This window comes from Agrobacterium sp. LEGMi-208b, from assembly GCF_059511785.1.
In genome coordinates this window covers 166,964-279,276 of sequence record NZ_CM183445.1, presented here as the reverse complement: position 1 = coordinate 279,276, position 112,313 = coordinate 166,964, and the positions used below count along the sequence as shown (strand labels likewise).

Annotated in this window: 110 protein-coding genes (2 of these 110 running past the window's edge); 68 read left to right on the top strand and 42 right to left on the bottom strand. The window is 60.1% G+C overall.

The window, feature by feature from the left end; all coding sequences use genetic code 11:
* From proS to dnaE, 4 genes are all read left to right on the top strand, one after another.
* Nucleotides 1-800: the 3' portion of a proline--tRNA ligase gene (gene proS, locus AC5YUO_RS01390; protein ID WP_496154005.1), read on the top strand. It extends 523 nt beyond the left edge of the window; the window shows 800 of its 1,323 coding nt (coding positions 524-1,323); the start codon falls outside the window, past its left edge; it ends in the stop codon at nt 798-800.
* Nucleotides 801-918: 118 nt separating this feature from the next.
* Nucleotides 919-2,226, top strand: coding sequence for a lipoprotein-releasing ABC transporter permease subunit (locus AC5YUO_RS01385; RefSeq protein ID WP_400812215.1), 1,308 nt, complete (start codon nt 919-921; stop codon nt 2,224-2,226).
* Between the two features lie 15 nt (nt 2,227-2,241).
* Nucleotides 2,242-2,925 carry an ABC transporter ATP-binding protein gene (locus tag AC5YUO_RS01380; RefSeq protein ID WP_496154004.1) on the top strand — a complete coding sequence of 228 codons (684 nt, stop codon included), beginning with the start codon at nt 2,242-2,244 and terminating at the stop codon, nt 2,923-2,925.
* Between the two features lie 536 nt (nt 2,926-3,461).
* A complete protein-coding gene (dnaE, locus tag AC5YUO_RS01375) occupies nt 3,462-6,962 on the top strand; it encodes a DNA polymerase III subunit alpha (protein ID WP_496154003.1) in 3,501 nt (1,166 codons plus the stop codon).
* A gap of 11 nt (nt 6,963-6,973) precedes the next feature.
* Here the strand turns inward: dnaE and AC5YUO_RS01370 are convergent, their stop codons facing one another.
* Entirely contained in the window at nt 6,974-8,212 is a 1,239-nt protein-coding gene (locus tag AC5YUO_RS01370; RefSeq protein WP_496154002.1) for a L,D-transpeptidase family protein, read from the bottom strand.
* Between the two features lie 174 nt (nt 8,213-8,386).
* Nucleotides 8,387-9,670 (bottom strand): DNA polymerase IV, encoded by a 1,284-nt coding sequence (locus tag AC5YUO_RS01365; protein ID WP_496154001.1) that lies wholly within the window; start codon nt 9,668-9,670, stop codon nt 8,387-8,389.
* Nucleotides 9,671-9,806: 136 nt separating this feature from the next.
* Here AC5YUO_RS01365 and AC5YUO_RS01360 point away from each other — a divergent pair, with 136 nt between their 5' ends.
* Both AC5YUO_RS01360 and AC5YUO_RS01355 read left to right on the top strand, forming a co-directional pair.
* Nucleotides 9,807-10,136, top strand: a complete 330-nt coding sequence (locus AC5YUO_RS01360; protein WP_496154000.1) for a BrnT family toxin — start codon at nt 9,807-9,809, stop codon at nt 10,134-10,136.
* Nucleotides 10,102-10,362, top strand: coding sequence for a BrnA antitoxin family protein (locus tag AC5YUO_RS01355; protein WP_496153999.1), 261 nt, complete (start codon nt 10,102-10,104; stop codon nt 10,360-10,362). Before AC5YUO_RS01360 ends, AC5YUO_RS01355 begins: the two co-directional genes overlap by 35 nt.
* A 22-nt stretch (nt 10,363-10,384) precedes the next feature.
* On the opposite strand, the gene AC5YUO_RS01350 is transcribed toward AC5YUO_RS01355, so the two are convergent.
* A complete protein-coding gene (locus AC5YUO_RS01350) occupies nt 10,385-10,693 on the bottom strand; it encodes a DUF3572 domain-containing protein (protein WP_020012343.1) in 309 nt (102 codons plus the stop codon).
* Nucleotides 10,694-10,824: 131 nt separating this feature from the next.
* On the opposite strand from AC5YUO_RS01350, the gene AC5YUO_RS01345 reads away from it, so the two are divergent.
* Entirely contained in the window at nt 10,825-11,196 is a 372-nt protein-coding gene (locus tag AC5YUO_RS01345) for a response regulator (RefSeq protein WP_003521498.1), read from the top strand.
* An 18-nt stretch (nt 11,197-11,214) separates the two neighbouring features.
* Nucleotides 11,215-12,585, top strand: a complete 1,371-nt coding sequence (locus tag AC5YUO_RS01340; protein ID WP_496153998.1) for a PleD family two-component system response regulator — start codon at nt 11,215-11,217, stop codon at nt 12,583-12,585.
* A 903-nt stretch (nt 12,586-13,488) separates the two neighbouring features.
* Here AC5YUO_RS01340 and rpmG read toward each other — a convergent pair.
* The 6 genes from rpmG to topA form a co-directional block, all read right to left on the bottom strand.
* Entirely contained in the window at nt 13,489-13,656 is a 168-nt protein-coding gene (rpmG, locus tag AC5YUO_RS01335; RefSeq protein ID WP_003496403.1) for a 50S ribosomal protein L33, read from the bottom strand.
* Nucleotides 13,657-13,745: 89 nt separating this feature from the next.
* Nucleotides 13,746-14,912: an MFS transporter gene (locus tag AC5YUO_RS01330; protein WP_496154884.1), complete on the bottom strand. Its 1,167-nt coding sequence runs from the start codon at nt 14,910-14,912 to the stop codon at nt 13,746-13,748.
* A gap of 17 nt (nt 14,913-14,929) precedes the next feature.
* Nucleotides 14,930-15,556 carry an NUDIX hydrolase gene (locus tag AC5YUO_RS01325; protein WP_496154883.1) on the bottom strand — a complete coding sequence of 209 codons (627 nt, stop codon included), beginning with the start codon at nt 15,554-15,556 and terminating at the stop codon, nt 14,930-14,932.
* 62 nt (nt 15,557-15,618) lie between these two features.
* A complete protein-coding gene (locus AC5YUO_RS01320) occupies nt 15,619-16,062 on the bottom strand; it encodes a DUF983 domain-containing protein (RefSeq protein WP_496153997.1) in 444 nt (147 codons plus the stop codon).
* A gap of 45 nt (nt 16,063-16,107) precedes the next feature.
* A complete protein-coding gene (rnr, locus tag AC5YUO_RS01315) occupies nt 16,108-18,462 on the bottom strand; it encodes a ribonuclease R (RefSeq protein ID WP_496153996.1) in 2,355 nt (784 codons plus the stop codon).
* Nucleotides 18,459-21,143, bottom strand: coding sequence for a type I DNA topoisomerase (gene topA / locus AC5YUO_RS01310; protein WP_496153995.1), 2,685 nt, complete (start codon nt 21,141-21,143; stop codon nt 18,459-18,461). Before topA ends, rnr begins: the two co-directional genes overlap by 4 nt.
* 258 nt (nt 21,144-21,401) lie before the next feature.
* On the opposite strand from topA, the gene AC5YUO_RS01305 reads away from it, so the two are divergent.
* Nucleotides 21,402-21,635 (top strand): hypothetical protein, encoded by a 234-nt coding sequence (locus tag AC5YUO_RS01305; RefSeq protein WP_496153994.1) that lies wholly within the window; start codon nt 21,402-21,404, stop codon nt 21,633-21,635.
* Here the strand turns inward: AC5YUO_RS01305 and dprA are convergent.
* The 5 genes from dprA to AC5YUO_RS01280 all read right to left on the bottom strand — a co-directional run bounded on the left by dprA (nt 21,588) and on the right by AC5YUO_RS01280 (nt 26,312).
* A complete protein-coding gene (gene dprA / locus AC5YUO_RS01300) occupies nt 21,588-22,730 on the bottom strand; it encodes a DNA-processing protein DprA (protein ID WP_496153993.1) in 1,143 nt (380 codons plus the stop codon). The genes AC5YUO_RS01305 and dprA overlap by 48 nt on opposite strands.
* 21 nt (nt 22,731-22,751) lie before the next feature.
* On the bottom strand, nt 22,752-23,369 hold the full coding sequence (plsY, locus tag AC5YUO_RS01295; RefSeq protein ID WP_496153992.1) for a glycerol-3-phosphate 1-O-acyltransferase PlsY: 618 nt from the start codon (nt 23,367-23,369) through the stop codon (nt 22,752-22,754).
* Nucleotides 23,370-23,417: 48 nt separating this feature from the next.
* On the bottom strand, nt 23,418-24,710 hold the full coding sequence (locus tag AC5YUO_RS01290; RefSeq protein ID WP_496153991.1) for a dihydroorotase: 1,293 nt from the start codon (nt 24,708-24,710) through the stop codon (nt 23,418-23,420).
* Nucleotides 24,707-25,648, bottom strand: coding sequence for an aspartate carbamoyltransferase catalytic subunit (locus tag AC5YUO_RS01285; protein ID WP_173986855.1), 942 nt, complete (start codon nt 25,646-25,648; stop codon nt 24,707-24,709). The genes AC5YUO_RS01290 and AC5YUO_RS01285 overlap by 4 nt, the downstream gene beginning before the upstream one ends.
* A gap of 232 nt (nt 25,649-25,880) precedes the next feature.
* Complete coding sequence (locus AC5YUO_RS01280) at nt 25,881-26,312, bottom strand: DUF6841 family protein (RefSeq protein WP_496153990.1); 432 nt, start codon at nt 26,310-26,312, stop codon at nt 25,881-25,883.
* Between the two features lie 355 nt (nt 26,313-26,667).
* Here AC5YUO_RS01280 and AC5YUO_RS01275 point away from each other — a divergent pair, with 355 nt between their 5' ends.
* From AC5YUO_RS01275 to AC5YUO_RS01245, 7 genes are all read left to right on the top strand, one after another.
* A complete protein-coding gene (locus AC5YUO_RS01275; RefSeq protein WP_400812243.1) occupies nt 26,668-28,320 on the top strand; it encodes an acyl-CoA dehydrogenase family protein in 1,653 nt (550 codons plus the stop codon).
* Between the two features lie 137 nt (nt 28,321-28,457).
* Entirely contained in the window at nt 28,458-29,069 is a 612-nt protein-coding gene (locus AC5YUO_RS01270; RefSeq protein ID WP_496153989.1) for a GNAT family N-acetyltransferase, read from the top strand.
* Nucleotides 29,070-29,130: 61 nt separating this feature from the next.
* A complete protein-coding gene (locus AC5YUO_RS01265) occupies nt 29,131-29,427 on the top strand; it encodes a type II toxin-antitoxin system ParD family antitoxin (RefSeq protein WP_496153988.1) in 297 nt (98 codons plus the stop codon).
* Nucleotides 29,424-29,798 carry a type II toxin-antitoxin system RelE/ParE family toxin gene (locus AC5YUO_RS01260; protein ID WP_496153987.1) on the top strand — a complete coding sequence of 125 codons (375 nt, stop codon included), beginning with the start codon at nt 29,424-29,426 and terminating at the stop codon, nt 29,796-29,798. Before AC5YUO_RS01265 ends, AC5YUO_RS01260 begins: the two co-directional genes overlap by 4 nt.
* Before the next feature lie 153 nt (nt 29,799-29,951).
* Nucleotides 29,952-30,596 (top strand): TetR/AcrR family transcriptional regulator, encoded by a 645-nt coding sequence (locus AC5YUO_RS01255; RefSeq protein ID WP_003521480.1) that lies wholly within the window; start codon nt 29,952-29,954, stop codon nt 30,594-30,596.
* A gap of 243 nt (nt 30,597-30,839) precedes the next feature.
* Nucleotides 30,840-31,001, top strand: a complete 162-nt coding sequence (locus AC5YUO_RS01250) for a hypothetical protein (protein WP_496154903.1) — start codon at nt 30,840-30,842, stop codon at nt 30,999-31,001.
* A complete protein-coding gene (locus AC5YUO_RS01245; protein ID WP_496153986.1) occupies nt 30,998-31,315 on the top strand; it encodes a DUF6105 family protein in 318 nt (105 codons plus the stop codon). The genes AC5YUO_RS01250 and AC5YUO_RS01245 overlap by 4 nt, the downstream gene beginning before the upstream one ends.
* On the opposite strand, the gene ruvX is transcribed toward AC5YUO_RS01245, so the two are convergent.
* Together ruvX and AC5YUO_RS01235 are read right to left on the bottom strand one after the other, a co-directional pair.
* Complete coding sequence (gene ruvX, locus AC5YUO_RS01240; protein ID WP_400812252.1) at nt 31,267-31,746, bottom strand: Holliday junction resolvase RuvX; 480 nt, start codon at nt 31,744-31,746, stop codon at nt 31,267-31,269. The two genes, AC5YUO_RS01245 and ruvX, sit on opposite strands and share 49 nt — an antisense overlap.
* A 14-nt stretch (nt 31,747-31,760) precedes the next feature.
* Complete coding sequence (locus tag AC5YUO_RS01235) at nt 31,761-32,063, bottom strand: alkylphosphonate utilization protein (RefSeq protein WP_496153985.1); 303 nt, start codon at nt 32,061-32,063, stop codon at nt 31,761-31,763.
* An 84-nt stretch (nt 32,064-32,147) separates the two neighbouring features.
* Here AC5YUO_RS01235 and AC5YUO_RS01230 point away from each other — a divergent pair, with 84 nt between their 5' ends.
* From AC5YUO_RS01230 to AC5YUO_RS01215, 4 genes are all read left to right on the top strand, one after another.
* Nucleotides 32,148-32,852, top strand: coding sequence for a metal-dependent hydrolase (locus AC5YUO_RS01230; RefSeq protein ID WP_496153984.1), 705 nt, complete (start codon nt 32,148-32,150; stop codon nt 32,850-32,852).
* A gap of 125 nt (nt 32,853-32,977) precedes the next feature.
* Nucleotides 32,978-33,265: an Asp-tRNA(Asn)/Glu-tRNA(Gln) amidotransferase subunit GatC gene (gene gatC, locus AC5YUO_RS01225; protein ID WP_003496362.1), complete on the top strand. Its 288-nt coding sequence runs from the start codon at nt 32,978-32,980 to the stop codon at nt 33,263-33,265.
* 54 nt (nt 33,266-33,319) lie between these two features.
* A complete protein-coding gene (gene gatA, locus AC5YUO_RS01220) occupies nt 33,320-34,801 on the top strand; it encodes an Asp-tRNA(Asn)/Glu-tRNA(Gln) amidotransferase subunit GatA (protein WP_496153983.1) in 1,482 nt (493 codons plus the stop codon).
* Entirely contained in the window at nt 34,792-35,289 is a 498-nt protein-coding gene (locus AC5YUO_RS01215; protein WP_496153982.1) for a GNAT family N-acetyltransferase, read from the top strand. The genes gatA and AC5YUO_RS01215 overlap by 10 nt, the downstream gene beginning before the upstream one ends.
* A 72-nt stretch (nt 35,290-35,361) precedes the next feature.
* On the opposite strand, the gene AC5YUO_RS01210 is transcribed toward AC5YUO_RS01215, so the two are convergent.
* Nucleotides 35,362-35,619, bottom strand: a complete 258-nt coding sequence (locus AC5YUO_RS01210) for a YjhX family toxin (RefSeq protein WP_496153981.1) — start codon at nt 35,617-35,619, stop codon at nt 35,362-35,364.
* A gap of 273 nt (nt 35,620-35,892) precedes the next feature.
* Between AC5YUO_RS01210 and AC5YUO_RS01205 the strand changes: the two genes are divergently transcribed.
* Nucleotides 35,893-36,402, top strand: a complete 510-nt coding sequence (locus tag AC5YUO_RS01205) for a GNAT family N-acetyltransferase (protein ID WP_496153980.1) — start codon at nt 35,893-35,895, stop codon at nt 36,400-36,402.
* Here the strand turns inward: AC5YUO_RS01205 and AC5YUO_RS01200 are convergent.
* Nucleotides 36,384-36,716, bottom strand: coding sequence for a DUF1294 domain-containing protein (locus tag AC5YUO_RS01200; protein WP_496153979.1), 333 nt, complete (start codon nt 36,714-36,716; stop codon nt 36,384-36,386). The genes AC5YUO_RS01205 and AC5YUO_RS01200 overlap by 19 nt on opposite strands.
* A gap of 150 nt (nt 36,717-36,866) precedes the next feature.
* On the opposite strand from AC5YUO_RS01200, the gene gatB reads away from it, so the two are divergent.
* The 5 genes from gatB to AC5YUO_RS01175 all read left to right on the top strand — a co-directional run bounded on the left by gatB (nt 36,867) and on the right by AC5YUO_RS01175 (nt 40,708).
* Nucleotides 36,867-38,372 (top strand): Asp-tRNA(Asn)/Glu-tRNA(Gln) amidotransferase subunit GatB, encoded by a 1,506-nt coding sequence (gene gatB, locus AC5YUO_RS01195; RefSeq protein WP_080856274.1) that lies wholly within the window; start codon nt 36,867-36,869, stop codon nt 38,370-38,372.
* A gap of 292 nt (nt 38,373-38,664) precedes the next feature.
* The gene (locus tag AC5YUO_RS01190; RefSeq protein ID WP_080817148.1) at nt 38,665-39,162 is read left to right on the top strand and encodes a GNAT family N-acetyltransferase; all 498 of its coding nucleotides are present in this window, start codon (nt 38,665-38,667) and stop codon (nt 39,160-39,162) included.
* Entirely contained in the window at nt 39,159-39,632 is a 474-nt protein-coding gene (locus AC5YUO_RS01185; RefSeq protein ID WP_496153978.1) for a GNAT family N-acetyltransferase, read from the top strand. Before AC5YUO_RS01190 ends, AC5YUO_RS01185 begins: the two co-directional genes overlap by 4 nt.
* A gap of 109 nt (nt 39,633-39,741) precedes the next feature.
* Nucleotides 39,742-40,140, top strand: a complete 399-nt coding sequence (locus AC5YUO_RS01180; RefSeq protein WP_400812269.1) for an NADH:ubiquinone oxidoreductase subunit NDUFA12 — start codon at nt 39,742-39,744, stop codon at nt 40,138-40,140.
* A 130-nt stretch (nt 40,141-40,270) separates the two neighbouring features.
* Nucleotides 40,271-40,708, top strand: a complete 438-nt coding sequence (locus tag AC5YUO_RS01175; RefSeq protein WP_496153977.1) for a DUF2155 domain-containing protein — start codon at nt 40,271-40,273, stop codon at nt 40,706-40,708.
* A gap of 17 nt (nt 40,709-40,725) precedes the next feature.
* Here the strand turns inward: AC5YUO_RS01175 and AC5YUO_RS01170 are convergent, their stop codons facing one another.
* From AC5YUO_RS01170 to AC5YUO_RS01145, 6 genes are all read right to left on the bottom strand, one after another.
* Nucleotides 40,726-41,169: a hypothetical protein gene (locus AC5YUO_RS01170; protein WP_496153976.1), complete on the bottom strand. Its 444-nt coding sequence runs from the start codon at nt 41,167-41,169 to the stop codon at nt 40,726-40,728.
* A 79-nt stretch (nt 41,170-41,248) separates the two neighbouring features.
* Nucleotides 41,249-41,893 (bottom strand): leucyl/phenylalanyl-tRNA--protein transferase, encoded by a 645-nt coding sequence (aat, locus tag AC5YUO_RS01165; RefSeq protein ID WP_496153975.1) that lies wholly within the window; start codon nt 41,891-41,893, stop codon nt 41,249-41,251.
* A 6-nt stretch (nt 41,894-41,899) separates the two neighbouring features.
* Nucleotides 41,900-43,246, bottom strand: a complete 1,347-nt coding sequence (gene accC / locus AC5YUO_RS01160) for an acetyl-CoA carboxylase biotin carboxylase subunit (protein ID WP_003521459.1) — start codon at nt 43,244-43,246, stop codon at nt 41,900-41,902.
* A gap of 12 nt (nt 43,247-43,258) precedes the next feature.
* On the bottom strand, nt 43,259-43,753 hold the full coding sequence (accB, locus tag AC5YUO_RS01155) for an acetyl-CoA carboxylase biotin carboxyl carrier protein (RefSeq protein ID WP_496153974.1): 495 nt from the start codon (nt 43,751-43,753) through the stop codon (nt 43,259-43,261).
* Between the two features lie 25 nt (nt 43,754-43,778).
* A complete protein-coding gene (gene aroQ, locus AC5YUO_RS01150) occupies nt 43,779-44,216 on the bottom strand; it encodes a type II 3-dehydroquinate dehydratase (protein WP_400812276.1) in 438 nt (145 codons plus the stop codon).
* 125 nt (nt 44,217-44,341) lie between these two features.
* Nucleotides 44,342-45,109, bottom strand: coding sequence for a DsbA family protein (locus tag AC5YUO_RS01145; protein ID WP_496153973.1), 768 nt, complete (start codon nt 45,107-45,109; stop codon nt 44,342-44,344).
* Between the two features lie 173 nt (nt 45,110-45,282).
* On the opposite strand from AC5YUO_RS01145, the gene AC5YUO_RS01140 reads away from it, so the two are divergent.
* A complete protein-coding gene (locus AC5YUO_RS01140; RefSeq protein WP_496154882.1) occupies nt 45,283-46,440 on the top strand; it encodes a pyridoxal phosphate-dependent aminotransferase in 1,158 nt (385 codons plus the stop codon).
* 25 nt (nt 46,441-46,465) lie between these two features.
* On the opposite strand, the gene AC5YUO_RS01135 is transcribed toward AC5YUO_RS01140, so the two are convergent.
* Nucleotides 46,466-47,149 carry an ArsR/SmtB family transcription factor gene (locus AC5YUO_RS01135; protein WP_496153972.1) on the bottom strand — a complete coding sequence of 228 codons (684 nt, stop codon included), beginning with the start codon at nt 47,147-47,149 and terminating at the stop codon, nt 46,466-46,468.
* Nucleotides 47,150-47,222: 73 nt separating this feature from the next.
* Between AC5YUO_RS01135 and AC5YUO_RS01130 the strand changes: the two genes are divergently transcribed.
* The 3 genes from AC5YUO_RS01130 (at nt 47,223) to AC5YUO_RS01120 (ending at nt 48,756) form a co-directional block, all read left to right on the top strand.
* On the top strand, nt 47,223-47,549 hold the full coding sequence (locus AC5YUO_RS01130) for an NIPSNAP family protein (protein ID WP_003521451.1): 327 nt from the start codon (nt 47,223-47,225) through the stop codon (nt 47,547-47,549).
* Nucleotides 47,546-47,911, top strand: a complete 366-nt coding sequence (locus tag AC5YUO_RS01125; protein ID WP_400812281.1) for an antibiotic biosynthesis monooxygenase family protein — start codon at nt 47,546-47,548, stop codon at nt 47,909-47,911. Before AC5YUO_RS01130 ends, AC5YUO_RS01125 begins: the two co-directional genes overlap by 4 nt.
* Before the next feature lie 140 nt (nt 47,912-48,051).
* Entirely contained in the window at nt 48,052-48,756 is a 705-nt protein-coding gene (locus tag AC5YUO_RS01120) for an SDR family oxidoreductase (protein ID WP_496153971.1), read from the top strand.
* Between the two features lie 147 nt (nt 48,757-48,903).
* On the opposite strand, the gene AC5YUO_RS01115 is transcribed toward AC5YUO_RS01120, so the two are convergent.
* The gene (locus AC5YUO_RS01115; RefSeq protein ID WP_496153970.1) at nt 48,904-51,801 is read right to left on the bottom strand and encodes an Rne/Rng family ribonuclease; all 2,898 of its coding nucleotides are present in this window, start codon (nt 51,799-51,801) and stop codon (nt 48,904-48,906) included.
* Nucleotides 51,802-52,447: 646 nt separating this feature from the next.
* Between AC5YUO_RS01115 and AC5YUO_RS01110 the strand changes: the two genes are divergently transcribed.
* From AC5YUO_RS01110 to AC5YUO_RS01095, 4 genes are all read left to right on the top strand, one after another.
* A complete protein-coding gene (locus tag AC5YUO_RS01110) occupies nt 52,448-53,707 on the top strand; it encodes an N-acetylmuramoyl-L-alanine amidase (RefSeq protein ID WP_496153969.1) in 1,260 nt (419 codons plus the stop codon).
* 328 nt (nt 53,708-54,035) lie between these two features.
* A complete protein-coding gene (locus AC5YUO_RS01105; RefSeq protein WP_496153968.1) occupies nt 54,036-56,483 on the top strand; it encodes a penicillin-binding protein 1A in 2,448 nt (815 codons plus the stop codon).
* Between the two features lie 98 nt (nt 56,484-56,581).
* A protein-coding gene (prfB, locus tag AC5YUO_RS01100; protein ID WP_400812289.1) for a peptide chain release factor 2 occupies nt 56,582-57,713 on the top strand; the annotation gives its coding sequence in 2 pieces (ribosomal slippage) (nt 56,582-56,650 and nt 56,652-57,713; 1,131 coding nt in all).
* Nucleotides 57,714-57,787: 74 nt separating this feature from the next.
* Entirely contained in the window at nt 57,788-58,258 is a 471-nt protein-coding gene (locus AC5YUO_RS01095; protein WP_496153967.1) for a cysteine hydrolase family protein, read from the top strand.
* Nucleotides 58,259-58,285: 27 nt separating this feature from the next.
* Here AC5YUO_RS01095 and AC5YUO_RS01090 read toward each other — a convergent pair whose 3' ends face one another.
* Both AC5YUO_RS01090 and AC5YUO_RS01085 read right to left on the bottom strand, forming a co-directional pair.
* Complete coding sequence (locus AC5YUO_RS01090) at nt 58,286-58,786, bottom strand: hypothetical protein (RefSeq protein ID WP_496153966.1); 501 nt, start codon at nt 58,784-58,786, stop codon at nt 58,286-58,288.
* 19 nt (nt 58,787-58,805) lie between these two features.
* On the bottom strand, nt 58,806-59,579 hold the full coding sequence (locus tag AC5YUO_RS01085) for an NAD kinase (protein WP_400812293.1): 774 nt from the start codon (nt 59,577-59,579) through the stop codon (nt 58,806-58,808).
* A gap of 301 nt (nt 59,580-59,880) precedes the next feature.
* Between AC5YUO_RS01085 and AC5YUO_RS01080 the strand changes: the two genes are divergently transcribed.
* Entirely contained in the window at nt 59,881-60,798 is a 918-nt protein-coding gene (locus tag AC5YUO_RS01080; RefSeq protein ID WP_496153965.1) for a PhzF family phenazine biosynthesis protein, read from the top strand.
* Nucleotides 60,799-60,908: 110 nt separating this feature from the next.
* On the opposite strand, the gene AC5YUO_RS01075 is transcribed toward AC5YUO_RS01080, so the two are convergent.
* Entirely contained in the window at nt 60,909-67,265 is a 6,357-nt protein-coding gene (locus AC5YUO_RS01075; RefSeq protein ID WP_496153964.1) for an apolipoprotein A-IV repeat region-like domain-containing protein, read from the bottom strand.
* 479 nt (nt 67,266-67,744) lie between these two features.
* On the opposite strand from AC5YUO_RS01075, the gene AC5YUO_RS01070 reads away from it, so the two are divergent.
* A complete protein-coding gene (locus AC5YUO_RS01070) occupies nt 67,745-68,113 on the top strand; it encodes an Hpt domain-containing protein (protein ID WP_496153963.1) in 369 nt (122 codons plus the stop codon).
* 130 nt (nt 68,114-68,243) lie between these two features.
* Entirely contained in the window at nt 68,244-68,564 is a 321-nt protein-coding gene (locus tag AC5YUO_RS01065; protein WP_003502527.1) for a 2Fe-2S iron-sulfur cluster-binding protein, read from the top strand.
* A 307-nt stretch (nt 68,565-68,871) separates the two neighbouring features.
* Here the strand turns inward: AC5YUO_RS01065 and AC5YUO_RS01060 are convergent, their stop codons facing one another.
* Nucleotides 68,872-69,498, bottom strand: a complete 627-nt coding sequence (locus AC5YUO_RS01060) for a DUF922 domain-containing Zn-dependent protease (RefSeq protein ID WP_400812301.1) — start codon at nt 69,496-69,498, stop codon at nt 68,872-68,874.
* A 104-nt stretch (nt 69,499-69,602) separates the two neighbouring features.
* Here AC5YUO_RS01060 and folP point away from each other — a divergent pair, with 104 nt between their 5' ends.
* From folP to folK, 3 genes are all read left to right on the top strand, one after another.
* Complete coding sequence (gene folP / locus AC5YUO_RS01055) at nt 69,603-70,463, top strand: dihydropteroate synthase (RefSeq protein WP_496153962.1); 861 nt, start codon at nt 69,603-69,605, stop codon at nt 70,461-70,463.
* A gap of 78 nt (nt 70,464-70,541) precedes the next feature.
* Entirely contained in the window at nt 70,542-70,907 is a 366-nt protein-coding gene (folB, locus tag AC5YUO_RS01050) for a dihydroneopterin aldolase (protein WP_003502532.1), read from the top strand.
* A gap of 4 nt (nt 70,908-70,911) precedes the next feature.
* On the top strand, nt 70,912-71,427 hold the full coding sequence (gene folK / locus AC5YUO_RS01045) for a 2-amino-4-hydroxy-6-hydroxymethyldihydropteridine diphosphokinase (protein ID WP_496154881.1): 516 nt from the start codon (nt 70,912-70,914) through the stop codon (nt 71,425-71,427).
* 14 nt (nt 71,428-71,441) lie between these two features.
* Here folK and AC5YUO_RS01040 read toward each other — a convergent pair whose 3' ends face one another.
* The 4 genes from AC5YUO_RS01040 to AC5YUO_RS01025 form a co-directional block, all read right to left on the bottom strand.
* Entirely contained in the window at nt 71,442-72,002 is a 561-nt protein-coding gene (locus AC5YUO_RS01040; protein WP_003521427.1) for a hypothetical protein, read from the bottom strand.
* Between the two features lie 129 nt (nt 72,003-72,131).
* Nucleotides 72,132-73,211, bottom strand: coding sequence for a TIGR01620 family protein (locus AC5YUO_RS01035; RefSeq protein WP_496153961.1), 1,080 nt, complete (start codon nt 73,209-73,211; stop codon nt 72,132-72,134).
* Nucleotides 73,208-74,686: a YcjX family GTP-binding protein gene (locus tag AC5YUO_RS01030; RefSeq protein ID WP_496153960.1), complete on the bottom strand. Its 1,479-nt coding sequence runs from the start codon at nt 74,684-74,686 to the stop codon at nt 73,208-73,210. Before AC5YUO_RS01030 ends, AC5YUO_RS01035 begins: the two co-directional genes overlap by 4 nt.
* A gap of 129 nt (nt 74,687-74,815) precedes the next feature.
* Complete coding sequence (locus AC5YUO_RS01025; protein WP_496154880.1) at nt 74,816-75,292, bottom strand: SixA phosphatase family protein; 477 nt, start codon at nt 75,290-75,292, stop codon at nt 74,816-74,818.
* A gap of 302 nt (nt 75,293-75,594) precedes the next feature.
* On the opposite strand from AC5YUO_RS01025, the gene dksA reads away from it, so the two are divergent.
* Nucleotides 75,595-76,014 carry an RNA polymerase-binding protein DksA gene (dksA, locus tag AC5YUO_RS01020; RefSeq protein WP_003496274.1) on the top strand — a complete coding sequence of 140 codons (420 nt, stop codon included), beginning with the start codon at nt 75,595-75,597 and terminating at the stop codon, nt 76,012-76,014.
* 104 nt (nt 76,015-76,118) lie between these two features.
* Here the strand turns inward: dksA and AC5YUO_RS01015 are convergent, their stop codons facing one another.
* Both AC5YUO_RS01015 and AC5YUO_RS01010 read right to left on the bottom strand, forming a co-directional pair.
* A complete protein-coding gene (locus AC5YUO_RS01015) occupies nt 76,119-77,366 on the bottom strand; it encodes a flagellar biosynthetic protein FliO (RefSeq protein WP_496153959.1) in 1,248 nt (415 codons plus the stop codon).
* A gap of 167 nt (nt 77,367-77,533) precedes the next feature.
* Nucleotides 77,534-77,821, bottom strand: a complete 288-nt coding sequence (locus tag AC5YUO_RS01010; protein ID WP_496153958.1) for a hypothetical protein — start codon at nt 77,819-77,821, stop codon at nt 77,534-77,536.
* A 232-nt stretch (nt 77,822-78,053) separates the two neighbouring features.
* On the opposite strand from AC5YUO_RS01010, the gene cckA reads away from it, so the two are divergent.
* The 6 genes from cckA (at nt 78,054) to AC5YUO_RS00980 (ending at nt 86,074) form a co-directional block, all read left to right on the top strand.
* Nucleotides 78,054-80,642, top strand: a complete 2,589-nt coding sequence (gene cckA, locus AC5YUO_RS01005; RefSeq protein WP_496153957.1) for a cell cycle histidine kinase CckA — start codon at nt 78,054-78,056, stop codon at nt 80,640-80,642.
* A 282-nt stretch (nt 80,643-80,924) separates the two neighbouring features.
* Nucleotides 80,925-81,281, top strand: a complete 357-nt coding sequence (gene clpS / locus AC5YUO_RS01000) for an ATP-dependent Clp protease adapter ClpS (protein ID WP_003521420.1) — start codon at nt 80,925-80,927, stop codon at nt 81,279-81,281.
* Nucleotides 81,282-81,291: 10 nt separating this feature from the next.
* A complete protein-coding gene (clpA, locus tag AC5YUO_RS00995; protein ID WP_496153956.1) occupies nt 81,292-83,805 on the top strand; it encodes an ATP-dependent Clp protease ATP-binding subunit ClpA in 2,514 nt (837 codons plus the stop codon).
* A gap of 167 nt (nt 83,806-83,972) precedes the next feature.
* The gene (locus AC5YUO_RS00990) at nt 83,973-84,731 is read left to right on the top strand and encodes an AzlC family ABC transporter permease (protein WP_496153955.1); all 759 of its coding nucleotides are present in this window, start codon (nt 83,973-83,975) and stop codon (nt 84,729-84,731) included.
* On the top strand, nt 84,728-85,072 hold the full coding sequence (locus tag AC5YUO_RS00985) for an AzlD domain-containing protein (protein ID WP_496153954.1): 345 nt from the start codon (nt 84,728-84,730) through the stop codon (nt 85,070-85,072). Before AC5YUO_RS00990 ends, AC5YUO_RS00985 begins: the two co-directional genes overlap by 4 nt.
* 69 nt (nt 85,073-85,141) lie before the next feature.
* Nucleotides 85,142-86,074 (top strand): phosphatase PAP2 family protein, encoded by a 933-nt coding sequence (locus AC5YUO_RS00980; RefSeq protein WP_496153953.1) that lies wholly within the window; start codon nt 85,142-85,144, stop codon nt 86,072-86,074.
* On the opposite strand, the gene AC5YUO_RS00975 is transcribed toward AC5YUO_RS00980, so the two are convergent.
* Nucleotides 86,071-86,955, bottom strand: a complete 885-nt coding sequence (locus tag AC5YUO_RS00975; protein ID WP_496153952.1) for a LysR family transcriptional regulator — start codon at nt 86,953-86,955, stop codon at nt 86,071-86,073. The two genes, AC5YUO_RS00980 and AC5YUO_RS00975, sit on opposite strands and share 4 nt — an antisense overlap.
* Nucleotides 86,956-87,065: 110 nt before the next feature.
* Here AC5YUO_RS00975 and AC5YUO_RS00970 point away from each other — a divergent pair, with 110 nt between their 5' ends.
* The gene (locus tag AC5YUO_RS00970) at nt 87,066-87,917 is read left to right on the top strand and encodes an urea carboxylase-associated family protein (protein ID WP_496153951.1); all 852 of its coding nucleotides are present in this window, start codon (nt 87,066-87,068) and stop codon (nt 87,915-87,917) included.
* Nucleotides 87,918-88,097: 180 nt separating this feature from the next.
* On the opposite strand, the gene AC5YUO_RS00965 is transcribed toward AC5YUO_RS00970, so the two are convergent.
* Genes AC5YUO_RS00965 through AC5YUO_RS00950 form a run of 4 tightly spaced genes read right to left on the bottom strand, consistent with a single transcriptional unit; the run spans nt 88,098 to nt 90,951 of the window.
* The gene (locus tag AC5YUO_RS00965) at nt 88,098-88,526 is read right to left on the bottom strand and encodes an HIT family protein (RefSeq protein ID WP_400812326.1); all 429 of its coding nucleotides are present in this window, start codon (nt 88,524-88,526) and stop codon (nt 88,098-88,100) included.
* 21 nt (nt 88,527-88,547) lie between these two features.
* Nucleotides 88,548-89,747: a GNAT family N-acetyltransferase gene (locus tag AC5YUO_RS00960; protein ID WP_496153950.1), complete on the bottom strand. Its 1,200-nt coding sequence runs from the start codon at nt 89,745-89,747 to the stop codon at nt 88,548-88,550.
* Nucleotides 89,744-90,484, bottom strand: a complete 741-nt coding sequence (locus AC5YUO_RS00955; RefSeq protein ID WP_496153949.1) for a glycerophosphodiester phosphodiesterase — start codon at nt 90,482-90,484, stop codon at nt 89,744-89,746. The genes AC5YUO_RS00960 and AC5YUO_RS00955 overlap by 4 nt, the downstream gene beginning before the upstream one ends.
* Nucleotides 90,481-90,951 carry a RidA family protein gene (locus AC5YUO_RS00950; protein WP_279655271.1) on the bottom strand — a complete coding sequence of 157 codons (471 nt, stop codon included), beginning with the start codon at nt 90,949-90,951 and terminating at the stop codon, nt 90,481-90,483. Before AC5YUO_RS00950 ends, AC5YUO_RS00955 begins: the two co-directional genes overlap by 4 nt.
* 116 nt (nt 90,952-91,067) lie before the next feature.
* Between AC5YUO_RS00950 and AC5YUO_RS00945 the strand changes: the two genes are divergently transcribed.
* The 19 genes from AC5YUO_RS00945 (at nt 91,068) to AC5YUO_RS00855 (ending at nt 109,209) form a co-directional block, all read left to right on the top strand.
* A complete protein-coding gene (locus AC5YUO_RS00945) occupies nt 91,068-91,910 on the top strand; it encodes a cell envelope integrity EipB family protein (protein WP_496153948.1) in 843 nt (280 codons plus the stop codon).
* Between the two features lie 193 nt (nt 91,911-92,103).
* On the top strand, nt 92,104-92,871 hold the full coding sequence (rpsB, locus tag AC5YUO_RS00940) for a 30S ribosomal protein S2 (RefSeq protein ID WP_269710387.1): 768 nt from the start codon (nt 92,104-92,106) through the stop codon (nt 92,869-92,871).
* Between the two features lie 362 nt (nt 92,872-93,233).
* Nucleotides 93,234-94,160 (top strand): translation elongation factor Ts, encoded by a 927-nt coding sequence (gene tsf, locus AC5YUO_RS00935; RefSeq protein WP_142839686.1) that lies wholly within the window; start codon nt 93,234-93,236, stop codon nt 94,158-94,160.
* A gap of 97 nt (nt 94,161-94,257) precedes the next feature.
* Complete coding sequence (gene pyrH, locus AC5YUO_RS00930) at nt 94,258-94,980, top strand: UMP kinase (protein ID WP_003502561.1); 723 nt, start codon at nt 94,258-94,260, stop codon at nt 94,978-94,980.
* Between the two features lie 61 nt (nt 94,981-95,041).
* A complete protein-coding gene (gene frr, locus AC5YUO_RS00925; RefSeq protein ID WP_003521407.1) occupies nt 95,042-95,599 on the top strand; it encodes a ribosome recycling factor in 558 nt (185 codons plus the stop codon).
* Between the two features lie 65 nt (nt 95,600-95,664).
* Nucleotides 95,665-96,408, top strand: coding sequence for an isoprenyl transferase (locus tag AC5YUO_RS00920; RefSeq protein WP_496153947.1), 744 nt, complete (start codon nt 95,665-95,667; stop codon nt 96,406-96,408).
* A complete protein-coding gene (locus AC5YUO_RS00915) occupies nt 96,408-97,241 on the top strand; it encodes a phosphatidate cytidylyltransferase (protein WP_496153946.1) in 834 nt (277 codons plus the stop codon). Before AC5YUO_RS00920 ends, AC5YUO_RS00915 begins: the two co-directional genes overlap by 1 nt.
* Before the next feature lie 49 nt (nt 97,242-97,290).
* On the top strand, nt 97,291-98,412 hold the full coding sequence (rseP, locus tag AC5YUO_RS00910; RefSeq protein ID WP_496154879.1) for an RIP metalloprotease RseP: 1,122 nt from the start codon (nt 97,291-97,293) through the stop codon (nt 98,410-98,412).
* 199 nt (nt 98,413-98,611) lie between these two features.
* Complete coding sequence (gene bamA / locus AC5YUO_RS00905; protein WP_496153945.1) at nt 98,612-100,936, top strand: outer membrane protein assembly factor BamA; 2,325 nt, start codon at nt 98,612-98,614, stop codon at nt 100,934-100,936.
* Nucleotides 100,937-100,985: 49 nt separating this feature from the next.
* Nucleotides 100,986-102,053, top strand: coding sequence for a UDP-3-O-(3-hydroxymyristoyl)glucosamine N-acyltransferase (gene lpxD, locus AC5YUO_RS00900; protein WP_496153944.1), 1,068 nt, complete (start codon nt 100,986-100,988; stop codon nt 102,051-102,053).
* A complete protein-coding gene (gene fabZ, locus AC5YUO_RS00895; protein ID WP_149146525.1) occupies nt 102,046-102,513 on the top strand; it encodes a 3-hydroxyacyl-ACP dehydratase FabZ in 468 nt (155 codons plus the stop codon). The genes lpxD and fabZ overlap by 8 nt, the downstream gene beginning before the upstream one ends.
* Nucleotides 102,510-103,325, top strand: coding sequence for an acyl-ACP--UDP-N-acetylglucosamine O-acyltransferase (gene lpxA, locus AC5YUO_RS00890; RefSeq protein WP_149741415.1), 816 nt, complete (start codon nt 102,510-102,512; stop codon nt 103,323-103,325). Before fabZ ends, lpxA begins: the two co-directional genes overlap by 4 nt.
* A gap of 3 nt (nt 103,326-103,328) precedes the next feature.
* Nucleotides 103,329-104,201, top strand: coding sequence for an LpxI family protein (locus AC5YUO_RS00885; protein WP_496153943.1), 873 nt, complete (start codon nt 103,329-103,331; stop codon nt 104,199-104,201).
* Nucleotides 104,202-104,205: 4 nt separating this feature from the next.
* Nucleotides 104,206-105,378, top strand: a complete 1,173-nt coding sequence (gene lpxB, locus AC5YUO_RS00880) for a lipid-A-disaccharide synthase (RefSeq protein ID WP_496153942.1) — start codon at nt 104,206-104,208, stop codon at nt 105,376-105,378.
* A 208-nt stretch (nt 105,379-105,586) separates the two neighbouring features.
* Nucleotides 105,587-106,297 (top strand): GntR family transcriptional regulator, encoded by a 711-nt coding sequence (locus AC5YUO_RS00875; protein WP_496153941.1) that lies wholly within the window; start codon nt 105,587-105,589, stop codon nt 106,295-106,297.
* A 6-nt stretch (nt 106,298-106,303) separates the two neighbouring features.
* Nucleotides 106,304-107,089 (top strand): transporter substrate-binding domain-containing protein, encoded by a 786-nt coding sequence (locus tag AC5YUO_RS00870; RefSeq protein WP_496153940.1) that lies wholly within the window; start codon nt 106,304-106,306, stop codon nt 107,087-107,089.
* A gap of 80 nt (nt 107,090-107,169) precedes the next feature.
* Nucleotides 107,170-107,841, top strand: a complete 672-nt coding sequence (locus AC5YUO_RS00865) for an amino acid ABC transporter permease (RefSeq protein ID WP_400812355.1) — start codon at nt 107,170-107,172, stop codon at nt 107,839-107,841.
* Nucleotides 107,838-108,497, top strand: coding sequence for an amino acid ABC transporter permease (locus AC5YUO_RS00860; protein WP_003521390.1), 660 nt, complete (start codon nt 107,838-107,840; stop codon nt 108,495-108,497). The genes AC5YUO_RS00865 and AC5YUO_RS00860 overlap by 4 nt, the downstream gene beginning before the upstream one ends.
* On the top strand, nt 108,475-109,209 hold the full coding sequence (locus AC5YUO_RS00855) for an amino acid ABC transporter ATP-binding protein (RefSeq protein ID WP_496153939.1): 735 nt from the start codon (nt 108,475-108,477) through the stop codon (nt 109,207-109,209). Before AC5YUO_RS00860 ends, AC5YUO_RS00855 begins: the two co-directional genes overlap by 23 nt.
* Before the next feature lie 75 nt (nt 109,210-109,284).
* Here the strand turns inward: AC5YUO_RS00855 and gltA are convergent, their stop codons facing one another.
* Nucleotides 109,285-110,574, bottom strand: a complete 1,290-nt coding sequence (gene gltA / locus AC5YUO_RS00850; protein ID WP_003502585.1) for a citrate synthase — start codon at nt 110,572-110,574, stop codon at nt 109,285-109,287.
* A gap of 307 nt (nt 110,575-110,881) precedes the next feature.
* Between gltA and AC5YUO_RS00845 the strand changes: the two genes are divergently transcribed.
* Nucleotides 110,882-112,313, top strand: partial view of a ComEC/Rec2 family competence protein gene (locus AC5YUO_RS00845; protein WP_496154878.1) — the 5' portion only. 998 nt of this gene lie beyond the right edge of the window; the window shows 1,432 of its 2,430 coding nt (coding positions 1-1,432); it begins with the start codon at nt 110,882-110,884; its stop codon lies off the right edge, out of view.

Below are 112,313 nucleotides of genomic sequence, written 5' to 3'. Positions count from 1 at the left end.
ACAAGATGTTCGTGGCGTATCTGCGCACCTTCGAGCGCCTTGGCCTGCGCGCCATTCCGATGCGCGCCGATACCGGCCCGATCGGCGGCAATCACAGCCATGAATTCATCATTCTGGCCGATACCGGCGAATCCGAAGTCTTCTGCCACAAGAGCTTCCTGGATCGCGCAATTCCCGCCGAAAGCACCGATTTCGACGATGTCGCGGCTCTGCAGGGCGTATTCGATGAATGGACGGCGGACTATGCCGCCACGTCCGAAATGCATGACGAAGCCGCCTACGACGCCATTCCCGATGGCGAGCGTCTTTCCGCGCGCGGCATCGAGGTTGGCCATATCTTCTATTTCGGCACCAAATATTCCGAGCCGATGGGCGCGAAAGTGCAGGGCAAGGATGGCAAGGAGCACCCTGTCCACATGGGTTCCTATGGCATCGGCCCGACGCGCCTTGTTCCCGCCATCATTGAAGCATCGCATGACGAGAATGGAATCATCTGGCCGGCCTCGGTCGCTCCGTTCGATGTCGTGATCATCAACATGAAGGCTGGCGATGCGGCCTGCGATGCGGCTTGTGAAAAGCTGTATTATTCGCTCTCCAACGCCGGCAAGGATGTTCTCTACGACGATACGGACGACCGTGCAGGCCAGAAATTCGCCACCGCCGATCTGATTGGCGTGCCGCTGCAGATCATCGTCGGCCCGCGTTCTGTCGCGAACGGCGAAGTCGAAGTGAAGGATCGCAAGTCCGGCGAACGTGAAACCGTCACAATCGAGGCGGCAATGAACAAGGTGCTCGGCTAAGCGAGCGAAAAGCGGAGCGGCTTCACCCGAAGTCCGCTCCGGTTTCGTAGCGCAGCCGCAGAAAGAAAGGCCGGTTTTAGGAAAGACCGGCCTTGCAGTTTGAGATCAGGGAGACGACATGGCACAAGCCGAGGCTGAAAAGGGTGCGGCTGTTTCCGCCGGGGCAAAGACCGCTCGGCCGTTTTCCGCTTTTGAACGTATGGTGGCCTGGCGTTATCTGCGCTCTCGGCGCAAGGAAGCCTTCATCTCCGTCATCGCCGGTTTTTCTTTTGTCGGCATCATGCTGGGCGTGGCGACGCTGATCATCGTCATGGCCGTCATGAACGGTTTCCGCACCGAACTGATTTCCCGCATTCTCGGCATTAACGGGCATATGATCGTGCAGCCGATCGACCAGCCCTTCAACAATTACGATGAGCTGGCGAAGAAATTCGCCGCCGTTCCCGGCGTCACCATGGCGTTGCCGCTGGTGGAGGGCCAGACGCTCGCCTCCGGCCGCGGCGGCGCAGGCTCCGGCGCGCTGGTGCGCGGTGTGCGCCAGGAAGATATCGACAAGGTCAAGGAAGTCGCGACCAACATCAAGACCGGCGATCTCGTCGGCTTCATGGCGGGTGATGGCGTTCTCGTCGGTTCACGGCTTGCCGCCCAGCTGGGCGTGACGGCCGGCGACGATATCACGCTGATTTCCCCGGAAGGCGACGTGACGCCAATGGGCGTCAATCCGCGTGTCAAATCCTACAAGATTTCGGGCGTCTTCGAGATCGGCATGTCGGAATATGACGCGTCCATGATTTACATGCCGCTGTCCGAAGCCCAGCTCTATTTTAATGCCGATGGCATCGTGCAGTCCATCGAGCTTTATGTCAGTCGTCCTGATGATGTCGACGGCATCCGGCCGCTGGTGGAGCAGGCCGCCGAACGACAGGTCTATATCACCGACTGGAGACAGCGGAACCAGACTTTCTTCTCCGCCCTGCAGGTGGAAAGAAACGTGATGTTCATGATCCTGACGCTCATCGTGCTGGTGGCGGCGTTGAACATCATCTCCGGTCTCATCATGCTGGTGAAGGACAAGGGCAGCGATATCGCCATTCTGCGCACCATGGGTGCAAGCTCTGGCTCCGTGATGCGCATCTTCTTCATGACCGGTGCGGCCATCGGCATGGTCGGCACCTTTGCCGGCGTGGCGCTTGGCGTCATCGTCTGCCTCAACGTGGAATCGATCCGCCAGTTCTTCTCGTGGATATCAGGCACCGTTCTGTTTGATCCGCAGCTTTATTTCCTCAGCCAGCTTCCGGCCGAAATGGATATCAGCGAGACCATTTCCGTTGTCATCATGGCGCTCACGCTTTCTTTCCTGGCAACGATCTTCCCGGCCTGGCGGGCTTCCAAGCTCGATCCGGTGCAGGCCCTGCGTTACGAATAAGGACCGCTTCGCAATATGGCAAAAAAAACAGTGCTGCGGCTTACCGGTGTCGAGAGAACCTATGGTCAGGGCGAGACATCGCTTTCCATTCTGCGCAAGGCCGATTTTGAATTGAAGAGCGGTGAGATGGTGGCGCTGGTCGCCCCTTCGGGCACCGGCAAGTCCACTCTGCTGCATCTGGCAGGGCTTCTCGAACATCCCGATGCCGGCGAGGTCTATATCAACGGCGCGCCCTGCAACGGCCTGCCGGATGAAGCGCGCACCGCGATCCGCCGCAGCGATATCGGTTTCGTTTATCAGTTCCATCACCTCCTGCCGGAATTCTCCGCGGTGGAAAATGTGATGATGCCGCAGCTCATCGCCGGTCTCACGCAGGCGGAGGCCCGCAAGCGTGCCAGCGCGCTGCTCGACTATATGCGGGTAGGCCATCGCGGCGAGCATCGCCCGGCCGAACTCTCCGGCGGCGAACAGCAGCGTGTCGCCATTGCCCGCGCCGTCGCCAATGCGCCGCTCCTGCTGCTGGCCGACGAGCCGACCGGCAATCTTGATCCGGAAACCGCGCATTATGTTTTCGATGCGCTGGAGGCACTGGTGCGCCAATCCGGCCTCGCGGCGCTGATCGCCACCCATAATCATGAACTCGCCGCCCGTATGGACCGACGCGTGACGCTCTCCGACGGCAAGATCGTCGATTTTTAAGATCGATTGCACGAGGCCGATTCCGTGCATCGTTTGCTTCCGCAGCGCTTGAGATGGTCACCTCCGCGATGGAGGTGATGGTTCCGGAACGGGTTGCGCCAATGCAGCGAGTCGGTCCGGTCAGCCTTCTCCAAGGGACGCCTGTTCTCCAGATTTGAATTTTTTCCGGACCCGGAGGTGTTCTGCCCTCCGGGTTTTTTCGCTTTGGAGTCAGCGGCTTGCTGTTCTCTATCCGGGAACCGAAGGCGATTCTGTCGCATTAGCAAGGGGAATATCAGCAAAACCCTGTTGACAATCGAACAAAATGAGAACAAAGTTGGAACATAACGAGTAAGGAGAGACCAATGACTGATTTCATCCGTGACGTTGCCGCTTTCGCCTCCATCGCTGTCTTTGTGGCCAGCTTTTCGGTGATCCTCACCGCCCTGTGAAGAAGACACCGGCGCAGAAGCCTGTATGGACGCCGCAAAACGGTGGACATTGAGCGCCGGAAATCGGAAAATCGCCCCCTCGATTCAGAATGACAGGAAGACGATATGGGCGATACGGTTGTGCGTGGAGAGACCTCTGGCGAAACGCTGAAGACCCCCGGTTTCGTCCATCTTCGGGTTCATTCCGCATACTCCCTGCTTGAGGGGGCGTTGCCCCTCAAGAAGATCATGTCCAAGGCCGTTGGCGACGGCCAGCCAGCCATTGCCATTACCGATACCAACAATCTTTTCGTCGCGCTGGAATTTTCCGAAAAGGCGCGGGACGAAGGTCTGCAGCCGATCATTGGCTGCCAGCTGTCCATCGACATGCAGGATGCGGCGGAGGATCGCCGCAACCACAATAGCCACCTCCAGAAACTCCCCGCCATCGTTCTCCTTGCCGCCAATGCGGAAGGCTATGAGCGGCTGGTGGATCTCGTCAGCCGCGCCTATCTGGAAGGTGAGGGCAGCAGCCATTCCGTACACATTACCCGCGCATGGCTGGAAGAAGCCTCCAATGCGGGCCTCATTGCGCTGACCGGCGCTTCCGGCGGTCCCGTCGATATGGCGCTGAAGGAAGGCCACGCCGCGCAGGCGAAGGAGCGGCTGCTGACGCTGAAGTCACTCTTTGGTGACAGGCTCTATATCGAATTGCAGCGTCAGGCCGGTTACGACCGTTCCCATGAGCGGCGCCTGATTGGTCTTGCTTATGAACACGACATCCCCCTCGTTGCCACCAACGAGGCGTTTTTCCCGTCCAAGGCCGATTACGAGGCACATGATGCGCTGATGGCGGTGGCGCATAACGCCATCGTGTCCGATGACAGCCGGTTCCGCCTGACACCCGATCATTACCTCAAGAGCCGCGCGGAGATGACGGCGCTGTTTGCGGATATTCCAGAGGCGCTGGAGAATACCGTCGAGATTGCACTCAGATGCTCCTATGTGCTGAAGAAACGCGGGCCGATCCTGCCGCGATTCACCGGTGCCAGCGACGATCCGGAAGCGGCCGAACGCGCCGAAACCGAGGAATTGCGCCGGCAGGCGGTGGAGGGACTGGATCAGCGGCTTGCCGCGCTCGGCATGGCGCCTGGTTATACGGAACAGGATTATCGCGAAAGGCTGGATTTCGAGCTCGGCGTTATCTCGCGCATGAAGTTTCCCGGTTACTTCCTGATCGTTGCCGACTTCATCAAATGGGCCAAGCAGCACGATATTCCGGTTGGCCCGGGTCGTGGTTCGGGTGCGGGCTCGCTCGTGGCTTATGCGCTGACCATTACCGATGTCGATCCGCTGCGCTTCTCGCTGCTGTTCGAACGCTTCCTCAATCCCGAACGCGTTTCGATGCCCGACTTCGATATCGACTTCTGCCAGGATCGCCGCGAAGAGGTGATCCGTTACGTGCAGGCCAAATATGGCCGCGAGCAGGTGGCGCAGATCATCACCTTCGGTTCGCTGCAGGCGCGCGCGGCCCTGCGCGACGTCGGCCGTGTGCTGGAAATGCCCTATGGCCAGGTCGACAAGATCTGCAAGCTGGTGCCCAACAACCCGGCCAACCCGACACCGCTCTCCAAGGCGATCGAGGAAGAGCCGCGCCTGCAGGAGGAGGCGGACAAGGAGCCGGTCGTCGCCCGCCTCCTGGATATCGCCCAGAAGATCGAGGGGCTTTACCGCCACGCCTCCACCCACGCCGCCGGTATCGTCATCGGCGACCGCCCGCTCTCCAAGCTGGTGCCGATGTATCGCGATCCGCGATCCGATATGCCGGTCACCCAGTTCAACATGAAATGGGTGGAAAGCGCCGGCCTCGTCAAATTCGACTTTCTCGGCCTGAAGACGCTGACGGTGCTGAAAGTGGCCGTCGATTTTGTTGCCAAACGCGGCATCAAGGTCGATCTCGCCGCCATTCCGCTCGAGGACGCCAAGACCTACGAGATGCTGTCGCGCGGCGAAACCATCGGCGTGTTCCAGGTGGAAAGTGCGGGCATGCGCAAGGCGCTGATCGGCATGCGTCCGGACTGCATCGAGGACATCATCGCGCTGGTGGCGCTTTATCGTCCCGGCCCGATGGAGAACATTCCGGTCTATAATGCCCGCAAACATGGCGAGGAGGAGCTGGAATCGATCCATCCGACCATCGACCATCTGCTCAAGGAAACGCAGGGCGTTATCGTCTATCAGGAACAGGTGATGCAGATCGCCCAGGTCCTGTCAGGATATTCGCTCGGCGAAGCCGATCTTCTGCGCCGCGCCATGGGCAAGAAGATCAAGGAGGAGATGGACAAGCAGCGCGAGCGGTTCGTCGATGGCGCCATCAAGAACGGTGTCTCGAAACCGCAGGCCGACACCATCTTCGATCTCCTGGCGAAATTCGCCAATTACGGCTTCAACAAGAGCCATGCCGCCGCTTACGCCATCGTGTCCTACCAGACCGCCTATATGAAGGCGCATTATCCGGTGGAGTTCCTTGCGGCCTCCATGACGCTCGATATGGCCAACACGGAAAAGCTCAACGACTTCCGTCAGGATGCCGGCCGTCTCGGCATCGAGGTGGTCGCACCCTCGGTACAGACCTCCTTCCGTCAGTTCGAGACGGGTGAAAACCGCATCTATTATTCGCTGGCCGCCATCAAGGGCGTAGGCGAGGGGGCGGTGGAACATATCGTCCAAGTGCGTGATGGCAAGCCGTTCACGAGCCTTGAGGATTTCTGCCTGCGCATCGATCCCAAGCAGATCAACCGGCGTGTGCTGGAAAGCCTCATCAATGCCGGTGCATTCGACTGCTTCGGCCGCGACCGCGCCGAGTTGATCGGCGGGCTGGACCGCATCATCGGTTATGCCCAGATGGCGCAGAACAACCGCACGATCGGCCAGTCGGACATGTTCGGCTCCGGCGGCGGCAATGGCCCGGAAAAGCTGGTCCTGCCTGCCTTCCAGCCTTGGCTCGCCTCGGAAAAACTGCTGCGCGAATATCAGGTGCTCGGCTTTTACCTCACCGCCCATCCGCTCGATACCTATCGCCCCATATTGGAAAAGTTGCGGGTGCAGAATTTCGCTGATTTTTCCGCTGCGGTGAAACAGGGTGCGACCGCCGGCCGTCTGGCCGGCACAGTGACGGGCAAGCAGGAGCGCAAGACCCGCACCGGCAACAAGATGGGCATTGTCACCTTCTCGGATGCATCAGGGCAATATGAGGCCGTGCTGTTTTCCGAAGGGCTCGGCCAGTTCCGCGATCTGCTGGAAGTCGGCAAATCGCTTGTCATCACCGTACAGGCGGAAGAGCGGCCGGAAGGCATAGGTCTGCGTATCCAGACCGCGCAGTCGCTGGAAGAAAAATCCGTGCAGATGCAGAAGGCGCTTCGTGTTTATGTGCGCGATTCCGGTCCTTTGAAAACCGTCGCCCGCCATCTCAACACCAAGGGTGACGGATCGGTCTATTTCATCGTCATCAAGGATGAGGGCAGCCGCGAGATCGAGGTGGAGCTGACGGAGAAATATCGCATTTCACCTGAAATCGCCGCCGCGTTGCGGTCCGCTCCCGGGGTCGTTGATGTGGAACTGGTGTAAGCCGAAATCCCTCACACTGGCCCCTCTTTCGTGACGGTGATGAAGTCGGTCCCGGTTCCTGTCTCCATCTGGTGGCTGAGATCGGAAACGGTGATCGAGCTTCCGCTTGAAAGCTCCTGCTCGATCCGGTTGCGTATCTTAGCGGGAATTTCGAGGCGGCTGAGCACGGCGCTCAGCTGGTCGAAACCGCCGGGCGCTTCGGTAACGGTAATGCCAAGCCGTTTGCGGGCAGCGGCCGGCAGATGATTTTCGAGCGTCACGCCGTTCCATTCGGCGGTTCCGGCAGCGCGGTCTACGGAAACGGCCTCGAGGAAATGGGTTCCGAGCGCCACTTCCGGATCCTTGATGTCGATGGCTGCTTCGAACAGTGGCTTGAAGTCCTGCCGTACCATGATCTGGCCATTCGGCGGATGATCCTCACCGGCAGACGCGTAAAGCGCCGTCACAAAGGCGTCGGTCAGAAGCGGTCCGGTGGTTTTCAGCCCTTTCCAGCGCTTGAACCCGTTGATGGCGCTCACCGTCATCTCGCCGGCATAACCATCGGCGGAACCGGCGTCGAAACCGAGGCGGGTCAGCACGGCCTGGATATCCATCACCTTTTCCCGCTCGCCGCGGCGCGTGATGAGAATGCGCAGCGGCGAGGGCTCTCTGGTCTTTGTCACCGGCTTGAGGGCCTGCGTCTTTTCATTGACGGCGACCTCGACCGTGCCCAATGAGGCATCGTAGGTTGCCGGGCGCAGCTCCACATCCGACAGAAGCAGCTTGCCGTCATCGGCATCGTCGCGTGGCACAAACAGCGTCGGGTGCTGCACGAAGCGCAACGAGACCGGGCGATCGGTGATGATGACATGGACCCCGGTCCGCGTATCACCAAAGAGTGACTTGGCGAACTTGGAGGGCAGGCGCACGCAGCCATGCGAGGCCGGATAATTCGGCACCTTGCCCTCGTGCAGCGCGATGCCGGACCATGTCAGCCGTTGCATGAAGGGCATCGGTGCGGCCGAATAGATATTAGACTCGTGGTATTTCCGTTTTTCCAGAATGGAAAAGATGCCGCTCGGCGTCTCGTGCCCGGCCTTGCCGGTGGAGACTTTCGAGGTGGCGATGATCTCGCCATTCTCATAAAGCGAGAGCGACTGGTCGCTTTTGGACACCAGGATCTGCAGCGACCGGCTGTCGGCGGCAAGTGCCGGAAAGGCAAGAATGCTGGCCGACAGCATGCCGGTAAGAAGACGGAGGCGAAGGGACATGACGCAATACACCACATGCACAAAACTTCCCTCACTCAACCATGCTAAGTTTAATGAAGTTTAAGGAAGCCGCGGCCGCAACATCACTAATTTGTGTAAAATCTAAAATACTTCCGGCACGAGGTGATGGTGGGCGCGGGTGGACAGGTTTTGCGCATGGCCGTCGTCAGGTCCCTATTTGCGGGTGCCGAAGGTGTAGCCGGTCTCGACGCTGCCCTTGCCGAATTTGTCGCGCAGCTTGTCCATCGCCGCTTCCGCGGCGGCTCGGCGCCCTGCCTGTTTGTCGACGAGATCGGGAGGATCGGCAAGACCGGCATCGCGCAGATCGCTGACGCCGATGCCGATGAGGCGGAATTTCGTGCCGTCGGTTTCTTTTTCCAGCAGCGCAAGGCCGGTGCGGAATATGCGGTCGGCAAGCTGGGTGGGGTCGTCCAGCCTGCGGTTGCGGGTGCGGGTCTTGAAGTCGGCCGTTTTCATCTTCAGCACCACCGTCTGGCCGGAAATGCCGTTCTTCTTCAGACGCCAGGCCACTTTTTCGGAAAGCGACCGCAGGATGGGAACGAGATCCTCATGGCAGGAAATATCGTTGAAGAAGGTGGTTTCGGACGAGACGCTTTTGACCGGATCGTTATTGTGCACATGCCGTTCGTCAATGCCGCGCGAGAGCCGGAACAGCCGCTGCCCCATCACGCCGTAACGGCGCATCAACTCGCTCTCTTCCATCTCCTGCAATTGCGCGATCATGCGGATGCCATCCGCCTCCAGCGTCGCTGCGAAGGCCTTTCCCACGCCCCATATGGTCGTGACCGGCCGCGCTGCCAGAAAGGACAGCGCCTCCGCTTCACCGACAACCGAAAAGCCGCGCGGCTTTTGCAGGTCCGAGGCGACCTTGGCGAGAAACTTGCAATAGGAAAGCCCCGCAGAAACACTCACCCCAACCTCTTTTTCCACGCGCCGGGCGAATTTCGCCAGCACCCGCGCCGGCGGATCGTGATGCAGCTTCTCGGTGCCGGAAAGATCGAGAAACGCCTCGTCGATGGAAAGCGGCTGCACCAGTGGCGTCAATTCCTGCATCATGGTGCGGATTTCACGGCCGACACGGCTGTATTTTTCCATATCGGGCTTGATCACCACCGCGTCGGGGCAGGCTTCCAGCGCCTTGAACATGGGCATGGCGGAGCGCACGCCGTGGATGCGGGCGATATAACAGGCGGTGGAGACAACCCCGCGCTTGCCGCCGCCAACGATGACAGGCTTGTCTGCCAGTTCCGGATTGTCGCGCTTTTCGACGGAGGCATAAAAGGCGTCGCAATCGATATGGGCGATGCTCAGATCGTAGAGTTCGGAATGGTAGAGAAGACGCGGGCTGCCACAGGCGCGGCAACGCCTCAACCCTTCTGGCTGGCCAGCCAGACAGTCGCGGCAAAAACCGGGATCATAGGGTTGCGACGTGGACATGGGCCGAAAACAAAACCAGAACGTAGCCGACCATACTCCGGCCGTGGCGATGGCTCAAGGGCGTTCGGGGTAAAGCCGAGATATGGAGGCCCCGGCGTGCGGGAAAAACTTGCATCTCGCGTAGAAATATTTGATCTTGATCCGCATTGTAGTTACAATTGTAGATGATTTTTTACGCATGTTTGAATGGGATGAAGACAAAAACCGATCCAATATCCGAAAACACGGCGTCGGATTTCAGACCGCGATTCGAATCTTCGAAAACGCGGTCCTGTCGTGGGTCGATGAGCGCGCAGCCTATGGAGAGATGCGTCATCACACCATAGGGCAGATTGAAGGAGTTGTATTTCTGGCGGTCATCCATACCGATCGCGCCGGCAAAATCCGCATCATCTCCGCCCGGCCGGCGAACCGCCGCGAAAGGAAACGTTATGACGAAGAAATACGAAAAAGAGCTGAGCCTTGAAGAGCTTGCGGCTTTGCCGGACGAGAAGATAGACTACAGCGATATTCCGGAACTGGATGAGACCTTCTGGGCGAATGCGAGGCTCGTGGAGCCGGAAGGAACGCAGCAGATCACGCTGAGGGTCAAGAAATCCGTGATCGAGGCCTATAAATCCACGGGCAAGGGATACCAGACCCGCATGAACGCCGTTCTGGAATCCTACGCCCGCACATTGCGAAAACGTTGACTCTCGCTGCCTGCCCGTCCCGTCAATACACACCTGAATCCAGCCCCGGCCCGGAAAAATGGTGCCATGCGGCGGCCACCGTTTCGGGGGATGTATCGGTGGCGGCACAGAACGCCATCAGGTCCGGCTCGTGGCTCATCAGAAAATCCGTCAGCCCCGCCAGAAAGCCGGGATCGTTGACGGCCTGACGCAGCATGTTGGCCTGTAACCCGCTCAGGGCCAGAAAACGCGCCAGCATGTCCGGTTCGTTTGCCAGCCAGCCAAGTATGGCGGCCGCCGTTTCTTGCGGATCCTGGCCTGCATTGCCTTTGTTTTTTGTATCGCGCAGCATTTCTTCCCCGAAGTTACCTATTTTGAAACCAAATCCCTCTAGCCTTGCGCAACGAATGGACGATGGAATCGGTTCTCTGGCAACTTATATGTCTGGATGAAGGTTTCAAAGCGAAACGGGGACTGCCCACCATGCCCAAGCAGGTCATGATAGTCGAAGACAACGAGCTGAACATGAAGCTCTTTCGCGACCTGATCGAGGCGTCTGGTTATACGACTATTCAGACGCGCAACGGCATGGAAGCGCTCGATCTCGCCCGCAAGCACCGCCCGGATCTCATCCTCATGGATATTCAGCTGCCTGAGGTTTCGGGGCTGGAGGTGACGAAATGGCTGAAGGAGGATGACGAACTGCATGTCATTCCGGTCATCGCGGTTACGGCATTCGCCATGAAGGGTGACGAGGAGCGCATTCGCCAGGGTGGTTGCGAGGCCTATGTCTCAAAGCCGATTTCCGTCCCGAAATTCATTGAAGTCATCAAGACTTATCTGGGCGATGCGTAAGGCGACTGGGGAACGGTTATGACGGCGAGAGTTCTGGTTGTTGACGATATTCCGGCCAATGTGAAGCTTCTCGAGGCCCGTCTTCTGGCGGAATATTTCGACGTCGTCACCGCCGAGGATGGTTTCAAGGCGCTGGCGATCTGCGATGAGGAACAGGTCGATATCATCCTGCTCGATATCATGATGCCGGGCATGGATGGTTTCGAGGTCTGCGAAAGGCTGAAGGCGAACCCCAATACCGCCCATATTCCGGTCGTCATGGTCACCGCGCTCGATCAGCCGTCGGACCGTGTGCGCGGCCTCAAAGCCGGCGCTGACGATTTTCTGACCAAGCCTGTCAATGACCTGCAACTCATCGCCCGTGTCAAAAGCCTGGTCCGCCTCAAGGCCGTCAGTGACGAGCTGCGGCTGCGCGCGGAAACCGCCCGGCAGATCGGCATCGAGGAAATGCTGCGCAGCGACGGCCTGATGCAGACGCCCGGCCGCGTGCTGGTTGCAGATGGTCGCGCCAGCTCGCAGGAGCGTATCGTCCGGGCGTTGAAGCCGGTCGCCGAGGTCGATGCGGTGACCGAGCCGCAGGCCGCCTTGCTCAAGGCGGCGAGCAATCCTTTCGAACTCGTCATCGTCAATTCCAATTTCGAGGATTACGATCCGCTGAGGCTATGTTCGCAGCTCCGCTCGCTGGAGCGCACCCGTTTCCTGCCGCTGCTTCTGGTGGCGGAGCAGGGGGCGGATGAGATGGTGGCGCGGGCGCTCGATCTTGGCGTGAATGACTATATTCTCCGCCCGATCGATCCGAATGAGCTTGTCGCCCGTTCGCTGACGCAGATCAGGCGCAAGCGCTATAACGAGCATCTGAGGCTTAATCTCCAGCACACGATGGAGCTTGCCATTGTTGACGGGCTGACGGGCCTCAACAATCGCCGTTACCTCGACAATCACCTCAAGATACTCTTCGACCGGGCTGCCATTCGCGGTCGCCCGATCTCCATCTGCATGACCGATATAGACCGCTTCAAACTGGTCAACGATACCTATGGCCACGATGTCGGCGACGAGGTGCTGCGGGAATTTGCGGCCCGCATCCGCAGCACGGTGCGCGGCGCCGATCTCGCCTGCCGTTATGGCGGGGAGGAGTTCGTTGTCGTCATGCCCGATACGCCGATGGAGCTTGCGGCAAGCGTCGCCGAGCGCCTGCGGGCGATTATTGAGGACAAGCCTTTTTATGTCCGTTCCATCGACCGTGAATTGAGCATAACCGCGTCTCTCGGCATAGCCACCAGCAGCGGTGCCTTCGGGGCGCCGGACGAGATACTGAAACAGGCTGACAAGGCGCTTTATGAGGCGAAACATGGCGGACGCAACCGTGTCGTGGCTGCCGCTGCCTGAGCCTCAGCGGTGGATTAACTGAAAATAGAGCGCAATTTCTCCGTCATATCCCGGCGAAATAGTTGATCGGGAAACTGGAGCGGACGTCGCGAGACCGCAAACCATTGACCTTGGATGTATTTTATCGTTTTGCAATGAAAGGGTGCAACTTAACGATATAAATAGAGTTCAAGTTGAAAAACCCGTTGAATTCAATCTCTCCGGCAACTATAGTGTGCCAGCTTTGTATACTTAACCATGTTTCCCAGATGATGTATCTCTGGCTTAAGAATTTGTTGATTTTTATTTTACTTCTGCGCACACTCACAATTGAGAATAACAGTTCTTCCGGCGGTTCATCCGTCTAGTGATGATGAATGATTGCGGCTTTTAGCCGTCGCGATTTCGCTCGTCAGGGGCTGGTATTGCGTAGTTTGAATGCCCCATGATGCTCAGGTCCGCCGCATCTCCTGAATCGTGGGGTCGGTCGGCTGACGATGTCCGAATCGGTTCCTCGTGCCGTAATCGCATCGTTGGCCGACCGCCTTCTTCCCCAAAACAGTCTGCTGATGGCGCGTGTTGTAAGGCGCAGGTTTCTCCTGCCGCCTTCCAGGCAGGGCTGTGCGACGCCGCTATAGGGGCGAGGGCATAATAGGGGCAGGGGCGGCTTGCACGGCCTTCATGGATGGTGTCAGCGAATATCTCGGCGTCATGTCTTGAGCGGGCGGCAGGGTCAACCCTGTCAGCGCCCGACGCGTGCCTTGGCAATGGCGATAGCAATGTCACGGGGCTTTGGAGAGGCGGCGCACTTATTTCCGGGATAGGGAGCCGCTGGGTGCGAAGAGACTTGGGGCAGCTCTTTCCCCGGCACAAACAAAAAACGCGCCCGTTGGGCGCGCTTTTGCCGGAGACCCGATCAAGAGATTACTTGATCTTGGTTTCCTTGAATTCAACGTGCTTGCGTACAACCGGGTCATACTTCGTCTTCGTCATCTTGTCCGTGAACGTACGGCTGTTCTTGGTGGTGACGTAGAAGGTACCGGTGTCGGCTGTCGACAGCAGCTTGATCTTGATTGTTGTAGCTTTCGCCATGGTCGTCCTGCCTTTAAACAAAAGAGAAGCCGCAGGCGCTTCTCACCTCGGCTAAATCTGGCGCGAAACTACGTATCGCGCCTGAAAAGTCAAGCCTGTTTTGCCCGGAAAACAAAACGGACGACATAAAGCACCACGTAAAGCCCGAAAAATACCGCCAGCGACCAGGCGAAACCGTCGGTTCCGGCAAGGTCCATGGAAATGCCCACGGCCTGCGGCCCTGCAATCGTGCCGACCGCATAACAGAAGATGAAGGCGGCATTGGCGGAGACCAGATCGGCACCCTTCAGGCGCGATCCGAGATGGGTGAGGCCGACGGTATACATGCCGGAGACCAGGCCGCCCCAGAACAGCAGCAGGGCCGCCACCAGAAGCCAGCTTTCCACCAGGAAAGGCAGGGCCAGCGTGCCGCAGACACCGGCAAAGGCCATCAGCCCCAGCATTGTCCGCCGGTCTTTCATCCGGTCCGAGAGCAGGCCGATCGGTATCTGGAAGACCATGTTGCCGATGCCCATCACGGTCAGCAGAAGTGCCGCCTGCGATTCGTTGAAGCCTTCGCGCGTCGCATAGATCGGAAAGAGCGAAAGGCCGCCTGCCTGAACGGAACCGAAGACAAAGGCCGCCGCGGACGCCATCGGCACCAGCCAGACATAACGCACGAAATGATGGTTGGGCCGCTCGTCCAGTTCCGGGCTTTCGCCGCGCGCCATGAAGATCGGTATTGCGGCGAGCAGGATGATCGCCGCACCGACCAGAAACGGCAGGATGCCTTCGCTGCCGACCACGGAAAACAAAAGAGGGCCGACCGCAAAGCCGACCGCAAGGCCAGTGGCATAGATGCCGAGGACCATGCCGCGTTTCCTTGGCGGGGCGGTCATGTTGATCCAGTATTCGGAGAGAATGAAAAGCGTGGTGGTGGCGCCGTGGAAAACGATTCGCAGCGGAAACCACATCCAGAAGGCCTCGGCGAAATAAAAGCCGAGTGCGCTCAGCGCCGAAATGACGACGGCGAACAGCATGGTTCGCGCCACGCCGAAATCATGGGCGATCTTGGTGGTCACGGGGGCTGCCATCATCGCCGCGACACCGGCCATGGCCGAATTCACCCCGATCATGGTGGAGGAGATGCCGCGTTTCTCAAGGATGATCGACAGGAGCGGCAGGCCGAGACCGATGGCGACACCGACCGCACTGATGGCGGAAATGGCGGCAATCAGTGAGGGCCAGTGAATGGCGTCCGCTTCTTCGCATTTCATTTGTGACATGACGGCCTTTATACAAAGTCTCGAATGAACCGGCCGTGGCGCGTGACATAGAGCCGCGCGGGGCTTTCAAAGGGCAATGAGGGATCACCTATCATGAGTTTTGTGACATCTTCGAGAACCGTGCGTGTGATTTTGGGCATGTTCAGACCGGAAAGGTCTGTCATGTCAAGCCATTGCACATTGGAGAGCTCGTCGGAGTCACGGGTTAGCCGGGTATCGAGCCGGAACTCGTCGGCATAACAGCAGAAGAATCGCGTGTCATAGCGCCGCACATTGCCGGGCGGGGTGATGGCGCGCGCCACATATCGGAAGCGGGAAAGATCCGGACCCTCGGCGCCCTGTCGAAGATCCACGCCGGTTTCCTCGAAAAGCTCGCGCGCGGCGGCCAGCGCCAGAGCTCTCGCACCGGCGGCACTGAGGCGTCGCGCCGCGGAAGCGGTCAGGCTGTTGAGGACGGCGGGGTGCAGATCGCCGGAAAAGGGCAGCGCATGGTCGCGCGGATCGCGTTTGCCGCCCGGAAACACGTAAGCGCCGGGCATGAAGACATGGGCGCTGCTGCGCTGGCCCATCAGCACCCTCGGTTGCGGACCGGAACGATCGAACAGTATGATGGAGGCGGCGTCGCGCGGCCGCAGGGGGGCGCTCACCGTCGTGGCATCCCGGGGAGGCTGAGGCACATGCACGGTTCCGCCCACCGTCAGTGAGACGAGCCGTCTATTTGCATCTTTTGCTGTTTTCGGTCGAACCCGTGCATTCGCAGGGCCCATTGCAGGCCGATCACGCCGCCCTTGATCGGTTGCAGCGTCAAAAGTGCGGCCAGAATGGTGATAGGCACCCAGATGGCGAAATGCACCCACATGGGTACGGAAAACACCATATCGGTCATCATGAAGCCGCCAACCGCGATGTGGCCGATGATGACGATGGAGATATAGGGCGGCAGGTCGTCCGAACGGTGATGATGCATTTCTTCGCCACAGGCCGCACAGGCGTCCACTGGCTTCAGGAAGGCGCGGAACAGGCGACCGCTGCCGCAGGCCGGACAACGGTTGGCCATGCCCCGCATGATCGAGCGGCCGAGCGGCCTCTCCGCGCTATCGTCTCCGAAGGTGACCGTTTCCGAGCCCTGATGTGCACTCATCCTTAAGTCCTTCTCCCGTTCGTTCAACCGCCTGCAGCGGTCTTGTTATCGTCGCCTTCTGGGCGGCCGCGTTCCGGGCTTGGCGGCAGGACGCGATGTCCGCCGGCCCGCCTTGTGGAACGAGCGCGTGCCGACCGGCATCTTGCGCCCCGGGCTCAGCATCTCGAACCGCAGCGCACCCGCCAAAGGCACCGCTTCTGCAAGCCGGACCTGAACCGTGTCGCCAAGCTGATAACCGAGACCGGTTTTTTCCCCCGTCAGAGCCTGATGGGCTTCATCATACAGGAAATAATCGGTTCCGAGTGTAGATATAGGAACAAAGCCATCAGCACCAAACTGCGGCAGCGCGACAAATAGTCCCGCCTTGGTGACACCGGAGACGCGGCCCTCGAATTCCTCACCCACCCGCTCGGACAGATGATGCGCGATCAGCCGGTTGACGGTGTCGCGCTCGGCTGCCATGGCGCGGCGCTCGAAGGTCGAGATTTCGGCGGCGATATCGTCAAGCGTCGCCTCTTCCTGTGGCGTGATGCCGCCTTCGCCGAGCCCCAGCGATCCCACCAGCGCCCGATGCACGATCAGATCGGCATAACGGCGGATCGGCGAGGTGAAATGCGCATATTTCATCAGGTTGAGGCCGAAATGGCCGATATTCTCGGGGCTATAGATCGCCTGGCTCTGGCTGCGCAGCACCATTTCATTGACCATGATCTGGTGCGGCGTATCAATGGCACGCGCCAGAATGCCGTTGAAGGAATTGGCGCGCATCGCCGCACCTTTGGCCATGGAAATGCCGATGGTGCCGAGGAATTCGCGCAGTACCTCCTGCTTGGAAAGCGTCGGTGCATCGTGGACGCGATAGACCAGCGGCTGTTTTTTCTTTTCCAGCGTCTCGGCGGCGGCGACATTGGCCTGGATCATCATTTCTTCGATGAGCTTATGCGCATCAAGCCGTTCGGGGATGACGACCTTGTCCACCGTGCCGTCGGGCCGAAGCTGGATCTTGCGCTCGGGCATGTCGAGTTCCAGCGGCTGGCGACGGTCGCGGCCGCGCTTCATCACCTCATAGGCGTGCCACAGCGGCTTCAGGATCGGCTCCAGCAGCGGGCCGGTCTTGTCGTCCGGTCGTCCGTCGATGGCGGCCTGCGCCTGCTGGTAGGAGAGCTTGGCGGCACTCTTCATCATGATGCGGTGGAAGGTGTGGCCGGCCTTGCGGCCTTCCTTCGAAAACGTCATGCGCACGGCAAGGGCAGGGCGGTCGACGCCTTCCTTCAGCGAGCAGAGATCGTTGGAGATGCGCTCCGGCAGCATCGGCACGACCCGGTCGGGGAAATAGACGGAGTTGCCGCGCTTCAGCGCCTCCCGGTCGAGCGGCGCGCCCGGCCGCACATACCAGGAGACATCGGCGATGGCGACGGTGACGATGACGCCATCAGGATTGTCGGGTGAGGTGTCCGGCTCGGCATAAACCGCATCGTCATGGTCCTTGGCGTCGGCCGGATCGATGGTGATGAGCGGCAGGTCGCGCCAGTCCTCGCGATGCGACATGCTGGCCGCCTTGGCCGCATCCGCTTCCGCCAGAACATTCGGCGGGAAGATATGCGGAATGCCGTGGGAATGGATCGCGATCATCGAGATCGCCTTCTCCGAAGCCACGGAGCCGATGACCGACAGAACCTTGGCGCGAGTCAGCCCGTAACGACCGCTGTTGCGCGAGGTTTCCACCTCGATCAGATCGCCGTCCTTGGCGTCACCGACGCCATCGGGGTCGATGACCATCTCTTCGCCGCGCCGGTCGATCGGCATCAGCCGTCCGCCGCCGCCCTCCGTCTGCTTGAACACGCCGAGCAGCGCGTTCTGGCGACGGTCGATCAGCTTGACAACGCGGGCCGTATAGGCCGGGCCGACGCTCTCCTTGGAGGGGAAGATCTTCGCCAGGATACGGTCGCCGAGACCCGCTGCCGGAGCCTTCTTGCCGCGATCCTGCGCCGACTGGCGGATCAGCACGGCCGGTGCCGCACCCATATCTTCCGGCCATTCCGCCGGACGGCCGATCAATTCGCCGTCCTTGTCACGCGTGGTGATGTCGAGAACCGTGACGGGCGGCAGACCGCCCGGCCGCGTCAGCGACTTGCGGCTTTTGTGCACCATGCCATCGACTTCGAGTTCCTTCAGTAGCGCCTTGAGGACAACACGGTTTTCACCCTTCAGCCCGAAAGCCTTGGCGATTTCGCGTTTGGAAGCCTGCTGCGGATGGTCCGCGATGAATTTCAGCAGCACTTCGCGGGAAGGCACCTCGCCATGGATGATGCCTTCGCCTTCGCTCACCCGCTTGCCGCGCCCGGTACGTCCGAAACCGTCGCTGGCGGAACCCTGTCTCTGACGCGGCGCCTTGCTCACTCTGCTGCCTTCTTGGGTTTGGCCGCTGCCTTCGGCTTGGCGGCCGCCTTGCTCTTGGTCGTCGCCTTGGCCTTGGTGGCTTTCGGCTTCGCCGCCGCCTCACCATCGGCCTTCTTGGCGGTGGTCTTCTTGGCCTTGGCAGGCTTGCCGCCCGTGCCGGTCTTGGCGATGCGTTCGGCGATCAGCACCAGCGCTTCGTCCAGCGTCACCGAAACCGGATCCTGCCCCTTCGGAATGGTGGCATTGACCTTGCCCCAGTTCACGTAAACGCCATAACGCCCGTCGCGAACGGTGATCGCGCCGCCATCGGGATGGTCGCCCAGCTCCTTCAGCGCGGCCGGCGTGCCGCTGCGGCCGCGTCCCGGTCCCTTGCTCTGCTTTTCGGCAATGACGGTAACGGCGCGGTTGAGACCGATCGAGAACACGTCCTCGATGCTTTCTAGATTGGCATAGGAACCGTCATGCAGCAGGAACGGCCCGTAGCGGCCGAGGCCGGCGGAGATCATCTTGCCGGTTTCCGGATGCTTGCCGATATCGCGCGGCAGGTTGATGAGCGCCAAGGCCTTTTCGTGGTCGATATCCTCGGGCTTCCAGCCCTTGGGCAGCGAGGAGCGCTTCGCGTCCTTGCCGTCGCCGCGCTGGATATAGGGCCCGAAACGGCCGGAGCGCAGCGTCAGCTCCTCGCCGGTCATGGGATCGGCACCCAGCGCCTTCGGCTCGTTCGATACGGCAGCTTCGGCTTCCGAGCCCTCGGAAGTCAGCTGACGGGTGTAGTTGCATTCCGGATAGTTGGAGCAACCGACGAAAGCGCCGTATTTACCGAGCTTCAGCGAAAGATTGCCGGTGCCGCAAACCTGACAGATGCGCGGATCGGACCCATCCTCGCGCTTCGGGAAGACGAGCGGCGCCAGAACTTCGTTCAGCGCGTCCAGAACGTTGGTAACGCGCAGTTCCTTGGTATCTTCGATCTGGGCGAAGAAATCCTTCCAGAAATCGCGCAGCACCTGCTTCCAGTCCAGTTCCCCGGCGGAAATGCGGTCGAGCTTTTCTTCAAGCGCTGCGGTGAAATCATATTCGACGTACTTGGTGAAGAAGCTTTCGAGGAAAGCCGTCACCAGCCGTCCGCGCGAATGCGGGATCAGCTTACGTTTGTCGACGACGATATATTCGCGGTCGCTCAGCGTCTTCAAGGTCGCCGCATAGGTGGAAGGACGGCCGATGCCGAGTTCTTCCATCTTCTTGATCAGCGAGGCTTCCGAATAACGTGGCGGCGGCTCGGTGAAGTGCTGGCTGGCATTGATCTTCTGCTTGGCGAGGTTCTCCCGCTCATTGATCGGCGGCAGACGGCCTTCGTCGTCACCATCGTCGCTCTGCTCGCCATCTTCCTTCTGGTCGGTATAGGCGGCAATGAAGCCGTCAAAACGGATGACAGAACCGACGGCGCGCAGGCCGGCCTTTTCGCCGCCATTGCTGGCGAGAATTTCCACGGTCGTGCGCTCTATTTCGGCCGACGCCATCTGGCTGGCGATACCGCGCTTCCAGATCAGGTCGTAGAGGCGCAACTGATCGGCATCGAGGTAACGCTTCACCTGATCGGGCGTGCGGTTGAAATCGGTCGGGCGGATCGCTTCGTGCGCTTCCTGGGCGTTCTTGGCCTTGGTGGAATAAAAACGCGCTTTTTCCGGCACATAGCGGTCGCCGAACTGCTCGCCAATGGCCTTGCGGGCGGCATCGATCGCCTCGGGGGCCATCTGCACGCCGTCGGTACGCATATAGGTGATCAGGCCAACGGTTTCACCGCCGATATCGATGCCTTCATAAAGCTTCTGCGCCACCTGCATGGTGCGCGAAGCGCCAAAGCCCATGCGAGAGGAGGCCGCCTGCTGCAGTGTCGAGGTGGTGAAGGGCGGGCCGGGATTGCGCTTGACGGGCTTTGCCTCGACGCTGTCGACCACATAGGTCGCGCCTTCGAGCAGCGCCTTCAGCCGATTGGCATCTTCGCCGGTCTTGATTGCGCGGTTCTGCAACCGCTTGCCATCGGCCGAAACCAGCTTGGCCTCGAACTCGTCACCGCGCGGTGTCTTCAGAAGTGCGCTGATGTTCCAGTATTCCTCGGAGACGAAACGCTCGATCTCGGATTCACGGTCGCAGACGAGGCGCAGCGCCACAGACTGAACACGACCGGCGGAACGCGCGCCCGGCAGCTTGCGCCACAGAACCGGGGAGAGGTTGAAGCCGACGAGGTAATCCAGCGCACGGCGGGCGAGATAGGCGTCAACCAGCGGCACATCGATGTCGCGCGGGTTCGCCATGGCATCCAGCACCGCCTTTTTGGTGATGGCGTTGAAGACCACGCGCTTGACCGGCTTGTCGCCGAGAACGCGCTTCTTTTTCAAAAGATCGAGAACATGCCAGGAAATGGCCTCGCCTTCGCGATCAGGGTCGGTTGCGAGAAAGAGGCCGTCGGAGGATTTCACCGCATCGGCAATATCCTTCATGCGTTTGGCGGACGCGCTGTCGACCTCCCAGGACATTTCGAAATCCTGGTCGGGCAGCACCGATCCGTCCTTGGCAGGAAGGTCTCTGACGTGGCCAAAGGATGCAAGAACCTTGTAGCCCGAACCAAGATACTTGTTGATCGTCTTGGCTTTGGCAGGAGATTCTACGACGACGACATTCATATTGTTCTTCTCTGGAACTGGTCCGTTAACGTGGCCGGGTCGCGGCGCGGTGCCGCAATTGGCCTTCTTTATAATTCGACATGGACAGGTAATGCCCGCTGGTCAAGAGGCAAGCCCGATTTTCTCGCTTCCGGGCCTTTGCAACCTATGGATAATCTATTGTTGTATTGCAATCTTTGGTAAATTGGTTATGATGGGCAACATCATTTGAATCGACTTAATGCTCCCCGTTTCAGTCTGAATTTCCAGGATAAATATATGGTCCCGAACGCAACAAACAATAATGCCCATAATGAGGGGACCAGAGAGAACTTGGCTTACATCCGCCAGATGCTGGCGGAGCTGCGCCAGGTTGCCAGCCGCGAGGGTGCAGACATGCTGTGTTACCTGATCGAGATGGCCTATGTCGAAGTCGGCGATATCCAGAGCGGTCGGCGCAAGTTGTCAATCCGCGATGAAGAGCGAAACACGCCCCCCGGCATGCCGGTTTAGACGTCCTGCAATATCAAGCTCCAGCAGTACCAGATGAACGGTTGCGGCGGAAAAACCTGTGTGACGGATGATATCGTCCGTTTCCACGGGCGAGGGACCGAGAGCGGCGGCGATGATGCTGCGCTCGTCGTCCCCCAGTGGTGACATCTCGGTGTCGGATCTCGGTTCCTCGATCTTGCGGTCATAGGGCAATTGCGGCTCCATCAGCGGTCGCAGTGCGTCGAGAATGTCGGCCGCACCCGTGGTCAACATCGCGCCTTCCTTGATCAGCCGGTTGGTGCCCTCGCAGCGTGCATCGAGCGGGGAGCCGGGCACGGCGAAAACGAGCCGTCCCGCTTCGCCGGCAAGCCTTGCCGTGATCAGCGAGCCGGAGCGTTCCGCCGCCTCCACGATGACGACGCCAAGCGAAACGCCGGCGATCAAGCGGTTGCGGCGGGGAAAATCACGCGCGCGGGGTTCCCAGCCAAAGGGCATTTCGCTGATCGTCGCGCCGCCCTGATCATATAGCTCCTGCAAAAGCCCGAAATTTTCCTGCGGATAGGGGCGGTCGAGACCGCCTGCCAGCATGGCAACCGTGCCGGTTGCAAGGCTTGCCCGGTGCGCTGCCGCATCGATGCCGCGCGCCAGCCCGGAAGCGATCGCATAGCCCGCGCGGCCGCAATCGCGCGCCAGCATGGCGGCGAATTTCGCGCCGTTGATGGAGGCGTTGCGCGAACCGACGATGCCGACGCAGGCTCTTGTCGCCGCATTCGCCGATCCCTTCATGGCGATCAGCGGCGGCGCGCCATCCAGCTGTCGCAGGGCAGGTGGGTAATCCGGCTCACCGATGCCGACGAAACGCGCGCCGAATTTTTCCGCGGTTTCGATCTCGCCTTCCGCTTCCGCCTGCGTGGCGATGCGCGGGCTGCGGGAGGAACCGCCGCGCCGCGAAAGCTCGGGCAGGGCATCGAGCGCCTTTTCGGCGCTGCCGAAATGATTGATGAGTTCGCGGAAGGTAACGGGTCCGATATTGTCGCTGCGGATCAGCCTCAGCCACGCGACCCGCTGCCGCGCGGAAAGCTCTATGCCCTGCCGTGTCGTTTCCTCATGCGGCATGGCTTGTCCTCAAAATGGGGCTCAGCCCTTTTGACCGATCCTGCTTTCGGTGCCTGACAGCAGGCGCGCGATATTCTCGCGGTGTTTCCACCAGGAAATCACGCTGAGCAGCGTCACCAGCAGCGCCGTCTTTTCCGGGCCGAGGACCCAGAGCGCCACGGGAATGACCAGCATGGCCAGCAGCGCCGAGAGCGAGGAATAACGGGTGATGAAGGCTGTCGCGAGCCAGATCAGGGCAAAGACCAGCATCATCAGCGGTGCCGCACCGAGAAGCACGCCGATATAGACGGCCACACCCTTGCCGCCCTTGAAGCCGAGCCACACCGGAAACAGATGGCCGAGAAAGGCGAAGAAACCGGCCACCAGCGAGGCCTCGTAACCCCAGAGCGCATTGGCGACCAGAACCGCCGCCGTGCCCTTCAGCGCATCGAGCAGCAACGTAGCGGCGGCGAGCTTCTTGTTACCGGTGCGCAGCACGTTGGTAGCGCCAATATTGCCCGAACCGATCTTGCGCACGTCACCCAGCCCCGCCATGCGGGTGAGAATGAGGCCAAAGGGGATGGAGCCGAACAGATAGCCAATTACCGCCGCCAGCGCGAGAAGGGCAGGCGCGGTCTGCCAGTCAGTCAAAGCACTCATTCAAACATCCCCTCTGTCCCGCCCGCAGCGCGATCTCTGTTGGTGATCTTATGCCAAGGAATGAACGGCTTTGCCAGCCACATAAGTGGCCACAGCACGGCCGCTGAAACGGGCATCCTCGAACGGCGTGTTCTTCGATTTCGACACCAGCTGTTCCTTCGCCACGAGCCATGGCTCATCGAGGTCGATCAGGGTGATATCGGCCTTCGCACCGGCCTTCAGCGTTCCGGCATCGAGACCGAAAATCTTCGCCGGGCGGGTGGAAAGCGCATCGATCAGCCGCATCAGCGGAACTTCGCCGCTGTGATAGAGGCGCAGCGCCGCCGCCAGCATGGTTTCGAGCCCCACCGCGCCGCTTGCCGCATCCGAGAACGGCAGCCGCTTGGTATCGACATCCTGCGGATCATGCGAGGAGACGATGATGTCGATCGTGCCGTCCTTCAGCGCTTCCACCATCGCCTTGCGGTCGTCTTCGGCGCGCAGCGGCGGGGAAAGCTTGAAGAAGGTGCGATATTCGCCGATATCGTTCTCATTGAGCGTCAGATGATTGATGGAAATGCCGCAGGTGGCTTTCACGCCCCGCTGCCGGGCGACACGGATCGCCTCTGCCGATTCCGGTACGGAAATCTTGGCGGCGTGGTAGATCGCCTGCGTCAGGCCGGCAATGCGCAGATCACGTTCCAGCGGAATGATCTCCGCCTCCTTCGGAACGCCTGACAGTCCGAGCCAGCTCGCAAAAAGCCCTTCGTTCATGTCGCCGCCGCCGATATATTTCTCGCGCGTTTCGAGTGCGATGACGGCCCCCAGTTCGCGGGCATAGGTCATGGCCCGGCGCAGCACCAGCGTGTCGGACAGCGCTTTGCGGCCATTGGTGAAGGCAACCGCACCGGCTTCCTTCAACATGCCGAACTCGGTCATTTCCTCGCCATTGAGGCCCTTTGTCAGGGCCGCTGCCGGATGAACATTGACGATTGCCTTGTCGCGCGCCGTCTTTTTCACATATTCGACCAGCGCGATGTCATCGATAACGGGATCGGTATCCGGCATGACGATGATGCTGGTGACGCCGCCAGCCGCTGCCGCGCGGGCGGCGGATTCAATGGTTTCGCGGTGCTCGGCACCAGGTTCGCCGACAAAGACGCGGGCATCCACCAGACCGGGAACGGCCACCACACCCTTGCAGTCGCGCACCGTCGCCCCTTCGGGTGCGCCTTGATTGTGCGCGTCCTTACCTGCGGCGAGGATGGTGCCATCGGCGCCGATGACGATGCTGCCGGTCTCGTCGATATCACGGGAGGGATCGACGATGCGGAGGTTCTTGAGAACGGTAACGGCACTCATACGCGCTCACCCTGATTTTGCGAGACAAGCAGGGTTTCCATGACGGCCATACGCACGGCAACCCCCATTTCCACCTGGCTTTCGATGACGCTCTGCGGACCGTCTGCCACTTCGGAGGCGATTTCGACACCGCGGTTCATCGGGCCGGGATGCATGACCAGCGCATCTTCCTTCGCCGCCTTCAGCTTTTCGGCATCCAGACCGTAATAATGGAAATATTCGCGCACCGAAGGCACGAAGGAGCCGGACATGCGCTCACGCTGCAGGCGCAGCATCATCACCACATCGGCGTCTTTCAGCCCCTCCTTCATGTCGTGGAAGACTTCCACGCTCATGTCGCGGATGCCGGAGGGAAGAAGCGTGGCGGGGGCGACGACGCGTACGCGCGCACCCATCTGGTTGAGCAGGATGATGTTGGAACGGGCGACGCGCGAATGCAGCACGTCACCGCAGATTGCGACGGTAATTCCCGAAAGCTCGCCCTTGGCGCGGCGGATGGTCAGCGCATCGAGCAGCGCCTGTGTCGGGTGCTCATGCTGGCCATCGCCGGCATTGACCACGGAGCAGGCGACCTTTTGCGCCAGCAGCGCTGCCGCACCGGCGGAAGAATGGCGCACCACCAGCACATCCGGGCGCATGGCATTCAGCGTCATCGCCGTATCGATCAGCGTTTCGCCCTTCTTCACCGAGGAATTGCCGACCGACATGTTCATCACATCCGCGCCGAGGCGCTTTCCGGCAAGCTCGAAGGAGGATTGCGTGCGCGTCGAGGCTTCGAAGAACAGGTTGATCTGCGTCAGACCCCGAAGCGTCGAGGTCTTTTTCTCGCGCTGGCGGCTGATTTTCACCGCCTCGTCGGCCTTGTCGAGAAGCAGGGTGATATCCTGATGGGAAAGCCCCTTAATGCCGAGGAGATGGCGATGGGGGAAGAAGACCATGCGGTTTGCCTCCTGACGGGCGCCGCATTTTCCCGTGAAAATGCCCGGAACGCCCGAATGCTGATCCGTGCGCTCCCATTCGCTGTGAACACGCCTCAGGAGTGCCGCGGAATTCGGTCCTGCGCTCTATAGAGACTGCATGGTCGCGGGGCAAGCGCCCGCAGGGGCTGAAATGAAGACACGGCGATGTTTCCCCAATCTGGCAAAAGTTTTCGCCTCTCCCTCCGCATCGTCAGGTAATGCCGTTTTCTTTCAGAAGGGCCTGCTCGTCGCCCGACACCCAGCCGAAAACCTTTGGTTTGCCATCCAGCTTCTGGACGAAATAATGGACGTCGAAATCGATTGCGACATTCGATTGGCCCTTGCGGGCAAAGCTCGCCGTCCAGGACACGTGGGCGATGCAATGATGTGCGTCGATGGGAGCCATACGGATATCGCGAATACGTATCTCCTTCGTTCCTATCGCGCGATAACGCTCATAAGCCTTCGTCATGACCTCTTTCAGGTGATCATCGTTCTTTCCCGTCATGACCCCGGCAGGGGAAGCGGCGATGAAGTCGGAGGCATAGAGGGATTCGATCTCTCCCATATTCATGTCACCTTTGAGGGACGTATTGAAAAATCGTTCATATCGCTCGAAAAGCTTCTTTGCGCTCGCCTCCATGGCTCCCTCCCTGCGCAGGCTGTCAACACGTTGCCAACCAAAAAAGCCTGCGGCAGGTTCCACATCAGGTGGTGGATTAAGCAGAATGCGTGCGATTGTGCGTAAAACCGGATCGATCGGCTGCCGCAGGCGGGCGAATTGAGCGATATGCGGGCCGGCTCTCGACGTGTAAGGGGTCTCGTCGCCCCGTCCTGCCGGAAACGTGTCTGGCATTCTCCCGGCCGCAGACTTAAATCAGCCTCTCCCGAAAAATGCTGAAAGCGGCGGCTTAATCGTCTCAATCGCTTCCTGTGTGCGGAATTATGCAATATCACCCCACTATGCAATGCCAGTACAAAACAGCTAGAAGCAGCGGATGACCCAGAATTCCCGGACAGAAGAAACGCTCGCCGAACTGAACCAGCCAAGCCTCTGGTCCGGTATCAATGCCTATCGTTCCGATCCGCTGATCGTCGATCTCACCTCCGGCCTGTCGCGCAATCTGAGGGACGAATACGACCAGCTCGGCCGCTACGTCACCTCGCATGAGGCGCAGGAACTGGCGCGCATGGCCAATCAGGGCGTGCCGCAGCTGCATACCCATGGCCCGCGCGGCGAACGTCTGGATCAGGTGGAATTCCATCCCGCCTGGCATGCGCTGATGCGCCGTTCGATGTCGTCAGGCCTGCATTCCAGCGTCTGGGAGAATTCTCCCGACACGCGCGGTAACGAACACAAGGCTCGCGCCACGAAATTTTACCTGACCTCGCAGCTGGAGGCGGGGCATCTCTGCCCTCTGACCATGACGAGCGCCTCCGTTGCCGCCATCATGGCCTCGCCGCGGGTGCAGAAGGAATGGGCGCCCAAGATTCTGTCGCGCAAATATGACAGCGCCCAGAAGCCGGCCCTGCAGAAAACCGCCGTCACTATCGGCATGGGCATGACGGAAAAGCAGGGCGGCACCGATGTACGCGCCAACCGCACCACCGCCGAGCGGGTGGGCGAGGGTATCTATCGCCTGTCCGGCCACAAATGGTTCCTCTCCGCGCCGATGAGCGACGGTTTCGTCATGCTCGCCCAGATGGGCGACGGCATGGGCTGCTTCCTCGTGCCGCGTTATCTGGAAGATGGTTCGAAGAACGGCCTGCATTTCCAGCGCTTGAAGGACAAGCTCGGCAATCGCTCCAATGCCTCGGCCGAAGTCGAGTTCACCGACGCTTTCGGTTATCTGCTCGGCGATCCCGGCAGCGGCATCCGCACCATTCTCGATATGGTGACGCTGACGCGGCTCGATTGCGCGCTGGCATCATCAGGCATGATGCGCGCCTCGCTCGCCGAAGCCGTGCACTACGCCCGCGGCCGTTCGGTTTTTGGCAAGATGCTGGTCACTCAGCCGATCATGACGCGCGTTCTCGCCGATATGGCGCTGGACGTGGCGGCCGCGACCGCGCTCTCCTTCCGACTGGCGACCGCCTTCGACGCCGCCCGCAACAATCCCGCAGAAGCCGCTTATGCGCGCGTCATGACGCCCATCGTCAAATATTGGTGCTGCAAGATTGCGCCGGCGCTCATCTATGAGGCCATGGAGTGCCTTGGCGGCAATGGTTACGTGGAAGAGCGGCCGATTGCCCGCCACTACCGCGAAGCACCCGTCAACGCCATCTGGGAAGGCTCCGGCAACGTCATGGCGCTGGATGTGCTGCGGGTTCTCCAGCGCGGCAAGGACCTGTTCGATCTCGTCTTCCAGACGCTGGAGCGCGATCTCGGAGCAGCCGGCAAGAAGACCACCGACGTGCTGCGCGCCGCTATCGCCCTTGCCGAACGCGATGAGGGCGCGGCCCGCCTGCTGGTGGAGCAGTTCGCGCTTGCGGCCGCTGCCGCCGAGCTTTGCCGCCTCGGCGCCGGCAAGATCGCCGATGCCTTCCTCGAAACGCGTCTGGCGGGCGGCTGGCGGCACACTTACGGCATGCTCGATTCCCGCTTCGATCCGACGTATATAATCGATTTATTGTATCCGCCTGCATCTTGATTGATGTTTGCGGATGAAGGTTTTGCAGTCCCGGCGGGAGGGGTCTCGGATTTGAAAAACAGCGATGGCATGAGGCGAGTTCCCATCTGTCACGACATCGTCGCGTGTCGATGCGCGGCTAGGGAAGGCGGCTGCCAATGCTGACTTTCCGTTCCGCCCGCGCTGAGGATGAAGACGCACTCTACGCCATAAGCCTTGCCACCGGCGATGCCGGGCAGGATGCCACTCCGCTTTATAATGATGGCCGCATGGTCGGACACATCTATTCCGTACCCTATCTGCATCTCTGGCCCGATGCCGTTTTTGTGGCGGAGGATGAGGAAGGTGTGTGCGGTTATATCGTCGGCGCGCTCGATACGGCCCTGCACGAAGAGCGACTGGAACGGGAATGGTGGCCGCATCTGCGTACCCTTTACGCCGATCCCGGCGGCGACCAGCAGACATGGGACGCCGACCAGCGCCGCGCCCATTTCATCCACCATCCGCGCCGCACGCCTTCCTGGCTTACCGATCCTTTTCCGGCCCATATCCACATGAACCTTCTGCCGCGCACGCAGGGCAAGGGTGGCGGCACCCGGCTTCTGTCCCGATGGCTCGATATGGCAAGACAGAACAACGTCTACGGTATCCACCTCGGTGCCAGCGAGCGCAACCATGCGGGCATGCGCTTCTGGGAAACCCGCGGGTTCAAACGCCTCGACAGCCACGAAACGCCCGGCAGCGTCTGGTTTGGTATGGGGCTGGAGTAAAATTGGCATATTATGCCAATAGGTGCTATTCTTGGCACGGGTGAATCTGGTGGAGACTCCGATGCCAACGCGTAACGTCGTCCTGACACAGCATCACGAAGAGATCATAGACGAGCTCGTCAAATCCGGCCGCTACCAAAACGCCAGTGAAGTGCTGCGTGAAGGCCTGCGATTGATTGAGAGGCGGGAGCGTCTCGAGGCGACCAGATTGGAAGCCTTGAAGATAGCGGCGCAACAGGGCTTCGCTGACCTTGACCAGGGACGTTTTACCGATGTTTCGGATGATGCCCTCGACGACTTCATTTCCGATCTTGGGCGCGAGGCTGAAGCGCTCATTGCAAAGTCTGACGAGAAATGACGATGTATCGTCTGTCCGAAGCCGCGCGGTCGGACATTATTGAAATTCTTGGTTGGACACATGCGACGTTTGGAGCTGCAGCGAGAAAACGCTACGAGAAACTGCTTGCAACTGGACTGCGCGATGTTGCTCGGGATCCGCTGCGCCCCGGCACGAATATCCGCCCTGAACTTGGTGATGACGTGCGCAGCTATCACCTGCGCTTTAGTCGTAAGCGGGCAAAAAGCGAAACAGGCCTCGTTAAAAATCCGAGGCATCTGTTGCTTTATCGTGCACTGCAACCCGGTTTGGTGGGGATCGGCCGCGTTCTACATGATTCCATGGAAATCGAGCGCCATCTTCCGGTTGATTATGGTGATATTGCTCCCTGAGAATGTCCGCAGGTGTCGCTGTCGCGTATCGAAAATGGTATGGTGGTCTCGTCATCCACAAAAACCTTCGCACCATCCATTCCACCACATTGTTCTTCTCTTCATGCTTTGTTAACCCGTTGAGAAGGCCTTTCAGAAAACGGGTAGGGAATCATGCTGGCGACCGCAGAGGCGATTTCAGCCGACAGACCGGAAAAGCGCATCAAGGATCGCGCTCAGACCGAGAAGGCAATTTTTAATGCGGCGCGGTCGCTGCTTGCCGAGGAAGGGTTTCAGGGCTTTGGCATCAATGCCGTCGCCCGCCGCGCCGGCTGCGATAAGCAGCTGATCTACCGTTATTTCGGCGGTCTCGATGGCTTGATCGAGGCAATCGGCGAGGATCTCGGCTCCTGGGTGAAGGATCGCATTCCCGAAGATACCGGCGGCATGTTCCTGCTGACCTATGGCGATCTGATGGAGAAGCTGGCGCTTTATTTCATGGATGCGCTCCGTAGCGATCCTCTCGTGTGCAAGATCATCGCCTGGGAAGTCTCCGATGGCTCACCGCAGGTCCGGCAGCTGGCCGAGGCCCGCGCCAAGTCGCTGGGCAAATGGCTGGAGCGCATGCGCGGTTCGCTGGCGGCGCCGAAGGGGGTGGATACGGCGGCGGTCAATGCCGTGCTGTTCGCCGCCATTCAGCACCTCGTCATTTCCGCCGCCACCAGCGGCCAGTTTGCCGGCGTGCCGCTCAAATCGGACCGGGACTGGGACAAAATCGCCACTGCCGTCAAAAGGCTGGTGCGCGGCGTTTACGGCTGAATCCGCAGCCGGGGCGGTCGGGCCCGGTACAAGCGCGGCATTAAAGAAAAATCAACCCTGTTTTCACCAGGCCGGCAACCGCTTGGCACATCCCGCCGTTCACGGATCACATTCTTTTCCACATGTCACCCGCCCGCCATTAACCATAATGACAGCTTTCATTTGCCTCGCCATGGCTGCCGGTCCAGTGTGGATTAACGAAATGTTAACCATGCGCAATGACTGCGCATAAGGGAGCCGCAAGTGAACCGCTGGACAGCTTTAGGCGTCATGATGACGTTTTTTGTGATGCTGCCGTTGGATATCGACGCGCCGGCGCTGAACCTCTGCCTGATGGCAGCGGTGCGCTGGGTGGTGCTTGCCGGCATTCCCGATACGATGTTTGTACGAGGGCAGGCGGCATGAAGTGGTTTCTGATCCTCTGGGCCGGTCCCGTCACGCTGCTGGGCAGCTGGTACTGGCTTTCCTATTACGACATGAGCTTCGGCTTCTACATGCTGACGCGGCAGACGCATGATCTCGTATTCGAGATATACGGCAATATTCTCGGCCTGCCGCCGGAAAGCCTGCCGCCGCTGGTGGTGCGCGCCATCGCGGTCGACAGCCTGATCGTTTTTGCGATCCTCGCATTTCGAAAAAGAAAGCAGATTGTCGCCTGGTGGCAGGGCCGTCAATCGGCCGCGCGGGTGAGTGCGGAAAGCCTGTCCAGCGCGCCCTGAAGAATAAAGCTCGCGGCCGCCGAATCGATGCGTTCGGCGCGCTTGGCGCGGGAAACGTCCATTTCCAGCAATGCGCGCTCGGCCGCGACCGTCGAAAGCCGCTCATCCCAGAAAATGAAGGGCAGGGCGGTCTTTTCGCCCATGGTGCGCACGAAGGCGCGTGTTGCCTGTACGCGGGGACCGGCCGAGCCATCCATGTTGACAGGCAGGCCGATGATGAAGGCGGCGACCTTTTCCTTTTCGGCGAAGGCCAGCAGCACTTCCGCATCCTGCGTGAATTTCACCCGCTTGAGGACGGGACGCGGCGTCGCGAAACGCCGGGACAGGTCCGACATGGCAAGCCCGATGGTCTTCGTGCCAAGGTCGAGGCCGGCAATCGCCTGTGCGGGCTGAAGGGTCTGCGCCAGTTCCTCGATGGTGAGTATCGCCATGTCCTTTACCGCCCTTACCGTTTGCGGACGAATTCGGTGCGCAGCACCAGACCCTTGACGGTATCGTGCCGGCAGTCGATCTCTTCCGGATTGTCGGTCAGGCGGATCGACTTGATGACGGTGCCCTGCTTGATGACCGTATTGGTGCCCTTGACCTTCAAATCCTTGATCAGCGTCACCTGATCGCCATCCGCCAGCACATTGCCGGCTGCATCGTGTACTTCCTTCGCACGCGCCGCTTCCGCAGCCAGTTCGGAGGCCGGCCGCCATTCACCGGTCGCCTCGTCATACACGTACTCGTCATCATTTGCGGCCATGGTCGCCTCCCTTAAATATTGGTAGTGCGGTTGTTCAGGCCGTCCTATGTCATAATATACCGGCAATACAAAGGAGAACTTCCCATGAAAATCACCTGGCTCGGCCATTCCGCCTTCCGTCTTGAAAACGGCAGCGCGAAAATCCTCATCGATCCGTTCTTCACCGGCAATCCCGGTTTTGCCGGGCAGGATGGCAAATCAGCGGCCGAAGGCATTACCCATATTCTCCTGACCCACGGCCATGGCGACCATGTCGGCGATACCGTGCAGCTTGCCCGCGAAACGGGCGCCACCGTGCTGGCGAATGCCGATCTTGCCGCCTGGCTTTCCGCAAAGGGCGTCGCGAAAGTCGATATGGGCAATACCGGCGGGACCGTACATTTCGACGGCTTTTCCGTCACCTTCACCAATGCGCTGCATTCCTCGGCCCAGATCACAGAGGATGGCGTCTCCCATTCGCTCGGCAATGCCAATGGCCTGATGCTGCATTTCGAGGATGGCCCGGCCGTCTATCACATGGGCGATACCGACATCTTCTCCGACATGAAGCTCATCAACGAACTCCACCAGCCGGATATCGGTCTGGTGCCGATCGGCGACCGCTTCACCATGGGCGGGGCGGTGGCGGCTCTCGCCTGCCAGCGCTTCTTCAAGTTCCAAAACGTCATTCCCTGCCATTACGGTTCCTTCCCGATCATCGACCAGACGCCGGACAAGTTCGTGGCCGGCATGGAAGGCGCGGAAGCGCGTGTTCACACGCCGAAGGCAGGCGATACGCTCTCCTTCTGAGGTTCCATGAGAGCATGTCGTTGCAGCAAAACCGCTCCGCAGTGTGACGCGATATGCTTTCTACCGTTGCGAAGGACGGACATGGTGATTATAGCGGGTAGGAAAATTCCTACCGGAGTAAAACCATGTCCGTCGATCTCGCCACCGTGAAGCGCGTTGCGCGCCTTGCCCGTATCGCTGTCAGCGAAGAAGAAGCACAGAATATGCTCGGCCAGCTGAACGGCATACTCGGTTTCGTGGAGCAGCTTTCGGAAGTGAATGTCGATGGCGTCGAGCCGATGACGTCTGTGACCCCGGTTGAGATGAAAAAGCGTGCCGACGTGGTGACCGACGGCAACAAGGCGGAAGACATCGTTGCCAATGCGCCTGCGACCGACCGGGACTTCTTCATGGTCCCGAAAGTGGTCGAATAATCGACCGCCTCTGCCGCCTGATTTTTCCGAGATTTTCGAAAGCCGTTGCCGACCATGACCGACCTGACGAGCCTGACCATTGCCGAAGCCCGCGAAAAGCTGAAGGGCAAAGAATTCTCCGCCCTCGAGCTGACCGACGCCTATCTCTCCGCCATCGATGCCGCGAACGGCGCGCTGAACGCCTATGTCGCCTTGACGCCTGAAAAGGCGCGCGACATGGCAAAAGCCTCCGACGAACGCATCGCAACCGGCAATGCCGGCGAGCTGGAAGGCGTTCCGCTCGGTGTGAAGGACCTTTTCGCCACCCGTGACGTGCACACGCAGGCGTGTTCGCATGTTCTCGATGGCTTCAAGCCTAAATATGAATCCACCGTCACCCAGAACCTCTGGGATCAGGGCGCCGTCATGCTCGGCAAGCTCAACATGGACGAATTCGCCATGGGCTCGTCCAATGAAAGCTCCTGGTACGGCCCGGCCATCAATCCCTGGCGCGCCAATGGTTCCGACCAGAAGCTGGTGCCCGGCGGCTCTTCGGGCGGTTCGGCCGCAGCTGTGGCCGCGCATCTCTGCGCCGGCGCCACCGCAACCGACACCGGCGGCTCCATCCGCCAGCCGGCCGCCTTCACCGGCACCGTCGGCATCAAGCCCACCTATGGCCGCTGCTCGCGCTTCGGCATCGTCGCTTACGCCTCGTCGCTCGATCAGGCAGGCCCGATCGCCCGTGACGTGCGCGACGCCGCCATCCTGTTGAAGACCATGGCAAGCGTCGACGCCAAGGATACGACTTCCGTGGACCTGCCGGTGCCGGATTACGAAAAGGCCATCGGCCAGTCGCTTAAGGGTCTGAAGATCGGTATTCCGAAGGAGTATCGCGTCGACGGCATGCCGGAAGAGATCGAAAAGCTCTGGGCCAAGGGCGTCGAATGGCTACGCGATGCCGGTGCCGAGGTGGTCGATATTTCGCTGCCGCACACCAAATACGCGCTGCCCGCCTATTACATCGTCGCGCCGGCGGAGGCTTCGTCCAACCTTGCCCGTTATGACGGCGTGCGCTACGGCCTGCGCGTCGATGGCAAGGACATTGCCGACATGTACGAAAAGAGCCGCGCCGCCGGTTTCGGCAAGGAAGTGCAGCGCCGTATCATGGTCGGCACCTATGTGCTTTCGGCCGGTTATTACGACGCCTATTATCTGAAGGCGCAGAAGGTCCGTACCCTCATCAAGCGCGATTTCGAAAACGTCTTCCACGAAGGCGTCGACGCCATTCTGGCGCCGATCACACCGTCTTCCGCTTTTGCTGTCGGTGACGAGGAACTCGCCTCCGATCCGGTGAAGATGTACCTGCAGGACGTCTTCACCATCACGGTCAACATGGCCGGTCTTCCGGGCCTCTCGATGCCGGCCGGCCTTGACGGCAAGGGCCTGCCGCTCGGCCTGCAGCTCATCGGCAAGCCATTCGAGGAAGAAACGCTGTTCAAGACGGCGCATGCCATCGAGCAAGCAGCCGGCAAGTTCACGCCTGCCAAGTGGTGGTAAGCGGCCTCAAGCTTAGACAGATGAACGAAGCCGACCGCGATGCGGTCGGCTTTGTCGGTTTTGCCGCCTGGCGATCCGGTGAGGCCTTTGACGACAGCTATCTCGACCCTGATGTCATCGAGCGGGTGAGGGGTGAATTCGAAAGTTTCGCCAAGTCTCCGGCCGGTGATATTGTCGTTGCCGAAATCGAAGGTGTTGTTGTCGGCTGGGGCGCTTGCGATGCCGCGCCTCATCATATTTCCGATCTCTGGGTGGACCCGAACTGGCAGGGCAAGGGGATCGGCAAAGCCCTGATCCTTCATTTTATCGACAGGATGCAGGCGCAAGGCCTGCCGCTTGCCAGCATCGACGCCCATGCCGGAAATCAGGCCGCCATCGGTCTTTATGAGCGTTGCGGTTTTCAGATCGTCTGGCGCGGCATGGAATGGTCCGACATCATGAAGGTCGAGCTTGAAAAGGTGAAGCTGGAGCGCAAGCTCGCACCATAATCCGGTTGATTACACCGCATTCGCCGGTTTGCATCGTGATGGGCGGCGGCGAGTGGGCCGCCGCCCCTTTTGTTATCGATTGTCCAGCTCACCTCGCACCAGTTCCAGCCCGCGCGTGGTGATGCGGTAGGGCTTGCCGCCGGAAGAGGCGATCGCTCTCTTCCGTTTCAGTTTGCGGAAAGTGAGGAGATCGAGGCCGCTGAAAATCCAGCCGTCGCGCGTATAAAGCGCGAGTTTTTCGATCTTGCGGGTATCGTCTCGAACGAGTTCAATTCTGCCGCCCTGGGCGAGCAGGTGAAGAATGCGCTGTTCGGCGCGGGAAATGTCCATTTTTGGAAGTCCGGTCAGCGTCACATGGACGCGCGAAAACAAATCCGGGTGCCATTAAGGCAGCCGGCTCGGTTTCATCTGGCCCGGCGCGCAAGAAACTTGCGGGCAGGGCCGTTACCGGGACTCCGATTGAGCGAACATAAAAACTCCGTTCTTGCTCCTTTTGGGTAACGGGCGAAACCTGCGCGGTCAAGTCCCGCCAGGCGCGCGAAAACCGTGCTGGTCGAATCGCACTGGCGATGGTTTAATTTTCACGGCCATGGAGGGCGCGGCTTGATCGTCATTCGCAATGCGCATGAGCAGGAAGCGGAGGCCTTAGCGGCCATCGGCCTCAGGGCCTGGCGGCAGGCAACCGCGGCGCTCGGCATCACCCCAACCCTTTACGACAATGCGGCCAGTGCGTTTTCCAATTTCACCCGCTCCTCATGGCTGACCATCCGCGTGGCGGAATTCGGCGGCGTGGTTGCCGGTTGGGCGGCGCGCGAACATTTCGACGAGACGATTTCCGATTTCTGGATCGATCCGGATTTTCATCGCAGGGGTGTCGGCAGCCGCCTGTTGGGCGACGTGGAAAGGCTGATAGAGGAGAAGGGTTTCGATACCATCCGGCTTGAGACCCACGCCCAGAACGAACCGGCCGTCGCCTTTTTCCGACACCATGGCTATAGCGTCCGCTGGCTCTCGGTTTCCTATGCGCCGAAGCTCGATCGCGAGGTGCAGTCGGTGGGTCTGCAGAAGCAGTTGGCCGAGGTCGAGAGCGGTCTTTACGGACCCGTGTTCTGAAGCAGGGTTTGCAGGGTGCCTGCAAGCCAGATCGGCCATTCCGGCATGACGACGAGCGATGCCGCAAGGCCCGCCTGCAATATCACGATGGACAGCAGGATACTGCGGAACGGCTCCTTGCGTGTTTTATGCCGCAACAGCCTTTGCGCCGAAATCGCGCCCACGCCGCCGCCTACGAAAGCAAGCGATAACAGCGTGTTTTCGCGAATGCGCCATCCGCCATTCCTCGCCGCTTCCTTGTCCCACCAATAGACAAGAAAGACAAAAAGATTGAAGACGATATAGACCATGAAGCAGAGAGCGAACGTCACCATGGCCTGAATTGAAACCGGGAAGCGTAAAAATCGCGTATCCGTTGCGGACGAAAACCCCGCGCCCGGCGTGAAGGACGCAACATGTCTTGCGCCCGCGCTCCATTTGTTCTACCCACCAAGGCCAAAGAACCCGTATATCGTGAGCTTCAGATGACCCTTGTAGACGTGCGCACCCCCGACCCGAAACGCTTCATTCCCGGCGCCACCGGCGATTGGGAAATCGTGATCGGCATGGAGGTGCATGCGCAGGTTCTCTCCAATTCCAAGCTGTTTTCCGGCGCCTCCACCACCTTCGGCAATGCGCCGAATTCCAACGTGTCGCTGGTCGATGCCGCCATGCCCGGCATGCTGCCCGTCATCAACGAGGAATGCGTGAAGCAGGCGGTGCGCACCGGCCTCGGCCTGAAGGCCAAGATCAACAACCGGTCGATCTTCGACCGCAAGAATTATTTCTATCCGGATCTGCCGCAGGGCTACCAGATTTCGCAGTTCAAGGATCCGATCGTCGGCGAAGGCACCATCACCATTTCGCTCGGACCGGACCGTCAGGGCAATTTCGAGGATATCGAGATCGGCATCGAGCGCCTGCATCTGGAGCAGGATGCCGGCAAGTCCATGCACGACCAGCACCCGACCATGTCTTTCGTGGATTTGAACCGTTCGGGCGTGGCGCTGATGGAAATCGTCTCCAAGCCGGACATGCGCTCGTCGGATGAGGCCAAGGCCTATCTCACAAAGCTGCGCTCCATCGTGCGTTACCTCGGCACCTGCGATGGCAACATGGATGAAGGCTCGATGCGCGCCGACGTCAACGTCTCCGTGCGCCGTCCGGGCGAGGGTTTCGGCACGCGCTGCGAAATCAAGAACGTCAACTCCATCCGCTTTGTCGGCCAGGCCATTGAATACGAGGCGCGTCGCCAGATCGCCATTCTGGAAGACGGTGGCGTGATCGATCAGGAAACCCGCCTGTTCGATCCGGGCAAGGGCGAGACGCGGTCCATGCGCTCCAAGGAAGATGCGCATGATTACCGTTATTTCCCCGATCCGGATCTGCTGCCGCTCGAATTCGACGATGCTTTTGTGGAAGCGCTGAAGGTCGATCTGCCGGAATTGCCCGACGACAAGAAGGCCCGTTTCGTGGCCGATCTCGGTCTCTCGGTTTATGATGCCTCGATCCTCGTTTCGGAAAAGGCAATCGCCGATTATTACGAGGCCGTCGCCGCCGGCCGCGATGCGAAGGCCGCCGCCAACTGGGTTATCAACGATCTGCTCGGCGCGCTCAACAAATCGGGCAAGGACATCGAGACGACGCCGGTTTCCCCGGAACAGCTGGGCGGCATTATCGATCTCATCAAGGCCGAGACCATCTCCGGCAAGATCGCCAAGGACCTGTTCGAGATCGTCTGGAACGAGGGCGGCAACCCGGCAGAGATCGTCGAGGCCCGCGGCATGAAGCAGGTGACCGATACCGGCGCCATCGAAAAGGCCGTCGACGAGATCATTGCCGCCAACCCCGATCAGGTCGAGAAGGTCAAGGCGAAGCCGACGCTCGCCGGCTGGTTCGTCGGCCAGGTGATGAAGGCGACGGGTGGCAAGGCCAACCCGCAGGCCGTGCAGGCGCTGGTCAAGGCCAAGCTCGGCATCGAGGAAGAGTAAGCGGACGCTGCCTCTTACGCTGGTAACGGCATAGAGGTTCCGTCATCCCGGCCTTGAGCCGGGATCCAGCCAGTCCAAGTCCTTGGGCTGAAAAGACTCTTTTCGCCGCGCAGACGCACGGCGGCTGGATGCCGGATCAAGTCCGGCATGACGGAAGTAAGGTTTTAGCCTGGATTATTTCCGATTGAACCACACAGTGGTACAAGCCGAGGATGACGTCGAGCACAGAGCACCGACATCACTTCTGCCGGGATCAATACCCGGCATTTCTGTTTTTAGACGGAGCTAAATCATGTTTTTCATCCGCACGGCAAGCCTGCGTGACATCGAGCCGGTACGCACCCTGCTCGCCACGACGTGGCACGCCACCTATGACGCGATCTATGGCGTAGACAAGGTGAACCAGCTGATCCTCGCATGGCATTCGCCGCAGGCCATGAAGGACCGTATCGAGAAAAAGGGCGGTGAGTTTCTGGTGGCTGATGACGGTAAGCGGATTGGCGGAATGGCCTATGGCTCCATGTCCACCAAAATGGCGAAGACGGCCCTGCTGCACCAGCTGTATGTCGCGCCCGATCTTCAGCGTCAGGGCGTCGGCCGCGATCTTTTCGCCGAGCTGGAAACCTGCTTCCCGGATGCGGAAATCATGCGGCTTGAAGTCGAGCCCAAAAATACTGTCGCAATCGCCTTTTATGAAGGCGTCGGATTTGTCGAGGTGGACCGAATCGAGCGCATGGCGGGGATCGAAGGTTTGCCCGGCATCGTTATGGAAAAGAGCCTGACCCGATGAATGCGACATTGCAGAAACTGATTATCCGCACCGCACGTGAAGACGACCTTCCCGCTCTTGCCGCCATTTTTGCCGCCGATGAGATCGGCGGCCATGGCGATACGGCCGACGAATCGGCGCAGCCGGACTATCTTGCCGCCTTCCGGGCTATCGAGGCGTCGCCGAGCGAAACGCTTTATGTAGCGGAACTGGATGGCGAGGTTGTCGGCACCTTCCAGACGGCGATCCTGACCAAGCTGGTCGGGCGAGGGGCGAAGTCGATGGTGATCGAGGCGGTGCAGACACGCGCCGACATGCGTGGTCGCGGCATCGGCGCGGTCATGATCAATCATTGCCTGGAAGAGGCCCGCCGTCAGGGTCTGAATGCCGCGCAGCTCACCTCCAACATGGCCCGGCTGGACGCGCATCGCTTCTACGAGCGGCTGGGTTTTGAGAAGCGGCATCTGGGCTTCAGGATGAAGCTGAAATAGCGCGGATATATCTCGAAATGCTGGACAATTGCCGTGAGGGGCGGCATAAGCATGTCTTGTGCCGTGCACGGAAAATCGCTGCGGCGCATTCAAGCCCGAGGAACGTAGAATGAAGACTCTCCTGACGCAAATCTTCACCTGGTGGAATGGCCAGACGATCGGAACACGGTTTCACACCTGGCGTTTCGGCAAGAAGGTAGGACAGGACGAGTTGGGCAATACCTATTACGAAGGCGGCACCACCTCCTGGGGCATGCCGCGCCGCTGGGTGATCTATAACGGTTATGCCGAAGCCTCCGCCATTCCGCCCGGCTGGCATGGCTGGATGCACTACCGCACCGACGTACCGCCGAGCCAGGAAAGCTATGTCGCGCGCGACTGGCAGAAGCCGCATCAGCCGAACCACACCGGTTCGTCCAAGGCCTATCGTCCGCAGGGATCGCTGGCGGTGGCCGGCGAGCGCCCGCGCGTGACCGGCGATTACGACGCCTGGACCCCCGGTAACTAAGCTCTTGTTACGCGCGGTGTTGTGCAAAACATCGCGCTGACGCCGGCCTCACCGGTTTTTGCCACATTCCGCCCTTAGGCGTTGATCCGGTCGGCGGTTCGACACAGGCAAATATTTGGAGACATATCGTATGAGGAAATTCACGCGGGATCGTTCTTTGCGTGCGCTGACAGTCTCGCTGTTTGCAGCGGTCTCTGCTGTCATCCTCATTTCGCCCGTCTCAGCTGCCCGTCTCGAAAACCGCGTGGCGGTGTTTTCGGGCATCGACAAGATCACCGGCCGTATCACCTCCTTCGATGTCTATATCGACGAGACCGTGCAGTTCGGCGCGCTTCAGGTGACGCCGAAGGTCTGTTATTCCCGCGACCAGACGGAAACCCAGAAGATCGACGCTTTTGTCGAAGTCGACGAAATCACGCTTGACCGCAAGATTAAGCGGATTTTCACGGGCTGGATGTTTGCCGACAGCCCCGGCCTGAACGCCGTGGAACACCCGATCTACGACGTGTGGCTGACGGGCTGCAAGCAGGACTCGGACGTCCCAGCGCCCTCCACGGCAAGCAAGTAATTACCCCACGACCCCGTCTATTTCTGGCGTCTGAGCTTCTCGGCCAGATCGGCCAAGGCTTTGCTTTTGTTTTCCAGTTGTTCGATCATTTCCTCCCGCGTCAGTTCGGGCTCGATCACGATCGGAACGGTGAACTTGTTGGGCTGATCGCTGGTGGGAGGTGAGGGGAATCTGATTTCAGAAAATGCCCTCTTCACGGCCGTTCTCGTCTGATAGGTGCTATCCCTGATGTTTTTGACCTGAACGACCTGCATTTTCCCCGCCGGGTCAACGCGGAACGTAACAAGGAGCGCCTGCCGCTTGTTCGTCCGTACGATCTTGAATTCGGGGCGGCCCATTGCGCCCGTCAAGGCTCGGGAAACTTCGCTTCGCCAGGCTGCCAGCGGGTGCGGGCGCTGTTCGGCGGCGGTGACATTCACCGCCAGCGTCAGCATCAACAACAAGGCCGCAATCCAGCGCATGACCATCCCCCGATGAACCAAATATCATGATCGGATAAGTCATGTTTTTGAGGCTTGCAAGCAAAATCTCAGGTTGTTTTCAGTGTGGATTTTCTTGCGCCGGCAATTTCTCGAAAGGTACATCCGGCCTGTCGACAGCCGCTTCCAGTATCGTGGCATATTCCGACTTTGGAATATCGATTGCCCCGAATGTCTTGAGATGTTCGGTGGTGAACTGGGTGTCAAGCAGCGTAAACCCCTGCTGCCGCAAGCGCTCCACCAGATGCACGAGGCAAATCTTCGAGGCGTTGGTGCGGCGGGAAAACATGCTCTCGCCGAAGAAGGCGGCGCCCAGCGAGACGCCGTAGAGCCCGCCGACAAGCTCCTCGCCCTCCCATGCTTCGACGCTATGGGCGTGGCCGATCTGGTGCAACTCGGTATAGAGCCTGCGGATGGTGGCGTTGATCCAGGTGCTCGGCCTGTCCGGCGCTTCCGCCGCGCATCCTGCCATGACAGCTTCGAAAGCGGTGTTGAAGCGAATCTTGAACGGCTTCTTGCGCATCGCCTTGGCGAGGCTTTTGGAAACGTGAAAACCATCGAGCGGGATGATGCCCCGAATTTCCGGCTCGACCCAGAAAAGCTCGGGATCGTCGGCCGAATCGGCCATGGGGAACAGGCCGGCGGAATAGGCGCGCAGCAGAATATCGACTGTTATGCCGTTATTTCTGCTGCGCCGCCCAGCCATATCGTCTTAGTGAGACGCGTCACCGGCCAGATATTTTTCCAGCCAGTGAATATCGTAATCGCCGTTCAGAATATCCTCATTCTGGAGAAGATCCTGGAAAAGCGGCAGCGTGGTCTTGATGCCGTCGACGACGAACTCGTCCAGCGCCCGACGCAGGCGGCGGATGCACTCGTCACGGTCACGGCCGTGGACGATCAGCTTGCCGATCATGCTGTCGTAATAGGGCGGGATCTTGTAGCCCTGATAGGCGCCCGAATCGACGCGCACACCAAGGCCGCCCGGCGTGTGGAAATAGGTCAGCGTGCCCGGGGAGGGAACGAAGGTGCGCGGGTCTTCGGCATTGATACGGCATTCGATGGCATGGCCATGGAACTCGATATCATCCTGCGTGACCGACAGGCCCTGGCCGGAAGCAACCCGGATCTGTTCCTGCACGAGATCCATGCCGGTAATCGCTTCCGTTACCGGATGCTCCACCTGCAGGCGGGTGTTCATTTCGATGAAATAGAACTCGCCGTTTTCGTAAAGGAACTCGATGGTGCCGGCGCCGCGATATTTCAGCTTGCGCATGGCGCTCGCGCAAATCTCGCCGATCTTCATGCGCTGTTCGACGGTCAGTGCCGGCGAATTGGCTTCTTCCAGCACCTTCTGGTGACGGCGCTGCAGCGAGCAATCGCGCTCGCCAAGGTGAACCGCATTGCCTTCACCATCACCGAAAACCTGCACTTCGATATGGCGCGGCTTGCCGAGGTACTTTTCCATGTAGACGGCGTCGTTGCCGAAGGCTGCCGCCGCTTCGGAACGGGCAGTCGCAACCGCTTCTTCCAGATCGGCTTCGGTCTTCGCCACCTTCATGCCGCGACCGCCGCCGCCTGCCGTCGCCTTGATGAGGACCGGGAAACCGATCGTCCGGGCGATTTCGAGCGCGTTTTCAGGCTTCACTTCGCCATCGGAACCGGGAACCACGGGAATGCCGAGTTCCTGCGCCGTCTGCTTGGCGGTGATCTTGTCGCCCATGATGCGGATATGTTCGGCGGTCGGCCCGATGAAGGTAATGCCGTGCGCGTCGAGAATGTCGGCAAACTTGGCGTTTTCCGACAGGAAGCCGTAACCGGGGTGAACGGCGTCAGCACCGGTGATTTCGCAGGCCGCAACGATCTGGTGGATGTTGAGGTAGCTGTCACGCGAGGGCGGCGGGCCGATGCACACGCTTTCGTCGGCAAGTCGCACATGCATGGCGTCCGCGTCGGCCGTGGAATGCACGGCGACCGTCGGAATGCCAAGCTCCTTGGCGGCGCGCAGGACGCGGAGCGCGATCTCGCCACGGTTGGCTATGAGGATCTTCGAAACCATGCTGAACCGCCTTTATTCGATGACCACGAGGGCTTCGCCATACTCCACGGGCTGAGCGTCGTTGACGACGATTTCCACGACCTTGCCGGACTTGGGAGCCGGAATCTGGTTCATGGTCTTCATGGCTTCGACGATGAGGATGGTCTGGCCTTCCTTAACGGTCGCACCCACTTCGATGAAGGGGCGTGCGCCCGGGGCAGGCGACAGATAGACCGTGCCGACCATCGGCGAGGATACGGTGTTGGCCGGGTTGCGGGCCGGTGCTGCGGACGCCGCAGGTGCAGCCGGCGCTGCGATTGCCGGTGCGGCAACGGGAGCTGCCGCCGGTGCGGGCGCATAAGCAGCAGGCGCCGCGGCATAGACGGTGGCGGGAGCGGGAGCCGCGCGGGAAACGCGGATACGCAGGTCTTCCTGCTCCACTTCGATTTCCGAAAGGTCGGTATCGTTGAGGATATTCGCGAGTTCGCGGATCAGTTCCTTGTCGATACCCTGTTTCTTTTCAGACATGACAAACCCTATTCTTTGTTTCTTTTTATGCCGTGATGTTTTTCAGCGCGTGAAGCGCCATGATGTATCCGTATGGTCCGAAACCGCAGACCATGCCCTTCGCCGCGGGTGATACCATCGATTTGTGACGGAACTCTTCGCGGGCGTGGATGTTGGAAATGTGCACTTCCACGACGGGCGTGGAAATCGCACGGATGGCGTCATGCAACGCGATGGATGTGTGGCTGTAGGCGCCGGGATTGATGACGACGCCCGCCGCCCGCTCGCCGGCCTCCTGCAACCAGTCCACCAGCACGCCTTCGTGGTTGGACTGGCGGAATTCCACTGAAAAACCGAGATCGGCACCGGCCGCGAGACAATCATTCTCGATGTCCTTCAGCGTCTTGCCACCATAGATACCCGGTTCCCTTTTTCCCAGCATGTTGAGATTGGGGCCGTTGATGACGATGATGATGTTGCTCATTCACGTTTCCATAAGAAAATCAGCGACACCTATAGACTGCGCAGCCGTCAAGGAAAAGCCCCCGCAAGCCGTAAACAGCCCGCTTGGCAGGCATCTCACAGGGAATGCAGTGGCTTTTTTAGCAATCAGGAGCAGGTGGCTTTTCCGCAGCTGCGCATATTGGCGATTTTTTCCTTCAGCGGGTCGGCGCCGACCGCGCCGAAAACCGCCTCGTCGCCGACGATATAGGATGGTGTGCCGGTGATGCCGAGGCTGTTTGCCAGCTTGTAGGTTTCCTGCACCTGCGCATCATTGGGGTTTTCCGCCATCGATTTGCGGATGTCGGCTTCCTTCAGACCAAGCGATGTCGCGACCTCCATGGCGCTGTCCTCATTCGCCCGTCCGCGGCCGCCGAGCAGGGTGCGCTGGAACTCCGGATACTTGGCCGGCGCAAGCAGCTTCACGGCGTTGGAAACGCGATGAGCGGCCACCGATTCCGGCCCGAGGATGGGGAATTCCTTGAGGACGACGCGCACCTTCTTGTCGCCCTTCAGAATATTGTCCATGTCGCCCATGGCGCGTTTGCAATAGCCGCAATTGTAATCGAAGAACTCGACCAGCGTGACATCGCCATCCGGATTGCCGAGCGCCAGATCGAATTTCGATTCGAAAATGGTCTTCTTGTTGTCGGCGACGGCTTCCGCAGCCTTGGCGTTGCGCGCCGCATATTGCTTGCGTTCAAGCGCATCCTGAACCTCAAGCATGATCTCAGGGTTCTCGATCAGATATTGTTTGATGAACTCGCCCATTTCCTTCTTCTGCTGCTCGTCGAGCGCATGGGCGGGCAGGGTGGCGAATACCGTCGAAAGGGCCGTCACGCTGGCGAGAAGGGTGGAACGGAAAAAATGCGCCATATCGGTCCTCATTCTGTGCGGCCGGAGCCTCTTGAAATCTTATGAAGGCAATTACCTTACTTTAAGCCAAATGCCATACGGCAAAAATACTTGTCCGCATTATGATCGCATGATTGTGAAGATTGCGATTCTGCGGCAAGTCTCTGAAATACGGTTCAGGAAAGAGCATGCCCTTGATTACGATGTCGAAGCGGAGCGCAGTCGAACCCTTTCACGCCATGGACATCCTGGCGGAAGCGAACAGGCGCAGGCAGGCGGGCCGCCCCGTCATTTCCATGGCGGTCGGCCAGCCTTCCCATCCCGCGCCAAAGGCCTCGCTGGAAGCGGCTGAGGCCGCGCTGAAACACGGGCGGATCGGTTACACCGACGCCCTTGGCCTGCGTGAATTGCGTGAGGCGATCGCCGGCCATTACCGGCTGCGTCACCAGGTGGCTATCGATCCGGCCCGCATCGCCGTGACCACGGGGTCTTCGGCCGCTTTCAATCTCGCCTTCCTCAGTCTTTTCGATGCGGGTGACCATGTCGCCATCGCAAGGCCCGGCTATCCGGCCTATCGCAATATCCTGAAGGCGCTCGGCCTCAATGTCGTCGAAGTGCCGGTGACGGCCGAAACCGGCTACACGCTGACGCCGGCAAGTCTGGAGCGGGCGGAAACAAAAGCCGGCTGCAAGCTGAAGGGCGTGCTTCTGGCAAGCCCGGCCAATCCGACCGGCACCGTTACCGGCCGCGAGGCGCTGAAGCGGCTCGCCAGCTATTGCGAAAGCCGCGACATGGCCTTCATTTCCGACGAGATCTATCACGGCCTCACCTTTGTCGGCGAAGAGACGAGCGCGCTTGAAATCACTGACAATGCCGTGATCATCAATTCCTTCTCCAAATATTATTGCATGACCGGCTGGCGCATCGGCTGGATGGTGCTGCCGGAGAATCTGGTCCGTCCGGTCGAGTGTCTGGCCCAGAGCCTTTATATTTCCGCGCCGGAACTGTCGCAGCTTGGGGCAAGTGCCGCCTTTTCGGCGGCGGAAGAGCTTGATGTCTATAGGGAGAGTTATCGCACCAACCGCGATTTCCTGATGGCGCGCCTGCCGGAAATCGGCCTGCCGCTGGCATCCCCCATGGATGGCGCTTTTTACGCCTATGTCGATACAAGCCGCTTTTCCAATGACAGCATGGATTTCGCCAGGCGCATGCTGGCGGAAATCGACGTGGCGGCGACACCGGGCATGGATTTCGATCCCGAAGAGGGCCACAGGGCGCTGCGCATTTCCTATGCGGGTTCGGTGTCTGACATTGCCGAGGCGGTGGGACGTATTGCCGGCTGGCTGAAATAGCCCTAACGCCCGCCTCCTTGGGAGATCAGGCGGGCGTGCAGCCGAAGGTGCTGACGAAGGCCTTTTCGCCTTTTGCCGTGAAGGTCAGCACACGGCCGTTTCCGCGCCGCAGCCAGTCGCGCTGCTGCATCGCCTCGAGCAGCGATGCACCAAGCCCGCCGCCGAGGTGATGGCGGCGTTCGCTCCAGTCCAGGCAATGCAGGCACACCGGCCGGCGCGCCTTTTCGAGCGGCGAAAGATCGATGCCGAAGCTCGAAAAGAAATCGCGCCCGTCATCCGTCAGCACCGGGTCGTCACCTGATGTCACCAATCCCCTGGCGGTAATGGCGGAAAGCAGCGCAACGCCGCTTTCCCCTGCCAGGTGGTCGTAGCAGATGCGCGCTTCACGCAGCGCCTTGTCCTTCGGCCCGGTACGCACGCGGACCGCGCCTGTGCGTTGTGCAAGCCCCATCAAGGCTTCCAGAACCTGCGCCACATCTTCGTCGGAGAGACGGAAATAGCGATGCCGCCCCTGTTTTTCCGCCTTCAGCAATTGTGCCTCTGAGAGCTTGGAAAGGTGCCCGCTGGCGGTCTGAAGGGTCACGCCAGCCGCTTCCGCAAGCTCGCTCGCCGTCAGCGCACGTCCGTCCATCAGCGCCGTCAAGATGTTGGCGCGGGCAGGGTCGCCGATCAGGGCGGCGACATTGGCGATCAAAGGTCCGTCTTTCATGCTTCGATGATAACCGAAGCATTGCCGCAAGGCAATGTGTAGAAAGGAGAGACAGAACACGAGGAGACAAACCATGCTGACCTGTTTCATCCGCTACGAGATCGATCCTTTCAAGGTCGATGCCTTCGAACGATATGCTCGCACATGGGGTGAGGCGATACCGCGCTGCGGCGCCGATCTCATCGGTTATTACGCGCCGAAGGAGGGATCGAGCACGATTGCCTATGGTGTCTACAACATCGAAAATCTCGCCGCTTACGAAGCCTACAGGGCGCGGCTCGCCGCCGATCCCGCCGGGCGCGAAAACTATGAATTCGCCCGGCGCGAGCAATTCATCCGCCGCGAAGACCGGCTGTTCCTGCGCCTCGCCTCCGCTCCGCACGCCGGAGGCGGGCAATGATCGCGGTCATCTTCGAGGTCTGGCCGTCTGAGGGCGAGAAACAGCACTATCTCGATATCGCCGCCCGCCTGCGGGCCGAACTTGAAACCATCGATGGCTTCCTCTCCGTCGAGCGGTTCCAGAGCATCAGCAATCCGGGCAAGATGCTGTCCTTGTCCTTCTTCCGGGATGAGGAGGCGGTGAGGGCATGGCGAAACACCATCTCGCATCGCGCCGCGCAGTCGCTCGGCCGATCCGGTGTTTTCTCCGATTACCGGCTGCGTATTGCGCATGTGATCCGCGATTATGGCCTGGAGGTGAGGGAAGAGGCCCCGGCCGACAGCCGGAGAGCCCATCCGGCAGAAGGGGGCGTATCGCGCTGACATGTCCAGTATCAGTTTTTCTACATACCGCTGCAAGCCTTTCTGGTTCGAACTCGCGCTTGAAACCCGCTATAGATGAAGCAGTTTATGGATGAAGGAACGCCACGCGGCGGACCGCCTGTTGGACATGGAGAAAAGCGATGTCGGTAGAGAAAGTGGCGATTGTAACGGCAGGGGGCAGCGGCATGGGGGCTGCCGTGGCCAAACGTCTGGCCGCTGACGGCTACAAGCTCGCGATCCTGTCCTCTTCCGGCAAGGGAGAGGCGCTGGCCAGGGAACTGGGTGGCATCGGCGTCACCGGCTCCAACCAGTCCAATGACGATCTGCAGTGGCTGACCGATCTCACGCTCGAAAGATTCGGCCGCATCGACGTGCTGATAAACAGCGCCGGGCATGGCCCGCGCGCCTCCATTCTCGACATTACCGACGATCAATGGCACACCGGCCTCGATGTCTATCTGATGAACGTCATCCGCCCGACACGCATCGTCGCCCCTGTCATGGTGCGGCAGAAGGCGGGCGCGATTGTCAACATCTCCACAGCCTGGGCTTTCGAGCCGAGCAGCATGTTCCCGACATCCGCCGTGTTCCGTGCCGGCCTTGCCTCCTACACCAAGATTTTTGCCGATACCTATGCGGCAGACAATGTGCGCATGAACAATGTCCTGCCCGGCTGGATCGACAGCCTGCCGGCGACGGAAGAACGCCGCGAGAGCGTGCCGATGCAGCGTTACGGCAAGAGCGAGGAAATCGCCGCCACCGTGGCATTCCTGGCGTCTGAAGGGGCAGGGTATATTACCGGTCAGAATATTCGCGTTGATGGCGGCCTGACGCGGTCTGTTTGACGGGTTGGCCTTTCCCACTCCTCGTCCCTGTTCCGGGGAACGGGAATGAGGAAATGTCTGCGGCTTAAAAACGCCCGTTCTTTGCGCCGATAAAGAAAACGCCCGCAACATCGTTGCGGGCGTCTTTTATCCAGGATGTGGCTTCTCTCAGAAGAAGCCTTTGCGCTGCCACCAGCCGCCCTTGCGGGGCTTGGGCTCGTCGCCATCGGCGGGGGTGGAGGAACCGGAAGAAGTTACCACCGGCTCCGAGCTCGAGACATTGCTGCCCCGGTTCGCGCGAACCTTTTCTTCCGTGGCCGGTGCTTCCGCTTCCGAAGCAAGATCGGCCGAAGCCTCACCGGCTTCTTCAATCGCGACGTCAACGACGGTTTCTTCAACGATCACCGGCTCAACCGTTTCAACGGCTTCGGCCTTCGGTGCTTCCTCGGTCTCAGTCTTGGCCTTTGCCTTGCGGGTGCGGCGCGGCTTCTTCGGCACTTCCTCTTCCGTAACCTCGGCAACGGCACCTTCCACCACTTCGGCAGCGGTCGGCTCTTCGCTTACGGATGCTTCGGCGGAAACCTCTTCGCTTTCGCCTTCATCCCCGGTTTCGGAATCGGCGGCGTCAAGCGCCTCGTCTTCCGCACGGTTGCGGCGGCCGCCACGCTTGCCGCGGCGGCGGCGTTTGCGCTTGCCTTCCTCGTCGGAGGTTGCTGCTTCCGCCGTGCCGTTTTCGGCTTCTACGCCAGCCTCATCGGTTTCGACGCCATCGTCGTCACCTTCGGCATCATCGCCTTCCGCATCGGCGGACTGGCCATCGAGCGCACCGTTCTGGTCGCCCTGGCCACCCTTGCCGCGACGGCGGCGGCGACGCTTGCGCTTGCGCTTGCCATCCTCACCATTTTCGCCCTGCGGCTGCTGGCGTGGCTGGGCACTCTCGGCCTTGACGATTTCTTCCTCGTCTTCGTCCTCTTCCACCTCGGCGACGAAATCGTCTTCCTCTTCCACGAAGTTCGGCAGCATCTGGATGAGGCTTTCGATCTTCACCGGATTTTCAACGGCTTCACCGCGATCGATGGCGAAATGTTGCGCACCGACACCGGCATCGGCGGCGATGATGATCGACACGCCGAAGCGGCCTTCATAATCGACGATCGTGCCGCGCTTGTGGTTGAGCAGGTAAAGCGCCGTTTCCGGCGTGCAGCGAACGGTGATGTTATGGGTGGTGTTGCGCAGCAGATATTCCTCGACGCCGCGCAGCACATGCAGCGCGATGGAGGATTCCGAACGCACATGGCCCGTGCCGCCGCAATGCTGGCAGACCTGCGTGGTCGATTCCAGTACCGAAGCGCGGATGCGCTGGCGCGACATTTCCAGAAGACCGAAATGCGAGATACGGCCGACCTGGATGCGGGCGCGGTCGTTTTTCAGGCAATCCTTGAGCTTCTTCTCGACGGAGCGGTTGTTGCGCTTTTCTTCCATGTCGATGAAGTCGATGACGACAAGACCGGCAAGGTCGCGCAGGCGCAGCTGGCGCGCCACTTCTTCCGCGGCCTCGAGGTTGGTCGTCAGCGCGGTTTCCTCGATGGAATGCTCTCGGGTCGAACGGCCGGAGTTGACGTCGATCGAAACCAGCGCTTCCGTCTGGTTGATGATGAGGTAACCGCCGGACTTCAGCGTCACCTGCGGCTGCAGCATCCGGTCGAGCTGGGCTTCGATGCCGGAGCGCGAGAAGATCGGGTGAATGTCGCGGTAAGGCTGAACCACCTTGGCGTGGCTCGGCATCAGCATCTTCATGAAGTCTTTCGCTTCACGATAGCCTTCTTCGCCCGAAACGATGATCTCGCCGATATCCTTGTTGTAGAGATCGCGGATCGAACGCTTGATGAGCGAGCCTTCCTCGTAAACGAGGCAGGGGGCCGTGGAATTCAGCGTCAGCGTGCGGACGTTTTCCCACAGGCGCATCAGATATTCGAAGTCGCGCTTGATTTCGACGCGGGTGCGGTTGGCACCTGCGGTGCGCAGAATGACGCCCATGCCCTGCGGCACTTCCAGATCGCGCGCGATTTCCTTCAGGCGTTTGCGGTCGGTCGGCTGGGTGATCTTGCGGGAAATGCCACCGCCACGCGCCGTATTCGGCATCAGCACGGAATAACGGCCGGCCAGCGACAGATAGGTGGTGAGTGCGGCACCCTTGTTGCCACGTTCTTCCTTGGCCACCTGCACCAGAAGAATCTGGCGGCGCTTGATGACTTCCTGGATACGGTACTGCTTGCGCGGCTTGCGGGCGACGCGATCGGGAACTTCCTCCATCGCGTCTTCAGCGCCGACGGATTCGATCACTTCTTTTTCGTGATGATCGTCATCATCGTCGTCGTCATCATCGTCATTGCCGCGACGAAGGCCTTCGACTTCTTCGGAAATCGTGTCGGTATCGACCATGGCAGCCATTTCGCCGCCGGTGCTGCCATCGTCTTCGGAAGACGCTTCGGATGCCTCGGCTGCGATTTCTTCAGCTGTCTTCTTCTTGGCGCGGGGGCGGCGAACGCGCTTCTTCGGCTTTTCTTCCTCGGCCGGCGCTTCTTCCGCGACAACCTCGACAGCCGTTTCCTCAGAAACCGCTTCCGCAACGGGTGCAGCTTCTTCCGTGACGAGGACTTCAGTGGTTTCGCTTGCGGAAACAATGCCGACATCCGGCTGATCCACCTGCGAAAGGTCGATCATCGGTGCTGCGGGCTCAGGCGCGTCAGCGGATTCGAAATCGTCGCTGCGGCGATGATCCTCGGCTTCCGCCTTCAGCAGGGCCTGACGGTCGGCGAGCGGAATCTGGTAATAATCCGGATGGATTTCCGCAAAAGCGAGAAAGCCGTGGCGATTTCCACCGTAATCGACGAAGGCCGCCTGAAGGGAAGGCTCAACGCGCGTGACCTTGGCAAGGTAGATATTGCCGCGGATCTGTTTCTTGTGCTCCGATTCAAAATCGAATTCTTCGATCCGGTTCCCACGGACAACGACTACGCGTGTCTCCTCTTCGTGGGAGGCGTCGATAAGCATTTTGTCTGCCATGTAAGCTGTGCTCCTCGGCGCAGCCTTGTTTTATACGAGAACAGGCCCGCCACACGGACGAGCCTTTCATATGAGTGCAAGGATGTGCCGGAAATGAAGTCTCCTGCCGGGCGTCTGTAAACTGGCAGCATCCGGACCGACGGCGAGGCGCTTGGCCTGCTCCTGGTATCCGGTTCATGTGAAAACTGCTGCGACATCATTGGCCAGGCGGAACGACAATAATATATAGACCCCTTGGGATCCGATGAATTTGCTCTCCTCAGAGCGGCGGTGGCAGCGCCACCGGGTAGGTCTCCGGCCACGGCCGGAATTGATCGAGTTTCAGGATAAATGTAACGACGGCAGATGATTGCCCGATGTGCAGCGCCAGCGTCTTTTTCGATTGGCAGCCGGCGGGCATCTATCCCGTCAACACTTTTAACCCTCATCCGTGTTGTATGTTTTCTCTGTCATAATAGCAATAGGCTGGCTAAATATGCCATATTATTGGTGGAATTTCCGGGTTAACAATTGGTTCACCAAGGCCTGCGATTGTGGGGCGCAAAAGGCGCAAACTATCGTACGGCGTGGTCGAAACGGCACTGTTGCCGGCGTTTTTCCGCGCCGTTTATCGAAAATGACTGAAATACGGAATTTCTTGAAGACCATGAATTTCACGCGCAACGCAGCGATTTTAGGTGGGAGAGGGCGGCTTGGCGCGCGAATCGCGCGGCTTGCGGCGGCTCTGGCATTTTCCGTCGCCGCCTCTGTTCCCGTCGCGCCCGCGGCCCATGCCGTGGAGCCGCTCATCGTTCATCAGGCGAGGATTATCGGCGATGAGGCACGCACCCGCATCGTTCTCGATTTCGCCGAAGAGCCGGAATTCGACGTCCACTATCTCGATTCGCCCGTCCGCATCGTCGTGGATTTTCCGGCGGTGAATTTCAGCTTTCCCGCATCCGACCTCAAACCAACAGGTCTTTTTTCGGACATCCGCTTCGGCAGCATGGGGCAGAACAGCGCCCGCATCGTGCTGACGGCAAAGAAGCCGGTTCAGGTGGCGGTTGCCGAAACGAAAAAGGCCGAGGGCGGGCAGTCTTTCCATTTCGTGCTCGATACGGAAATCACCACCAAGGGCAAGTTCGCGGAACTGGTGAAGGATCAGCAATGGCAGGCGCCAGCTCCGGTGACAACGGCCGCGATCACGCCGGATGACAAGACATCGAGAGCGGCGGAATTCGTCATCGCGGTTGATGCCGGCCATGGCGGCATCGATGCCGGCGCTACCGGCGGCACCACGGGCACCGAAGAAAAGGTCATCACTTTGACCTTTGCGAAGGAGCTTGCGGATCGTTTGAACCGTGAACCGGGCATCAAGGCCTTTCTCACGCGCGATTCCGACACTTTCCTCGCCTTGTCCGAACGGGTGACGATTGCCCGCCAGAACAATGCCAACCTCTTTATATCCCTGCACGCCGACACTCTGAAACAAAAAGGCATCCGCGGCGCGACCGTTTATACATTGTCGGACCGGGCATCGGACCGGCAGGCGCAGGAACTGGCGGAACGCGAAAACAAATCCGACCAGATCGCGGGTGTTGCGGCCTCCAGCGAGCCGCCGGAAGTCGCCGATATTCTTCTGGATTTCACCCGTCGTGAAACCCAGGCCTTTTCGGTGACGCTGGCGGAAAACATCGTCTCCTCCTTCGAGGGGCAGGTGGGCCTCATCAACAATCCGCATCGTTACGCCGGTTTCATGGTGCTGCGCGCCCATGACGTCCCCTCGGTGCTGCTGGAACTCGGTTTCCTCTCCAATGCGGAAGACGAAAAGCTGCTTCTCGATGGGGAGTGGCGCAAGAAGGTTGCCGATACGCTGGCAACCGCCGTCGGGCGATACCGCGCCAAGGCCGTGGCGAATGGCGGCTGAGAAAGCGGCCGGCGGAGCGGCGAGGCTGTTGCTCCACTGCCATCGACCGCCGAAAAGCTGTTCAATTCTTGGGCCTTGCGGACGATTACGGAGACGAAGCCCTATTTTACTCACATTCGCCGCGTTACTCGGAAAGCGGATTCGGTGGCGATCCGCAAAGCGTCCGCAGCGCGATTGCGGGCCGGCGGCCCGATAACATATCAGCGAATGCTGCCGTATCCGGCTTGTCATCGAAGGTATGGTGTGCAAAACGGCACGCGATATGCAAGGATGCGCCCGTAAATCGTCGGGCGTTGATGGTTACGATTCGAATTATCGGTAGCTTGGTATGATCAGACTGATTGGATATTTTTTCGGCTTGGCCAGCGTGCTCTTCCTGTGCGCCGCCGTCGTCGGTGCGATTTATTTGCACGGCGTGACGAAGGACCTGCCGGATTACGCAGTTCTGAGCACCTATGAGCCGCCGGTAACGACCCGCGTACATGCCGGCAACGGTGCGCTGATGGCGGAATATGCCCATGAAAAGCGCCTGTTCCTGCCCATCCAGGCCATTCCCGACCGGGTGAAGGCCGCATTCCTTTCGGCGGAAGACAAGAATTTCTACAATCATCCGGGCGTCGATGTCTTCGGTCTCGGTCGCGCCATTCTCGTCAATATCCAGAACCTCGGCTCCGGCCGCCGTCCGGTCGGTGCCTCGACCATCACCCAGCAGGTGGCGAAGAACTTCCTGCTGACCAACGACCAGACCATCGACCGCAAGCTCAAGGAAGCCATCCTTTCCTTCCGCATCGAGCAGACCTATTCCAAGGACAAGATTCTCGAGCTTTACCTCAACGAGATCTTTTTCGGCCTGAATTCCTACGGCATCGCCGGTGCGGCGCTTACCTATTTCAACAAGTCGGTGACGGAACTGACCATCGCCGAGACCGCTTATCTCGCATCGCTGCCGAAGGGGCCGGCCAATTACCATCCGATCCGTCGCGAAAAGGCGGCTCTTGAGCGTCGTGACTGGGTGATCGACCGTATGGCCGAGAACGGCTACATCACTGCCGCAGATGCCACCGATGCTAAAAAGCAGCCGCTTGGCGTCAATCTGCGCCGCGGCGGCGCACATATTTTCGCATCCGATTATTTCGCTGAGGAAGTCCGCCGCCAGATCGTCGAAAAATACGGCGAGGAAGCGCTTCTCGAAGGCGGCCTTTCGGTCCGTACGTCTTTCGATCCGCAGATCCAGATGGAAGCACGTAAAGCGCTTCAGGACGGGCTCGTCCAATATGACGAGCGTCGTGGTTTCCGTGGACCCATCGAAAAGATCGAGACCGCAGGCGACTGGACGGCCGCGCTCGCCAAGGTCAAGGGCCTGCGCGACGTTCCGGAATGGAAAGTGGCGGTCGTACTCGCCGTCGCTGCCGATGGTGTCGATATCGGCGTGCAGCCCGATACGGAAACGGAAGATGGCGACAAGCGCACGCGCGGCCATATCTCCGCTGAAAACATGCGCTGGGCCTATCGCGATGCGACGGGCAAAAAGGCGACCGCCAAGTCGCCGGTCGGCGTGCTCTCGGCCGGAGACGTCATTTACGCGCAGCCGCTTGCCAATTCCGGCAATGAATACCGCCTGCGTCAGCCGCCGAAAGTGCAGGGCGGCATGGTGGTGATGGACCCGCATACCGGCCGTGTTCTGGCCATGGTCGGCGGCTTCTCCTATGCGCAGTCGGAATTCAACCGCTCGACGCAGGCGATGCGCCAGCCGGGCTCCTCCTTCAAGCCGTTCATCTATGCGGCCGCGCTCGACAATGGCTATACGCCGGCATCGGTCATTCTCGATGCGCCGATCGAGGTCGTGTCCGGCAATCAGGTCTGGAAGCCGCAGAATTACGGCGGCGGTTCCGCAGGCCCTTCGACCCTGCGTCTCGGCATCGAAAAATCCCGTAACCTCATGACCGTGCGTCTGGCGCAGGACATGGGCATGAATCTGGTGGCGGAATATGCCGAACGCTTCGGCATCTACGACAAGATGCCGCCGCTTCTGTCCATGTCGCTCGGTTCGGGTGAAACCACCGTGATGCGCATGGTTTCGGCCTATTCGGTCATCGCCAATGGCGGCAAGCAGATCAAGCCGACTCTGATCGACCGTATTCAGGACCGCTACGGCAAGACGATCTTCCGTCATGAGGAGCGTGCCTGCGAAGGCTGCAATGCGACGAGCTGGCAGAACCAGGACGAGCCTGTCGTCGTCGACAATCGCGAGCAGGTTCTCGACCCGATGACCGCCTATCAGACGACCTCGATGCTGGAAGGCGTCGTGCAGCGCGGTACGGCGGCGGGCAAGATCAAGGTCGATCTGCCGGTTGCCGGCAAGACGGGCACCACCAATGATGAAAAGGACGCCTGGTTCGTCGGTTATACGCCGGACATGGTCGCCGGCCTCTATATCGGTTTCGATTCGCCTGCACCGCTCGGTCGCGGCGGCACCGGTGGCTCGCTGTCGGCGCCGATCTTCGGTGAATTCATCGCCGACGCGGCCAAGCACATGGAGCCGAGCAAGTTCATCGTGCCTGCCGGCATGAACTTCGTCGCCGTCAACCGCAAGACGGGCATGGCGGCAGCTGAAGGCGAACCGGACACGATCATGGAAGCCTTCAAGCCCGGCACGGGTCCGGCTTCCACCTTCTCGGTGATTGGTGCTGAAGGCTACATGTCGCAGGAAGATATCCTGAAGACCTCGCCGCAGGCACAGCAGGCCATCACCGGCGGTGGCGGCGGTCTTTATTGACATCAGTCATGACGTTTGGCGGGGGCGCGGGTCTTTACATCCGCGCCCCCCGCATTTATTTGAGCAACAAGTTTCAACGAAGGTGAAAAACCAGCGAAATGCGCAATGAAATCGTGAACGTAGTCGATGAAATCAAGCAGGCCATAAGCCTGCTGAGGAGGCATCTTTGACTGGGACCAGGCGATAAGACGACTGGACTGGTTGAACAACAAGGCAGAGGATCCGACCCTCTGGAACGATGCCACTGAAGCCCAGAAGCTGATGCGCGAACGCCAGCAGCTGGATGACAGCATCAACGGCGTCAAGGCGCTGGAGCAGCAGCTCAAGGACAATATCGAGCTGATCGAACTCGGCGAGATGGAAGGCGACGACGAAATCGTCAAGGACGCCGAAGACGCGCTGAAGGCGCTGAGAAGCGAAGCGAATCGCCGTCAGGTGGAAGCGATGCTTTCCGGCGAGGCCGACAGCAACGACACCTATGTGGAAGTGCATTCCGGCGCGGGCGGCACCGAAAGCCAGGATTGGGCGAACATGCTGCTGCGCATGTACACCCGCTGGGCTGAGCGTCAGGGCTTCAAGGTCGAAGTTCTCGAAATCCACGATGGCGACGAGGCGGGCATCAAGTCGGCCACGATCCTGGTCAAGGGCCATAACGCCTTCGGCTGGATGAAGACGGAATCGGGCGTTCACCGCCTCGTTCGCATCTCTCCCTATGACAGCAATGCCCGGCGTCACACCTCGTTTTCTTCCATCTGGGTCTATCCGGTGGTCGATGATTCGATCCAGATCGACATCAATGAAAGCGATTGCCGTATCGACACCTATCGTTCGTCCGGCGCGGGCGGCCAGCACGTTAACACCACGGACTCGGCCGTGCGTATCACGCATATTCCGACCGGCATCGCCGTCGCCTGCCAGCAGGAACGCTCCCAGCACAAGAACCGCGCCAAGGCGTGGGACATGCTGCGCGCCCGTCTCTATGAGGTGGAACTGCAGAAGCGGGAAGAGGCAGCAAACGCCCAGGCCGCCTCCAAGACCGATATCGGCTGGGGCCACCAGATCCGTTCCTACGTTCTCCAGCCCTACCAGCTGGTGAAGGACTTGCGCACCGGCGTGGAAAGCACCGCACCCGGCAACGTGCTGGATGGCGATCTGAACGAGTTCATGGAAGCCGCACTCGCCCACCGCATCAGCGGCGGCGCTGACGTGGAAGTCTCGGATATCGATTAAGACGCCCCGATGCGTCGATCGGAAATTTACCCCTCGCAAACCGATTGCGAGGGGTTTTTCGTTGGAGGACAAGCATGAAACAGGCGCTCTATATCGTTGACGTCCAGCCGAGCTTCAATCCGCCGGCCGCGCTGGTGGCGGAGATATCCGCGCTTGCCAGAACCATGCCCAGCATCGCCACCGTCGAACGCCATGATGAAAACGTAACACCCTTCGAACGGCAACTGGGCTGGAAACCGGGCAGGGATGATGTATCGCTCGTGCCGGCAGACCGCATATTCATCAAACACGGTTATGCGCCACCCCGCGAGGTTATCGACCATCTCCTGTCCCTGAAACTCGACCGGGTACTGGTCTGCGGCATTCAGGCCGATACCTGCGTGCTGGCGGCCGGTTTTGCCCTGTTCGATGTGGGACTGCATCCCACGCTTCTGCCGTGGCTGACGATGGGCTCCAGTCTTGACCGCAGCGGTGAACTCGGTGCGAGATTATGGAAGCATCATTTCGGAGCGGTGCTCGCCGGGCCGGAGGCACTGAAGGGATAACCTTGCCGGACCTGCGCGCCGGCCGGGTTAGTTGGAAGCTTTCTCGACCTTCATCTCACCCAGTTCGTCGATCAGGATCGTCCAGCTTTCCGCTTCCTTGGCCATCGGGTCCGTTTTCAGATAGACGGTGACGAACAGGCCGGGCGAGGTAGGCGCGCCATTCGAGCTTTCCGGACGAATATCCGTGACATAGGACTTCATCTGGTTGAACTCTTCCAGCTCGATATTTTCGAGGAGGCTAGGGCCATCGGCGGTAAAGACGATGCGCTGCAGGTAGATTTTCGCCGTGCCGTCGCTTTGGCGGATTGCAATGACCTTGTAATAGCCCCGTGTGGGTGAGGCAGGCGGTGGCCGCAATTGTCCGTCAGGGCCTTTTACCGGCTCGAGGTTCCGATCTTCCCACATGCCGCTGCTGACGACGAATATGGCGGAAACAGGCAGCGTGTCGATTGCCTGCGTCTGCGCCCGCGCGGGCAAGACGGTCGTGGCAAGAAGCAGAGCAGCGAGGAGCGATTTTTTGGCGTACATGGCAATCGTGGTGGTTGGTTTAATTGTTGAACTGTTCGGCCAGAACCCGGTCCGACCATGAACGGTCCGGATCCGAAAGAATTCTTGCCGTCCTGTCCTGCGATTGTGCGATCCGAACGTGACGAACGGATTTCACCTCGGTGTGATCGGCCACCGCATTCACAGGGCGCTTGTCGCGTTCTAGGACATGAATATCGACCGTCACCTTATTCGGCAAAAGCGCACCGCGCCAGCGTCGCGGACGGAAAGCGCTGACCGGGGTGAGCGCGAGAAGCGGTGATTCCAGCGGCAGGATCGGCCCATGGGCGGAGAAATTGTAAGCCGTCGATCCGGCGGGGGTTGCCACCATCATGCCGTCGCAGATCAGTTCCTCCAGCCGCACCTTGCCGTCCACCTCCACACGAAGCTTGGCGGCCTGATGCGACTGGCGAAACAGGCTGACTTCGTTCATTGCGAGCGCGGTAAATTCGTCGCCATCGGAATCCGTCGTCGTCATGCGCAGGGGATGAAAATCATTGCCACTCGCCACCGCGATGCGCTGGGTGAGGCCTTCCACCCGGTAGTCATTCATCAGAAACCCGACAGAGCCCCGGTTCATGCCATAGACCCGCTTGCCGGAATTCATCGTTTCGTTGAGAATCTGCAGCATGAAACCGTCGCCGCCAAGTGCAACGATGACATCGGCCTCTTCGAACGGCGTATCGTCATAAACGGCTTTCAGCTCTTTCAACGCCGTCTGGGCCTCCTCGGATGGGGAGGCGACGAAGGACAGTGAATAGGTAGAATGCGACATCCGCTTCCCTCGACAACGGCACAGACCGGAACCGGTCCGCGCAGGACGCTGTAACCCGTTGAAGCGGCTCGAAATCTTTAAACCTCAACCAAGAGGTGGACGACAAGCCGCCAGACGCACCCTTGGTACATGAAGACGGCGGCAGGCGACAAGGCCTTTCGAACCGCCAGCCGTTCCATTGCGAAGGGTCTTGTTCCGGTCCACAGCTTCTTGATTTGCGCCCGCCGACAAGGGTTGCGATGCGGGGCGACGTGATGCAGTTTGCCATGGCAGTCGGAATGACGAGTGGCAGGAGACGGATGTGGCGCTGAACTACGATATCTACGATGTCTTTACCGAGACGAAAATGGCGGGAAATCCGCTGGCGGTCATGTATGATGCCGATGATCTTCCGCAGGACACGATGCAGGCGATTGCGCGGGAAATGAACCTTTCCGAGACGGTATTCGTCAACCGATCCACCAACCCGGCGCATGCGGCTTCGCTGCGCATCTTCACACCGTCTGGCGAATTGCCCTTTGCCGGCCACCCGACCGTCGGCGCGGCGGTCGCCATTGCCGAGCGCAATCGCAGCGAGGGTGATGACGATATCGACATGGTCTGTGTGCTGGAAGAGAAGGTGGGGCCGGTGCGCTGCGCGGTGAAGATGCGCGCCGGCGCCGTCAGCTTCGCCGAATTCGACCTGCCGCGCAAATCCTCCCGCGTTGAACTGCCGCTCGATCACGCCGCGCTTGCCGATGCGCTTGGCGTCAGCGAGGGACATTTGGGCTTCGAGAATCATGTGCCATCGATCTGGACGGCCGGCGTGCCTTTCCTGCTGGTGCCAATGCACAATATCGCTGCCGTGCGCGATATGGATTTCGACGCCAATCTGTGGCTGCGCACCGCGCCGCTGGTCGAAGGTCTGCTGGCGGCCGCCTATATCTACTGTCGCGGCGGCGTCAATCATGCGGCGAAGTTCCATGCCCGCATGTTCTCCCCGGAAATGGGAATTGCGGAAGACCCGGCCACCGGCTCCGCGGCCGCCGCCCTTTCCGGCGCCATCCACCATTTCGACGGGCTGACGGACGGCCACTATCCGCTGCTGATCGAGCAGGGCGTGGAAATGGAACGGCCATCCCACATCCACCTGCGCATGGATATCAAGGATGACGAAATCGCCCGCGCCCGCATCGGCGGCCATGCGGTGCGCGTTGCATCGGGCACGTTCGAGATTTGATTTCAGCGTGAACCGTTAAGTTCACGTCGCCGAAGAGCCAGAATAGCTGGCAAAGCCAAAAGAAAAACCCCGGTCTTGACCGGGGTTTTGTCGTTTCAGCATCTATCGGTTCAATTAAACCGGCCCGCCGCATGGGCAAGCATCGTATAGACCTTGCCGGTATCGGAGGTGAGATAAGACTGTGTCACGGTCCGGTCGCGATCCGTGCGGGCCACATCGGCGAGCAGCTTCTCGAAATCGGTGATGTAGCGGTCGACGGCGGTGCGGAATTCCGCTTCCCGCTCATATTTGCGCTTGATCTCGTCAAAGGTCGTCTGGCCCTTCAGCGTATAGAGGCGGCGGGTGAAGACGTCGCGCTCGCCGCGCTGGTAGCGGCGCCACAGCTCCACGGAGGCATCGTGGTCGATGGCGCGGGCGATGTCGACCGAGAGCGAGTTCAGCGATTCCACCATGTGCCGCGGATTGCGGGTGTCGGCCGCACGGGTCGGCTGCTGTTCGGCACCGGTGCGCTGCGCGGAAGCGGCAGAGGCCTCCTGACCGTCACGCGAAGCGCCGCGCAGAAGATCGCTGATCCAGCCGCCACCTTCTTCGCGGCGTCCTGTCGGGGCAACCGGCTGGGCCGGGGAAGGCGTCTGACGGTTCTCGACCTGGCGGTTCTCAAGCGGCAGGCTGCCGCGCAATGCGGCCGGTGCGGGAGCCGGCTGCGGCTGCGCCGGGCGCTGCTGCTGAACCGGAGCTGCCGGCTGCGGACGCGTCTCGACACGGCGCTCGGCTGCCGGCTGGGTTGCGGCAATGGCACGGGCAACCGGTTCGGAGACTTCCATCTGGTGGGCCGAACGACCGACGAGCTGGGAAATATCCTGCAGGGCCTTGATCTGCTCGGAAACGGCGCGACGCATGGCGGCCGCACTTTCCTTGGCTTCTTCCGGCAGGTCGAAGGCGCCACGTTTCAGTTCGGCACGGGTCGCATCCAGCTCGCGGCGGATATCGTGGCTGGAACGGCGGATTTCATCCGTCGCACCGGCGAAGCGGCTGACGGCCTCCTCGACGGCCTGACGCAGCGTTTCCTTGAGGTTGGCTGCGGCCGCGTTGGATTTTTCGGAAGCACTGCCGAGAAGATTGTCGACTTCCGAAAGCGAGGATTCGACGCCGCCGCGCAGACGGTTGACGAGCTCGTCGGAATATTTCTGCGCGTCGGAGAGCGTGCTTTCGATCGAGCGGCTGGCATCCTGACCGGCGGAGAGCAGGGCGCCCCGCATGGTCTGTGCCGCCGAGCGGGCGCGCTGTTCGGTCTCATCAAGCGAGCGGCCGATATCGGAGAAGGAGGCCTGAAGATTGTCACGCAGATTGCCGGCGACGTTCTGCGAACGTTCCTCGGCTTCGTTGAGCGTGGTTTCCACCACGCCGATGACGTTGCGCATGGCGCTTTCGATTTCCTCGGACCGCTTGACGAGGCCGACGGACAGGCTGCGCAGCGCGTCCTGACGCTCTTCCAGGGTGCCGACGAGGCTCGACTGGGCGGCATTCAGCAGTTCCGACGCCTGGCTCAGCACCTTCGAATGTTCCTCGAAGCGTCCGACGATACCGGCGACCTGCGCCAGCGTCTGGCCGGAAATATTCGACAGGCGGTCGATCTTTCCTTCGAGCAGACGGCTGGAGCTCGACACCATGTCGGCGGCCTGCGACGCGGATTCGGAGAAGCGGGTCGCCGAGGCGTTCAATGCCTCGTCTGCTGCGCCGAAGCCCTGTGCTGCGCGCTCGACGGCGGAGTTGAAGTTGCTTGCCGACTGTTCGACGACTTCCGCCATGCTGTTATGGGTCTGCGACAGCATGTCGGCGCTCTGCCGGGTGGCGGCGACCAGCTTGTTGGCCGCGTCGCTGCCGGCGCGGGCATATTTGTCGATGCCCTGTTCGACAGCATCCGCCATGGCCGTATGCGTCTCGGACAGCATGTCGGTGCTCTGGCGGGTGGCGGCGACGAGCTTGCTTGCCGCATCCGTTCCGGCAGCGGCGTAATCGCTGATCGCCTGTTCCACCATGCCGACCATGCCGCTGTTGCTTTGCGACAGGAGCTCGGCGCTCTGCTGGGCGGCGGAGACGATCTTTTCGGCAGCTTCGCGGCCGATGGTGGCATATTCGTCGACGACAGGCTTGGCTTTCTCCTCGATCAGGCGCGACAGTTCGGCGGAACGGCTGGCCAGCATCGAGTTGAGTTCGCGGGTGCGGTTGTCCAGCGCCGAGCGAATGGATTCGCCGCGTGCGTCGAGGGCGGATTCGACACCCGTGAGCGTCTCGGAAATGACGCCGACCTGGGAGCGGACGACGGCTTCAGCCTCGGCCACCTTGTTGACGATGATGTTGCCCGCCTCGGAGAAGGTCTGGGCCACGGCGGCGGCCTGGCCGGAGAGACGGGTCTGCGCATCCGAAATGCGATTGACGATCTCGCCGGAGCGTTCCTCGATGGCCTTGGTGAAGGCCTCGTTCTGCGCCTGCACCTGTTCGGCGAATTCCGAACCGGACTTGGCGAGAAGGGAGGTGGAGCGGACGGCTTCTTCGCCAATGCTCTGGGTGGCGGAGGTGACCGCGCCGCGCAGGCTGACGGCGAGATCGCTCGCCTTGCCTTCAATCGTGCGGTTGACGTTTTCAAGACCGATCGTCAGCGCCCGGTCCATGGTGCCGAGGCGTTCATCGATGCGGGCCGTGCCGGCATCGAAGGTCTCTGCCAGACGGCTGGTACGGTTTTCGAACGTGTCCGCGACGCGCGTGGTCTGCTCGTCCAGAATGCCGGTGATGCGCTCGGCTGCCTCGTCGCTGGTGCGGGCGAACACAGCCGTCTTGTCTTCCAGTGCTTCGGCAAAGCGGCGGCCGGCATCTTCGATCGAGGTGTTCACATTGGCGAGGTCGCCACCGACGCGTGCCTGCAGCGTATCGAGCGAGGTCTCGATACGGGCACCGGTCTCATCGAGACGGGTGGTGACATTGCCGATGGAGGTCTCGATTTTTGAGGACAGGGCATCCGTCGCACCGCCGATTTCGCGGGCAGCTTCGCCGATCTTGATGGCGATGTCGCCGGCGCTGTTGCGCAAACGCTCTTCCAGCGTCTGTGCGCTGCCGTCGATCGCCTTCTGCAGCGTTTCCTGCTGGGTTTCGAGCGACAGTTCGAGCATGCTGGCGCTGGACGCGACCGTGGTGCCGATCATCATCGCCTGTTCGGAGAGCATGTCGCCCATCTGGGTCGTGGCGGAACTGAGCGTCGCGGCAAGATCCGCCTGGCGCTGATCGAGCGCGGTGCGGATATCCTCATGCGATTGCGACAGATTGCTTTCGAGGCGGGACACGCCTTCTTCCACCGTCTGGGCAAAACGGGTGCTGCCGTCTTCCACGACGCTTTCGATGCGGTTGGCCGCGCCCGACACGCTCTGCTCGATAAGGCCGCTATTGCGCTCCAGAGAGCCGGCAATGCGCTCGGCCTGCGAACCGAGCATGGTTTCGAGCCGCTCGTGGCCGCTGGCCAGTGCGTTTTCAAGTGTGAATGCGGTGGCTTCGAGACGCTGGCCGACGCCGGCGGCTGCGAGCGAAAGGGACGATGCTCTGGCATCCATGGCCTCGGCAATGCGTTCCTCGACGCCCGAAATCGCCATGTCGAGCGCCATGGTGCGGCTGTCGAGCGCGTCCGCGATGCGCTCCTCTGCGCCGGAAACAATGCCCGAGAGGGCCGCGGTACGGCTGTCAAGCGCCCCGGCAATGCGGTCTTCGACGCCGGAAACGGCGTTATGCAGGGCCGTGGTGCGACCATCGAGAATATCGGCGATCTTTTCCTCGACACCGGAGAAACTCATGTCGAGCGCCATGGTGCGGCTGTCGAGCACATCGGTGATGCGCTCTTCCGCACCGGAAACGACGGTCTTCAGCGATTCGGTTCGGCTGTCGAGGGCGCCGGCGATACGGGTCTCGGCGCCGGCCACCAGTTCGCCAAGGGCTGCGGTGCGCGTGTCGAGCGCTTCGGCGATTTTTTCCTCTGCACCGGAAAATGTCATGTCGAGCGCCATGGTGCGGCTGTCGAGCGCATCGGCGATGCGTTCTTCGGCACCGGAGACGACGGCGTTGAGGGCTGCGGTGCGGCCATCAAGCGTTTCCGCGATCCGGGTTTCAGCGCCGGCGACAACGTCGCCGAAGGTTGCCGTGCGGCTGTCGAGTGCGCCGGCGATCTTCTCTTCGGCGCTCGCCACGATGCCGGTGAGGGCAGAGGTGCGGTTGTCGAGCGTCTCGGACAGTCTTTCCTCGACATTGGCAAAGGTCATGTCGAGCGACAGGGTGCGGCTGTCCATCGTGTCGGCGATACGTTCCTCAACGCCGGAGATGGCGCTGGAAAGCGCGGCCGTGCGGCCGTCAAGCGTATCGGCGATACGGCTTTCCGCACCGGAGACGACGTCATGCAGGGCAGCCGTGCGGCTTTCCAGCGTGTCGGAAATGCGGTCCTCGATGCCGGAAACCGCGCCGGTGATGGCTGCCGCCCGGGTTTCGAGCGTTTCGGCAAGTCGACGCTCGACATCGGCGACGACGTTGTTGATCGCGGCGGCACGTTCGTCGAGCATCGCGGCGAGACGTTCGGCCGTGCCGGAGACGGAGCCGGTAATCGCCATCGAACGGCTGGCGAGCGCCTCGTCGAAACGGTTCTGGCTGGCCGAAAGCGCGCCGAACAGGGCATTGCTGCGTTCCGCCAGCACGGCATCGATCTTTTCGTGCGAACTGGTGAAGGCATCGGTGATTTCGGCGGTACGCTGGCCGATCGCGTCGCTGAAGGCCTGTGTCCGGCTTTCAAGCGCACTTTCCAGCATTTCCTGACCCGTGCCCAGCGCGGTTGCGAGCGCCAGCGACTGATCGGTCATGGTGGTGCCGATGCGCTCCAGACCGGCGCTCAGCATGGTGTCGAGCGCTTCGGAGCCGCCGGCAACGGTTTCGTTGATGCGGGCGAGGCTTTCCATCAGCTTGCTGTCGAGGCTGCCGGCTCGCTGGTCGAAGGCGCTGGCAAACTGCGCCACATGCTCGTCGAAGGCCGAGTTGACCTGGCCGACCGTCGCCTGCATGCGCTCTTCATAGAGGCCGGAGCGAAGATCGAGATCCATGATCGCATCGTCGGCCGTGCTCTGCAGGCTCTGGCGGAAGGAGAGGCCCTTTTCTTCGAGCGTCGTGGACAGCTTGTCGAGAACGGTATCCAGCGAACCGCCGATGACCTGCTGGCCGCGTTCGATATTGCGGTTGAGTTCGAGCGTGCGCGTGGACAGCGTCTCGTTGAGCTGGCGGGTGCGTTCCTCAAGAGCGTTGTTAAGGCTTTCCACGCCGCTATCAAGCGTCGAGGCATGGATCGCGAAACGCTCCAGCAGCACTTCACCGCGCTCGTCCAGCGTCGAGGTGAGGTTGTGCAGGCGCATGTCGAATTCGTTGGAGATCGTCGAGCCGGAGGAGTTCAGCGCCTGCAACAGATTTTCGGTCTTGGCGGCGATCAGGCTGCCCATCGCTTCGGTCGAAGCGCGCGATTTTTCGAGCAGCGCGGCCGAGCGCGTGTCGATCATCGAGGCGAAAGCCTCGCCGGTCGTGGCGATCCGCATCGAAAGCTCTTCGCCGACGATGGAAAGCTCTTCCTTGATTTGTTCCTGCGCGCCGACGATGGAGGAGCGGATACGCTCCGCATGGTTGACGATGGCGTCGCGCTCGGCGGTCAGTTCCTGCACGAGGCTGCGCACGCGCAGTTCATTGTCGGCATAGCTGCGCTCAAGCGCGTTGACCTCGGAATGAACCAGCGTTTCGAGTTCCGTCGCGCGGGCAATGGTGCGCTCGATGCCGTCATTCATGGCCGAGACTTCACGGCGAACCGCCTGGCCGACCGACATGATGCGGTCGGATGCGACGGTTTCGGGCTCCGCAAGGCGAAGGGCGACTTCGGCCATGGAGCGGGCGGCATTCCGCAGATCGCGGGCGCGCGCCATCATGATCGCGAAGGCGAAGAACAGCATCACGGGAACGAGGATGCCGACGACGATCGCCATCAGGCCGGGGATCGCGGTGAGGTCGGCCAGCGAGGCGATGTTCCACAGCGCGTTGCCATAAAGAAGGTGTGCGATGCCAAGGCCGCCAAGCGCCCAGATGACCGACATGATCGTGGCGTTGCGAAGCGCACCGCCGATGGAACCGCCTTCCAGCGATTTCAGGATCATCGCCGGGCTGCGCTTGGAGCCGTCATTGGCCGCTTCGAGATTGGGCGATCTGGGCGTCTGTTCGGCAGGCGCGCGGGCGGCCTCGGGAGCAGGGGTCTGTCGGCTTGCTTCCTTCAATCTGGCCTCCGGCTGCTTCGGCGCTGCAGTTTTCCGCGTCTCCGGCTTTTCTTCGAAAGCGCCAAGCTGCAGGGCGTCTTCCAACGCCTGAAATGCAGTCTCGTCGACAGAGTCGCTGATCTTGTTATTCGCCATGCGGTTACGCCTCGTTACACATACGCCCGGCTTCATGCCGTTGACCCACTTGCGATATGCAAGCGGACTGCCGCCATCATGCCAGCGAAACATTATCCCGTTAAAGGAAACAATTCCGCCATTTACCAAATCCCGAATTGCTGGTGGTCCAGCTTTCGGGCGAAATTACATCACTGTGCCGCAATAACAAAGCTTGAGCTTAAGCCCTGCGGGAACGGCAGTACCGTAGTGACACATTTAGGTGTTCGAAACAATTAATGCGGATTTGCGGCGGTGGCGAAGTGTCGGCTTTTTAACAGTTTTTAAACCTGAGTTTCACGCTGAACGCCTTGTTTCGCATAAGTTTAACATAAATTAACCATAGCAGAAGATTTTCGCCCGCGTCACGCCGTAATTTAAGCCGATAGCACGGGTTTGGATGAGTGAATACGACACAGATGTGACACGAAACAGGAAACGGCGAGACAGGAATTCCAGCCATGGCAGCGGTCAGTATTGTTTTCGAAGCTCCCGACAATTGCGGCAGTGCACCTGCCACCGGTAAAAAACCGATCGATTTCGATCATCTCGCCCGGCAGACCATGGGCGACAAGGATCTGGAGATCGAAGTGCTGCAACTCTTCAGCCGTAACGCCCGCGCCGCATTGCATGAAATGGCTGGCGCCGACGGCAAGGCCGTCATGGCGACTGCCCACCGTCTGAAGGGGGCCGCGCAGGCCGTCGGCGCCTCCGCCGTTTCCGCGGCGGCGGCCGTGGTGGAGGACAAGGGCAATGACAGCGCGGCGATCGCAAAACTCGCGGCAACCATTGTCGAGGCTGAAAATTTCATCCTCAAGCTCTGCCGCTGAGGCATAACACATCAAATCTGCCATTTTGAAAGGCCGGTTGCGCCTGCGCGCCCTCGAAGCGGGTTGCCAAGGCGGACCGGCCTTTCTATGTGTTTAGAACAGTTCTTAGATCACATTTTGGATTTCCGGCATGACAAAACTGACCATCGTTGCCTTTGACGGCACGCCCCATGAACTCGACGTGAGCAACGGCTCCACCGTCATGGAAAATGCAGTGCGCAACTCCATTCCCGGCATCGATGCGGAATGCGGCGGCGCCTGCGCCTGTGCGACCTGTCATGTCTATGTCGACGATGCCTGGGCCGAGCGCGTCGGCGGTCCGGAGCCGATGGAAGAGGACATGCTGGACTTCGCCTTCGACGTTCGCCCGACATCGCGTCTTTCCTGTCAGATCAAGATGAACGATGAGCTTGACGGCCTCGTCGTTCATGTTCCCGAACGCCAGGGCTGAAGACACCAGCTTTATCGCTCGCAGAAAAAGCCCCGCTCACCTGATAGCGGGGAGCGGGGCGAGGCGGGTACGCAGCATGCAGGCGAGGGAGGAAACACCTGCGAGCCCTCAAGCGCGCACCGGGAGAACCGGAGACGGTTGCAACCGTCGGACCCGCCGTGGGCCGCAACCATTTCAAACCGTATGAACAAGCTACAATGAGTCTTGCCGGCCGCACCATGACGAGAATTCACGGGTGATATCGGACATGACGTTACGTCATGTCCGTGTTGTTGCTCGGGATTTTGGAAGCTACGGCCGAAGATCTTCAGCGGCGGTTCTGACCCTGCTCGAGCCGGTTCTTTAAAAGCCGTGTCATGCGGGCATCGAAATTTTTCGATTCCACCACATCGAAGCGCATCTGATCGCGATCGTGCTCGTCCATCACCGTCTGGGTGATCTTGCCGACCATTTCCTGCAGCGTCTCGCAGTTTTTCTGGGGGCGAAGCGACGTCAGCTGTCTTTCAAGCGCGCGGGCGTGGGTGCGGGCGATTTCGGCATGGCGTTCTTCGTGGCGCTTGATATCGGCAAGCAGCGTATCCCAGATGAAGGCCAGCTCCGCCGTGGTGCGGCGGCGGTTTTTCCATTGCGGCAGGAGGATGCGGGTATTCAGCACCACTTTAGCCGTTCCGACGCTGCAAAGGCCGTCTTTCTCGACATAGGTGAGCTCGCCTCCGAATTTGATTTCGGTCGCGCCCGGATGGCGCGCGCCGGTATTGCGCGTCAGCGGACCGTGCCTGGAAAGCTGCTGGTCGAGGTCGGCGGCGGTTTTGCCGGTGATCGAAAAATAGGAATAGGTCTTGCGGACGATGGTTTCGGAAAACGCCGGTCCGGGTAGGGAAAGTGCCACTGCAGCCGCTAAAGCGGCGCAAAGAGCACGTGATGATTTTGTCATGACCCGGCCTTCCGGTTGAACTTGAAAAAGGTTTGCTGCATAGGCGGAGCGGAACTTATAAGAATTGGCATAACACTCCGTTATTCCTGAAAGGCGCGTGTTACGTGATAACAGTCGGCAGCAACGCGTGGCAAGCGGCCCATGGCCGCTCCCTGAAACTTGATGGGCGTGGCCGTATTATGGCCATCGTTAATGCGACGCCCGATTCCTTTTCCGATGGCGGCCGTTATCTCGCCGTCGATGCGGCTTTTTCCCATGCGCTGACCTGTGTGGAGGAGGGCGCCGATATCATCGATATAGGCGGCGAATCCACCCGGCCCGGCGCCGCCGCGGTGACAGAAGCCGAGGAACAGGACCGTGTGTTGCCCGTCATCGAAAAATTGCGCCGCGAGACGGATGTGCTGATTTCCGTCGACACCTATCGCGCCTCGACGGCACGGCTGGCGATAAGCGCCGGCGCCCATGTCGTCAATGACGTCTTCGGACTGCAGAAAGACGCGGAGATGGCCGGTGTGGTGGCCGCCGCCCGCGCCGGCGTGTGCATCATGCATACCGGCCGCGACCGGCAGAAACTTGCCGATGTCATCGCGGATCAGTTCGAATTCCTCAATCGCTCACTTGAGATCGCCGAGGATGCGGGTGTTGCCCGCGACGCCGTCGTACTCGATCCCGGTTTCGGTTTTGCCAAGGATGAAAGCGAAAATGTCGCGCTGATGGCGCGTTTCGGTGAGCTTGCCGCTTTTGGCCTGCCGGTTCTTGCCGGCACGTCGCGCAAGCGTTTCATCGGGTCGCTGACGGGCCGGGATGCGGCCCATGAACGCGATATCGGAACGGCTGCGACTACCGCGATCCTGAGGCTTGCGGGCGCTTCGATTTTTCGCGTGCACAATGTCGCGGCAACCCGCGATGCGCTGGCAATCGCCGATGCGGTCCTTGCCAAAGCGTCGGCAAAGGCCGATGCGTAGTTTAACGAGTGCCGGAATGCCGTGTCCTGAAGATCGCGCGGCTTTCAGGCGAAACAGTCCTGCCATGGAGGCGATGCGATGAGCCGCTATACCATCATCCTGAAAAACTGTTCTTTTTTCGCCCGTCATGGCCTTCTCGAGCAGGAGGAGGTGCTGGGCCAGCGCTTTTTCGTCGATGCCGAGATGGAAGTCGAGGCGGGTGATGCACTGGAAACCGACGATATCGAAAACACCGTCGATTATGGCGTGGCCTTCGCCGTCATCGAAAAAATCGTCGTCGGCCAGCGTCGTTATCTCATCGAGGCGCTGGCGAACGACATCGCCAAGGCGCTTCGCGCCCGTTATCCGCAGATCGTCTGGTTGCGGATCACCGTGCGCAAACCCTCGGCACCGGTTCCGGGCATTCTCGATTATGCGCAGGTGAGCGTTGAACACCGTGCCTGAAAAGATGACCATCGCCGCATTGGGGCTCGGCGGCAATATCGGCGATCCCGCCACGGCCATGGCAAGGGCGCTGCGCGAACTCGATGTGCATGGTGATTGCAGCCTGCTGGCTGTTTCCGGCCTCTACCGCACGCCACCCTGGGGCAAGACGGATCAGGTGGATTTCTTCAATTGCTGCGCTTTGGTCGAGACCTCGCTTTCAGCGCCGGCGCTGCTGCAATTATGCCTCGACATCGAAAAGGGCATGAAGCGGGTGCGCACGGAGCGCTGGGGCCCGCGCACCATCGATATCGATGTGCTGACCTATGGGAATGAGTCTCTCGTAACCGAAAGCATCGAAGTGCCACATCCGCGCATGACGGAGCGCGCTTTCGTGCTGATGCCGCTTGCCGATATCGCGCCCGACCTCGAGGTAAAAGGCAAGCCCGTGCGGGAATGGCTTCAGCAGGCCGACAAGACCGGCATTGTCAGCGCAAACGAAAAACGGGAGTGGTGGACACTCCCGCTTGGCGATGGCTGAGAAAAGTATGGCTTTTACGGCTTGATCGAACCGACGGCGAGCTGGTCGATATCGCGCGCCAGCGTCACGCCGATGACCGGGATCATCTGGTCGGCGACCTTGACGGAAATGGTGATGTTCATCGAATTGTCGTTCGAGACGCGGGCGACCATCGCACCGTTGAGCTTGGCGCGGTTGATGCCGACGACGACCTTGTCGCCACTGACCTGGCCGGAGGTGATGTCCAGTCCCTTGCCTTCGGCGCCATCGAGGAACTTGCCCTCGTAGCTGTTGCCCTTCTGGCTGATGACGGCCGACATGGGCTGGCTGAAGACGCCGACGCGGCAGGTGCCGCCGAGCTTGATACCGGTCTGCTTGTCGTCGAGCGGTTCGCCCGTCAGATCGCAGGTGAATTTGGTGCCCTTGTATTTGCCGGCGACGATTTCGCCCGGACCTTTCCAGACACCGGCCACCGAGCGGAAGAACACGTCGTCGCGATCGCGCGATGCGGCATGGACGTCAGACATGCCGAAGCCGCCGCTGACGGACAATATGGCGGCAAGCCCGCCCACAAGCGAAAAGAAGCGCGAATACATGATACTTTCCCCGGCGAAGATGCCTGTTCGATAGGCTGCAATCTACCGGCGGAATGGTTAATGCTTGGTTTATTTCGCTCTCAATTGCGGCGTCGTCCGTAACCTTTTGAACCGGGAATGCCCGCCCGATCAGGCTTTCTCACCGCTTTTTCCCCCGCTTAAATCGGGTGTGAGGTCGGACATGAAATCGCCGATGCCCGGCCTCTTCACCGCCCTGAACGGCAGTGGGCGGCAAAGATCCATCGCCGCAATGCCGATTCGCGCTGTCATCAGGCCGTTGATGACGCCTTCGCCGAGTCGCGCCGAGAGTTTCGAGGCAAGACCGTGGCCGAGGACTTGTTGGGCGAGCCCGTCACCGACTGCAATCGATCCCGTGACGGCCAGATGGGCGACGACGTCGCGCAGCAGTTTCAGCATGCCGAGCGTGCCGGGGCGGCCGCCGTAAAGCTCCGCCATGGCGCGCACCAGCCGCGTCACTTCAAACAGCACATAAGCGAGATCGACCACCGCGCGCGGGCTGACGGCAGTGACGACGGAGACGCGTTTGGACGAATTGAGAATGAGGGCGCGGGCCTGCCTGTCGAGCGGAACGAGCAATTCGCGTTCGGCAAGCTCGATCAGATGTGGGCCGTCGATCACGTCACTTTCCGTTTCCTTCAACGCCGCGCGGCCCTTGGCCGTTTCGGCCCGGTGGGAAAGGACGGCATTCAGGCGGGTGACGATGGCGCGTGCGGGTTTCGGGCTCTTGTCGAGGCTCGCTGTCTCGGCATCGGCCTTGAGCGATTGCACGGCGTTGAGCCGCATGATGCCGAAGACTTCGCGGCCAACAAGGGCGAGAACCGCGAAAAGCGCCACGATAAGCGCGATTGTCGCCGTATAACCCAGCCAGTCGGACCGGGAGAAGAGATCGCGGATAAGCTGATCCGCCCATAGCCCGAAGGCGAGCGAGAACAGGACGCCAAGCGCCCCGAGCGCGAGTTTGCCGAAGGAGAAGCGGCTTTTCTTCGGCGTCGCCACCGGCAGTGCGGCGGCATCGATCTCCTCAGGCGCCAGAAACGGATCGTCCTCGTCCGGCGTCAGTGAAATCTCGGCGTCGAAACTGCGCGGCGTGCGTTTGCGTGTGGCAGACGGCCGTGCCGTGTCCTCCGTTTCTAGCGTGAAAGCGGCCGGGCGGCGCGCCTGCGGATCGTTTTGTGTGGGAAGCTTCATGCGAGCTTGTCTCCGAACAGGAACTGCATGGCGCGGTCGAGCCTGATATGGGGAACGGAAAGCCTGATGCCGCCGCTGCCCGGCTCGTCAATATTGGGCGGGCGGAAGCGGACGACATTGACATCGGGCAATGACGCCTTGTCGCCATCCCTGTCGATGCTGTGGAAAAGCGGCTCGGGATCATCAGGCAGATCGCCGGGAAAGATCGCCGTCTTGCGATTGCCGTCAAAGGTCTCGCCATTGATGGTTTCGCCAGCCATTGGCGTGCCGACGATGACGGGCAGCTCGTGGCCGTCCTGTCGCACGCTCGCCTCTCGGGTGGCGCGCACCGAAGCGAGCGCCATGACCTCGATGCCGGCCCCGTTCATGCCGATGGTGGTGATGGCGCGGTCGACCAGACGGCGGGTCAGCCGTTCCAGCCGGTCATGGCTCTCGTGATGTAGATGGTCGGCCTTGGTGGCGGCGATCAGCACCTTGTCGATGCGCCGGCCGATCAGCGACGACAGGAGGCTGTTGGTGCCGGGGCGGAAACAGGCGAGAACATCGCCCAGCGCCCGCTCCAGATCCTGTACGGCTTCCGGGCCGCGATTGACCGCTTGCAGTGTGTCGACCAGCACGATCTGCCGGTCGAGGCGGGCGAAATGCTCGCGGAAGAAGGGTTTGACCACGATCGACTTGTAGGCGTCATAGCGCCGTTCCATCATGGCGCGCAGCGAGCCTTTCGGCGCTTTCTCGTCGGTCAGGCCGGGAAGCGGTGCGAAGGTCAGCGCCGGCGATCCTTCCAGATCGCCGGGCATCAGGAAACGACCGGGCGGCAGGGTGGAAAGCGATCTCTCGTCGGATTTGCAGGCCTTCAGATAGGCCGCGAAACTTTCGGCCAGCCGTCGGGCCGTCATTTCGTCGGCGGGCGCATTGATATCGAGCGAAGAGGCGATCGCCAGCCATTCCTGCGCCAGTTCGGCGCGGATGCCGGTTTCCGCCAGTGCGACGGTCGCGTCGCTGAACTGTTTGTAATCCTGCGACAGAAGCGGCAGGTCGAGCAGCCATTCGCCGGGATAGTCGACAATATCGATGGAAAGCTTGCCGGCCGAGAACCACCGGCCCCAGCCGCTGGCGCTCTGGTAATCCAATGTGATCCTCAGCTCCGAGATCGCCCGCGTCGAATCCGGCCACAGCCGGTCACGCACCAGCGCCTGGATATGGTCTTCATACTGGAAGCGCGGAATGGCGTCATCCGGCTGCGGCTCCAGCCGCACATTAGAGACGCGTCCGGAGCGCATGGCCTCGAACAGCGGCAGCCGTCCGCCATTCAGAAGATTGTGGACGAGGGAAGAGATGAAAACCGTCTTGCCCGCCCGCGAAAGGCCGGTGACGCCAAGCCGCAATGTCGGGTGGGTGAGGTTGCTCGCGCGGTCGGCCAGATTGTCGAATGCGATTAGCGCACTGTCTGTCAGGGACGTTAGGGAAGGCGGCAAGGGCGATTTCCTGGCTGTGTTTCACGGTCACGGCTGCAATATAGGAAGGTATGGCTGCCCAAAAAAGAAGCGCCCCAGTGGATTTTCAGCCAGGCTGCCCTTCAGGATTTTTATGGCACGCCGCAGCGACTATTTGCCCGGTGCGAGAAAATCGACCAGCCGCCAGCTATTTTTACCGTTTGCGGCGCTGTCATCATGGTCGAGAACCGCAAGGCCCGATGTCGGAAAGCCCGAGGGCAGGGCGGCATGCAGCAGATCCTCGCCGATCATCGCTTCCAGCGTTGCCTCCATGGTGGGGTTGTGCCCCACTAGCATCACCGACTGCACATCCGCCTGCGCGGCGATGAGCGACAGATAGGTTTCGCTGCGCGCATTATACATCTCGTCGATGTAGACGATATCGATGCCTTCGTTGAAAGCCCGCTGCCAGGCTTGCGTGGTCTGCCGGCAGCGCGTGGCGGTGGATGACAGCAGCAGATCGGGACGGTAATACCGGTCGGCGGCAAGGTCGGCGATGACCTCCGCCTCGGCGAAGCCGGCTTCGTTCAATCCCCGGTCGAAATCCCGTTCTCCCGGCGCCGCCCAGGCGGCCTTGGCGTGGCGCAGAAGATAAACTCGGCTCGGGGAAGATGCTGTCAAGGGCGGGGACCGGCGTTCGAATGTCAGGGTACGCCATGAATGCTACAGGATAGGGTTGCAGGACCGCAAGTCCTCTTTCCTGTTGGTAAGTCGCGTTGAAGTGATTGAAGAAGAGTTCGCTTCAATACGAATAAAGGATAAAAATTAGTCATTTAGATGATTTTTGTGTCAGTTTTAAAAATGCCTGAAAACTGATCTGCAGACTTGAATCGGCCACTATCATTGGAGTATACACCGCCGCATTGAGATGTTCTTCGAGGAGAATCGCGTTGAGTGAGAAGATCGATCTTAGCAAATATGTGCTCTCGGAAGACGATGAGTTCATGAATGCCAGCCAGCGGGCTTACTTCCGCGCGAAGCTGGTCGCCTGGAAAAATGACATCCTGAGAGAAGCGCGCGAGACCCTCGGACATCTCGCCGAAGAAAGCGCCAACCACCCCGATCTCGCCGATCGGGCTTCTTCCGAAACGGACCGGGCGATCGAACTTCGCGCCCGCGACCGTCAGCGCAAGCTGATTTCCAAGATCGATGCGGCTCTTCAGCGGATCGAAGACGGCACTTACGGTTACTGTGAGGAAACGGGCGAGCCTATCGGCCTCAAGCGTCTGGACGCCCGCCCGATTGCAACGCTTTCCATCGAGGCGCAGGAGCGTCACGAGCGTCGCGAAAAAGTCTATCGCGACGAATAAGGCGCTGCGGCCAGCAGGCCGGCAAATCGCATGACAAATAAAAGGGCACGGAATTCGCTTCCGTGCCCTTTTCTGTTCCGTATTTTGGTCGAAAGACTTTTCCTTCAGCGGTCACGCGTGACGGAGAGCTCTCCGAAGATGCGCGCCATTTCCTTCTGCATGTCTCCATCCGGTGAAGCGCCGGTGACGGGCGGAGAAACTGGCTGTGTCTTGACCTGCTTTTCGGTGGCGGGAGCGATGGACGGTTCATTATCCGCCTCCTTGCTCTTGGCAATCTCCGCCTCGAGAAAACTCTCGAAATCGCTGGCAAGCTCATCGGAAAACTTCGGCTCGGCATCGGTCGAAGCCACAGCCGGATTTTCGGGCTTGGGCGGAAAAGGTGCGGGCGGCGGCGTATTCTGCCCCGGTTTCAGGTCGGGTAGAACCCTTTCCCGCGCTGCGTCGAGAAAATCGGCGGCGCTGGACTGGTCGATCACCGGCTCGCGCGCGGCAAAAACCGGCGGCGCAAATTCCGCTGTCCGTTCTTCCGCCTTCGCCTGTGCGGGCGCCTGCACGGGGACTGGCGGTGCGACCGGTGCCGGAGCCGGCACGACGGGTTCGGCGCGCCTGGGTTCCGTTCGGGCCGCGGCCATGTCGAGCGGCGCAGCCGCCATAGGCAGAATGGCAGCGGCTGGAGCAACTGCAACAGGTATTGGCGGCGGCGTGGGTCGGGCTGCCTCCCGCTCGGGCGTGGCCTGTCTTGCCGGCGGCGCGGGTTCGCGCGCCGTTACAGATGTGGATACGGGTTGCGGCGGGGTTGACGGGCGTGGCGGAACCTGCGCGGCGGCGGCCGCAACGGGTGCCGGACGCGGGGCCGGGGCCGGCGGCTCCGGCCGTTGCGGTTGCTTTGCGGGTTCTTCAGGCACGGAAACGGGAGCTGCTGCCACAACGGGCTGCTGTTGTGGCAGGGCGGGGCGACGTTCCTGCTGGATCGTCGGCTCGGCTCTCTTCTGTTCGCTTTCCTGGCGCGGCAGCGTCTTCAATTCCGGCTCCTGCACGTCCCTGACGATCGGGATCGCGCCTATGCCGCTCTCGATGACGATATCCGTCGGGCCGCCGATCATGACCAGATGCTCGACATTGTCGCGGCGCACCAGCACCAGGCGGCGGCGCGCATCTACGGCCGTTGCATCGAGAACCTGCAGACGCGGCTGCCGGTTGCGCCCGCCCCGGATGAAAGGAGCAGAACCACTGCGCCGGCGCAGAAGCCACAGCGCAATCGCCAGAACCAGCAGGGCCACACCCACACCGACGACGGCGACGATGAGACGGTTTCCATAGGTGCCGATAAAATCTTCCATCATGGAGATCATCCCTTCAGATTTTTTTTGGCTTTTAGTTTCTTGGGCAATTAATATTGCCGTGGTTCTTATAATGTGAACATCAAGCAGGAAAAGACGATTTTTTTAGGCGCGACACAAGGTTTATTCATTTCGCCCCACAGGATCGCCGCCTCAACCGCAATGACGCCAACCAAGCGTCATATCTCGTCCTTCAATGCTGCGAGACAGCGAAAGTTGCATTTTTTGTCGAAGGAGCGGTCCTGAATGTCCCGGTCATTGCGCATTGACAGCTCCCTTACACCCCGTTTGGTAAGTGTTGTTTTGCTGCTGTTGCCGTTTTTCGCGTTTCCACAATGGAGCGCGCGTGCCGAAGACAAAGTGCCGGAGACCTCAGCCACCATGGCGGAGTTCGTGCGAGACAATCCTTCCTGCGTCGACTTCACCGACGGATGCTCGGTTTGCACCGTCACCGATGGCAAGATCATCTGTTCCGCGCCACGCATTCAATGCCAGGTGAAGGCGTTGACCTGTACCAGGCACTAGTCTTTTAAGGCTTTTATACACCCTTCAGGCCGTTTTCGCTGTGCGTTTTTAAGCCTTTGTGTCCTGGCGGAGCTTTTTGCCGGTCAAGCGAGTTGCTACAAGAAATTTTACTGCCCGATTCCGTCAGGGAAATGGGGCTGACCGAATGACGACCTGCACGACTGCGAGGCCAAGATGACACGGGTGCGCGAGACAAGCGACAACGACCTTCCGCTGGTGGACAGGCGCGCCCGTTCCGGCACGGTCTTGCGCATTCTGCTTCTGGCGCTTGTTCTGATCGCGGCGGCGGCCGCCTTCGTTTATTTCAAGGATTCGCTGGAAAACGAAATCGTGCTCGGCATTCTCGGCGTGCTGGCCATGATGGGCATCTTCTTTCTGGTCTCGTCGATCATCGGCTTCATCGAGGTCATGCCGCAATCGCAATCCGACGGTCTTGCCCGCCGCTTTCTCTCGGCCCATCCCGAAGGCACGCTGATCACCGACGCCAAGGGGCATATGGTCTATGCCAACGCCACCTATTGCCGGATGAGCGGCACCACCAAGGCGAGCGATATCCAGAGTCTCGAAACGCTCCTGTCGCGCAGCCGGGAATCGACCGAAGCGCTTTACCGGCTCATCAACGTGCTGCGCGAAGGCCGCGACGGTTACGAAGAGTTCCGCTTGCTCAAACCGCTGGGTGAGGACTCTAACACCGGGCCGCACTGGTACAGGCTGAAGGGCCGGGTGCTGAAAGATGCGGGCGGCGAGGGGCTGCACGTCTTCCAGATCGCCGATATCACGCCGGAGCGCGAGGATCAGGAGCGCTTTTTCCGCGAATTGCAGAATGCGATCGATTATCTCGATCACGCCCCGGCCGGTTTCTTTTCCGCCGGCCGCAAGGGCGAGATCGTTTATCTGAACGCCACCCTGTCCGAATGGCTCGGCATTGACCTTGCGCAGTTTTCGCCGGGTTCCATGACCGTCTCCGACATCGTCGCCGGCGAGGGCATGGCGCTGATCGAATCGGTGCATCCGCAGGGCACGGCGAAACGCACCGAAATCCTCGATCTCGACATGCGCCGGGTAAACGGCCAGAGCATGCCGGCGCGCCTCGTGCATCAGGTGACCTCGAAAGATGGCGCGCCGGGCGAAAGCCGGACTATCGTTTTGATGCGCCCGAAGGGGCAGGAGGATACGGAATCCTCTTCCGCCATGCGTTTCACGCGCTTCTTCAACAATACGCCGATGGCGATTGCCTCGCTCGACGGTGAAGGCCGCATCCTGCGCATCAACGCGCCCTTCCTGAAGCTGTTTTCCGGCGTTGTCGGGCGCGACGATATTGATCGCGGCGTGGCACTTGAAACCGTCCTTCATGACAATGAAAAGCCGCGGCTGGAACAGGCGCTGGCCGAGGCCAAGGACCGCCAGGGCGATATTGCGCCCTTCGATTCCCGCCATCCGAGCGACGAGACCAGACATTTCCGTTTCTACGTCAACGCCGTCATCGATCAGGACGATGAAGCGCCGGAAGAAGTGGCGATCGTTTACGCAATAGAGGTGACCGAGCAGAAGGCGCTCGAAACCCAGATGGCGCAGACGCAGAAGATGAATGCGGTGGGCACGCTGGCAGGCGGCATCGCCCACGACTTCAACAACGTGTTGACCGCCATTCTCCTGTCATCCGACCATCTGCTGCTGCAGGCGCGGCCCGCCGATCCGAGCTTTGCCGACCTCATGGAGATCAAGCGCAACGCCAACCGGGCCGCCGTGCTGGTGCGCCAGCTTCTCGCTTTCTCGCGCAAGCAGACCATGCGTCCGGCAATCCTCAACCTCACGGATGTGATCGGCGATCTACGCATGCTGGTCGACCGGTTGATATCAGGCACCAATGTCAAGCTGGAGGTCGATTACGGCCGCGATCTCTGGCCGGTAAAGACCGATCTGTCGCAATTCGAACAGGTGCTCATCAATCTCTGCGTCAATGCGCGCGACGCCATGCCGGATGGCGGCAAGATCACCATCAGGACGCGCAACGTCGATGAAAAGGAAGTTGCGGCGCTCGGTCGTCCCGAATTCCCCGCCGAAGACATGGTCATGGTGGAAGTCGCCGATAACGGCACGGGCATTCCGCCTGAAATCATGGACAAGATTTTCGAGCCCTTCTTCACCACCAAGGAAGTCGGCAAGGGGACCGGCCTTGGCCTGTCGATGGTCTATGGCATCGTCAAGCAGTCGGGCGGTTATATCTATCCCGAATCGGAAGTGGGCAAGGGAACCGCCTTCCGCATTTACCTGCCGCGCCATGTGGTGGAGGCCGTGCAGAGCAATGGACAGCAGCCCGGTGAGGCAGCACTTGCTCCTGTCATCGCTGCCGAGCCGGTAAAGGAAGAGCCGCTGGACCTGACCGGCAAATCCGCTGTCGTGCTTCTGGTGGAGGACGAGGAGGCGGTGCGGCGCGGCGGCAAGCGCATGCTGGAAACGCGCGGTTACACCGTGCACGAGGCCGGCTCCGGCACCGAGGCGCTGGAGGTGATGGAGGAGCTGGAAGGCAAGGTCGACATCGTCGTCTCCGACGTCGTGATGCCGGAAATGGACGGTCCGTCGCTGCTGAGAGAACTGCGCAAGTCCTATCCCGACCTGAAATTCATCTTCGTTTCGGGTTATGCCGAAGATGCCTTCGCCAAGAACCTGCCGGCGGATGCCAAGTTCGGCTTCCTTCCGAAACCCTTCTCGCTGAAGCAGCTTGCCATTGCCGTTCGCGAAATGCTGGACGACAAGGAGTAAGGCTGGCGGCGGCGAACCGGGTTAGCCTGCGCCACGACCTTTTCCGCCCGTTCGAATCCGGCCTGAAATGCGCCGCTCCTGCCGGTTCGTCTCTCCTTGTGCTGCGCGCGGCCTCCGCATCCGCACTTTTCCCGAGGTTTGCCCCTTCGCAAACGCAATAGTGATTGCACCGTTTCGCAAGGGGCTTAAAATCGCGTCTTAACGACCTAGATATGAAGAGGCGAAGTTCTCCCTCCTGGCGATAAGCTGTCGGTTTGAGAACAGTTTGGAGAATGATGAAAGATGATCGCTAGGCCGATCTACATGCAGGGCGAGGGCGAAGGGGAAGACGGCGGCGGTACCAACCGCGGAACGTCTGTTATCACCCGCGTCAAGCCAAAAACAAAAAGACCGAATTTGTACCGTGTTCTTTTACTGAATGACGACTACACTCCCATGGAATTCGTCATCCATATTCTGGAGCGTTTTTTCCAGAAGGATCGCGAAGCGGCAACCCGCATCATGCTGCACGTGCACCAGCACGGCGTGGGCGAATGCGGGGTGTTTACATATGAGGTCGCAGAGACGAAAGTAAGCCAGGTCATGGATTTCGCCCGACAGCACCAGCATCCGCTGCAATGCGTCATGGAAAAGAAATGAGGATCGCAACGTGCCAACTTTTTCCCCAAGTCTCGAGAAGGCGCTGCACCAGGCACTGACCTTTGCAAATGAGCGTCATCATGAATATGCGACGCTGGAACATCTCCTTCTGGCGCTGATCGACGACGCGGATGCCGCCGCCGTGATGGGCGCCTGCAATGTCGACCTCGATGCGCTGCGCAAGACCGTCAGCGATTACGTCGACAATGAGCTGACGAACCTCGTTACGGGTTACGACGAGGATTCCAAACCCACATCCGGCTTCCAGCGGGTCATCCAGCGGGCCGTCATTCATGTTCAATCGTCCGGCCGCGAGGAAGTGACCGGCGCGAATGTGCTTGTGGCCATTTTCGCCGAGCGCGAAAGCCACGCCGCGTATTTCCTGCAGGAACAGGAAATGACCCGTTACGACGCGGTCAATTACATCTCCCACGGTATCGGCAAGCGTCCGGGCACCTCCCAGACCCGCACGCCGCGCGGCGCCGATGAGCCGGAAAGCGAAAACAAGCCGAACCGCAGCAATCCCGAGGAGGACGGTTCCTCCGCCAAGAAGCAGCAGGACGCGCTGAAAGCCTACTGCATCAACCTCAATGAAAAGGCGAAGAACGGCAAGATCGACCCGTTGATCGGCCGTCACGACGAGGTCAACCGCACGATCCAGATTCTCTGCCGCCGCTCCAAGAACAACCCGCTTTACGTGGGTGATCCGGGCGTCGGCAAGACGGCGATCGCCGAGGGTCTCGCCAAGCGCATCGTCGAAGGCAAGGTGCCGGAAGCGCTCGCCAACGACACGATCTTTTCGCTCGACATGGGCACGCTGCTGGCCGGCACCCGTTATCGCGGTGATTTCGAAGAGCGTCTGAAGCAGGTGGTCAAGGAACTCGAAGAATATCCGGGCGCAGTTCTGTTCATCGACGAAATCCACACCGTCATTGGTGCGGGCGCAACGTCCGGCGGCGCGATGGACGCATCGAACCTGCTGAAGCCTGCGCTGTCGTCGGGTGCGATTCGCTGCATCGGTTCCACCACCTACAAGGAATATCGCCAGTTCTTCGAGAAGGATCGCGCGCTTGTGCGTCGTTTCCAGAAGATCGACGTCAACGAGCCGTCCATCGATGATGCCATCGCCATCATGAAGGGGCTGAAGCCCTATTTCGAGGATTACCATCACCTCAGATATTCCAACGAGGCGATCAAGGCTGCCGTCGAGCTGTCGGCCCGCTACATTTCCGACCGCAAGCTGCCGGACAAGGCGATCGACGTGATCGACGAGACCGGTGCGGCGCAGATGCTGCTGCCGGCCTCCAAGCGTCGCAAGCTGATCACCGAGCGGGAAATCGAGGCCACCATCGCGACGATGGCCCGCATTCCCCCGAAGACGGTCTCCAAGGACGACGAGATGGTTCTCGCCAATCTCGAAAAGGAACTGCGCTCGGTCGTTTATGGTCAGGACATCGCCATCGAGGCGCTTGCCACGGCCATCAAGCTGGCACGTGCGGGCCTGCGCGAACCGAACAAGCCGATCGGCTCCTACGTCTTCTCCGGCCCGACGGGCGTCGGCAAGACGGAAGTGGCCAAGCAGCTCGCCGCTTCGCTCGGCGTCGAGATGCTGCGCTTCGACATGTCGGAATATATGGAGCGCCATACCGTGTCGCGTCTGCTCGGCGCACCTCCCGGTTATGTCGGCTTCGATCAGGGCGGTCTTTTGACCGATGGCGTCGACCAGCATCCGCATTCCGTGGTGCTGCTGGACGAAATCGAAAAGGCGCATCCTGACATCTACAACATTCTGTTGCAGGTGATGGACCATGGCTCGCTGACCGACCATAACGGCAAGAAGATCGACTTCCGCAACGTCATCCTGATCATGACGACTAATGCGGGTGCGTCCGAAATGGCGAAATCCGCCATCGGTTTCGGTTCTTCACGCCGCACGGGTGAGGATGAAGAGGCGATCAACCGCCTGTTCACGCCGGAGTTCCGCAACCGTCTGGATGCGATCATTCCGTTCTCGCCGCTGCCGACCGCCGTTATCCACAAGGTCGTGCAGAAGTTCGTCATGCAGCTGGAAACCCAGCTCTCCGAACGCAACGTCACCTTCGATCTGCATGAAGATGCGATCTCCTGGCTGGCGGAAAAGGGTTACGACGAAAAGATGGGCGCTCGCCCGCTGTCGCGCGTGATCCAGGAAAACATCAAGAAGCCGCTCGCCAATGAAATCCTCTTTGGCAAGCTCAAGAAGGGCGGCGTCGTCAGCGTCACCGTCGGCAAGAAGGATGACGGTTCCGACGGCCTGATCCTTGAGGTTCTGCCGGAGACCGCACCCGTGAAGCCGCAGCCGGAGGCCGAGTTGAAGGCGGCCAAATCGCCCGGCAAGGCAAAGGCCAAGGCGAAACCCGCTTCCAAGGCGGCGAAGACCAATGAAGAGGCGGATGTCCTTGTTGCCGAAGCCGATAAGTCGGACGAGGACAACAAGCCGCGCCGCAAGACCAATACGGTGCCGAAAGTGCCGAAGAAGAAATGATAACGGTCTTCGACCGATAAACCGGTGCCGGGCGAAAGCCCGGCATTTTCATGTATGAAGCGCGCCGCGTTTTGTCTGATACCTACGGCGCGCTCTATTTTTTTGTTTTACGCATGTCGTTCCGAAACACGGCGCATTTCGGGGAGACATGCACGAGTGGGTCAGCAATGCAGACTGCCGACAGCGATACCGTCCCCCTGAGCGGCTGGTTTTTCCGGGGAATGCGGGGCATATTCTCGTTGCCCTCGCTCATTCTCATGACATCTTTCGTCGGTTTCAGCGCCTTTGCACTGGAATCCGGGGTTGCGCGCGGCGAAGCCGTGTTCATGACGCTTGTCATCTGGGCCCTGCCGGCCAAAATGATCCTGATCGGCTCCATGGTCGGTGGCGCCAATCTTGCCGCCTGTTTTCTGGCGGTGACACTGTCCTCGGTCCGGATGATGCCGATGGTTGCTTCCATCGTTCCGGAAATGCGCGGCGCGAAGACGCCGACTTGGATTTTGCTCTTTCTCTCGCATTTCGTTGCAATCACGGCGTGGGTCTTTGCCACGCAGAATCTCTCCAGGGTGCCGCGTGAGGCGCGCGCAGCCTGGTTCGCGGGTTTTGGTATTACGCTTACCGTCGTCAATGCCATCATCGTCGGCCTGTGTTACGGCGTGGTCGCCGCCTTTCCGCCGCTCGTCGCGGGTGTTCTCTTCTTTTTGACCCCGGTTTATTTCATAGCGTCGATCTGGGCCTCCGCCCGCCATTCCGTCGTCAAGGTCGCCTTCGTCATCGGCGTGATTGCCGGACCCGTCTTTGCGGTGATCGCGCCGGAATTCGATATTCTCTATGCCGGGATAGGCGGGGGCACTTTGGCCTATCTGATCGACCGCCTCGTGTTCCGCCGCCGGATAAAGCCCGTCTCACCGGAGAGCGAACCATGATGACCGAACAATGGTGGGCGCCTTATCTCTTTATCGCCATTGCCGGCTGGCTGGCGACCGATCTCTGGCGCTGGCTCGGCGTCCTCGCCGGTAACCGGTTAAAAGAGGATTCTGAAGCGCTTTATTGGGTGCGGGCGGTGGCCACCGCCCTCGTCATGGCGGTGACCGCCAAGCTCATCGTCTTTCCGACCGGAACGCTGGAAGCATCGCCGATTTGGCTACGAATCGGCGCCGCTGCATTCGGTTTTCTCGCATTTCTGCTCTCCGGCCAGCGTGTCATCGTCGGGGTGGCTGTTCCGATTCTGCTTCTGGCAGGCGGGCTTTTCATGCTCGGTCTTTAATACTGTTTATCTCAATATTAAACCTATGTCGGTACCCTGTCTTTGTTTTGGGGATAGGGATGAATTTTAATGCAGCTATTTGCCGCAGAGCGATTTGTACTGCGTACAGTGATCATATTATTTGTTGTCAATGCCGTGCTGATCGCCATCAAGGGTATTCAGCTTGATTATGTCGGATATTTTTTATGCGGGATGGCGGGTGTCGGCGTCTTGGCGCTCGGTCTGTTCTATCGCAACAGCGGTCGCGATCTTCCCATTGCCGCTGCCCTGATTTCGAGCGGATTGTTCATCCTGTTCTCGCTGGTCGGTGCTGTTTTTAACTACATGTTCCTGCCCGTGGCGTTTCCGGTAATCGATCCCGTGCTCTTCCGCCTGGACACGGCTCTCGGGTATAGCTGGCCTGATATGGTGACCTGGGCAGCGACATATCCCTGGCTCGGCAAAATGCTGTTCCTGGTTTATACGACCTCTCTGCCGCAATTGCTGCTGATCATCATCATGCTCGGTTTTACGGGCAAGGACAGGATGTTGCATCATTTCATCGTCACCGGGGTGATGGGTGCGATGGCCAGCATCATCTTCTGGATATTTTTTCCCACCTATGGGGCAAAGGCCTATCACGAGTTGCCGGAGTGGGTTACGCAGGCCATTCCCTTGATGGTGGATCCCGCCTACGGGCGTGAATTGATGCGACTTGGGCAGGACGGTGTGACCTATCTCTCTCCCAAGAACGTACTGGGCCTCATCGGCTTCCCGTCGTTCCACATCTTCATGGCGGCAATGTCGGTCTGGTTCGTACCGCGTCACCGATTGGTGATGGCGGTGATCCTGCCGCTGAACCTCCTGATGCTGCCGGCCGTTCTGGTGCAGGGCGGACATCATCTTTCGGATGTTTTCGGCGGCCTCATCGCTTTTGCGGTCGTCTGCGCCGCATCGGGCCGGCTGCTTGACTGGCTGTCGGCGAGGGAAAGCATGGGGGTTGCGGTAACGGTTCCGGCTTAGATCGTTGTAGTGGAACAGCTGCTCTGACTTGTATGGGCTTCCGCCACCAGCCAGTCGGCCAAAATCTTCGCCTGCGCTGTCATCTCCTCCGTCCGGATGAGCCAATAATATTTGTCCGTATCGACAGCCCGGTCGAAGAGAACGGCCAGCTGGCCGTTTGCAATCTCTTCGCGAAGAAGCGCCGTCGGGCAGAGACCGATACCCTGTCCCGCCTTCAAGGCCGTAACGAGCAGATTGAAATCCGCGAAAATCGGACCTGCGCCATAGGGCAGCGGCATATCGCCGATCGCAAACCAGTCCCGCCATGCCGTCTCGCTGTCGTCATGCAGCAATTCCGCGCGCAACAGACTGGCCTCATCATCGAAAGGGCCGGAACTGACGAGGTAGGCGGGGGCGCAGGTCGGGCGTGTCTCGGCGCTGAAAAGTGCCGCGGCATTTTCCCCGAAGGATATCCCATGCGCGATGGTGAGATCGGCGGCCCCTGCATGCTGCGTCCCGGAATAGCTGATCGACACCTGTATGTCGGGATGCAAGGCCCGGAAGCGGGGCAGCCGGGGTGTGAGAAAATGCGCCACCACAGAGGGCAGGCTGGCAAGGTGCACGGTCATCCGCTCCCGCCCGCGACGGATGCGCTCTGCCGCGGAAGCGATATGCCGCAGGCTGCTGGAGGCCGTGTTGCCAAATTCCTTTCCGGCCGGGGTAAGCCTGACGCCGCGCGCGTGACGCTCGAAAAGCGCGACCCCGAGCCATGCCTCGAGATTGCGGACATGCTGGCTTACGGCAGTCGCCGTCATGCCAAGCTCCTGCGCGGCCAGGGCAAAACTGGCCTTTCTGGCGGCGGCTTCGAAAGCGCGAAGGGTGGCGAGTGGCGGCAGTGTCATGATTGATAAGGGTAAGTAAAACTTGGGCTGAGCGCAAGAAAAACCCGTCTTGTCAGCGGGGCGGCCATGGCGCATTTATCACGTCGATAACGTCTTTTTCCGAGGATCTCATGACCCCCATGCCTGCTGCCGAACCCGCGGATGCCGCCGCGCGCCGTGCCATCCGTCCCGTCGTTGTTTATCCGAACGGCACGCTGGAGACACCGGATCTTGCGCGCCTTGAGCGGGCAAAGAACGGGATGGAGAAGGTCGACGAAGTCATCGTGCCCCCGCGTGACGGTCGCACCTTCAATGTCCCCAAGGGGCATTTCTTCCGCATCGTCAGTGTCGAAGGCCCGCAGGTGGGGGATTTGAACCTCTGGAACGCCGATGATCTGAACGAGCGCTTTTTCAGCGGCAAGACGCGCGCGCTGCATGCCACCCATGTTTCCGTCGGCAACCGGCTATGGAGCAACCTGCCATCTCTGCGGCCGATGGCGACTATCACCCATGATACGCTGTCATGGTATGGCTTCGACGAAGATGGCGGCGGTGTGCATGACGTGATCGGCACCCGCTGCGATCCCTATACCAACAAGCTGCTGAGTGGTGGCGATTATCACCATTGCTGCCATTCAAACCTGACGAATGCGCTTGCCTCCGCCACGGGTCTGTCGTTCCGCGAGGCTGAGCCGCATGTGCATGATGTGCTGAATGTCTTCATGTGCACCGGTTTTACCCACGATACGCACCAGTATTTCATGAAGGCGAGCCCGGTGCGGCCGGGCGACTATCTGGAATTTTTCGCGGAAATCGATCTCATCTGCGCGCTTTCCGCCTGCCCCGGCGGCGATTGCAGCGCCACGCATTCCAGCGACACGGCGGCCTGTTATCCGCTGAAGGTGGAAATATTCCGGCCGGATATGGCGGTGCTGGAAGGTTGGCCGTGGCCGGAGCGGAATGCGTACCGTCCTGTCGAGTGACGATAAACACCACCGTCGTCATGCCGGACTAGATCCGGCATCCAGCCACGGCGCGTCTGCGCCGTGAGAAGAGCCTCGTGCGATCAAGGGCTTGATCGCACTGGAGCCAGAATCAGGTTCGGGGTCACGGCGTGCGGATGCCGTGGTCCGGCTGCCAAACGCCCATGCGTCTTACGCTCTTCACGAAGCGAGCGCCGCCCTGATCTTCTCCGCATGGGCCTTCAGCACCTCGCCATCGGCCATCACGCCGGAATGCGGCTTCAGCGGTTCGCCTTCCTTGCGCGGAATGACGTGGAAATGCAGGTGGAACACGGTCTGGCCGGCTGCCGGCTCGTTGAACTGGGCGATGAAGACGCCGTCCGCATCGAAAGCTTCCTTGGCGGCCACGGCGAGTTTCTGCACCACGGGAATGGTTCTTGCCAGCACTTCCGGGTCGGCATCGAGCAGGTTGCGGGAACCGGTCTTGGGAACGACAAGCAGATGGCCCGGCGCCTGCGGCATCACATCCATGAAGGCCAGCGTATGCTCATCCTCGTAAAGCTTGTGGCTCGGAATTTCGCCGCGCAGGATTTTTGCGAAGATATTGTTGTCGTCATAGGCGCTGGTCATCGTTGATCTCCTCATCGCGGACTATGCGTCCGGTTCCTGTTCCTGTCTCTCGCCCTTGCGGAAGGGCGTGTGTTCATCAAGATAATCGCCAATATGCTCGACCTCTTCGCGCTCGCGCTGAAGATAATCGGCAATGGCGCGGCGCAGGCCCGGATGGGCGATGAAATGCGCCGAATGGGTGGTGACCGGCACGTAACCGCGCGCCAGCTTATGCTCGCCCTGGGCGCCGGCTTCCACCCGCTTTAATCCCCTGGAAAGCGCGAAATCGATCGCCTGATGGTAGCAGACCTCGAAATGCAGGAAGGGGTGATCCTCGATGCAGCCCCAGTGGCGGCCATAAAGCGCATCCGAACCGATGAAGTTGATCGCACCGGCAATATAGCGCCCCTCGCGTTTCGCCATCACCAGCAGCACGTCATCGGCCATGCGTTCGCCGATCAGCGAATAAAATTTCCGCGTCAGATAGGGCCGGCCCCATTTGCGGCTGCCGGTATCCATGTAGAAGGCGAAGAACTGGTCCCAGATATCCTCGGTCAGATCGCTTCCGGTCAGCCAGTCGATCTCGATGTCGTTTTCCAGTGCCGCGCGGCGTTCCTTTTTCAGCCCCTTGCGCTTGCGCGAGGACAGGGCTTCGAGAAAATCATTATGGTCGCGATAACCGTTATTGATGAAATGGAACTGCTGGTCGGTCCTGTGCAGGAAATCCCGGGGTAGAAGGGCGGAAAGGTCGTCTTCCTGCAGAAACGTGACATGCGCGGAGGAAACGCCGATCTTTTCCGTCACCTGTGCGAGACCGGAGGCCAGAAGCGGCTTGAAGCGCGTGGCGTCCGCCGTTTCTGCAACAAGGAGCCGCGGCCCGGTCGCAGGCGTGAAGGGCACCGCGCATTGCAGTTTCGGATAATAATGGCCGCCGGCCCGCTCGAAAGCATCCGCCCAGCCATGGTCGAACACATATTCGCCCTGGCTGTGGTTCTTCAGATAGGCCGGAACAGCGCCGACGAGCGTGCCCGCAACATCTTCGAGCAGCAGGTGATGTCCAAGCCAGCCGGTCTTTGCCGTAGCCGAGCCTGACTCTTCCATTGATGATAAAAATTCATGGGAAATAAAAGGATTGTAGTATTTTCCTGATGTATTGCGCGAAGTTCCGGAAAGCCGTTTCCAGCTTTCCGGATCGATATCCCCGAAGGATTGCGCAATGCTGATGGAATAGTCTTCTGTCATGCCGTGGCGGACGGGTTCTCTCTCGGGTCGAAACCTTCGAATGTCATCTGGTCCGCATACTTATAGGTAGTCTCACGCGCATTTTCATCCCTGACCGTCCAGGTAATCACCGGAAGCCCGAGTTTTCTTTGCGCTTCGATGAAACTGTTGGGCAGGTGACCCCAATGATAGGAGATGAAATCGAGCCCCAGCTGCATCGCTTCGTCATGCTTGAAGAAGTCTTCCGGCTTGTCGCCTTCGGCCGTGAGGCCGAGCGGCCAGGGCGAACCCGCAGCCTTCAGGTCTTTCAGCAGGTGATGATCGAAGCTCATCAGCGCCACATGGCCCTTATAGCCTTCGAGATCGTCCAGCACCGCCTCCGCAAAACCGTCATCGACGCCTTCGCCGGCGCGGCCTTTCAGCTCGATCACCAACGGCACCTTGCCGGCTGTGAGCGCCAGAAGCTGCTTGAGGGTAGGGACCCGGTCCTTGGTCTGACCAACGGCAAGCAGAGAAAGTTCGGCCGATGTGCGTTCCCGCACGTCGCCCTTTATACCTGTCAGCCGGGCCATATCGTCATCGTGAAAAATCACCGGCACGCTGTCGGCCGCCAGCTGTACGTCGCATTCAATGGCGAAACCGGCCTCGATGGCGCGGGAAAAGGCGGAGAGCGTATTTTCCCAGACCGCCTTGTTGAGATCGTGATAACCGCGATGGGCGACGGGCTCAGCCGTCAGCCAGGAAAGCTTGAGCGTCATACGTCGATTTCCACGATGGCGTCGATTTCGACGGATGCATTGAAGGGCAGGCAGGCCATGCCGACGGCGGCGCGGGCATGTTTGCCGGGCTCACCGAGAACATTGGCGATGAGATTGGAAGCGCCGTTGATGACGAGGTGCTGTTCCACGAACTCGGGAACCGACGCAACAAAGCCGTTCAGCTTGATGACACGGCGGATTTTCGACAGATCGCCATTCAAAGCGGCCTTGACCTGTGCGAGAATGTTGACGGCGCATAATTCGGCCGCGCGCTGGGCGCCCGCGACGTCGACATCGCGGCCAACGAGGCCCGTCACCGCAATCTTGCCCGATTCCATCGGCAGTTGACCCGATACATAAAGCAGATTGCCGCTGATGGTGAACGGAACGTAGTTTGCGGCTGGTGCTGCCGCGACTGGAAGCGTAAAGCCAAGTTCCTTGAGGCGGCCTTCGATGACGTCCGACATTTTCGTCTCCGGTTTTGTTGTAAATCCTTCAAGAATCCGGCATTCAGAAGATGTTGATCCAAAAGCCGGGCGGTTGCTTGTACAATATGAGCAGCGAGTCCAACAGGAGATATTGCATGTTTGTCAGGACGCTTGGTTTCGTTGCCGCAACAGGGCTTATGACCGGCCTGTCAAACGCTGCCAATGCCTTGCCCGTCGCGGTTCCGGATCTCATTGCGCATCGCGCCATCTACGATCTCGAACTCAAGGATGCGTCGGATCGCTCCGGCATCGAGGGCATGACGGGCCGCATGGTCTATGAATTCACCGGCTCGGCCTGTCAGGGTTACAAGACGGATTTCCGTTTCGTGACGCAGATCAACACGGGCGACGCCGTGCGCATGACCGATCAGCAGACCACGACCTTTGAAGATCTCGCGGCCAAAAAATTCACCTTCGAGACAAAGTCCTACACAGACGACAAGCTGGACAAGGAAGTGCAGGGGGCCGCAACCGAAGGCACCGATGGCGTGAAGATCGATCTCACCCGCCCAGATGCCCGTCAGGTGAGCCTCGTCGCCAGCGAATTCCCGACACAACATATGTTTCAGGTCATCGAAAATGCCCGTCAGGGCAAGCGCATTTTTGAATCGCGCATTTTCGACGGTTCGGATGACGGCGATGAAAGCCTGATCACGTCCACGCTGGTCGGCAAATCGCAGACACCGAAGGACGGCGATGCGGACGCCGGCAAGGCGGGCGAATTCGCCAAGGCCGCTTACTGGCCGGTGACCATCGCTTATTACAACGACAAGACCGGCACCGACGCCCTGCCGATCTATCGCATGTCGTTCAAGCTCTACGAAAACGGAATCACCCGCGACCTGACGATGGATTACGGCGATTTCGTTCTGACGGGTAAGCTTGCAAAGCTCGATATCCTCAAGCCCGAGACCTGCGAAAACAAGCCGGTTCGCTGAAACGCGGGCGGTTCTCGCGGTTTTTTTGCATAAACGCTTGCATTTTCACGCGGGCAACTGTATGCGGCTCACCATTCCACACGCGAAGCTTGGGATGTTCCGGGAGAAATCCGGTCCGTTCCGCCCGGTGGTGTCGATGACAATCGACGCTGTTCGCTTCGCGGGGGTTAAACCGGAAAAGGAGTAACAAGGCATGGCATTGCCCGATTTTTCTATGCGTCAGCTTCTGGAAGCTGGTGTTCACTTCGGCCACCAGACGCACCGCTGGAACCCGAAGATGAAGCCGTACATCTTCGGCGACCGTAACAACATCCACATCATCGACCTGGCTCAGACCGTTCCGATGCTGTCGCGCGCCCTTCAGGTCGTGTCCGACACCGTCGCTCGCGGCGGCCGCGTTCTGTTCGTCGGCACCAAGCGCCAGGCGTCGGAAATCATCGCCGACAGCGCAAAGCGTTCGGCCCAGTATTACGTCAACTCCCGCTGGCTCGGCGGCATGATGACCAACTGGAAGACCATCTCCAACTCGATCCAGCGTCTGCGCAAGGTTGACGAGATCCTGAACTCGGAAGCTTCCGGCTATTCCAAGAAGGAACGCCTGAACCTCGAGCGCGAGCGCGAAAAGCTTGAAAAGGCTCTCGGCGGTATCCGCGATATGGGCGGCGTTCCGGATCTGATGTTCATCATCGACACCAACAAGGAAAAGATCGCGATCGAAGAAGCCAAGCGCCTTGGCATTCCGGTCGTTGCGATCATCGACTCGAACTGCGACCCGGATCACATCGACTACCCGATCCCGGGTAACGACGATGCTTCGCGCGCCATCTCGCTTTATTGCGACCTGATCGCCCGCGCTGCCATCGACGGTATCGCCCGTCAGCAGGGCGCTTCCGGCCGCGACATCGGCGCTGCCGAAGAAGCTCCGATCGAGCCCGCTCTCGAAGACGAGGCTGGCGCCTGATTTAGGCCCTGTCTGGCGGCGATTTCTTGATCGCCGTCTCCTCGACCAGGATATGACAAGGCCGTCAAAGACCTTCAACGGGTTGACGGCCTTGTTCGTTTCATACCGCTCCGCCACGCTTTTTAGGAAACTGCAGGCGTCCGATGTGGTTGAAACGGAAGGCAGTCTTCATAACGCTGTCACACTTCGGCGGCACCCATCATTTCGATGCATGGAGACGCCGCAGCACTTGGGAATGCGCATACCCCTTTCCTGAAATCCTCTCCGGTTTCAAAGGGTGTGCGGCCGGGTACACTCATCACCCAGAAATTCGGCACGGCAAATTCAGCCGGCTGACCGATCGAACCGATAAGAGGCAAACAATGACCGAAATCACAGCCGCAATGGTGAAGGAACTGCGCGAGAAATCCGGCGCAGGCATGATGGACTGCAAGAAGGCTCTTGCTGAAACCAATGGCGACATGGAAGCGGCGATCGACTGGCTGCGCGCCAAGGGCATCGCAAAGGCTGACAAGAAGTCCGGCCGCACGGCTGCCGAAGGTCTGATCGGCGTCGCCACCATGGGTCACAAGGCTGTTGTTGTCGAACTCAACTCCGAGACCGACTTCGTTGCCCGTAACGATGCGTTCCAGGATCTCATCCGCGGTATCGCCCAGGTTGCCCTGACGACCGACGGCACCGTTGAGGCTGTTTCCGCCGCCAACTACCCGGCGACCGGCAAGAACGTTTCCGACAGCATCAAGGACGCGATTGCGACGATCGGCGAAAACATGACGCTCCGCCGCTCGGCTGCACTCGAAGTGCCGCACGGTGTTGTTGCGACCTACGTCCACAACGCTGCCGGCGACGGCATCGGCAAGCTCGGCGTTCTCGTTGCCCTGAAGTCGGAAGGCGACAAGGCTGTCCTGAACTCGATCGGCCGTCAGGTTGCCATGCACATCGCTGCGACCAACCCGCTCGCCATCCGCGCTGAAGAAGTCGACGCCGCCGTTGCCGAGCGCGAGCGCAACGTCTTCATCGAACAGGCTCGCGAATCCGGCAAGCCGGAAGCCATCATCGAAAAGATGGTTGATGGCCGCATGCGCAAGTTCTTCGAAGAAGTCGCCCTTCTGTCGCAGGCTTTCGTCATCAACCCCGACATCACCGTCGGCGCTGCCGTCAAGGAAGCTGAAAAGGAAGCTGGCGCCTCCATCGAAGTGACCGGCATGGTTCGCCTGCTGCTCGGCGAAGGCGTCGAGAAGGAAGAAAGCGATTTCGCAGCAGAAGTCGCAGCAGTCGCCAAGGGCTGATTATATTTACCCAATCTTGGGAAAACGGGAGGGCATCGCGTGACAACGCGGTGCCCTTCGTGTATCCGCGTTTCGGTTACATTTCCGAGGAGTCATGATGTCTTCTAAGCCGATCTACAAACGCGTTCTTCTCAAGGCTTCCGGCGAAGCCCTCATGGGCGATCAGGGTTTCGGTATCGATGTGGCGGTGGCCGACCGTATCGCCTCCGATATCGCCGAGGCGAGGGCGATGGGCGTTGAAGTCGGCGTTGTCGTCGGCGGCGGTAATATCTTCCGCGGCGTCGCCGTGGCATCCAAGGGTGGCGACCGGGTCACCGGCGACCATATGGGCATGCTGGCAACCGTCATCAACGCGCTGGCGCTGGCAACCTCGCTGCGCAAGCTCAGCATCGACACCGTCGTTCTCTCCGCAATCGCCATGCCTGAAATCTGTGAGAGCTTCTCGCAGCGTGCCGCCCTTCACCATCTGGCCCAGGGCCGCGTGGTGATTTTCGCCGGCGGCACCGGCAACCCGTTCTTCACCACCGATTCCGCTGCGGCGCTGCGCGCCGCCGAAATGGGTGCAGAAGCGATCTTCAAGGGCACCCAGGTGGATGGCATCTACTCCGCCGACCCCAAGAAGGATCCGACAGCGACCCGTTTCGACGAACTGACCCACAGCGAAGTACTCGGCAAGGGGCTGGCGGTCATGGATATCGCTGCCGTGGCGCTTGCCCGCGAAAACCACATCCCGATCATTGTTTTCTCGATCCACGAGAAGGGCGGTTTCGCGCAGATATTGACCGGCGGCGGCCGCAAGACCATCGTGCACGACAAATAATCCAAAACGATGCCGCCCCTGGGGCGAATACGGCCGCTGGCCGACAAGATGGAGTATCAAGATGAGTGGTGTTGACCTCAACGATATCAAGCGCCGTATGGACGGTGCCATCAATGCATTCAAGAGCGATATCGCATCGCTGCGCACCGGCCGCGCTTCGGCCAATATTCTCGATCCGGTCACCATCGAGGCCTATGGCTCGCGCGTTCCGCTCAACCAGGTTGCGAATATCACCGTGCCGGAGCCGCGCATGCTCGGCGTCAACATCTGGGACAAGTCGATGGTCAACGCCGTCGACCGGGCGATCCGCGAGTCCAATCTCGGCCTCAACCCCATCGTCGACGGCCAGAACCTGCGCATTCCGCTGCCTGAACTCAACGAAGAGCGCCGCAAATCGCTCGTCAAGGTGGCCCATGATTATGCCGAAAAGTCCAAGGTGGCGATTCGCCATGTGCGCCGTGATGGCATGGACGGTCTGAAAAAAGCCGAAAAGGACGGTGACATCGGTCAGGACGAAAGCCGTGGACAGTCGGAAAAAGTGCAGAAAATGACCGACGACACGATTTCGGAAATTGACCGCTTGCTTGCCGAGAAGGAAAAGGAAATCATGCAGGTCTGATATCGCTTGCGATAGACCTGTATTTTATTCGTTTTAATTCCGCGCTGCCCTGTTACTGGATCGATATGCCGACGACGACACGTTCCTCCATACCCGAGCACGTCGCCATCATCATGGATGGCAATGGACGCTGGGCAAAGCAGCGCGGTCTTCCGCGCGTGATGGGGCATCGCCGCGGGGTGGAGGCGGTGCGCGAGACCGTGCGTGCGGCTGGCGAATGTGGCATCAGCTATCTGACGCTGTTCGCCTTCTCTTCGGAAAACTGGCGCAGGCCCGAAGCCGAGGTGAGCGATCTGATGGGCCTTCTGAAGGCCTTCATCCGTCGTGACCTTGCGGAACTGCATCGCGAAAATGTCCGCGTGAGGATCATCGGCGACCGGCAGGGGCTGAAGACCGACATACGCTCTCTCCTCGAAGAGGCGGAGCAGATGACGGCTGATAATACCAAGCTCACGCTGGTGATCGCCTTTAATTACGGCAGCCGTGACGAGATCGCCCGCGCGACAGCGTCAATCGCCCGTGATGTCGCCGAAGGCCGGCTCGATGCCGCTTCGATCACGCCGGAGATGATTTCGGCCCGGCTCGACACCTCGGGCATGCCGGATCCGGATATCATCATCCGCACCAGCGGCGAAGAGCGCCTGTCTAACTTCCTGCTCTGGCAGGCGGCCTATTCCGAGTTCCTGTTCGTGCCCGAATATTGGCCGGACTTCGACCGCCAGCGATTCTTCTCCGCAATCGAGCAATATGCAACGCGTGACCGCCGTTTCGGTGCACTCACCGAGCAGGTTGCCGTGGCAGGCGCCTGATGAGCCGTGAACTCAGACTGCGGATCGTATCCGCAATCTTCATGGCGGCGGTCATTCTGGCCGCGACCTGGTATGGCGGCATCCTCTTCCGCATCGTCGCGGGCCTTCTGGCGATTCTCATCTATTATGAATGGTCGACGATTACCCGGCTGTCGGAGGCCAACTCGACCGGCAATGCCTGGGGCTGGTTCGCGGTCGCGGTCATCGCCGGCAATACGATTTTCGGCGAATCCTCGCTCGATCTGCCGCTCTTATCCGGCTTCACGCTGACCGCGGCGCTGTTTCCGGTTTTGCGCGGCAAGAACTGGTGGCTGGTGGGCGGCATTTTTTATGCGGGTCTGAGCGGCATATCGCTGGCAGCCATTCGTGGTGACGAGCTGACGGGCTTCGTGTCCATACTGTTCATTTTCGCCGTCGTCTGGTCGACGGATATCCTCGCCTATTTCGTCGGGCGCGCCATTGGCGGGCCAAAGCTCGCACCTTCGATCTCGCCCGGCAAGACCTGGTCCGGCGCGATCGGCGGGGCGGTGGCGGCCGTGATCGGCGGCGGCGCGGTGTCCATGGCCTATCACGGCAGGATCAGCCTGCTGGTGCTGGGGCTCGCGCTTGTCCTTTCGGTGTTCAGCCAGATCGGCGACCTTTTCGAATCCTTCGTGAAACGGCGTTTCCAGGTCAAGGATTCCAGCCATCTCATTCCGGGCCATGGCGGCTTCATGGACCGTGTTGACGGTCTTGTTTTCGCCTGCTTTACGGTATTCCTCATAGCTTTCGTGCATGCGGCGGCAACTGGCGACGTTCCCGGATCGGGTGGCGGCCTGTTGCCGGGCTTCTAGGCGGCGCGGAAGATCACGACACAAAGGGCAGATTGTCATGAACACAGTAATGGCGGCGACCGGCTTTCTGACCGGTTATATCGTGCCCTTCATCCTGGTGCTGTCCCTGCTCGTTTTCGTTCATGAGATGGGTCATTACCTTGTCGGCCGCTGGTGTGGCATTCGCTCCACGGCCTTCTCCATCGGTTTTGGCCCGGAGCTGATCGGTTTCACCGACAAGCGCGGCACAAGATGGAAGATTTCCGCGATCCCGCTCGGCGGTTACGTCAAGTTCTTCGGCGACGAGGATGCCGCCAGCAAGCCGGATAGTTCCGGCCTGTCGCACATGTCGCTTGAGGAGAGGGCGCAGACGCTTTCCGGTGCTAAGCTGTGGAAAAGGGCGGCGACGGTCGCTGCAGGCCCGATCGCCAATTTCATTCTCGCCATTCTCATCTTCGCAGTGCTCTTCGGCATCTATGGCCGGATGATCGCCGATCCGGTCGTGGCGGAAGTGCGTGAAAACAGTGCCGCCGCAGCGGCCGGCGTGCAGCCCGGCGACCGGCTGGTGGCGATCGATGGCGAAAAAGTGATGACCTTCGAGGATGTCCGTCGTTATGTCGGCATCCGCCCGGGCACGCCGATCACCGTCACGGTCGAAAGGGCGGGCGAGGAGCTGAAGCTGCCGATGGTGCCGACCCGCACCGAAACCACAGACCAGTTCGGCAACAAGCTGGAAATGGGCATTATCGGCATCGTCACCGACCAGACCAGCGGCAATTTCCGCCACATCGAATATTCGCCGTCCGAGGCGGTGGTCGAGGGCGTGCGCGAAACGGGCCACGTCATCACCGGTACCTTCAACTATATAGGCAACCTCGTGACCGGGCGCATGAATGCCGATCAGCTGGGCGGCCCGGTGCGTGTGGCGCAGGCATCCGGCCAGATGGCGACGCTTGGCATTTCCGCCGTTATCCAGCTTGCCGCGGTTCTTTCCGTCTCCATCGGTCTGTTGAACCTGATGCCTGTGCCGGTTCTGGATGGCGGGCATCTGGTGTTCTACGCCATCGAGGCCATTCGCGGCCGGCCGCTTGGCGCGGGCGCGCAGGAAGTCGCGTTCCGTATCGGCATGATGATGATTTTGGGTCTTATGGTTTTTGCAACATGGAATGATATCAGCAGCTTGATCGGCTGAGGATTGTGTTTTAACGGTTTTGTTAGTTATTTGTTTACCTTGTTTTTATGCCGAAGTGGCGAATGAGCCACTCTGAAGCACGAAGTAAACAGAATTTAACGTTCACGCTTGCTTGTAGGGGAAAAGCAGGTAAAACGACGCACATGGCCGGAGTCGGGTTCCGCCCGCTGAGGGACAACGTAAAAAGGTAAGAATTGAAATGAAGGCTGGTTCAAGATTTTTGAACGCTGTGTCGGCGGTTGCTCTGTCTGCCGGTGTTGCTTCGGTTGCGGGCCTTGGCGTGCTTGCCTCTGCTGGCGCTGCAAATGCGGCCGTCATCAGCAGGATCGATGTTCGCGGGGCCGACAGGTCCGGTGCGGACTCCGTGCGTTCCAACATCACCATTGCGCCGGGTAAGAACTTTTCCAATTCGGACATCGATGAATCGGTGAAGCGTCTTTACGCCACCGGTTATTTCTCGAATGTCTCCATGCGCGTTTCCGGCAGCACGCTGGTCGTGACCGTCAATGAGAACCAGCTCGTCAACCAGGTGGTCTTCAACGGTAACCGCAAGATCAAGGACGACAAGCTCGCCGGCGTCGTGCAGACCCAGTCGCTTGGCCCGTTCAATCAGGCCATCGTGACGGCGGATATCGCTCGCATCAAGGAAGCCTATGCCGCCATCGGCCGTAGCGATGTTGAAGTCACCACGCAGACCGTTTCCGTCGGTCAGGGCCGTGTGAACATTGCTTTCGTCATCAATGAAGGCGAGCGTACGAAGATCGGCCGCATCGATTTCGTCGGCAACAATGCCTATAGCGATGGTCGCCTGGCCGCCGTCATCAACACCAAGAAGTCCAATATGCTGTCGTTCCTGACGCGTAAGGACGTTTACAACGAGGACAAGCTGCGCGCCGACGAAGAGGCGCTGCGCCAGTTCTATTACAACCGCGGTTACGCCGACTTCCGTGTCGTGTCCTCCGAGGCTGTGCTGGACGAGTCCAAGAACGAGTACACCATCTCCATCACGGTCGATGAAGGTCAGCGTTACAACTTCGGCAACGTCGCGGTCGAATCGACCGTTCCGGGCGTCGATGGTTCGGAACTGCAGGGCCTCGTGGAAACCCGTCAGGGTGGCAGCTACAGCGCCAAGGAAGTTCAGCAGAGCATGGAAGCGATTTCCAAGCGCGTGGCTGGTGAAGGTTATCCCTTCGCCCGCGTGACGCCGCGCGGCGACCGCGACATGGCTGGCAACACCATCGGTGTGACCTATATCGTCGATCAGGGCGAGCGCGCCTATGTCGAGCGCATCGAAATCCGCGGCAACACCCGTACGCGTGACTATGTCATCCGCCGCGAGTTCGATATTTCCGAAGGCGATGCGTTCAACCAGACGGTCATCACGGCTGCAAAGCGCCGCCTCGAAGCGCTCGGTTATTTCTCGAAGGTCAATATCTCGACCGCCGGCGGCAGTGCGCCTGACCGCGTCGTGATCGTTGTCGACGTGGAAGACCAGTCGACGGGTTCGTTCGGTATCGGCGCCGGTTATTCGCAGAACGACGGCGTGCTGCTCGAAGCCTCCATCGAAGAAAAGAACTTCCTCGGTCGCGGCCAGTATATCCGTCTCGCCGCCGGTGCGGGTGAAGATGATGCGCGCAGCTACACGCTGTCCTTCACGGAGCCCTATTTCCTCGGTTACCGTCTTGCCGCAGGTTTCGATCTGTTCAAGAGCCAGAGCCGCAGCGAAGACTATTACGACTACGACGAGCAGGGCTTCTCGCTGCGTGTGACCGCGCCGATCACCGAGGACCTCTCGACGACGTTCAAGTACACCTACAAGCAGATCAATTATGACGGTGAGGGCGACTGGGAAACCGGCAGCAATCTTGCCGAGCCTTACAAGGACTTGATCCGTGGCGGTGACTGGACGCAGTCCATCATTTCGAACACGCTGAACTACAATACGCTCGATGACCGCAACATGCCGCGTGAAGGCTGGCAGGCTGCTCTGACGAACGAATTTGCAGGTCTCGGCGGCGATTCCGAATATTACAAGATTTACGCCAAGGCGCGCTTCTTCTACACGCTCTCGGACGAGTACGACGTCATCGGTTCGATCACCGGCCAGGCCGGTCACGTGATGCCGACGGGCGACAATCTGCTGGTCTTCGACCAGTTCAAGTTCGGCGGCCGTCAGGTTCGCGGCTTCAAGAACGACGGTATTGGTCCGCGCATCGGTTCCGACTCCATCGGCGGCACGACCTATTTCGCCGCTTCTGCTGAAGTCACGGCTCCGATGCCTGGCGTTCCGGAAGATTTCGGCCTGCGCCTCGCTGGCTTCGTGGATGCGGGCACGCTGTACGGCAACAAGGTTGCCAACAGTGCAGGTGTCAAGGACGACAACTCCATCCGCGCATCCGCCGGTGTCGGCGTTATGTGGGCGTCGCCCTTCGGTCCGATCCGCGTCGACTACGCTGTACCGATCGCCAAGGAAGACTACGACGAGGAACAGCGTTTCCGGTTTGGCATGTCCAACACTTTCTGATATCGGCAGTCCAGAACTGCAACTTTGAACGTTCTGGAGTTTCCGGCTGATGGAATACAACGCCTTTTTTCCGCCCCACGAGGGACTGCGATTGAAAGATATCGCAGACCGTTTTGGGGCGGAACTGTCTGACGACGCGGCGGGAGAGCGGATTATCAGGTCCGTTTCGCCGGTCTATCGGGCAAAACCCGATCAGCTCTGCTATATTCTTTCGCGCAAGAACCGCGATGAGCTGCAGACCTGCGAAGCTGGCGCCGTCATTTGTGACGCCGCGCTTGTAGACATGCTTCCGTCCAACACCCCTGCATTGATATCGAAAAACCCGCACACGCTTTTTGCGCAGGTGGGCGCCTTGCTGCATCCTTCCGCCATGCGTCCCGGTCCGATTGCACGGATGGAAGCTGAAATTTCCCATGCTGCGCATGTCGATCCCTCTGCGAAGCTGGAGGCTGGCGTCATCGTCGAGGCGCTCGCTGTGATCGGAGCCGGTGCCCATATCGGTGCTGGAACGCGGATCGGTCCCGGCGTCATCATCGGGCAGGATGTGCAGATCGGACGCGATTGCACCATTGCCGGCGGCGCAAGTGTTCTTGCCGCGCTCATCGGCAATAATGTGATCATCCATAACGGCGCGCGCATCGGTCAGGACGGTTTCGGTTATGCGCCCGGTCCGCGCGGCATGCTGAAGATCGTGCAGATCGGCCGGGTCATAATTCAGGACAATGTCGAGATTGGCGCCAACACCACGATCGATCGCGGTACCATGGATGACACGGTCATCGGCGAAGGCACCAAGATCGACAATCAGGTCCAGATCGGCCACAACGTGCGCATCGGCCGCCATTGCGGCATTGTCAGCAAGGTCGGCATTGCGGGCAGCACCCGCATCGGCGACGGCGTGATGATTGGCGGTGCGGCCGGCATCAATGGCCATATCAACATTGGCGACGGCGTACAGATCGCGGCGATGAGCGGTGTTGTGGCGGACGTACCGGCAGGCGCCCGTTATGGTGGCACGCCTGCGCGTCCAATGAAATATTTCCTGCGCGACATGGCCGAAATTCTGGCGCGCGCTGAAGGGCGTGATAAAAAAACAGGAGAGAAAAACAATGACTGAAGAAACGAAGACGACGCTCGGCGCGGCTGATATTCTGGAAGTCATGAAGCTTCTGCCGCATCGTTATCCGTTCTTGCTGATCGACAAGATCATCGAGATCGACGGTAACAATTCGGCGATCGGCATCAAGAATGTGACTGTCAATGAGCCGCATTTCACCGGTCACTTCCCGGACCGGCCGATCATGCCGGGCGTTCTGATCGTCGAAGCCATGGCCCAGACGGCGGGGGCGATCTGCGCTCGTAGCCAGGGCGAGGGTGGCCACCTGGTTTACTTCATGACAATCGACAATGCGCGGTTCCGCAAACCCGTCGTGCCCGGCGATCGTCTGGAAATTCATGTCGTCAAGCAGCGTCAGCGCGGCAATGTCTTTAAATTCCATTGCGAGGCAAAGGTGGACGGCGCGCTGGTGGCGGAGGCCGATGTCGGCGCCATGATGATCCCCGAGGATCAGCAATGAGCACGATTGCCGCCTCGGCCAGAATTCATCCGACGGCCGTGATCGAAGACGGTGCTGTGATCGGTGAAAACGTCGTCATCGGTGCGCTGAGCTATGTCGGCGCGAAAGTCACGCTGCATGACGATGTCCGGCTTCACAATCACGCCGTTGTTTCCGGCCTGACCGTCATCGGTCGCGGCTCGGTCATCCATTCGATGGCGGTCATCGGCGGCACGCCGCAGGCGGTTCGTCACGATGGTTCGGAAACGACGCTCGAGATCGGTGAACGCTGCATTATGCGCGAAGGCGTGACGATGAATGCCGGCAGTTCCGACGGCAGCGGCAAGACCATTGTCGGTGACGATAATCTCTTCCTCGCCAATTCGCATGTGGCGCATGATTGCCGCCTCGGCAGCCATATCATCCTGTCCAATAATGTGATGCTGGCGGGTCATGTCACCATCGAAGACCGCGCTATCCTGGGCGGCGGTTGCGCCGTGCATCAGTTCACCCGCATCGGCCGTCAGGCTTTCATCGGCGGGCTGTCGGCGGTCAATTACGATGTCATTCCCTATGGCATGCTGAATGGCAATCCCGGCATTCTCGGTGGCCTGAACGTCGTCGGCATGACCCGTGCCGGCATCGAGCGCGCGGATATCCACAAGGTAAGACGCGTTTACAAGGCGATTTTCGAGGCCGAGGGTACGATCCGCGGCAATGCCGCGGCCATAGACCGTAACGACTATCTGGATTGCCCGCAGGCGCTTGAAGTCATCGATTTCATCGGTGCGGATAGCGACCGCGCGATCTCTTCGCCCAACCGGGGCAAGTGAGCCGTGACAGGCGGCGGGCGTCTCGCCATCGTGGCCGGTAGCGGCCAGTTGCCGCTTTATGTGGCCACCGCCGCCCGTGAGATGGGTGAAAACCCCTTCATTGTGCGGCTGCGCGATGATTCCCGTTTCGACTGGAGCGGTTTTGATAATGCCGTCATCAGTGTCGGCGATGTCGCAGGTCTTGGCCGTCTGCTGAGTGAAAACCGGGTAGACCGTGTCGTACTGTCCGGCGCTGTGGCGCGGCGGCCGGAATGGCGCGAGATCCGCCCCACAATCGGCATCCTGCTCAAACTGCCGTCCATTGTCAGAACGCTGCTCTCGAGCGGCGATGATGCCGTTCTGCAGATGGTTATCAAGATCATCGGCACGCTCGGCGCAAAGGTCATTGGCGCTCACGAAATCGCGCCCGGCCTGCTGGCTGCAATAGGCCCTTTCGGTGCGCAAAAGCCTGCGGAGGATGATCTGCGGGATATACGCAAGGCGGCTGAGGCCGCTCTTGCACTTGGCAAGCTGGATGTGGGGCAGGGCGCGGTCGCCGTGGGAGGCCGTATCGTCGCGCTGGAAGGCGTTGAGGGCACGGATGCCATGCTGGCGCGCGTCGCGGCATTGCGCGCCGAAGGACGTATATCCCCGCGCCGCAGGGGTGTGCTCGTAAAGCTCTGCAAGCCGCAGCAGGATGTGCGCGCCGACCTGCCGACAATCGGTGTGGAAACGGTGGAGAATGCGCGAAAGGCCGGGCTGGCGGGCATCGCCGTTGAAGCCGGGCGGGCGCTGGTACTCGATCGCGAGGCGATGTTGAAAGCGGCCGACGAGGCGGGCATATTCATCTGCGGCATCGATACGTCACTTGGCGGAGACATGATGGGGGAGGCTTGATCGGATGACGGCGGCATTAAAAGTGGCAGTCATAGCCGGGGAGGTGTCCGGTGATCTTCTGGGTGCGGATCTAATCCGGTCGCTCAAGGCCCGATATACGGGGCCTGTCGAGCTGGTGGGTGTCGGCGGTGAGGCGCTGGAAGCGCAGGGGCTGGTTTCCCTGTTCGACTATTCCGAACTCTCCATCATGGGCTTCACGCAGGTTCTGAAAAAGCTGCCGAAGCTCATTGCGCGGATCAATCAGACCGCAGCCGCCATCGCCGCTGCAAGGCCCGACATTCTGCTGATCATCGACAGCCCGGATTTCACCCATCGCGTTGCGAAGAAAATCCGCCGGCAACTGCCGCATCTGCCTGTCGTCAACTACGTCTGCCCGAGCGTCTGGGCGTGGAAGGAATATCGCGCCACCGCGATGCTGTCCTATGTCGATCACGTACTGGCCCTGCTGCCGTTCGAGCCGGAAGCCATGCGCCGTCTCGGTGGCCCGCCGACCACCTTTGTCGGCCATCGCCTCAGCGTGGATACCGATGTGCTCTCGGTGCGGCAGAAGCGTGCGGAACGCTCTCTTCCGGCAGATGGCGAAGCGAAGACCATCCTTCTCTTGCCAGGCTCCCGTTCCACTGAAACGACGCGGCTGATGGAGCCGTTTCAGGCGGCGGCGAGAGCTTTTGTCGAGCGCAACGGTCAGACGCGGTTTCTTTTGCCCACCGTGCCGCGCCAGGAAAAACGCATCCGCGAACTGGCAGCCTCATGGCCGGAGGATATCAGGCCCGAAATCGGTGTCGATTCCGCTTTCAAATGGAATGCCTTTGCTGAAGCCGATGCGGCGATCGCCGCCTCCGGCACGGTCATTCTGGAACTCGCACTTGCAGGCGTGCCGACGATCTCGGTCTACAAGACCGACTGGATTTTCACCATGCTGAGCAAGCGGGTGAAGACCTGGACGGGCGCCCTGCCGAACCTGATTGCCGATTACGCCGTCGTGCCGGAATATTTCAACGAGGTGGTAAGGGCTGGCTCGATGCTGCGCTGGGCCGAGCGCCTGTCTTCCGAGACCATCGAACGACGGGCAATGCTGGAAGGTTATGCGCTGGTACAGCAGCGTTTGCACACGGATGTGCCTCCGGGCGAAACCGGTGCGGCCATTCTTCTCGATGTCCTCAAGAGCAAGAAATAGCCCCTCAGTATAACCCCATTCGCCACGACTTCAGCTGCCGGAACGCCCATTTGCCGGTGGCTGATTTTGGCTGCCGTCCTGCCGCTGATGCAGGCAGGCGAGGGATCGATTTTGCTGCATTTGATCGTTAGGTCGGCAAGCGGCTGACGATCTGACGGTTCCGGGCCCATGAATTTCCGTCTGGCACACCTCTTGCTTTCAATCTTGTATGCAAGATAGCCATACATCCGAAAGCGCCCAGAGCGCGGTAGAAGACGCAATCATCTCCGGCATCCTTTCCGCGCGCATCCGTCCGGGAACCCGTCTCAGCGAGAACCAGCTCGCCAGCCTCTTCAGCGTGTCGCGCACGCGCATTCGCGAAGCGATGATGCGGCTGGAGACGCGCGGCATCGTCACCGTCAGCCCGCGCCGCGGCTGGTTCGTGGTGGAGCCTTCCGCCGAAGAATCGATCAAGGTCTATGAGGCGCGGCGCATCATCGAATATGGGCTGTTGCGCAATCTTTCCAGCGTCAGCCCGGAAGGCATCGCTATCCTTGCCGATCATCTCGATGAGGAGAAGGCGGCGATTGCCAAGGGCGACCGCCAGCGGCTGACCTGCCTGATGGGCGATTTCCACATTCGCATCGCCGAAATCGCCGGAAACGACATCATCGTCGAAACGCTGCGCGACCTGACGGCCAGAACCATTCTCATCTCCATGCTCTACCAGTCCGATTTCCATGCACAGCAATCGCATGACGGACATTGCCGTATCTTCGAGGCGATCAAGGCTGCCGATTTCCACGCCGCCGCCGAACTCGCCATCCGCCACCTCGACGAGGTCGAAACCGGTCTTGACCTCACCCGCAGGCCTGACCCGCTTTATGAGCTTCGTAACTCCCTTTCATTGCAGCCTCTTTCCCCAAGCCCCAAGGAGTAGTTTCCCATGTTTTCCAGACGTTCATTGCTTGCCATCGCCGCGATTTCGGCAACGCTCGGTTTTTCGCCGACAGCCTTTGCCGATGCGCTCAGCGATATCACCGCGCGCGGCACTATCCGTGTTGCGGTCCCGCAGGATTTTCCACCCTTTGGCAGCGTCGGCACGGATATGGCCCCGCAGGGTTATGATATCGACGTGGCCAATCTCATCGGCGAGAAGCTTGGCGTGAAGGTCGAGCTGGTGCCGGTCACCAGCGCCAACCGCGTTCCCTATTTGCAAACCAACAAGGTCGATCTCGTCATTTCGAGCCTCGGCAAAAACCCGGACCGTGAAAAGGTCATCGACTTCTCCACCGCCTATGCGCCTTTCTTCAACGGCGTGTTTGCGCCGGATTCAGTTGCCGTCACCAAGGCGGAAGACCTGTCGGGCAAGACCATTGGCGTCACCCGTGGCGCGGTCGAGGATCTGGAGCTGACCAAGGTTGCGCCGGCCGATACGACCATCAAGCGTTATGAGGATAATAACGGCACGATCTCCGCCTTCCTCGCCGGTCAGGTGGAAGCCGTGGCCACCGGCAATGTCGTGGCCGCCGCCATTCTCGCCAAGAACCCGCCGAAGCGTCCCGAGCTGAAATTCCTGATCAAGAATTCGCCCTGCTATATCGGCCTGAACAAGGAACAGCCGGCGCTGCTGGAAAAGGTCAACGCCATCATCGCGACTGCAAAGACTGACGGTTCGCTGAACACCATCGCGCAGAAGTGGCTGAAAACCGATCTTCCGAAGGATCTCTGAGCAACCCGGCAAATCCATGCGCCGGTCCTGTCTGATCCCGGCCCGGCGCATGGTTTGTCCTCCCCGAAAGGAAATATCGGGTGAAATACACATTCGATTTTGGATGGCTTCTCGATTATTACCCGCAGATCGCCAAGGGTATCGTCATCACGCTGGAATTGATCGCCATCGGTGGCGTTCTTGGCATCGCGCTCGGCATATTCTGCGCCTGGGTGCGCGCGCTCGGGCCTAAATGGCTGCGGCCACCGGTTGCGACCTATGTGGAGCTCATTCGCAATACGCCATTTCTCATACAATTGTTTTTTATCTTTTTCGGCCTGCCGTCGCTTGGCCTGCAACTGTCGGAACTGAGCGCGGCCAACATCGCCATGGTGGTCAATCTCGGGGCCTATAGCTGCGAAATCATCCGTGCCGGCATTCAGGCGACGCCCAAGGGGCAGTTCGAGGCCGGGGCAAGCCTTGCCATGACCCGTTTCGAAACCTTCCGGCATGTGGTGCTGGTGCCGTCCCTGCAACGCATCTGGCCGGCGCTGTCGTCGCAGGTGGTGATCGTCATGCTCGGCTCCTCGGTCGTGTCGCAGATTGCCGCCGAAGACCTGACCTTCGCGGCCAATTTCATCCAGTCGCGCACCTTCCGCGCCTTCGAAGCCTACATGGTCTCCACCGTCATCTATCTCGTGCTGGCCATTCTGTTGAGGCAGGTGCTGGTCATGGGCGGCAACCTCATCTTTCCGCGCAGGAGTGTCCGATGATCGAATTCTCCACCTGGGATATTCTCAGAAACCTGCTGCTCGCCACGCGCTGGACCGTGCTGCTGTCGCTCGTCTCCTTTGCCGGCGGTGGCCTTGTGGCGCTGCTTCTGCTGTTCATGCGCATTTCCCGCAAGAAATCGATGCGGGCTTTTGCGCGTTATTATGTCGAGCTTTTCCAGGGCACGCCGCTTTTGATGCAGCTTTTCATCGCCTTTTTCGGCCTTGGCCTGTTCGGCATCGATGTGCCGGCCTGGCTGGCGGCGGGCCTGACGCTGATCCTGTGGGCGGCCGCCTTTCTCACCGAAATCTGGCGCGGCTGCGTCGAATCCGTCGCGAAAGGCCAGTGGGAGGCATCGGCAAGCCTTGCCATGGGACGCCTGCAACAGATGCGTTACGTCATCCTGCCGCAGGCCATGCGGGTGGCCATTCCACCGACCGTCGGTTTCTTCGTGCAGGTCATCAAGGGAACGGCCGTGACCTCGATTATCGGCTTCGTGGAACTCTCCAAGGCCGGCACGGTCGTCACCAACGCCACCTTCCAGCCCTTCACCGTTTATGGCCTCGTCGCCCTCATCTATTTCGCGCTGTGCTGGCCTCTGTCGAAGAGCAGCCAGATCCTCGAAAGGAAGCTCAATGTCGCTCATCGAAATCACTGAAGTCCGGAAAAGCTACGGCAGCAACGAGGTTTTGAAAGGCATCAACCTCGACGTGGAGCCGGGTGAAGTCATCGCCATCATCGGCAAGAGCGGATCGGGCAAGTCGACCTTGCTTCGCTGCATCAACGGGCTGGAAACGATCTCGGCCGGTTCCATATCGGTGGCCGGCGCGCAGCTTCTCGAAGACGATCTGCATCTGAAAGCCCTGCGGCTGAAGGTCGGCATGATTTTCCAGCAGTTCAATCTCTTCCCGCACCAGACGGTCGGCGGCAACGTCATGCTGTCTCAGATGGTGGTGAAGAAGACACCGAAACCTGAAGCGGAAGCCGTTGCCCGCAAGATGCTGGAGCGGGTCGGGCTGGCGCATAAGTTCGATGCCTATCCCGATGAATTGTCCGGCGGTCAGCAGCAGCGCGTCGCCATTGCCCGCGCACTCGCCATGCAGCCGATCGCGCTTCTTTGCGACGAGATTACCTCGGCGCTCGATCCCGAGCTGGTCTCGGAGGTGCTGGCGGTGGTGCGTGAACTGGCCGGCGAAGGCATGACGCTGCTGATGGTCACGCATGAAATGAAATTTGCGCGTGACGTCTGCTCCCGCGTCGTTTTCATGCACGAGGGCAGGGTGCATGAAGTCGGCCCGCCGGAAGAGGTGTTCTGCAATCCCGCCACGCCCGAGCTCAAGCAGTTTCTCGGCGTTGCCGCGCGGCACTGACGACATTTGGACGCCCAAAGAAAAAGGCCGGCGGGTGAAAACCTGCCGGCCTTTGATCTTAGAGGGTTTCGCGGCTTAACGCTTCGAAACCGGAACGTAATCGCGCTTGCCGGCGCCCGTATAGAGCTGGCGCGGACGGCCGATGCGCTGCTGAGGATCTTCGATCATTTCGTTCCACTGCGCGATCCAGCCGACGGTGCGGGCAAGAGCGAAGAGAACGGTGAACATGGTCGTGGGGAAGCCGAGCGCCTTCAGCGTGATGCCCGAATAGAAGTCGACATTCGGGTATAGCTTCTTTTCGACGAAATAGGGGTCGGAAAGGGCGATCTTTTCCAGTTCCAGCGCGACCTGCATGATCGGATCGTCGGAATTGCCGGTGGCTTCCAGCACTTCGTACATCGTCTTCTGCATGATCTTGGCGCGCGGGTCGTAGTTCTTGTAGACGCGGTGGCCAAAGCCCATCAGGCGGAACGGATCGTTCTTGTCCTTGGCGCGGGCGATATACTCAGGAATACGGTCAACCGTGCCGATTTCGTTGAGCATGTTGAGCGCCGCTTCGTTGGCGCCGCCGTGAGCCGGGCCCCAGAGGCAGGCGATGCCAGCCGCGATACAGGCGAACGGATTTGCACCCGACGAACCGGCAAGACGCACCGTGGAGGTGGAGGCGTTCTGCTCGTGATCGGCATGCAGGATGAAGATGCGGTCCATGGCGCGGGCCAGAACCGGGTCCACCTTGTAGTCCTCGCACGGCACGGCAAAGCACATGTGCAGGAAGTTGGAGGCGTAATCCAGATCGTTCTTCGGATAAACGAAGGGCTGGCCGATATGGTACTTGTAAGCCATGGCGGCGATCGTCGGCATCTTCGCGATCATGCGCAGCGAGGCGACCATGCGCTGGTGCGGATCGGTGATGTCGGTCGAGTCGTGGTAGAAGGCCGAGAGAGCGCCGACCGTGCCGCACATGACGGCCATCGGATGCGCATCGCGACGATAGCCGGTGAAGAAGCGGCTCATCTGCTCATGCACCATGGTGTGGCGCGTGACACGGGTGTCGAAATCCTTCTTCTGCGCAGCCGTCGGCAGTTCGCCGTAGAGCAGCAGGTAGCAGGTTTCCAGGAAGTCGCCCTGTTCGGCGAGCTGCTCGATGGGGAAACCACGATGCAGGAGAACGCCCTCGTCACCGTCGATATAGGTGATCTTGGATTCGCAGGAGGCCGTCGACGTGAAACCCGGGTCGTAGGTGAAGGAGCCCGTGTGTTTATACAGCGTGGCGATATCGACGACGCTTGGTCCAATCGTGCCTTCCCTGACCGGGAGTTCCACCTGCTTTTCGCCAAGTGTCACTGTAGCGCTTTTTTCCGTCATACTGATCCTCCGAGAACATGCGGGTGGGGGCGCTGAGACACGCCCCGCGGTTAAGCGTCTACCGATTAGCTATATGATCCTGGCGCCGATGCCAAGCTATCCAAAGGTCAAATTGTGCATTGCGGCAAACGCAATGACGTTGCTTTTTGCTTTCTTGATCATGGCAATTCAATCTCGGTCAACGCCGGGTTAAAGGAAAGCATTGCAATCCCTCGCGTCCGCCTGCAAACCTGTTTCCGGTGCGGCAGGGGCGCGGCGCGGATTGCTCGGTCAAGGGGAAAAACAGCATTTCGGATATGCGGAAACGATGCAGGGCGGCTTGCCCGGCACGGCGGATATCCTGTTTCCGCTACGCAGAACCGGCGATATAGCGCCCTATGGTGCGCTCGCCCCTGTGAGCAAGCCGAACCTGCGCGTTGCCGCCTCTCAAAAAATCGCCGCATGTTTGGCCGAGGAGCGCGCATTCGGCCATGATTTTCTTTTCGTACCGGTTTTCATCGGCAGCGGTGCGATCCTCTGGTTTTCCCTCGACACTTCGCCTTCATTTCCCATCCTGGCGGTCACATGTCTCATCGCCGCTGGCCTGGCATTTTTCGCGAAATATCGCTCGGGCTTCGCGGCGACGGCCTGCACCCTTGTTGCGCTGTTCTTGCTGGGCATGCTTTTCGCCGAAATCGAAACGCGGCGGGCAGGGACCGTGGTGCTGGATACGCCCGTCACCACCACCATCACCGGCAGGGTGATGCGCAGGGAGGTCGATGCCCGTGGCAACTGGCGATATGTGGTGCAGCTGGCCGCGACGGAGGCGCCGACACTGTCACGCCCGCCGGGGAAGGTCTCGCTTCTCTCACGCGGGGCAGGCGAGCCTGTCGCACTTGGCGCGACCATTCGTGGCAAGGCGCGGCTTTCACCGCCGTCCGGCCCGGCTTTGCCGGGGCTCAACGATTTCGTCTTCGCCTCCTATTTCAAGGGCATAGGCGCGACCGGATTCTTCTACAAGCCGCCACAGGCGGTCACTCCACCCGGCATCGACGCGAAGACCGACTGGCTGGAATGGGCCGACATGCAACTCTATGGCCTTCGTACCGCCATTGCCGAGCGCATCCGCAACACCATCGGCGGCGATGCCGGAGCCTTTGCCGCCTCCATCGTCACCGATGAGAGACAGGCCATATCTCCCGAGACGATGGAAGCGTTGCGACTGTCCGGCCTTGCCCATATCGTCGCCATATCCGGCCTCAACATGGCGCTGGCGTCCGGCATATTCTTTGTCGGGCTGAGGCTTGCCTTCAGTCTTTTTCCGGCATTTGCACAGCGCTGGCCCGTCAAGAAGATTTCGGCTTTCGCCGCGCTCCTGATGACGCTTGCCTATTATCTCATTTCCGGTTTCGCCGTCTCCGCCGAACGCGCCTGGTTGATGACATCGGTGATGCTGATCGCGGTGCTGTTCGATCAACCCTCGCTCAGCCTTAGGAATGTGGCGCTTTCCGCGCTGGTCATTCTTGCTTTTTCGCCATCGGAAATCATGGGGCCGAGCTTCCAGATGTCTTTTGCCGCGACCATCGCGCTCGTCGCCTCCTACGCCGCCTGGAGCCGCTGGCGCGCCGAGCGGGAACGTCTGTTCATCGGGCGCAAACCGGCATGGATGACGGTGGCGCAAACGGCGGGCGCCATCATCGGCGGCGTCATGACGACGTCGCTGATCGGCGGGCTCTCGACGGCGGTCTATTCGGTCGAGC

What these genes read in the sequence shown, in the direction of transcription:
- AC5YUO_RS01105 (WP_496153968.1), top strand. Translation starts at nt 54,036, where the DNA reads ATGATCAGACTGATTGGATATTTTTTCGGCTTGGCCAGCGTGCTCTTC.
- AC5YUO_RS01110 (WP_496153969.1), top strand. Translation starts at nt 52,448, where the DNA reads ATGAATTTCACGCGCAACGCAGCGATTTTAGGTGGGAGAGGGCGGCTT.
- rpsB (WP_269710387.1), top strand. Translation starts at nt 92,104, where the DNA reads ATGGCATTGCCCGATTTTTCTATGCGTCAGCTTCTGGAAGCTGGTGTT.
- frr (WP_003521407.1), top strand. Translation starts at nt 95,042, where the DNA reads ATGAGTGGTGTTGACCTCAACGATATCAAGCGCCGTATGGACGGTGCC.
- gltA (WP_003502585.1), bottom strand. Translation starts at nt 110,574, where the DNA reads ATGACGGAAAAAAGCGCTACAGTGACACTTGGCGAAAAGCAGGTGGAA.
- AC5YUO_RS01125 (WP_400812281.1), top strand. Translation starts at nt 47,546, where the DNA reads ATGATCGCGGTCATCTTCGAGGTCTGGCCGTCTGAGGGCGAGAAACAG.
- AC5YUO_RS01245 (WP_496153986.1), top strand. Translation starts at nt 30,998, where the DNA reads ATGAAGTGGTTTCTGATCCTCTGGGCCGGTCCCGTCACGCTGCTGGGC.
- dnaE (WP_496154003.1), top strand. Translation starts at nt 3,462, where the DNA reads ATGGGCGATACGGTTGTGCGTGGAGAGACCTCTGGCGAAACGCTGAAG.
- plsY (WP_496153992.1), bottom strand. Translation starts at nt 23,369, where the DNA reads ATGAGTGCTTTGACTGACTGGCAGACCGCGCCTGCCCTTCTCGCGCTG.
- clpS (WP_003521420.1), top strand. Translation starts at nt 80,925, where the DNA reads ATGATCGCTAGGCCGATCTACATGCAGGGCGAGGGCGAAGGGGAAGAC.
- AC5YUO_RS01090 (WP_496153966.1), bottom strand. Translation starts at nt 58,786, where the DNA reads ATGTACGCCAAAAAATCGCTCCTCGCTGCTCTGCTTCTTGCCACGACC.
- AC5YUO_RS01175 (WP_496153977.1), top strand. Translation starts at nt 40,271, where the DNA reads ATGAGGAAATTCACGCGGGATCGTTCTTTGCGTGCGCTGACAGTCTCG.
- AC5YUO_RS01340 (WP_496153998.1), top strand. Translation starts at nt 11,215, where the DNA reads ATGACGGCGAGAGTTCTGGTTGTTGACGATATTCCGGCCAATGTGAAG.
- AC5YUO_RS01265 (WP_496153988.1), top strand. Translation starts at nt 29,131, where the DNA reads ATGCCAACGCGTAACGTCGTCCTGACACAGCATCACGAAGAGATCATA.
- AC5YUO_RS00915 (WP_496153946.1), top strand. Translation starts at nt 96,408, where the DNA reads ATGAGCCGTGAACTCAGACTGCGGATCGTATCCGCAATCTTCATGGCG.
- AC5YUO_RS00975 (WP_496153952.1), bottom strand. Translation starts at nt 86,955, where the DNA reads ATGACACTGCCGCCACTCGCCACCCTTCGCGCTTTCGAAGCCGCCGCC.
- rseP (WP_496154879.1), top strand. Translation starts at nt 97,291, where the DNA reads ATGGCGGCGACCGGCTTTCTGACCGGTTATATCGTGCCCTTCATCCTG.
- AC5YUO_RS00875 (WP_496153941.1), top strand. Translation starts at nt 105,587, where the DNA reads ATGCAAGATAGCCATACATCCGAAAGCGCCCAGAGCGCGGTAGAAGAC.
- gatB (WP_080856274.1), top strand. Translation starts at nt 36,867, where the DNA reads ATGACCCTTGTAGACGTGCGCACCCCCGACCCGAAACGCTTCATTCCC.
- topA (WP_496153995.1), bottom strand. Translation starts at nt 21,143, where the DNA reads ATGAATGTCGTCGTCGTAGAATCTCCTGCCAAAGCCAAGACGATCAAC.
- gatA (WP_496153983.1), top strand. Translation starts at nt 33,320, where the DNA reads ATGACCGACCTGACGAGCCTGACCATTGCCGAAGCCCGCGAAAAGCTG.
- AC5YUO_RS01385 (WP_400812215.1), top strand. Translation starts at nt 919, where the DNA reads ATGGCACAAGCCGAGGCTGAAAAGGGTGCGGCTGTTTCCGCCGGGGCA.
- AC5YUO_RS01130 (WP_003521451.1), top strand. Translation starts at nt 47,223, where the DNA reads ATGCTGACCTGTTTCATCCGCTACGAGATCGATCCTTTCAAGGTCGAT.
- AC5YUO_RS01060 (WP_400812301.1), bottom strand. Translation starts at nt 69,498, where the DNA reads ATGACAAAATCATCACGTGCTCTTTGCGCCGCTTTAGCGGCTGCAGTG.
- AC5YUO_RS01345 (WP_003521498.1), top strand. Translation starts at nt 10,825, where the DNA reads ATGCCCAAGCAGGTCATGATAGTCGAAGACAACGAGCTGAACATGAAG.
- AC5YUO_RS00945 (WP_496153948.1), top strand. Translation starts at nt 91,068, where the DNA reads ATGTTTGTCAGGACGCTTGGTTTCGTTGCCGCAACAGGGCTTATGACC.
- bamA (WP_496153945.1), top strand. Translation starts at nt 98,612, where the DNA reads ATGAAGGCTGGTTCAAGATTTTTGAACGCTGTGTCGGCGGTTGCTCTG.
- fabZ (WP_149146525.1), top strand. Translation starts at nt 102,046, where the DNA reads ATGACTGAAGAAACGAAGACGACGCTCGGCGCGGCTGATATTCTGGAA.
- rpmG (WP_003496403.1), bottom strand. Translation starts at nt 13,656, where the DNA reads ATGGCGAAAGCTACAACAATCAAGATCAAGCTGCTGTCGACAGCCGAC.
- AC5YUO_RS01305 (WP_496153994.1), top strand. Translation starts at nt 21,402, where the DNA reads ATGGTCCCGAACGCAACAAACAATAATGCCCATAATGAGGGGACCAGA.
- AC5YUO_RS01355 (WP_496153999.1), top strand. Translation starts at nt 10,102, where the DNA reads ATGACGAAGAAATACGAAAAAGAGCTGAGCCTTGAAGAGCTTGCGGCT.
- AC5YUO_RS01365 (WP_496154001.1), bottom strand. Translation starts at nt 9,670, where the DNA reads ATGTCCACGTCGCAACCCTATGATCCCGGTTTTTGCCGCGACTGTCTG.
- AC5YUO_RS01145 (WP_496153973.1), bottom strand. Translation starts at nt 45,109, where the DNA reads ATGGCGCATTTTTTCCGTTCCACCCTTCTCGCCAGCGTGACGGCCCTT.
- AC5YUO_RS01170 (WP_496153976.1), bottom strand. Translation starts at nt 41,169, where the DNA reads ATGCGCTGGATTGCGGCCTTGTTGTTGATGCTGACGCTGGCGGTGAAT.
- AC5YUO_RS01010 (WP_496153958.1), bottom strand. Translation starts at nt 77,821, where the DNA reads ATGATCTTGCCATCGGTGACGGTGCAAACCGAGCATCCGTCGGTGAAG.
- AC5YUO_RS01200 (WP_496153979.1), bottom strand. Translation starts at nt 36,716, where the DNA reads ATGGTGACGTTCGCTCTCTGCTTCATGGTCTATATCGTCTTCAATCTT.
- AC5YUO_RS00855 (WP_496153939.1), top strand. Translation starts at nt 108,475, where the DNA reads ATGTCGCTCATCGAAATCACTGAAGTCCGGAAAAGCTACGGCAGCAAC.
- dprA (WP_496153993.1), bottom strand. Translation starts at nt 22,730, where the DNA reads ATGCCGCATGAGGAAACGACACGGCAGGGCATAGAGCTTTCCGCGCGG.
- AC5YUO_RS01255 (WP_003521480.1), top strand. Translation starts at nt 29,952, where the DNA reads ATGCTGGCGACCGCAGAGGCGATTTCAGCCGACAGACCGGAAAAGCGC.
- AC5YUO_RS01235 (WP_496153985.1), bottom strand. Translation starts at nt 32,063, where the DNA reads ATGGCCGCAAATGATGACGAGTACGTGTATGACGAGGCGACCGGTGAA.
- AC5YUO_RS01115 (WP_496153970.1), bottom strand. Translation starts at nt 51,801, where the DNA reads ATGGCAGACAAAATGCTTATCGACGCCTCCCACGAAGAGGAGACACGC.
- AC5YUO_RS01180 (WP_400812269.1), top strand. Translation starts at nt 39,742, where the DNA reads ATGAAGACTCTCCTGACGCAAATCTTCACCTGGTGGAATGGCCAGACG.
- AC5YUO_RS01095 (WP_496153967.1), top strand. Translation starts at nt 57,788, where the DNA reads ATGAAACAGGCGCTCTATATCGTTGACGTCCAGCCGAGCTTCAATCCG.
- AC5YUO_RS00980 (WP_496153953.1), top strand. Translation starts at nt 85,142, where the DNA reads ATGCAGCTATTTGCCGCAGAGCGATTTGTACTGCGTACAGTGATCATA.
- AC5YUO_RS01035 (WP_496153961.1), bottom strand. Translation starts at nt 73,211, where the DNA reads ATGAAGCTTCCCACACAAAACGATCCGCAGGCGCGCCGCCCGGCCGCT.
- folK (WP_496154881.1), top strand. Translation starts at nt 70,912, where the DNA reads ATGACCATCGCCGCATTGGGGCTCGGCGGCAATATCGGCGATCCCGCC.
- AC5YUO_RS01185 (WP_496153978.1), top strand. Translation starts at nt 39,159, where the DNA reads ATGAATGCGACATTGCAGAAACTGATTATCCGCACCGCACGTGAAGAC.
- aroQ (WP_400812276.1), bottom strand. Translation starts at nt 44,216, where the DNA reads ATGAGCAACATCATCATCGTCATCAACGGCCCCAATCTCAACATGCTG.
- AC5YUO_RS01350 (WP_020012343.1), bottom strand. Translation starts at nt 10,693, where the DNA reads ATGCTGCGCGATACAAAAAACAAAGGCAATGCAGGCCAGGATCCGCAA.
- AC5YUO_RS01015 (WP_496153959.1), bottom strand. Translation starts at nt 77,366, where the DNA reads ATGATCTCCATGATGGAAGATTTTATCGGCACCTATGGAAACCGTCTC.
- AC5YUO_RS01285 (WP_173986855.1), bottom strand. Translation starts at nt 25,648, where the DNA reads ATGGTCTTCTTCCCCCATCGCCATCTCCTCGGCATTAAGGGGCTTTCC.
- AC5YUO_RS01190 (WP_080817148.1), top strand. Translation starts at nt 38,665, where the DNA reads ATGTTTTTCATCCGCACGGCAAGCCTGCGTGACATCGAGCCGGTACGC.
- folB (WP_003502532.1), top strand. Translation starts at nt 70,542, where the DNA reads ATGAGCCGCTATACCATCATCCTGAAAAACTGTTCTTTTTTCGCCCGT.
- AC5YUO_RS00920 (WP_496153947.1), top strand. Translation starts at nt 95,665, where the DNA reads ATGCCGACGACGACACGTTCCTCCATACCCGAGCACGTCGCCATCATC.
- aat (WP_496153975.1), bottom strand. Translation starts at nt 41,893, where the DNA reads ATGGCTGGGCGGCGCAGCAGAAATAACGGCATAACAGTCGATATTCTG.
- gatC (WP_003496362.1), top strand. Translation starts at nt 32,978, where the DNA reads ATGTCCGTCGATCTCGCCACCGTGAAGCGCGTTGCGCGCCTTGCCCGT.
- AC5YUO_RS00955 (WP_496153949.1), bottom strand. Translation starts at nt 90,484, where the DNA reads ATGACGCTCAAGCTTTCCTGGCTGACGGCTGAGCCCGTCGCCCATCGC.
- ruvX (WP_400812252.1), bottom strand. Translation starts at nt 31,746, where the DNA reads ATGGCGATACTCACCATCGAGGAACTGGCGCAGACCCTTCAGCCCGCA.
- AC5YUO_RS01120 (WP_496153971.1), top strand. Translation starts at nt 48,052, where the DNA reads ATGTCGGTAGAGAAAGTGGCGATTGTAACGGCAGGGGGCAGCGGCATG.
- AC5YUO_RS00860 (WP_003521390.1), top strand. Translation starts at nt 107,838, where the DNA reads ATGATCGAATTCTCCACCTGGGATATTCTCAGAAACCTGCTGCTCGCC.
- AC5YUO_RS00965 (WP_400812326.1), bottom strand. Translation starts at nt 88,526, where the DNA reads ATGACCAGCGCCTATGACGACAACAATATCTTCGCAAAAATCCTGCGC.
- AC5YUO_RS01260 (WP_496153987.1), top strand. Translation starts at nt 29,424, where the DNA reads ATGACGATGTATCGTCTGTCCGAAGCCGCGCGGTCGGACATTATTGAA.
- AC5YUO_RS01070 (WP_496153963.1), top strand. Translation starts at nt 67,745, where the DNA reads ATGGCAGCGGTCAGTATTGTTTTCGAAGCTCCCGACAATTGCGGCAGT.
- AC5YUO_RS01085 (WP_400812293.1), bottom strand. Translation starts at nt 59,579, where the DNA reads ATGTCGCATTCTACCTATTCACTGTCCTTCGTCGCCTCCCCATCCGAG.
- AC5YUO_RS00950 (WP_279655271.1), bottom strand. Translation starts at nt 90,951, where the DNA reads ATGTCGGACGTCATCGAAGGCCGCCTCAAGGAACTTGGCTTTACGCTT.
- AC5YUO_RS00970 (WP_496153951.1), top strand. Translation starts at nt 87,066, where the DNA reads ATGACCCCCATGCCTGCTGCCGAACCCGCGGATGCCGCCGCGCGCCGT.
- AC5YUO_RS01290 (WP_496153991.1), bottom strand. Translation starts at nt 24,710, where the DNA reads ATGAGTGCCGTTACCGTTCTCAAGAACCTCCGCATCGTCGATCCCTCC.
- AC5YUO_RS01370 (WP_496154002.1), bottom strand. Translation starts at nt 8,212, where the DNA reads ATGTCCCTTCGCCTCCGTCTTCTTACCGGCATGCTGTCGGCCAGCATT.
- AC5YUO_RS01330 (WP_496154884.1), bottom strand. Translation starts at nt 14,912, where the DNA reads ATGAAATGCGAAGAAGCGGACGCCATTCACTGGCCCTCACTGATTGCC.
- AC5YUO_RS01210 (WP_496153981.1), bottom strand. Translation starts at nt 35,619, where the DNA reads ATGGACATTTCCCGCGCCGAACAGCGCATTCTTCACCTGCTCGCCCAG.
- AC5YUO_RS01270 (WP_496153989.1), top strand. Translation starts at nt 28,458, where the DNA reads ATGCTGACTTTCCGTTCCGCCCGCGCTGAGGATGAAGACGCACTCTAC.
- AC5YUO_RS01320 (WP_496153997.1), bottom strand. Translation starts at nt 16,062, where the DNA reads ATGAGTGCACATCAGGGCTCGGAAACGGTCACCTTCGGAGACGATAGC.
- lpxD (WP_496153944.1), top strand. Translation starts at nt 100,986, where the DNA reads ATGGAATACAACGCCTTTTTTCCGCCCCACGAGGGACTGCGATTGAAA.
- accB (WP_496153974.1), bottom strand. Translation starts at nt 43,753, where the DNA reads ATGTCTGAAAAGAAACAGGGTATCGACAAGGAACTGATCCGCGAACTC.
- AC5YUO_RS01075 (WP_496153964.1), bottom strand. Translation starts at nt 67,265, where the DNA reads ATGGCGAATAACAAGATCAGCGACTCTGTCGACGAGACTGCATTTCAG.
- pyrH (WP_003502561.1), top strand. Translation starts at nt 94,258, where the DNA reads ATGTCTTCTAAGCCGATCTACAAACGCGTTCTTCTCAAGGCTTCCGGC.
- AC5YUO_RS01230 (WP_496153984.1), top strand. Translation starts at nt 32,148, where the DNA reads ATGAAAATCACCTGGCTCGGCCATTCCGCCTTCCGTCTTGAAAACGGC.
- AC5YUO_RS01380 (WP_496154004.1), top strand. Translation starts at nt 2,242, where the DNA reads ATGGCAAAAAAAACAGTGCTGCGGCTTACCGGTGTCGAGAGAACCTAT.
- tsf (WP_142839686.1), top strand. Translation starts at nt 93,234, where the DNA reads ATGACCGAAATCACAGCCGCAATGGTGAAGGAACTGCGCGAGAAATCC.
- AC5YUO_RS00870 (WP_496153940.1), top strand. Translation starts at nt 106,304, where the DNA reads ATGTTTTCCAGACGTTCATTGCTTGCCATCGCCGCGATTTCGGCAACG.
- AC5YUO_RS00985 (WP_496153954.1), top strand. Translation starts at nt 84,728, where the DNA reads ATGATGACCGAACAATGGTGGGCGCCTTATCTCTTTATCGCCATTGCC.
- lpxA (WP_149741415.1), top strand. Translation starts at nt 102,510, where the DNA reads ATGAGCACGATTGCCGCCTCGGCCAGAATTCATCCGACGGCCGTGATC.
- AC5YUO_RS01040 (WP_003521427.1), bottom strand. Translation starts at nt 72,002, where the DNA reads ATGTATTCGCGCTTCTTTTCGCTTGTGGGCGGGCTTGCCGCCATATTG.
- AC5YUO_RS01065 (WP_003502527.1), top strand. Translation starts at nt 68,244, where the DNA reads ATGACAAAACTGACCATCGTTGCCTTTGACGGCACGCCCCATGAACTC.
- cckA (WP_496153957.1), top strand. Translation starts at nt 78,054, where the DNA reads ATGACACGGGTGCGCGAGACAAGCGACAACGACCTTCCGCTGGTGGAC.
- AC5YUO_RS01280 (WP_496153990.1), bottom strand. Translation starts at nt 26,312, where the DNA reads ATGGAGGCGAGCGCAAAGAAGCTTTTCGAGCGATATGAACGATTTTTC.
- accC (WP_003521459.1), bottom strand. Translation starts at nt 43,246, where the DNA reads ATGGTTTCGAAGATCCTCATAGCCAACCGTGGCGAGATCGCGCTCCGC.
- AC5YUO_RS00960 (WP_496153950.1), bottom strand. Translation starts at nt 89,747, where the DNA reads ATGACAGAAGACTATTCCATCAGCATTGCGCAATCCTTCGGGGATATC.
- AC5YUO_RS01275 (WP_400812243.1), top strand. Translation starts at nt 26,668, where the DNA reads ATGACCCAGAATTCCCGGACAGAAGAAACGCTCGCCGAACTGAACCAG.
- AC5YUO_RS00990 (WP_496153955.1), top strand. Translation starts at nt 83,973, where the DNA reads ATGCAGACTGCCGACAGCGATACCGTCCCCCTGAGCGGCTGGTTTTTC.
- AC5YUO_RS01135 (WP_496153972.1), bottom strand. Translation starts at nt 47,149, where the DNA reads ATGAAAGACGGACCTTTGATCGCCAATGTCGCCGCCCTGATCGGCGAC.
- lpxB (WP_496153942.1), top strand. Translation starts at nt 104,206, where the DNA reads ATGACGGCGGCATTAAAAGTGGCAGTCATAGCCGGGGAGGTGTCCGGT.